This window comes from Streptomyces sp. NPDC042102, assembly GCF_055582305.1.
In genome coordinates this window covers 1576342-1691015 of record NZ_JBVJDL010000001.1, presented here as the reverse complement: position 1 = coordinate 1691015, position 114674 = coordinate 1576342, and the positions used below count along the sequence as shown (strand labels likewise).

Here is a 114674-nt window from a genome sequence, read left to right as displayed (position 1 = left end):
CCGGTTCCCGCCCGCGCTGCTCAACCCGCAGACGATTCCCTCGACCCTCGTGATCGACCGGCGCGGGCGCATCGCGGCCGGCATCGGGGGCGCCGTCACCGACGAGGAGCTGCGGCCCCTGCTGGCGAGCGTGGTGGCGGAGCCGGAGCCGGTGCCCGAGTCGAAGTCGGAGCAGGAGCAGGCGCAGGAGCAGGAGCAGGCGCAGTGACGACGGCCGGCCCCTGGGCGCTCGCCGCCACCGACACCGCTTCCCTCCTGACCGGAACGCTCGCGATCGCGGCCCCCGTGGCGTTCGTCGCGGGTCTGGTCTCGTTCCTGTCGCCGTGCGTCCTGCCTCTCGTACCGGGCTACCTCAGTTACGTGACCAGCCTGTCGGTCGCCGACCTGGCGGCCGCGCGCGGCGGACGCCGCAGCCGGATGGCGGCCGGCGCGCTGCTGTTCGTCCTCGGTTTCACGGCGGTCCTCGTCTCCGGGGGCGCCCTGTTCGGCTACGCCGGCCGTACCCTCCTGGCCCACCAGGAGGCGGTCACCCAGGTGCTCGGGGTGTTCACGGTCCTGATGGGCCTGTCGTTCATGGGGTTCCTTCCGGGGTGGACGCAGCGGGAACTGCGCAGCCACCGGCGGCCGGTGCTGGGGCTCGCCGGAGCGCCGCTGCTGGGAGCGGTGTTCGCGGTCGGCTGGACGCCGTGCATCGGCCCGACCCTGGCCGCCGTCCAGGCGCTGGCCTGGACCGAGGCCAGTGCGGGGCGCGGCGCCCTGCTCATGGCCGCCTACTGCCTCGGGCTGGGGCTGCCGTTCGTCCTGGCCGCGCTGGCCTTCCGCCGGGCGCTGGGGGCGTTCGGCCTGGTCAAGCGCCATTACACGTGGGTCCTGCGGATCGGCGGCGGGATGCTCGTCCTCGTCGGCGTGGCGCTGGCCACGGGGTTCTGGAACGACCTGGTGTACCGGCTGCAGGTGTGGAGCGCCGGCTTCGCCACGGCCCTGTAGGGCCTGTCCGCACAACAGATGTACCACCAGCACGAAGAGACAGAGAGAGACGGATGAACGCTTCCCCGTACGTACGGCATGCGCGCACCGCCCGGATGGGGGCCGCCCTCGTCGCCGTGGCCGCCCTCACGGCCTGCGGGCAGCAGCCCGCGCAGGGCTCCGGCACCGGCACCCGAGCCGGCTCCGGCGCGGCCGCCGCACCCGCATCCACACCCGCGACGACCCGCTTCACCGAGAACGGGGTCACCGTCACGCTGTCGGTGTCCGGCTGGCAGGCGTCGAAGGACACGGCGAAGGGCACCTCGAAGGGCACGCTGACCGCCGTCTTCACGCCCGAGAAGCCGGGGTTCCACCTCTACAGCGCCGATCTGCCGCCCACCGGCGTCGAGGGCGTGGGCCGGCCGACCGCGATGGCCGTCACCGGCTCCCTCGCGGCGGAGGGCAGGCTGACCGCCGACGCCGAGGTACGGTCGATCAGCCTGCCCGGGGTCGACGCCCCCGTCCCCGTCTACCCGGACGGCCCGGTCACCGCCACGCTGCCCGTGCGCGCCGACGGCACGGGGAACGCGACGGTCCTGCTCGGCTACGCGAGCTGCAGCACGCGGGAGGGCTGCACCATTCCGGTCTCCGACCGTCCCGTGCGCCTGCGCGTCACCGGCGACGGCCCCGTGTTCGACGCCCCCTAAAGTGTCCCCATGCCGAGCGTCCTGGTCGTGGAAGACGACCCCAGCATCCGCCAGTCACTGATCGAGGTCCTGGCGGAGCACGGGTATGCCGTGCGCAGCGTGGCCGACGGGTTCGGCGCGCTGCGCGAGGTCACCCAGACGCCCGTCGACGCGGTGGTCCTCGACCTGGGGCTGCCCGATCTGGACGGCGGGGACGCCCTGCGCATGATCCGGGGCATATCCTCCGTGCCCGTGCTGGTGGCCACCGCCCGCGACGACGAGGCGGAGATCATCAAGCTGCTCAACGCGGGCGCCGACGACTACCTGGTCAAGCCCTTCTCCGGGGGGCAGCTCATCGCGCGCCTGTCCGCCGTCCTGCGGCGCACCAGCCATGTGCCGCCGCCCGCCGGTGCCGCGTCCGGCGCACCGGTGGCGCCGGCGGCCGAGCCGCTGCGGCCCACGACCGTGGGCGAGCTCGCGGTGGACCCGGGCGCCCGCACCGCGTACCTGGCCGGCCGGGAGCTGCGGCTGACGCGCCGGGAGTTCGACCTGCTGGCGTTCCTCGCCCACCACAGCGGCCAGGTGGTCTCCAAGCGCCGGCTGCTGACCGAGGTGTGGCGTGAGCCGTACGTGGACGACCAGACCGTCGACGTGCACCTGTCGTCCCTGCGCCGCAAGCTGGGCGAACGGGCGGCGGCCCCGCGCTACCTGCTGACGGTCCGCGGCGTCGGCATCAAACTGGTGGCGCCGCGGTGAGACGCTCACTGGCCGGAGTGGCGCTCGCCGTGACCTCCATGGTCGCCCTCTCCTTCCTCATACCGCTGGCCGCGCTGGTGATGTCGCTGGTCAAGGAGCAGGGCGTCACGGCGGCGGAGCAACAGGCCGCCGCCCTGGCGCCCGTGCTGACGCTCACCACGGATCCGGCCGCCCTGCGGGAGTCGGCGGCGAGCCTGGACGCGGCTGAGCGGCTGGTCGTCCATCTGCCGTACGGCGGCGCGCTCGGTCCGTCCAAGGCCCCGGCGGCACTGCTCGAACGGGCGCAGCGGGGACGGGAGTCCATCTCCCAGGAGATCCCGGGCGGCTGGATCTGCCTGCAGCCGGTGGTCCTCGCCGACGACCAGGTGGCCGTGATCGAGAACTTCGTTCCCGAGAAGGAACTGAGCCGCGGGGTCACCCGGTCGTGGGCGGTCATGGCCTTCCTCGCCGTGGGTCTGATCGGCGGTTCGGTCCTGGTCGCCGACCGGCTGGGCGCGAAGGTCGTACGGTCCTCCCGGCGGCTCGCGCAGGCCTCGCACGCCCTGGGCCAGGGCGACCTGGACACCCGGGTGGACCCCATGGGCCCCAAGGAACTGCGGGACGCGGGCGTCGCCTTCAACGCGATGGCCCACCGGATGACCGAACTGCTCGCCGTCGAGCGCGAGCTCGTCGCGGACCTGTCCCACCGGCTGCGCACCCCGCTGACGGCCCTGCACCTGGCGTCGGAACGCATGGCCGGTACGCCGGAGTCGGCCAGGGTCGAAGCCGCGGTCGCCGAGCTGGAGGCGGAGCTGCGGGCCATCATCGCGGCCGCGCGCACCCCGCTCGCCGTGGGACCCATGGGCCAGGGCATGCTCGGTCCGGAGGCGGCCGCGGGCCACCCGGGCGCCGGGGGCGCGGGGGCGCCCGCCGCGGCCCCGCGCTGCGAGGCGGCCGACGTGGTCCGCCGCCGTACGGCGTTCTGGTCGGTCCTGGCGGAGCAGCAGAACCGCTGCTGCACCCTGGACCTCACCCAGGAGCCCACGGCCGTCGCGCTGTCCGACGACGACATCGCCGCCGTGGTGGACGCGCTCATCGGCAACATCTTCCGCCACACCGCGCCCGGGACCCCGTTCGGTGTCCACGTCGTCCGCACGGCCCAGGCCGTGGAGCTGGTCGTGGAGGACGGCGGACCGGGCATCCCCGACCCGGACCGGGCGCTCTCGCGCGGCAGCAGCACCGGCTCCACGGGACTGGGGCTCGACATCGCGCAGCGGGCCGCGACCGCGACGGGCGGCTCGATGCACATCGCTGTCAGCCCGCTGGGCGGGGCGCGTATCACGGTGACGTTCGCGCTGGCCGCGCCGGCGCCGTCCGGACGCAGGTCGCGCATCTCCCGCCGCCGGCCGCCCTGGCCGCGCCGCCGGTAGCGCCGGGCGCGGCGGTCGGCGGGTGCCCCGGCAGGCGGCGGGAGTCGCGGCGGGCAGCGCGGTCTCAGGCGCGGGCGAGCCGGGGCAGCAGCAGCTCGGCGTTGCCGCGGTTGATCGCGTGCAGCTGCCCGTCGTCCCCGTGCGGGTACGCGTCCAGCCCCGCGTCGAAGTCGGTGCCCCAGTCCTCGGGGAGCATGGGGAAGTCGCTGCCGTAGAGGATGTGCCCGGGCGCGGCGAACGCGGTCGGGGAGGGCAGCGCGGCGGGGCCGGCCGAGAGGGCGGTGTCGAAGTAGAAGCGCCGCAGGTCCTCCAGGAGGCCCTCGGGCGTGAGGCCGGCGTGCAGGCGCGCGACCACCGCGAACCGCTGGGCGGCGTACGGCAGGAAGCCGCCCGCGTGGGTCAGGATCAGCTTCAGGGTGGGGTGGACGAGGACGACGGCGGCGCGGGGAAGGACAGGACCCCGTTCCCGCTGCCGGCCACGCCGACTGGAAGCGATCGTGGGCTGGATCACAGTTGAGGTTGACCTCGGGGCAGGGTGGAGGCTCGTCGCATCGGCACACGACGCCGACCGGGCACAACCGATGTGAAGGAGCACCATGTCCACCAGCCTTTCCGGTCAGGGGCAGGATCGTACGGAGCTGCAGAAGGCGATCGAGGAGCTGGCCGAGTCCGGTTTCGCAGGGATCCAGCTCCGGGTGAACGACGAGCAGGGCGAGTGGGTCGGCAGCGCCGGTGTGCGCGAGCTGGGCCAGAGCGCCAAGCCGCTGACGAACGGGCACTTCCGCATCGGCAGCAGCACCAAGAACTTCGTCGCCGCCTCGGTGCTCCTCCTGGTGGCCGAGGGCAGGATCGGCCTGGACGCCCCGGCCGATGACTACCTGCCCGAGCTCGGTCTCGACCGGCGGATCACTACGTGCTGGCCCGGCTGGTGGTCGAGAAGGTCACCGGCCGTTCGTTCGCCGAGGAGTTGCAGCGGCTGATCCTGGGGCCGCTGGGGATGACCGGCACCGTGGCGCCGGGTGCCTCGCCGGAGATCCCCGAGCCGCACAACCACGGCTACTACCGGTACGAAGACGCCGGGCAGGAGCGGACGGTCGATGTCACCCGTCAGAACCCGTCCTGGGTGGGGGCCGGTGGTGACATGATCTCGACCACCAAGGATCTGCACACGTACTTCTCCGCGCTGATGGGCGGCAGGCTCCTGTCGGCCGAGCTGCTGGCCGAGATGCGCACGCCGGAGGCGACGGTCGGCTACGGCCTGGGGGTGTTCGCGCAGGAAACGGAGGGTGGCACCGTCTTCCACCACAACGGCGCCACCATGGGCTCGGCGGCGCTGATGTACGCCACCTCCGACGGCAGCAGGACCTTGACCGCCGGGCTGACCTGGGTGGACGACGCCGACCTGTCGATAGCACCGGCATTCCGGACCGCACAGCAGCGTTTCGTCGACGCGGTGTTCTGCGACAGGCTGGGCCGATGAGGAACGGGGTCACGATCGGGCAGGCGGCGGCGTTCGTCGGCATCACGGTGAAGACCGTGCGGCATTACCACAAGCTCGGCCTGGTCGCCGAGCCGGAACGTGACAGCTCCGGCTATCGGCGGTACGGATCCGGCGAGCTGCTGCAGCTGGTACAGGTACGGACGCTGGCCGCCGCGGGCGTGCCACTGGCCGAGATCGGGCCCATGCTCGACGGCGACGCCGAGCAGTTCGGCGCCGCGCTCACCGACGTCGAGCGGCAGCTCACCGAACGCATCGATGAGCTGGCCGCCCGCCGCGACACCCTGCACCGGCTCGCCGATGGCGACCGGGCCCTGCTGCCCGACCGCGCCTGCGCGGTCCTGGACCGGATGCCCGGCCTCGGCTTCGGCCCCGACTACGTGGCCGCGCAGCGCGAGGCCCTGGTACTGGCCCGGGCGATGGTGCCGGAGGGCTTCGACGGCTTCCTGACCCAACTCGAACACGGGCTGGACGACCCCGAGTACATCGACCTGACCAAGCGCGCCCGGGAGGCCGAGACCTGGGAACCGGACGACCCGAGAATCGAAGAACTCGCGACTGCTATGGCCGACCGATACCTCGCCAACCCCGCGCTGCTGGGGGATCACGCCAGCCTGCAGGCATGGGCCAAGGCTTCCGCCCAGTACAGGCTGATCAACAACCACCGCGAGGACCAGGCACCGATCGCAGTCCGGCTGACCGCGCTCACCGAGAGCAGACTCCGCGCTGCGGGCGTACCCGTCCCCCACCGATGAGGTCCTGGAGTGATCTCCGCCTGACGGGGCGGGCACAGTGCCGCGAGCAGGGTGATCCGTACGTCCTCGCTCGTGTCGCGGCAGTCCGCCGGGTACATCTTGATCGCCCGTGGTCGGCGCCCACTCCGGCAAGGCGCTCGGTGTCGAACGGGCGGCGGCGGGCTGCGGCGCGGCTGCCTCCGGCCCCGCCGCCGTACGCCTACGATCGCCGCCATGAGCGCACAGCAGCCGCCGGGTTCCGGGGCCGTCGCCGGGCCGCCCGGGCCCCGCACCGGCGCGGGCCGGATGCTCCCGTGCGCCACCGGTCACCCGGGGCGACGGCGCGCGGCTCCCACCGCGGAACGCGTCGGCGCCCACGCCTCCGCCCGGCGGTGACGGACCGCGGGAAGCCGGTCCGGTCCGCGGCGGCCGAGGGGCCGGCGCCCCCGGCCGCCGCGCCGGGACGCCGGTTCGGCGCGGCGGTGGGGCCGGCGGCCCGCCTGGTCGTGTGCGCCGCCGTGTCGTGGGGCCTGTGCGTCCGGCTCGGCACCAGCACGGCCCCGGTGCCGGCCGCCCTCCCCGCCGTGCTGATCCTGCGCGGGGACCTCTTCGCCGCTCCCCGGCTGGCCCTGCAACGGCTCGCCGGGGTCGTGGTGGGGGTGCTCGTCGGCGTGGTCGTCCTGCACTGGTTCCCGGTCTCCACCACCTCGTTCCTGCTCATGCTGGTCTGCGGCTGTGCGGGCATGTACCTGCTGGGCGGGGCGGGTGCCCCCAACCAGCAGGTCCTGATCTCCGCCCTGTTGATCTACGCCACGCCGGTGCCGGGATACCCGCTGGCCAGGCTGGCGGAGAGCGCGGTCGGCATCGCCGTCGTGGCCCTCCTCGGTCCGCTGCTGTGGCCGCCCGACCCCTGCCGCGCGGTACGGGAGGGCCTGGACGCGTACCGGGCCGACCTGTCCGCCCTCCTCGACGGCATCGCGGCCCGGGCGGCCCTGGGACAGCCGGCCTCCGCCGGGCCGGAGGCCGACGGGCTCTGGCAGCGGCCCCGCGAACTGGCCGCCCAGGCCGACGGGACGACCGCGCGGCTGCGCCTCGTGCCGTGGCGGGGCGCCGACCGGGCCCGCCTGGCGGACCTGCGGCCCCGGCTGCGCCTGGCGGCGCGCACCGCGCTCACCCTCCAGTTCTTCGTGGACGAACTGGCGGACCGGGCCCGCGACCGGGCCACCGTGCCCGACGGGGCCGTGCGCGACCTCGCCCCGCTGCTCCGGGCCACGGCCCGCGCGCTCGACGAGGCCCTGCGGGGAGCGGACTGCACCGCAGCGCTGCGCCGCGCCCGCGCACTCGACGCCGCCCACCGCACCGCTCACCCGACCCGTCACGACGCCGTCCTGCGCACCGGGCTCCACCTCACCCACGAGGCGCTCACGACCCACCTGGCGCGACGGGCACCGCAGGAGGACAGCCCCGGCTAGTGCCGTACCGGGGATCGGCCTCCTCGTCGTCGCCACCGCCGGGCCCTCTGTACGTGGTTTAATAAATGAACGTACATTTACTATCGGAGGGCAGGCGGAGATGGGTCGTCCCCGCGGGGTCGAGGATGTGGTGATCCTTCGCGCGACGGCGCAGGTCATGGGACGGGTGGGGCCCACGGGCTTCACGCTGGCCGCCGTGGCGCGCGAGGTCGGGCTCGCACCGGCGACCCTGGTGCAGCGCTTCGGGTCCAAGCGCGGCCTGCTCCTGGCACTCGCCGACCGGTCCGAGCGGGACGCGGGCGAGCTGGCGGAGCGGGCGCGCCGGTCGCACGACTCGGTGCTCGGGGCCCTGGCGGCGCTGACGGCGGAGTCGGCGGCCGAGATGGCCACGCCGGAGAGCTTCGCCCATCATCTGGCGTTCCTGTGCATCGATCTCGGCGATCCGGAGCTCTACGAGCGCGCGCTGGCCGTTCACCGCACGCAGCAGCGGGCGATCGAGGGACTGCTGACGGAGGCGGCCGGTGCGGGCGAACTCCGCACCGGGACCGATACCGCGGCGCTGGCCCGCACCATCCAGGCGATCATCGCCGGTGCGGGCCTGACCTGGGCGCTCGACCGCGAAGGCACCCTCGAGCAGCGGCTCCGGCACGAGCTCGGCATCGTGCTGTCCCCCCACCTTCCGCCCCGGCACGACCACGACCACGGCCACGACCTGGAGGAATCATGACGACCGACGCACGCACGCTGGCCGGAAGGGTGGCCCTGGTCGCCGGCGGTACCCGGGGCGGCGGCCGGGGCATCGCCGTCGAGCTCGGCGCCGCCGGCGCCACCGTGTACGTGACCGGCCGCAGCAGCAGCACCGGCGGACGCTCCGAACTGGACCGTCCGGAAACCATCGAGGAGACCGCCGGGAAGGTCACCGCCGCGGGCGGGCTGGGCATTGCGGTCCGGACCGACCACAGCCGTCCCGACGAGGTCCGGGCCCTCGTCGACAGGATCTCCGCCGAACAGGGCGGACGGCTCGACATCCTGGTCAACTCCGTCTGGGGCGGGGACCCGCTGACCGACTGGGAGCACCCCGTGTGGGAGCAGGACCTGGACACCGGTCTGCGGCTGCTGCGACAGGCGGTGGAGACCCACGTCATCACCAGCCGGTTCGCACTTCCCCTCATGGTCGCCCGCAGGAGCGGCCTGGTCGTGGAGGTCACCGACGGCAACACCGCCCGCTACCGCGGCACGTTCTTCTACGACCTGGCGAAGTCCGCGGTCATCCGCCTCGCCGTCGCCCAAGCCGCCGAGCTGCGGCCCCATGGCGTCGCCGCCGTGGCCATCACGCCCGGCTTCCTGCGCTCGGAGGCCCTGCTGGACCACTTCGGTGTCACCGAGGCCAACTGGCGCGACGGCGCGGCCCAGGACCCGAACTTCGCCCACTCCGAGACCCCGGCCTACCTGGGCCGGGCCGTCGCCGCCCTGGCCGCCGACCCCGACGTCATGGCCAAGTCCGGCCGGGCCCTGGCCACCTGGGGCCTGTACCGGGAGTACGGCTTCACCGACACCGACGGCACACAACCGGACTTCGCCGCCCATTGGGCCGAGCACCTGGAAGCGGAGTACGGCCCCCTCGGCGACCCGCTGTGAGCGCCGACGGCCCCTGACCCGGGAAGGCTTTACCGGTGGGCGCGCTGGGCCTCGACGATCTTGCGCAGGGAGCCGCCGCCGAAGCCCGCCCTGGCCTGGACCCGTTCGGCGAAGCGGGGGAACTGGCCCGCGACCGCGCTCAGCAGCCGCAGTTCCAGCGGGGCCACGTTGACCTCGCACAGGTCGCGCCGGACGGCCCGTACGACGCCGTCGGCCACCTGGCCGGGGGTGACCGTGCGGATCCGGTTCGGGGTGCTGGCGCCGGTCGCCGCGAACATGCCGGCGTCGCGGACGAAGCCGGGCTGGACCAGGGAGACGCCCACGCCGGTACCGATGAGGTCCTGGCGCAGGGCGAGGGCGAAGCCGCGCAGCCCGAACTTGGTCGCGTTGTACAGGGAGGAGGAGCGGGTCGCCGCCTTGCCGGAGATGGATCCCACCAGCACGATGTGGCCGCGGCCGCGCTGCGCCATCCGCTCGGCGAGCAGCCGGGAGAGCAGCACGGGGGCACGCAGGTTGACGTCCAGGGCCCGGTCGATCTGGTCCTCGGTGTAGTCGAGGAGTTCGCCGCTGGCCGGCAGCGCGGCGTTCGCGATCAGCAGGTCGGTGTCCGCGCACTCCTCGGCGAGGCGGGCGACGTCCGTACGGGAGGCGAGGTCGGCGACGACCGGGCGCGCGCCGTACGCGTCCGCGGTGGCCCGCAGCGCCTCCTCCCGCCGCCCGGTGATCACGAGCCGGGCGCCCTCGGCCGCCAGGGCCGCGGCCAGGGCCGTACCGATCCCTCCGGTGGCACCGGTGAGCAGAACCTGCGATTCGCGTACGTCCACGGCAACTCCCCTTCCTGGGCTGTTCGTTCGAACGAACAGTAGGGATGGCGGGAGAGGTCTGTCCAGAGGCCGGGACGGGCCGGGCGGGCACCGCACCGGCCGCCGGGGCTCGCCGGGGGTGCCCGGACGGGCCGTCAGGCGCTGCGGCAGAATGCCGTCATGTCCAGCGACTCCGCCCCGGCCGCCGTGCCCGGCCCCGCCTCCGGTACCCGTCAGAACATCATCGACGCCGTGCTGCGGATCATCGGGCAGGACGGGATCGCCGCCGTGAGCAACCGGCGGATCGCGAAGGAGGCGGAGGTCTCGCTCGGGTCCATCACCTACCACTTCGCCACCCAGCACGAGCTCCTGCGCGAGAGCCTGCTGCTCTTCGTGGCCGAGGAGACCCGGCACTTCACGGCCCTGGCCGACGAGTGCTCGGACGACTGCCTCGACATCCGGCAGGCGGCCGAGGTGGTGGCCCTGGTCGCGGGCGGCGACGGTTTCGACAGCCGGCACATCGCTCCGTTCGAGCTGTACGTCCAGGCCGGCCGGGACGAGCGGCTGCGCGCCGCCGCGGCCGAGTGCTTCGCCGCGTACGACCGGCTGGCCGCCCGCATCCTGACCCGCCTCGGTCTGCCGGACGCGGAACGCATGGCCCCGGCCGTCGTCGCGGTGGTGTTCGGGCAGCAGCTGCGCCGGCTGGCCACGGGCGCGCCCATGGAGGACCTCGTCGACGCCCTCCTGGTCCTGACCCGGCGCACCGGCGGCTGAGCGGCCGGTTCAGCCGCTGCCCGCGGAGAAGTGCTGGTAGTCCGGGTTGCTCCAGCGGCCGCCCCAGTACCAGCCGACGGCACCGAACGCCCGTACCACCACACCGCCGCCGTCGATCATCCCGAGCCGGACGGGCTCGCGCCGCAGGTAGTCCCGGCCCGCCGGCGGGTGCACCGTCCCTCCCACGTCGACGTACGGGTTCTCGACGGGGTTGATGTCCACGGCGTCGCCCCACGCGTGCCGGGAGAGCTTCCCGGGATCCCCGACCACCGGCCGGCAGTTGAAGGCGGACGTGTTGTCGTCGGCCATCGACCGGAGGTCGTCTCCCCCGTACTCGGCCGTCACCCGCATACGCCGGATCGGGAACCGGGCCTCGAAGGCCTGGCCGAAGACCTGGATCAGCGGGTTCACCACGTCCTGGTGCGCGATCAGCTCGCCCCGGTGCACCTGGCCGTCGAACCCCCAGTGGTTCATCCGTATCAGGCGCAGCCGCTCCGGCGGCACGGGGCACCCGGGCCCGTGGCTCGCGCCGAGCTTGCCGGGGGGCACGTCCGTGACGGCGGCGGCGAGCACGGGCACCCGCGCGGCGGGCCGCACGGGTACTGTGACCTGCGACGGTGCGGTGCAGGACACCGTGCTCACGCACAGCGCGGCCGCCACGATGAGGGAACCGGACGTAGGGCGCACGCTTCACGGTACGTCGGCCCTTTCCGTACCCGGGTTCGATACGCACCCGTTCGGGTGACGCCCGGCCGCACGCGGCGACGACCTGCGGCAGCCGTAGGCGCGGCGGGCGGCGGGCCGCGCTGGTCAGGGGGTGTCGGGCCGCCCCGCGGTCAGCCGGGTGATCACGTCGGCGTCGAGCTCGATGCCGAAGTCCTCCCGCAGGACCCGCCGGAGGTCGCCCGGTTCGATCTCGCTCTCGGTCCGGGTGCCGTCCGGCAGCGTGGTGCTCCAGGTCAGTCCGTCGATCTGGTCGTGCCGGGCGGCGCTGAACCGCTGGGCGAACAACCGCTTCACGAACGGCGAGCGGGGGTGGGTGCCGACGTAGTGGCTGCCGACCACGTAGTCGATCCGGTACTGCGGGTTCAGGGTGAAGGTGTGCCGGTCGACCCAGCCGTCCGGCCCGTACTGGTGCAGCCACCAGTGTGCGAAGCCCTGCGCGTCCGGACGGCGTTCCATGCGGAAACGCCATCCGTCGACCTCCGACTCGGCCCCGTCGGCGAGTTCGACCGGCTCCAGCGGGCCGCCGCCGAAACCGACGTCGCACAGCCAGGTCCGGTCGTCGTCGGCGGGGGTGACGGCCAGCAGGGCGTGGGTCGCCGGGAGGATCTTGTCCGCGCCGAGCGAGACCCGTCCGCTGAGGGCGGTGAACCGGAAGCCGAGCCTTTCGAGGGCCGCGGCGAAGAGGGTGACGTGCTCGTAGCAGTAGCCGCCGCGGGGGCTGCGGACGAGCTTGTCCTGGACGGACTCGATGTCGAGGGGCAGCGGGACGCCGAGGACGGCGCTCACGTTCTCGAACGGGATCGAGGTGGTGTGCCCGCGGTGCAGGGCGCGCAAGCACGCCAGCGTGGGTGCGCGCTCGCCGGTGTGGCCGATGCGTGCGAGGTAGGCGTCGAGGTCCAGCAGGTCCCCGTGCCAGCCGTCCCCGCGATCGCGCGGTGCGGTCGTCGTCATGCTCGTCCGTCCTCCCCGTGGTCCTGCTGCGTTCGGGTCCGACCCTAAATGATGATCTTCCCCCCCCCGTGGCGCCGGCGGCTGGCGCGCCCGGGCGCCGGATGCCGGATGCCGGAAGGCCGGCCCGATCCCGGTCAGGAGTGCCGCAGGGCCGCGTCGAGCGCGTGGTACAGCGCGTCCAGCCGGCTGCGGCCGGGGCTGCGGGCGGGCAGCTGCCGCACGATCGCGCGCACCTCGGGCGGCGCGTGTCCGCTCGCCCACCGGATCTCCTCGTCCCCGGGCCCGGCGCCCTTCCCGACCGCGATCTCACGGGCGCGCGCCCCGTACACGGCGGGCGCGAGGACGTGCCTGGACTGGTGCGGGGTGACGAGGGGATGGAGGTACGGGGCCGCCGCCGCGTAGCCGGCGGCGCGGGCGGCGGCGGTGGCGGCCGGATCACCGGCCTCGCGGGCGGCAGCGAGGGCCGCCCACGCGAGGGAGCGCAGCCGCGCGGTCCGCTTCCCGTCGCGCACGAAGTCCCGGACGCCCTCGATCGCTTCGCGCGGGCGGGCGTCGTGCGCAGCCGCCGCCTCGAACAGCGGCAGCACCCGCTCGGCACAGTCGCCGGCCCAGCGCGCGAGGGACCGCCGGTCCTCGTCACTGATGGTCAAGGGGTCGACCACGGCTCCAGACCTCCGAATCCGGCTTCCAGTCCGCGGACTTCCTATCCGGCCGGGCCGGCGGGCGGCAAACGATATATGCCGCGGAGCCGCCCTCCCCGAGATGTGCGGTGTGCCCGGCCGGCGCATGATGGCGGAAGGCCGGCAGGCCCGGGCGGGCTCCGGCCGGAAGGGGCGGTACGTCCGCCCCTCCACGAGCGGTCGGGAGGCGACACGTGGAGTTCGACGAGTCGCGCAGGGCCTGGGGCATGATCATCGCCACGGTCACGATCATCCTGGCCAACCTGCTGGCGATCATCCTGATGAACGTCCTCGGACGGTGACCGGACCGGGGTCCGGACCGGGGTCAGGAACCCGGCGGCGCCGGGATCCCGGGGTGCGGGCGCAGGCCGGTCAGCAGCACGTCGAGGGCGAGATCCGTCGCCTCGGACAGCGGGGTGTCCTCGAGCAGGGAACCGACGGCCAGGGCGGCGAGGCCGTGCACCGTGGAGAACGCCACCTGCGCGAGCCGGGCGGGGTCGCCCTCCCGTACGGCGCCCTCCCGCTGGGCGAGGGCGATCAGTTCGGCGGCGATCCGCAGGCTCTCGTGGCCGCGCTCGCGCAGCTCCGCGCTGGAGTCGTCGGCGTGCTTGGCCGTGAACATCAGGCTCAGCAGGGGTGCGTGGGCGACGGCGAAGCCGACGTACGCGCGCCCCATGCCGGCGAGCCGCCCGGCGACCGGACCGGGGGCGTCCACGGCCGCCCGGAGGCGTTCGTTGAGCCGGACGAAGCCGTTGGTGGCGAGCGCGTCGAGCAACGCCTGCCGGTCACGGAAGTGGCGGCCCGGCGCCGCGTGGCTGACCCCGAGATCGCGCGCGAGGGCGCGCAGGGACAGGCTGTCCGCCCCCGAGGTCGCGAGGACGGTCTCCGCGCGCGCCAGCAGGGCTTCGCGGAGGTTGCCGTGGTGGTAGGGCGCATCGGTGCCGGTCAAGGCGGTCTCCCCTTCCTCCGGAGGATGCGATGTTGTCATTGACAACAATGTTTTCTCTGTCTACATTCGAAAGTATCGCCCATCGCGGGCGATCTGCCCGCACTCCCCCGGAACGGAGCGCCGACCATGTCGATGACCTACCGCGGAACCACCGCCCTGATCACCGGGGCCAGCGCCGGCCTCGGCGTCGAGTTCGCCCGGCAGTGGGCGGAGCGCGGGGCGGACGTCGTCCTCGTCGCCCGGCGTGTCGACCGGCTGGAGGAGCTGGCGGCCGACCTCGAACGCCGGCACGGGGTCAAGGCCCGCCCGATCGCCGCGGACCTCGCCGCGCCGGGCGCGGCGGCCGCGCTGCACGCCGAGCTCGACACGCTCGGCGTCCCGGTCCACACCCTGATCAACAACGCCGGATTCGGCAGCCACGGCCCGTTCGCCGCCCAGGAGCCCGCGCAGGTCAGCGAGATGATCCAGCTCAACGTGGCAGCGGTCGCGGACCTGACGCGGCAGTTCCTGCCGGCGCTGGTGGCCGACGGCCGGGGCGCGCTCGTCAACATCGCCAGTTCGGCCGCCTACCAGCCGACCCCGTCGATGGCGGTGTACGGCGCGACCAAGGCCTTCGTCCTGAACTTCACCGAGGCCGTCGCGTACGAGACACGGGCTTCCTCCCTGCGGGTGCTCGCCGTCTCGCCGGGTCCGGTGCGCACCGAGTTCTTCGACGTCGTCGGGACCCCGGACGCCGCCGTCGGCCGGATGGCCACCCCCGCCGAGGTGGTCACCGCGACGCGCCGCGCGCTGGAGCGGGCCACGACCCCGCCCAGCATCGTCGTCGGTCTCGGCAACCGGCTCTCCGCCACGGCGTCCACGCTGGCGCCCCGCCGCCTGGCCCTGACCGTGGCGGGACACGCCCTGAAGGCCTGAACCCGGGCCCCACACCCTCGCGCGACTGACCCGCGTGCGGGACTAGCGTGACGGACTCGCGTTGAGCTCCGCGACGACCGAGGCCGGCGTGTGGCCGCTGCCGTCCGACAGGCGGTGGAAGTCGACGGAGACGAAGTTCGGCCCGCGGCCCCCGGCGGCGGGGCGGCACCGTTCGGCGATGCGGTCGCGCAGCTTGGCGCCGTTGTCCAGGGCCGCCGTGAGGACGGTGGGCACGTTGCGGTGGTGGCTCATCGTGAACAGCCGCCGGAATCCCGGCTCCTGCCGGTCCAGCGGTACGTCGGACCAGCGGCTGACGCACGCGAGGTCGTTGCCCAGGTCCCCCAGGCTCCAGTAGTTGCTCACCGTCCAGGACCTGTCGTACATGACGCCCAGGTGCTCGCGGTCGGACCGGTCCGAGAAGATCAGCAGGCGCTTCCCCGCGGTGACGAGGTCGGCCACCTTCGGCCAGCCGTGCTGCCGCACGCCCCACTCCTCGGGCCGGAACAGCAGCCCGGACAGTCCGCCGACCCTGTCGAGGGACTGCCGCAGCTGGTCGGCGCTGACGTAGTCCTCGAGGAAGACGGTCACCACCTCCTGGGGGTGGGCGGCGAGGAAGTCCACCACGGTCCGCAGGGTGCCGTGGAAGGACTGCCGCGGCAGGGCGTACGTGGCACCGGCGAAGGCCTTGCAGTCGCCGTGGCACAGGTACACGTCACTGGGGTAGCAGTCGCTGCCGAAGCTGATGACGCACAGCCAGGTGCTGCGCTCGTACCAGTGCGTGTCCAGGCTCAGGCCGCGGACGCCGTTGTCGAGCTGGGCCCGTACCGACTCGGCCTGGTTCACCGAACTCCAGCGGGAGTCCTCGTAGTTGGTGAAGGCGTTGTGCGTGGTGAGGAAGGCGACCTCGTCCAGGCGGCGGTCGCCCCAGCGGGCGGTGGCCGAGTCCGAGGCGACGGCGGGGCCGACGGGGGCGGTGGCCGAGCGGGTGCCGGGCGGGGGCGCGGCGCTCGCCGCGGACACCGCGCCCAGGAGCGCCAGCAGGAGCAGGGACACGACGGCGTACCGCCCGCCCCGGCGGTGTCCGCGCACTCTCGACTTCGCCATGCCCACGTCAATCATGGAGGAGAGGCTACCGCCCGGAACCAGGTCCGTCCCGGCGAATGACGAAGACCCCGGCCCCCACAGGGGGCCGGGGTCTTCCGTGGAGCGCTGGGCAGGCCTTGCACCTGCATCTCCCCACAGGAAGTGGGGTGCCTTTCCTTGGACCACCAACGCCAGGCCCACCACCGCGGACCGCGGCGCGAGCTCAAGATCTACTGTAGCCCATCCGGGCCACTGCCCGCACCCACCTCCCTGCCCCGCGCCCGCCGTTCAGCGCATGCCCGGCAGACGCAGGCTGAGCAGCGCCGTCAGGGCGATCAGCACGAGCTGCACCAGCAGGGTGGCGCACACCGCCGTGCGCATGCCCGCCGCCGGGACCAGGGCGAGGAAGAGGCTGCCGAGCGTGGCGACCCCGAGCGCCAGCGAGGACTGCTGGGCGGTGATCATGACGCCGCCGCCCACGCCCGCGCGGTCGGCGGGTACGTCGGACAGGATCAGGCGCATCAGCACCGGCAGCTGCAGACCCTGCCCCAGCCCCGCGAGGGCCACGCCCGGGGCGAGTTCGGCGAGGCCGAGGTCCGGCCAGCCGTACCGGAGGGTGACCAGCAGGATCCCGATGCCGGCCGCCTGGAGCACGCCGCCGGCGGTGACGACCCGGCTGCCGTGGCGGCCGACCAGGCGCGGCCCCGCCAGGGAGGCCGCGAAGAAGGCCAGGGCCATCGGCACCAGCGCCAGCCCGGCCGTCACCGGGCCCATGCGCAGGCCCTGCTGGAGCACCACGGCGAGGACGAACATGAAGCCGCTGAACCCGACCGAGAACGGCACCAGCAGCACCAGACCGCGCCGCATCGACTCCAGCCGCAGCAGGCTCGGCGGCACCAGCGGGGTGCGGCCCCGGCGGTCGGCCCGGCGCTCGGTGACGTAGAACGCCACGGCGGCGACGGGGAACACCCCGAGGCTGACCCAGGTCCACAGGGGCCAGCCGGCGGCCCGGCCCTCGGTCAGCGGCAGCAGCAGTGAGACCAGCGACAGCGCGAGCAGGAGGGTCCCCGGCACGTCCACGGCGGCGGCCCGGCCGGCCCGGGTCTCCGGGACGGAGCGTACGGCGAGGACCAGGCCCAGGAGCACGACGGGGACGTTGACCAGGAACACCGCGCGCCAGCCGGTCCCGCCGAGGTCCGCGGCGACCAGGACCCCGCCGAGGATCTGCCCGGCGACCATGGACAGCCCGGCGGTGGCCCCGTACAGGCTCATGGCCCGGGCCCGGCGCGGGCCCTCGGTGGTGGCCTGGATGGTGGCGAGCACCTGCGGCAGCATCAGGGCGGAGGCCGCGCCCTGGGCGACGCGGGCGGCGACCAGGGTCCAGGCGTCCGGGGCCAGTCCGCAGGCCAGGGAGGTGACGCCGAACGCGGCCATGCCGACGAGGAAGAGCCGGCGGCGGCCGAGGCTGTCTCCGACGCGGCCGCCGAGGACGAGCAGGACGGCGTACGCGACGCCGTACCCGCCGACGACGAGTTCCAGCAGCGCGGGCCCGGCGGCGAGGTCGTGCTCGATGGCCGACAGCGCGACGTTGACGATGAAGAAGTCGATCAGGGGCAGCGCCGCCCCGAGGAGCACGGTGAACAGGCCCGTGCCGCCCAGGTGCGCGACGGTGGTCCCGGCCGCCGGGGCGGGGCCCGGGGGCGCCGGGGGTACGGGGGTGGTGCGTACGGTGGTCTCAGTCACGCTCCGAGACTCCTCCCACCGCCAGACGGGTACCAGAGTGTGCTTATCCGGGTACCAGCACTACCTGGCAACAGGATGGGCGGTCGGGCAGGCTGGACGTATGACGACCGTGGCCCCTGGAAGCGATGTCCGCCGGCACGAGCTGGCCGAGTTCCTGCGCAGCCGCCGCGAACGGATCGCGCCCGAGCAGGTCGGCCTCGTGCGGGGGCCGCGCCGGCGGACGCCGGGGCTGCGCCGCGAGGAGGTGGCGCACCTGTCGTCGGTGGGCGTGACCTGGTACACGTGGCTGGAGCAGGCGCGCGAGATCACGGTGTCGGCGCAGGTGCTGGACGCGGTCGCGCGGGCGCTGCTGCTCGACGCGAGCGAACGCGCGCACCTGTTCGCGCTGGCCGGTAGCGCGGACCCGACGCCCCACACGCCCTGCCCCAGCGTGACGCCGGCCCTGCGCGCCATGCTCGACCAGCTGGGCCCCGTCCCGGCGTGCGTCCAGAACAGCCGCTACGACATCCTCGCCCACAACGCCACGTACGGCCGACTCCTCGGTGATCTGGCGGGCAAGCGGCCGGAGGACCTCAATTGCATGTGGCTGGCCTTCACGGATCCCGAGTGGCGGGCGGCGGTGGTGGACCTGCCGGCCACGCACCGCACCATGGCGGCCAAGTTCCGGGCGGCGATGGCCGAGCACCTGGCGGAACCGGCGTGGAAGACGCTGCTGGCCCGGCTGGAGGGGGCGTCGGCGGAGTTCCGGGAGGTGTGGGCGCGCCACGAGGTGGTGGGGCAGGGGGCGAAGGCGAAGTACATCCGCAACGCGCACGTGGGCCTGCTGTACCTGGAGCACACCAACCTGTGGCTGGGGCCGGCTTCCGGCCCGCGACTGGTGGCGTACGTGCCGCTGGACGAGCAGACCCGGGAGCGGCTGGAGCGCCTGGAGAAGCTGGCGGCCACGACGGCCGCACCCCTCATCCCCCGGTCATAAATCCCGTTGATGGGGTCATAAAGAGGGGCCGGGTGCTCAGTTAGGATACCCTTAGTTTACAGTTCCCCTTGATCGCGTTTTTGGACGTTCGAAGGGAACTTGTCATGCCTCGCCCCCTGCGCGTAGCAATTGTCGGTGCCGGTCCCGCGGGGATCTACGCCGCCGACGCGCTGCTGAAGTCCGAGGCGGCCGCCGAACCCGGCGTGTCCATCGACATCTTCGAGCGCATGCCCGCGCCGTTCGGCCTGATCCGCTACGGCGTCGCCCCCGACCACCCGCGTATCAAGGGCATCATCACGGCCCTGCACCAGGTGCTCGACAAGCCGCAGGTCCGCCTCTTCGGGAACGTCGACTACCCGACGGACATCTCGCTCGACGACCTGCACTCCTTCTACGACGCCGTGGTCTTCTCGACCGGCGCCACCGCCGACCGCGCGCTGGACATCCCGGGTGTCGAGCTCGACGGCTCCTACGGCGCCGCCGACTTCGTCTCCTGGTACGACGGCCACCCGGACGTGCCGCGCACCTGGCCGCTGGAGGCGGAGAAGGTCGCCGTCCTCGGCGTCGGCAACGTCGCCCTCGACGTCGCCCGCATCCTCGCCAAGACCGCCGACGAGCTGCTGCCCACCGAGATCCCGCCGAACGTGTACGACGGCCTCAAGGCCAACAAGGCGCTGGAGGTGCACGTCTTCGGCCGCCGCGGCCCGGCGCAGGCCAAGTTCAGCCCGATGGAGCTGCGCGAGCTCGACCACTCGCCCAGCATCGAGGTCATCGTCAACCCCGAGGACATCGAGTACGACGAGGGCTCGATCGCCGAGCGCCGCAAGAACAAGCAGACCGACATGGTCGCCAAGACCCTGGAGAACTGGGCGATCCGCGACATCGGCGACCGCCCGCACAAGCTGTTCCTGCACTTCTTCGAGTCGCCGGCCGAGGTCCTCGGCGAGGACGGCAAGGTCGTCGGCCTGCGCACCGAGCGGACCGAGCTCGACGGCACCGGCAACGTCAAGGGCACCGGCCGGTTCACGACGTGGGACGTCCAGTCGGTCTACCGCGCGGTGGGCTACCTCTCGGACGAACTCCCCAAGCTGCCCTGGGACGTCGAGTCGGGCACGGTCCCGGACGAGGGCGGCCGCGTGATCGAGGGCGGGCAGCACATGGCGTCGACGTACGTCACGGGCTGGATCCGGCGCGGTCCGATCGGTCTGATCGGGCACACCAAGGGCGACGCGAACGAGACGGTGGCGAACCTGCTGGCCGACCACGCGGAGGGCCGTCTGCTGACGCCGGCCACGCCCGCGCCGGACGCCGTCGACGCCTTCCTGGCCGACCGGGGCGTGCGCTACACCACGTGGGAGGGCTGGTACCGGCTGGACGCGGCCGAGAAGGCCCTGGGCGAGCCGCAGGGCCGCGAGCGCGTGAAGATCGTCGAGCGCGAGGGCATGCTCGACGCCAGCGGAGCCTGACCCGGACCCCGGCCCCCGTCTCGGTCCCGGACCGGGTCACGGTCACGGACCCGGTCCCGGTCACGGCTCGCAGGGGACCCGGCGCCGCCGCCGGGTCCGTCCCGCCGGTCCTCAGGCCGTGGCGCGGCGGCGGGCCAGTTCCGGGTAGGTGACGACCAGGCCGTCCTCGTCGAACTCGACGTCGGCGGTGAAGTCCCCGGAGGCGTACCGGATCCGGGCGCCCGCGCTGCCGGTGCGGCCGAGGTGCGTGTACGTCTGCCGGGAGGCCGTGACGGTCAGGTCGGGCACGGACACCCAGGCCATCAGGAACACCTGCTCGCCCGGGTCCCGGTGCAGGGCGTGCCGCAGGACGGGCATGGTGTTGGTGAGCGGGCACAGGCCCAGGTCACAGTCCAGCGCCCCGTCCAGGTCCGGCCGCGGGTGGCCGTCGACGCTCCACCGGCCGGCCGCCGAGCGCCGCAGGTCCAGCTCCCGGACCCGGAGGGCGTCCTCGACGCGCACGGTCAGGTGCCGGGTGACGAAGTCCTCGCCGGCCTCCAGCGCGTAACTGAGCCAGTACGGCTCCGGCTCCGTGCCCACGGCCCTGCCGCGGGCACGGAGCCCGGCCGGCCCCGGCGGGCCCCCGTCGATCTCCACCCAGGCGGTCTCCAGCCCGCCGCTCGCCATCACTTCCCAGGTCAGCACGTGGTGTTCGGTCACCCGGCCAACGTACTGGCGACCGCGACCGCGGCCGCCGCCCGGCACGCCCGCCCGGCGGGTCAGTCGTCGATGCGGTCCAGCACCTTGCCCAGGTCGACGAACTTGAAGCCGGTCGCGGTGCGCGCCCCGTCGTGCGGGGCGTCGTGGCCGTCCTGGACGACGAGCAGGCCGCGCGGATACAGCGGGCCGAGCGGCTGGTTGAGGGCGGCCGCGCCGTCGCACTCCTCGGAGCCGTCGAGCTCACGGGTGCGGGCGGTGATCCGCAGACCCGCCTCGTACTCGTTGTCCTCGTCGACCTCGCGGTCGTAGAAGGCGAAGGTGTCGTCGCCCTGGCTGGAGACCATGAGGTAGCCGTCGCCGTCGGGCTCGTCGATCAGGGTGAGCCCTTCGACGTCGGCGGACAGCCGGCGGCCGCCGTGACCGGGGTCGGCGCCGGGGACGCACTCCTCGCTCTCCTCGTCGTACGTGGCCGGTACGCCGTACTCGCGGACCGTGTCGACGAGTTCGGGACGGGAGGTGAGGTCGGCACGGACGCGCCAGATGCCGACGTCCTCCTGGCCTGCGTAGAGCATGCCGTTGGCCGGGTCGACGACCATCCCCTCGACCTGGGGGCGCTCGCCGGGCTCCGCGCACGGCGTCCAGGTGCCGCCGTCCGGCATCCGGAAGGAGCCCGGCAGGTCCAGGGTGCGGACCGTGCGGTAGCCGACGGTGCCGCCGGGCGCGGCGAGGAGTTCGAGGAGCGCAACCGTCGTCTCGTGGCGGCGGCTGACCAGCGCGTACGACCGGCCCGTGGCGGGATCGGTCCAGGTGGCCAGGCCGTACGCCGTGCGCTGTTCGTTGATCTCCGTCTGGCCGGCGGAGAAGACCGGGCGGGCGGCGGGGTCGGTGATGTCGGTGAGGGGGCTGTGCGGCCGGCCGGGGTCGATCCGGTAGAAGCGCAGGCGGTCGTTGCCGCGGTCGGTGACCACCGCGATGTCGGCGCGCCCGGCGGTCAGGCGCGAACCCTGCACCAGGTCGACGTTGTTGAACCGGCCCGGCGCGTCGTCGGCGCCGGGGCCCGCCGGTGCGGGCAGGGCCTGGACCTCGCGCGCGTCGAGCCCGTACACGCGCAGGCCGCCCTCCTTGGCGGTGGCGATGACCAGGCTGCGGGCGGGGTCGAGGCGGTTGCGCCAGATCGCGGGGTCGTCCGCGTCGGCGTTGCCGCCGGCCTCGTCGTCGAAGAGCGGCGCGGTCTCGGCCGTGGGGGTCACGGCGGGCAGCGCGGCGGAGGGCCGGGCGGTCCCGGGGGCGGGGGCGGGGGCGGGGTGCGCGGCCGCCGGAGCGGTGAGGGCGGTGGCGAGGACGACCGCGGCGGCACCCAGGGGAAGGGCGGCCGGCCTGGTGCGACGGTGCAGGGTCACGGAGGACTCCCATCGTCAGGGGCATGAGGGACGGTTGCTTGACCGATCGCCGCAGAGCGTCGAACTCTGGTGTGTCCAAAGGAAGTTGAGAGGACGAACCTGGGACGTGCGCGCGGTGAACTCGGTCGGGGGCGGGGCGCGGGCGCGGGCACCGCGCCACGTGACCGCCCCCGACGGCCCGCCGGGCGGCCGCCCCCGGTGACCCGTCAGGCGGCCGTCAGGCTCCGCAGAGGGGCCGGGTCGTCACGTACCCGCCGCCGTTCTCGTCGTCGGTGCCCAGGAGGGCGTCGCCGGATCCGGGCAGGCATTCCACGCCCTCGACCTTGTACCGGGGGAAGGTCTCCAGCACCGTGGGGGACGCCTCGAGCGCGATCCGGGGCCGGCCCGCCGCCGACACGGTCACCCGGCCCGCGTCGCTGACCGCGGAGTCGAACGGTCCGTCGTCACCGGCGTCCGCCGCCGAGCTCACCAGGATCCGGCCCGATCCGGTCACCGAGATGTCGGAGATGTGGCGCGTGCCGTCCTCGGCCGGGTACGCCGCCCGGTACGCCCGGCGCGTCACGTCACCGAAGAGCGGCTGCCCCCACGAGGCGAACGTCACGGGCGCGGCGTACAGCGTCGCGGGACGGCCCGCGCCGGCGCCGCGGTCCGCCCACAGGGCGACGAGCCGGCCGTTCCGGGCGACGAGCGCGAAGCTCTCGAAGTCGTCGCCCGTGCCGATCGCGGGCAGGGGCGTGTGGTCGACCACGGTCGCCGTGGAGCCGGTGACCTTCATGCGGTACACGATGCCGCGGCCGGTGAGCGCCAGGTACTCCCCCGGCATCCCCGGGATGGCTTCGATGGCCTCCAGGTCGACGGGTTCGGGTCCGTCCCAGGTGATCGGCGAGACGCCGTCGGAGCCGTCCCCGTGCGTGAGCCGCGAGAGCCGCTGCTGCCCGGACCGCTTGTTGTCGTGCACGACCAGCACGCGCACGCCGGCGCCGTCACCGGTACGGCCTTCGAAGGCGACGCCGCTGACGCCGCCACGGGCGTCGGCGCCCACCCTGTGCCACTCGCCGACGGCGCCGGCCAGGGTCGTACCGAGCGCCGTCAGCAGCGCGGTGGTCGCGGTGAGCCAGGCCATGCGCTGCACCATCGTGGAGTTCACTGGGGTCGCTCCCCTTCCCTCGTCCGGCAGACGCGTGGTCACGCGCCGGGCGCCAGGGTATTGATCATGGCGAGCCCTGCCCAGCGGGGTGTGCTCCGTCCGGGGGAGCGCACGGAGGGACGGCGGGCGCGGGCCGGGAAACGGCCCGCCCGCATCCGTGCCCCCGCGGCCGGCCGGCCAGGCGCACGGCCAGCACCCCGCCCGACAGGGCCAGTTGCCGGGCGGCACCCCCGGCTCCGGGGGTCGCCGTCAGCTCGTCCGGGCCGGTGGGCCCGGCCACGCACGCGCCCAGAGCCCAGACCGCCGGGGCCGCCCGCCCGCCGGACGCGCCATCGGCGTCGCTGTTACGGAGTCCGGAACCCGTTCGGCGCAAGAACGGGCGGCAGCACTGGAACCCGGGATCCGCATGCCGGGGCCGCGAGCGGCGCCCGCGCGTCAACCCGCCTTTGACGTATGCCCCTTACAAGCGACAGTTACGGACATATCCGCATTGTGCAACACGGGTCGATTTCGTGGCTTTTCGGGGTGGTCGGGGTCCAGAGTGTGGGTCCTCGGCACGACGCCGGGAACCGCACGACCCCGCCCGGTTCGTACGAGCCGGGCAGGGCTGACCATTGAAGGGGTCCTCTTCATGTCTGCTTCTCTCGCGACCCGCCGCGTACTCGCCACGGTCCTGGCCGCCGGCGCCCTGATCGGCGCGGCCGCCCTGCCCGCCGTCGCGGACGACGACCACCGGCACGACCGGTACGACCGCCGCGGCCGCTCGTCGGTCGTCATCGGGGAGGTCCAGCACGAGAGCCGTGGCCGCGACCGCGACCGCGACCGCGGCCACAGCCACGACAACCGCGCCCTGAACAGGGAGTGGGTCGAGGTGAAGAACACGGGCCGGCGCGCCGTGGAACTGCGCGGCTTCACGCTGACCGACCGGGAGGGCAACCGCTACCGCTTCAAGGGCTTCCGGCTGGAGGGCCGCTCCAGCGTCAAGGTCCACACCGGTGAGGGCCGCGACAGCTACCGCGACGTCTACCAGGACCGCCGTCACCAGGTGTGGAACGAGCGTGACACCGCCACGCTGCGCGACCACCGCGGGAACGTCGTCGACAGCAAGTCCTGGGGCCGCCGCGGCCACGGCGACCACCGCGACCACCGCGACCACGGCTGATCCGGAGGGGCAGCCACCCCCGTCGGGGACACGGGGACGGTGAGCTGCCGGCCACCGGGGGCGGCGTACCACGGCGAACCGGCCGCGGTACGCCGCCCCCGGGCCGCCCCGGCGGGTCCGGCGGCCGGTGGTGTAGGAAGGTTGTCGTGAAGGAACAGACACAGTCCTCGACGGTCCGGGTGTTCATAGCGCTCGCCCCGCCCGACGACGCGAAGGACGAGCTGGCGCGGGAGCTCGGGCCCGCGTACGCGGCGTACCCGCGCATGCGGTGGAACCGCATCGAGGACTGGCACATCACCCTGGCGTTCCTCGGCGAGCTGCCGGTACGGGCCGTTCCGCCGCTGCGGCGGCCCCTGGCGGACCTCGCGGCCGCCCGCCGGCCCCTGCGGCTGGCGCTGCACGGCGGCGGGCACTTCGACCAGCGGGTGCTGTGGAGCGGCGTCGAGGGGGATCTCGAGGGGCTGCACCTGCTCACCGCCGAGGTCCGCGGCCTGGTCAAGGAGTGCGGCGTCGACTTCGTGGACCGGCCACTGCGTCCGCATCTGACGCTGGCCCGGTCCCGCCGCGGGGACCATGCCAGCGTCCCGGAGGCCGCCACCGGCCTCGCCTCCTTCACAGGCGGCACCTGGCCGGCCGCACGTCTGCACCTGGTCGGCAGCAACATCGGCCGCGGCCCGGGACCGATCCACTACCGCGACATCGAGGCCTGGGACTTCACCGGCGGTCACTGAGCCCGGTGTCCGGTCCGCCACGCTCGGTGGCGTCGCCGGTCGCCAGGGGCGACGGCGTGCTTCGATGGGGCCGTGGAAGCACTCGCGCGCCCGCTCCTGATCCGCGGCTTTGGCCGGCCCAGCGGTCTGCTCGGCCGGCTGGGGGGCCGGCTGATGGCCCTCGGCAACGCCGCCACCGAACGTCACGCCGTCGCCCTCGCGGCGCCCGCCGAGCGGGACGTCGTCCTGGTCGTCGGCCCCGGCCCCGGCGTCGGCCTCGAAGCCGCCGCCGAGCGCTCGGCCCACGTCATCGGGGTCGACCCCTCCGACGTCATGCTCGCCATGGCCCGCCGCCGCTGCGCGGAACAGATCCGGCGGGGCCGCGTCCGCCTCGCCCCGGGAACCGCCGCCTGCACGGGCGCGCCCGACGCCTCGGCGGACGTCGTGATCTCCGTCAACACCCTCCAGCTCTGGCCCGACGTCCCGGCCGCCCTCCGCGAACTCCACCGCGTCCTGCGCCCCGGCGGCCGCATGGTCCTCAGCGCCCACGAGACATGGCTCCCCCTGGCCCTTCCCGCGCTCGCGGACACCGTACGCGCGGCCGGCTTCAGCGCGGTGCGCACCTGGACCTGGGAGCCCCCGACCCGGATGGCCCCGACGGCGGCGCTGCTGAGCGCGGTGCGCCCCTGAGTCCCTGAGTCCCCGAGCCCCTCGCACGGCGGGCTTCGGCCGTATCCGTGCGTTTGAGCCAACTCCACTGGCTGTGACCCGAGTTGAACTGCCACTGACCTATCTTCTGGGAGGCATGCCTGCTTCGTCCCAGGAGGTCTGATTGCAGTCCAGGCGCATTCCCGCGCTGCCTCGCGCGATACGCCGTTCCTACGTCCTCATCGTCTTCGCCCTCGGATCCCTGCTCGTCGGGGTGACTCCCCTGCTCGGGGTCGCGAGTCCCGCCCCGGCACCCCGTCCCGCTCCCGTGCCCTTCGAGCAGCAGCCGGCACAGGCGTCCCCGCACCACGGGATCGCGCCGGCGAACGCCCTGGAGCCCACGGCTCCCGTCCTCGACCGCACCGGCTGGACGGCGGCGGCCAGCGACGAGGAGACCGCCGGTGAGAACGGCCGCGCCGGCCGCGTCCTCGACGGCGACAACACGACCATCTGGCACAGCAAATGGTCCGCACCCGTCGCCCCGCTGCCGCACAGCATCACCATCGACATGCACCGCACGGCCGTCGTCTCCGCGCTGGTCTACCAGCCCCGCACCAACGGGCCCAACGGGCGCCCGGGCGAGTACAGCCTCAGCGTGAGTGCGGACGGCGCCACCTGGGGCAGCCCCGTGGCCACCGGCACGCTCGCGGACGACGCGAGTGCCAAGACGCTCGGGTTCGCCCCGCAGGGGGCCCGGTTCGTACGGCTGACGGCGCTGACCGAGGCGGGCGGGCGCGGGCCCTGGACCTCCGCGGCCGAGATCAACCTGCTGGGCGACCCGGGCACCCCGGCGGCCACGGTCGACCTGTCGCGCACCGGCTGGACGGCGACGGCCAGCGACGAGGAGACCGCCGGTGAGAACGGCCGCGCCGGCCGCGTCCTCGACGGCGACAACACGACCATCTGGCACAGCAAATGGTCCGCACCCGTCGCCCCGCTGCCGCACAGCATCACCATCGACATGCACCGCACGGCCGTCGTCTCCGCGCTGGTCTACCAGCCCCGCGCCGACGGGGCCAACGGGCGGGCCGGTGCGTACACGGTGACCACGAGCGCCGACGGTGTCGCCTTCGGCGCGCCGGTGGCCGCGGGCACCTGGCGGGACGACGACACCGTCAAGACCGCCACCTTCACGCGCGCCGAGAGCACCCGCTTCGTCCGGCTGACCGTGACCACCGAAGCCGGTGGCCGGGGTCCGTGGACCTCGGCGGGCGAGATCCGCCTCAGCGGACCGGCGAACCCCGCCGCGCACGGCTCGTGGGGCCGGATCACCGGCTTCCCGCTGGTGCCGGTGGCCACCGCCGTGCTGCCGGGCGACAAGCTGCTGGCGTGGTCGGCGTACGCACTCGACCGCTTCGGCGGCAGCAACGGCTACACCCAGACCGCGATCCTGGACCTCAAGACCGGCAAGGTGACGCAGCGCCGGATCGACAACACCGGGCACGACATGTTCTGTCCCGGGATAGTGATGCTCGCCGACGGCCGGGTGCTGGTCACCGGTGGCAGCAACGCGGAGAAGGCCAGTGTCTACGACCCGGCCACCGACACCTGGTCCGCGACCACCAGCATGAACATCGCCCGCGGCTACCAGGCCATGACGCTGCTCTCCACGGGTGAGGCGTTCGTGCTGGGCGGGTCCTGGAGCGGCACGGCGGGCACCGACAAGGCGGGCGAGGTCTGGTCCCCCGACACCCGCACCTGGCGCACCCTCCCGGGCGTACCGGCCGCGCCGGCGCTGACGGCCGACCCGGCCGGCCCCTACCGGGCCGACAACCACATGTGGCTGCACGCCACGTCGGGCGGCAAGGTGCTCCAGCTCGGCCCGAGCAAGCAGATGAACTGGATCTCCACCCAGGGCGGCGGCGGCATCACCGCCGCCGGGCCCCGGGCCGACAGCCCGGACGCCATGACCGGCAACGCCGTCGCCTACGACATCGGCAAGCTGCTCACGCTGGGCGGATCGCCCGCCTACGAGAAGTCGCCGGCCACCCGGCGCGCGTACACCGTGGGCATCGACGGCAGCGAGGTACGGGCCGCGCGTACGGGCGACATGGGGCACGCCCGCGCCTTCAGCAACAGCGTCGTCCTGCCGGACGGCAAGGTGGCCGTCTTCGGCGGTCAGGCCTACCCGGTGCCCTTCAGCGACGCGACGTCCGTGCTGACCCCCGAGCTGTGGGACCCGGCGACCGGCACCTTCACCCCGCTCGCCACCATGGCGATACCGCGCAACTACCACAGCGTGGCGAACCTGCTGCCGGACGGGCGGATCTTCTCCGGTGGCGGGGGCCTGTGCGGCGAGTGCGCGACCAATCACGCCGACGGGGCGGTGTTCACGCCGCCCTACCTGCTCAACGCGGACGGCTCCGAGAAGGCGCGGCCCGTGATCACCGGGGGTGTGCCCTCCCGGGCGGACGCCGGGACGACGCTGACCGTGACCACGCAGGGACAGGTGGCGTCGTTCGTCCTGATGCGGGCCGCGGCCGCGACCCACTCCACCGACAACGACCAGCGGCGCGTGCCGCTGGCGGCCACGGGCGCGGGGACCGGCTCGTACGCGGTGGAACTGCCCGCCGACAAGGGGGTGGTCCTGCCGGGCACCTACATGCTCTTCGCCCTCGACGCACAGGGGGTGCCGAGCACGGCCCGGTTCCTGACCGTGTCCTAGACAGGCGCGGTGTCCGGCCCGGCTCCGGGGAGCGCGGGCCGGCACCGCCGCCGGGGGCGCGCCGTCACGGCGCCAGCACCGTCAGCCGCAGCAGCGCCGCGACGGCGGGCAGCGCCGGGACCGCGTACCACCAGCGGGGCAGCCACTCGCCCTTGACGGCGACCGCCGCCAGCAGGCCGGTGACGCCCGAGAGGACGAGCCCGAACACGGCGGCGTTGCGGGCGGAGGCGGCCTCCTCCGGTCCCCAGTCGCCGTTCGAGGGAAGGGACGTGTAGGCGAACCACACCCCGTACGCCGCGAGCAGGCTTCCGGCGGCCACCAGCACCGCGCAGACCACCGTGCCCAGCCATCCGGCCCGCTTGCCGTCGCCGCTCATCCGAGGGCCTCCTTCGCCTGGTCGACGTGGTCGTCGAACTGCCTGCCGTACCGCTCGGCGTTGGGGTCCTTGTAGTACGGGCCTCCGTTGTAGCGGGCGGCCAGTTCCTGCATCTGCGCGCGGGTCATCTGCTCGGGCGGTACGTCGGCGAAGCCGCTCTCGGCCTTGAGCTGCGCCAGGTACTCGGAGGCGATGAAGATGTTCTTCGCCGGGTCGCGCACCGCGTCGACCACGACGTCGCGCTGCGCGTCGGTCAGGTGGTGCGGGTCGTATCCGAGGACCTCGGCCGCCCGGCGGACCTGGATCGCCATCGGGCCCATCGAGGTCAGGTCGGCGGCCTGCCCGCCGGAGAACGCGTTGCGGGTCCCCTGTGCGATGTCGTCCTGCCAGGTCGGGTCGCCCTCGACCTCCTTCCAGGCGATGCCCGCCACCATCTCCGGCGGCAGCCCGGAGTCGTGGGCGGCGGCCCGGATCAGCTCCCGGTGCGCGGTGATGTACTCGCGGCGGCCCTCGTCGGAGTTGGACCAGAAGGGCAGGTAGTGGCCCGGTGCGTCGGGCAGGCCCGCCACGCGGGTCGAGATCCGGCTGAGGGCCTCGGTGACCACCACGTTCCCGCCGACCGTGGAGATCTCGTCGGTCTTCACGCCCGTGCCCGGCAGCTGGAGCAGGGGGCCGGAGCCCGCCTCGCGCACTTCCCGCTGGAGCGGCCCCAGCCCCCTGAGCAGGGCGGCCGGGTCGCCGGCCGGGCCCTGGTACTCGGGGATGGTCCGGCGCGCCGCGCGGATCGCGGCGACACAGGTGTGCCGGGCCTCGGACTCCACGCGCCGGGCGTCGTCGTAGTGGCCGGCGGCCTGGCCGTGGAGCCGGTCGGCGTCCTCACGGATGGCGTCGACGTCCACGGTGACCTCGGCCAGGAAGTCCAGGACGCCCGTGGTGCCCCGCAGGTCCTCCCACTGGCGCATGGGGGTGGCGGCGCGGGCGGTGGGGGTGATGGCCGTCGCCTCGCGGGAGATGACCCGGGCGAGCTCGACCTCGCTGCTCACACCGTTGCGGTAGTGGCCCTTGGCGGTGGTGACGGCGTCGGCGTAGGCGGCCAGGGCGGTGCCGACCGAGCGGAAGGCCGCGGACAGCGTGTCCGCCAGCGCCTTGGTTTCCTTGAGCCGGCCCACGTACAGGTCGCGGGCCTCGCTGCGCCAGTCGATCCGGGCCGCCTTGAGGAAGGAGTCGTCGGTGGACTCCATCAGCCGGTGCAGGCGCGCGTACTCCTGGGCGCCCCGGTCGATGAGGGCGGGGCTGGCGTCCTCCAGGAAGCGGACGTCGGTGCGGTAGGTGGTCATCTCAGGCCACCACGTCCTGGGGCTTGCGGTAGACGCCGCACTCGACGAGGGCGCTCAGCTGTGCCCGGGCCGCTTCGTCGATCTCGGTGTACGCGTTGCCGGACGACTCCAGCTTGGTCGACAGGCCGGCCAGGAGCGCCACCGTGTCGTTGTACTGGTCCTTCGCGAACGTGGCGAAGTCGAGGACGGCGGCCGCCACGTCGGCGTGGGCGCGCGGCGAGCGGGGCGCGGTGGCGTTGTCGCCGTCCATGCGGCCGGCGTAGAGCAGTCCCGCGATCTCCATCAGCAGGTGCGCGTTGCCGTTGATGGAGGCGGTGTTCGCCTGGAAGCCGTCGCCGCTCGGGGCCGACCCGGTGGCACCGGAACCCGCGCCCGCCTGGTTGAGGCGGGTGCTCGCCTGCGCCGACCGGTCCGAGGCGCCCGCCTTGGCCCGCCCCCACTCCTCCTCGAACGACACTGCGCCCACCCCCTCCTTCGAGCTCCTTCGAGCAATCGGAAGATCATATTCCCACAGCGGGCGGACTCCCCCGCACCTCACGGCAGTTCGGGCGGTTTCGGGGCGACCCGGGACGGATCGGGGCGGTGCGCGCGGCCGCCCGAGCGGCGGTATCCGGTCAAGCTGGATGGCCGTTCGATGAACGCCGCTTCGCCGGCCGCTGGTCAGCGGGTTCAAGGCGGCACGTCGCGACGGCGATCACTCCCTGTTCTCCTGTGGATACCGTGCGGTACGTCCCGCGTGAGCTGCTCGAACGACCATCCGGCGCCCGCTATCCGAACGAGGTGTCCGTAAATCGGTCATCGATATGCGAGGCACCTTCGCATCGGACAGACTCAACGAGGTCAAACCGCAGGAACGCAAAACATTTACGCGTTCAACCTTTGAATCGAAAGCGAGTCCCGTCGTGCGTCACCGTTTCGCCGCTGTCTCCGCCGCCGCCCTCCTCTGTCTGGCCGGCGCGACCGGTATCGCGGAAGCCAAGCCCGCCAGCCTGTACGCCCCGTCCGCCATGGTCTTCGCCGTCGCCAAGGGCGACGGCGACACGGCGACCGTCCTGCGGGCCTCCACCCTCAGCTGCGCGCCGTCCGCCCAGGGCACCCACCCCAACCCCAAGGCCGCCTGCGCCGCCCTGAACGCCACCGACGGGGCGTTCGACCGGCTGCTGGCCTCCCCGAACCCGGACCGGGCGTGCCCCATGCACTACGACCCGGTCACGGTGACCGCGGACGGCGTCTGGCAGGGCAGCCGCGTCTCGTGGAAGTACACCTTCGGCAACTCCTGCGCCATGAACGCCACCCTCAACGGCAACGCCGTCTTCGCGTTCTGACGAGCTGTCGGCCCGGCTTCCGCCGGCCGGGCCTCCCGCGCGCGGGACGACGCCGTCACGAACGGGCGGCGAAGGCCTTCGTGAAGGCGAGCGGCTCCTGGAGGATGGACGAGCAGGTGGCGTCGGCGCTGTTCTTCGCGCCGCCCGGGCACTGCTGGTCACGGGCCCCGGACCACATCGAGAGCCAGGCCAGGCCCTTCGTACGGGCGAAGCCGGCGAGCTGGCCGGCGTCCTCGACGGTGAAGATCTCGCTCACCACGTCATTGACCCCGATCATCGGGGTCACGGCGAGCGCCTTCCACGCCGCGGCGTCCGAGAGGCCGAGGACCCCCTTGAGCTGCGCCTGGGTGGCGGTGGCCGCCTGGATCGCGTAACCGCCCATGTCCCCGCTGTACGCCGGGCCGTAGTCCATGGCCATGATGTTGACCGCGGAGACGGCCACCCCGTTGCGCCGGGCGTCGGCCAGCAGATCGACCCCCGGCTGGGTCAGGCCCTCGGGCATGACGGGCAGGGTGAAGGAGACGTTCAGCCCGGGGTGCCGGCGCTGGAGCAGTGCGATGGCCTGCGCGCGCCGGGTGTTGGCGGCCGTGTCGGGCAGGGCCGCGCCCTCGACGTCGAAGTCGGCCTTGGTCAGCCCGTAGGCGTCCACGACCTTGCCGTAGGCCGCCGCCAGATCGGCCGCGGAGGAGCAGGCCAGGGCGAGTTCGGAGCCGGCGGCGCCGCCGAAGGACACCCGGACGTCGCCGCCCTTGGCCCGCAGGCCCGCGATCTGCGCGGCCACCTGGTCGGAGCCGAGCGGGGTGACCCCGCCCCAGCGCGGTTCACAGCCGCCTCCCGAGGTGATGAACGCCAGGTTGAACTCCTTGACCCCGGTCCGGTCGGCCGTGGCCAGCAGGTCGTAGGCCGGGTACAGCGAGGTGTCCACGTAGGGGGCGAAGGGCGCGGCCGTGGTGGTGCCGCCGCCCGGCGGGCGCGTCGGGGTCGCGGTGGCCGTCGGAGCGGTCGTGGCGGTCGGCGGCGTGGTCGGCCGCGGCGGGGCCGTGGGCGTACCCGTGGCCGTGGGCGCGGTCGCCGTGGGCTGCGCGGTGGGGCGGCCGCTGGGGACGGGCGCGGGCCCGGTGCCGGCCGAGCACTTCACCTTGTCGATGAGGCAGCCGGTGGGACTGCCCGGGGTGCCCTGCGCGGACGTCACGAAGCCGACGGTGACGGAGGCCCCGGGGGCGAGCCCGGTGTCCGCCCAGCGGGGCGGCTTCACCGTGACGTGGCTGCCGCTGACGGTGTGTTCGCCGTTCCACAGGGACGACAGGGCCGTCCCCGCGGGCAGGTCGAATTCGAGGGTCCAGTTCTTCAGCGGCTTGTCGCCGTGGTTGGTGATGACGTACTGGCCGGTGTAACCGGTGGACCAGCTGCTGGACTTGGTGAAAGCGGCGCCCACGGAGGCGGCCTGAGCCGTCCCGGTCAGGGCGATCGCGCTGCCGGCGACGGCGGTGGCGAGGGCCACGGCCCCCGCCGCCTTCGCGGGGACGCCTGCCTTGCGACGGTGTGAGTTGCGCGCCATGACTGCCTGCCTCATCGGTGCGGGGATGGGGGATCGGGCAGCACGCTAGTGATCCGGAATCGGACAAAAGGGCAGTACGGAGCCGAGGGCCAGGATCTTGAGGCGGGCTTAAGGCGGGGATGGGACACGGTTAGGGTCCGGGTCAGGGTCTGGCCCGCGCCGCGCGGCGCACCTCAGGGAATCGGGTCGGGGACGGGGTCCAGCAGGTGCCGGTCGTTGTTGCGGACGCTGTTGACCTGCGTGGACACCGCCGTGGCGGTCAGGTCCCCGCCGGCCGGGGTGTGGAGCAGGGCACGCAGGGCGTGGAGGTCGTCATGGCCGGGGTCGAGCCAGGCCCCGTAGTCGTCGGCGTCGAGGGCCAGCGGCATCCGGGGGTGGATGCGGCCGGCCGCGTCGGTGGCTTCGGTGGTGATGATCGTGGTGGTGATCAGCCAGGCGTCCGGGTCGTCGTCGTCGGCGACGGCCTTGTCGCGCCAGAACTCGTACAGGCCGGCCATGGCCATCACCGTGCCGTCGGCGGGAGCGATGAAGTACGGCTGTTTGTACGCCTTCGCCGTGCCGGTGGCGGGCACGGGCACCCATTCGTAGAAGCCGTCCGCGGGCAGCAGGCACCGGCGCTTGGCGAAAGCCCGCCGGTAGGCCGGCTTCTCGTGGACGGTCTCCACCCGGGCGTTGATCATCCGCGAGCCGACGGCCGGGTCCTTCGCCCACGACGGCACCAGCCCCCAGCGCAGCGCCCGCAGGCGGCGTGCCACCTCGCCGCTCTCCCGGTCCGGGCGTTCGAGGACGGCCCACACCGGGTCGGTGGGGGCCACGTTCCAGCTCGCGGCCAAGGTCTCCCGGGCGTCCCAGCGGGCCCGGAACAGGTCCGCGAGGTCACCGGGGGCGCGCGAGGAGGCGTAACGGCCGCACATGCCGTCCATTCTGCCCCTCGGCACGGCGGCACGTGGCCCTGCCACGCCACGGCGGGCCCGCGCGGCGGCGTCAGCCCAATGTGACGTGCTCCGCCCGGGCGTGGACGGTGATCCCGTCGGCGTCGACCGAGACGCCGTCCGGCTCCATGCCCATCGGCAACTCCGGGAGCGTGCGGTCCCGCCCCTGGAAGGCCTCGGCGATCCTGGGGTCGGACGGGTCGAGGGCGCGGCCCGCGACGGACGCGGAGACGGGGCGCACCGTGACCGTGTCACCGTCGAGGCCGACCTCGGCGAGGACCGTCACGGGGAACCCGAAGAAGCTGCGGCCGATCTTCAGCCGGCCGTCGGCGGCGGACAGCGTGGTGCCGGGACCGAGCCGCGTACCGAGGGCGGAGTAGGGCACGGTGAAGTCCCCCACCGCCGTGGCCGCGGTGTACGTGCCGCCGGACCCCTCGGAGACGTCGGTGAGGTCGAGGGAGGCGTTCACGGGCTGCCCCTGCGCCGTGGTGGCCTCGGCGCGTATCCGTACGCGGGGGTGGGTTCCCCGGGCCAGGTCGTACAGGAAGGGGAAGCCGTCGATGCCGACCTCGGGCGCGGCGGTCAGACGCGGGTGGCGCTCGGCGATGCGATCGGCCATCCGGTGCTCGCCGACCGCGGCGGCGGCGAGGTCGGCCGCCGGGAGGAGCACCGCCGACGCGCACAGGGACACCGCGGCCAGCAACCGGCGGCGGCTGGGGCGCGGGCGCCGGCCGGCGGGTCCGCCGGGTCCGCCTGCCGCGGTGGTGGCCGGCCGGGGCGTACGCAGGGGGGTGGGTGGGGTCATGACTCCCTCGGGGGCGTCGGGGCGGGGGACACGGCTGCGGAGCGGGATGCGGGGGCGGATGCGGGTGCCCGTATCCCGGCGGGGGCGGCGGCGTACGGCTCGGCGCCGCCCTCGGCCGCTCCCTCACGCCTGGTCCCGCTCTCGCCCTTGCTTTTGCTCTTGTCCTCGACCTCGACCTCTCCCTCGATGTCGACGTCGGGGAGCAGCCGGTCGAGCCAGGCCGGCAGCCACCACGTGGCCCGGCCGAGGAGGATCATCGCGGCGGGGACGAGGATGCCGCGGACGACGGTGGCGTCGAGGGCGACGGCCGTGGCCAGGCCGATGCCGAACATCTTCACGACGGGGTCGTCGGACAGCAGGTAGCTCAGGAAGACACTGACCATGATCAGCGCCGCGGAGGTGATGATCCGTCCGGTCGTGCCGAGCCCGTCGATCACGGCGGCACGGTTGTCACGGGAGCGGAGGTACGACTCCCGGACGGCCGTCAGCAGGAAGACCTCGTAGTCCATCGAGAGGCCGAACAGCACGGCGAACATCAGCAGCGGGACGTAGCCCGGGATGGCGGTCGGTCCCTCCAGGCCGATCAGTGCGGCGCCCCAGCCCCACTGGAACACCGCCGTGAGGACGCCGTACGCGGCGAGGACGGAGGCCAGGTTCATCACGGCGGCCTTGACCGCGAGGACCGGGGACCGGAAGGCGAGCAGGAGCAGCAGGCCGGCGACGGCGAGGACGAATCCGACGACGAGCGGCATCCGCCGGGCGAGGCGTTCGTTGAGGTCGGCCTGCACGGCGGGGGCGCCGCCGACGTGCGCGGTCGGCTCGGTGCCTCCGGTCGCCCCGGGGAGGGTGGTGTCGCGCAGCCGGTCGACCAGGGCGGCGGTGGCCGGGTCGGCGGGGGCGGTGGCGGGGGTGACCTGCCAGCGGACCTGGACGCCGTCGGAGCTGAGCTGCGCCGGGCTCACCGAGGCGACGCCGGAGGTCCGCGTCAGGGCGGCGGTGACGCCGGCGATCCGGGGGTCGGTGGGGCCTGCGGCCGGGTCCGGAAGGGTGCAGGTGACCTGGAGGGGGCCGTTGACGCCCGGCCCGAAGGCGTCGGCGAGCCGGTCGTACGCGGTGCGGGCCGCCGTACCGGGGGCCTTGGTGCCGGCGTCGAGCTGGCCGAAGGCCAACTGGGCGGCGGGCGCGGCGAGAACGCCGACCAGGGCCAGGCCCGCGAGGAGGTGGCGCCACGGCCGGGCGGCCACCCGCTCGGCGACGCGCGCCCAGCCATGGGGCCGCGGACCGGCGGACACGGCCTCGGCGCGGGCGACGGACGGGGCCTCGGCGGGCGCGGCGGGGGTGGCGGAGGGTGCGGCGGTCGGGGGCTTCGGGGTGAGCCGGCGGCCGAGGAGGACCAGCAGGGCCGGTACCAGCGTGAGGGCCGCCGCGACGGCGGTCAGGACGGCGATGCCCGGGGCCAGTGCCAGGGCGTACAGCAGGGGCAGTCCGCCGAGGGCGAGTCCGGCCAGTGCCGTGACGACCGCGCACCCGGCGAACGCCACGGCCTTGCCGGAGCCGGCCATGGTGCGCACGGCCGCGTCCTCGACGCCGACACCTTCGGCCCGCAGCGTCCGGAAGCGGGTGAGGCAGAAGAGGGTGTAGTCGATGCCGACGCCGAGGCCGATCATGGCCGCGATGGTGGTGCCGGACGACGGCATGTCGATGAGGTGGCCCGCCAGGCCGATCGCCGCGAGCGAGACGCCCAGGCCCAGGACGCCGACGACCAGCGGTACGCCGGCGGCCACCACGCCGGCGAAGCCAACGGCGAGGATGACGAAGGCCGCCGCGAGGCCGATGAGTTCGCTGTGGCGCGTGGCGCCCTTGCCGAGGGCCGCGGCGAGGTCGCCACCGGGGGTGACCTCGATCCCGGCCGCCTCGGCGGGGGCCGCCGCGGCCACGATCTCGCGGGTGACGTCGGCGGTGATGTCCCGTCCCGACAGGTCGAGTTCGACCGATACGTACGCGGTGTGCCCGTCCGCGGCCAGGGCCGCGCGGCCGGCGGGCTGGTACGGGGTCGTCACGGCGACCACGTGGTCCACGCCGGCGATGGCGCGCGCGGCCTCGTCGACGGCCCGGACCAGCTGTGGCGCGGTGAGGGCGGGGGCGTCGGCGGCGGTGTGCAGGACCAGGGGCTGGCGTCCGGAGGCCGGGCCGTGGAAGGCCTCGGCCGCGTCGGCGGCGGCCTGGCTGTCGCTGCCGGGGATCGAGACGGCCTCGGAGGTGACCCGCCCGACCGCGCCCAGCGCGCCGGCCAGGGCGACGAGCAGCAGGAGCCAGGCGGCCACGGTCCGTTTGGGTCTGCGGGCGCACCAGCGCCCCACGGTCACGAACATCGGCGTCGTCCGCTCCTCTCGCGCGGCGCGCGGCCGCACGGCGCGTGCCCCGCGCACCGACCTGAAACATATTGCACTCGGCGTGCAGCTTTACGCTTGCATTGGGAGTGCAACAATGTCAACCGAGGGAAGGAGTCCAGGTGAAGGATGCGGAGCCCGGCACGGCGGGCGCGCCGGACGGCCGGGCGGAGCGGGGGCGGCGGACCCGCGAGAAGATCGCCGACGCCCTGCTGTCGCTGCTGGACGAGGGCGAGTCGCAGTTCCCCGCCGACCGGGTGGCCGAGCGGGCCGGCGTGTCGCGGCGTTCGGTGTTCCACCACTTCGACGACATGGCGCAGCTGGTCGACACCGCGATCACGCGCCGCCTGGAGCAACTGGACGCCCGGATCAAGCCCCTGCCGACGACGGGGCCGCGCGAGCTGCGGGTCGCCGCGCTCGTGGAACAGCGCGCCCGGATCCTGGAGTGGATCACGCCGGCACGGCTGGCGATCATGCGGCTCGACCATCCGTCCGAGCGGATCGAGCGGGTCACCCGGGAGGCCTTCGACACGGCCCGGCAGCGGCTGACCGAGGTCTTCGCCCAGGAGCTCGACCCCCTGCCACGGGAGCGCCGCCAGGATCTGGTCAACGCGCTGGACGGGGTGGCCACGTGGGGCGCGTGGCACCACTGGCGCACCAGTGGGCTGGATCAGCGCACGGCGTCGCGCGCCATGGAGGTGGCGATCCACGCCGTCCTCGCCGCGGCCGCGGACCGGCCGGGCCCGGAAAACGCGTCGGCAGCAGCGGGCTGACGCCTGCGCTGCTGCCGTTCACGCTCGCTCTTCATGCTCCCCCGGCGCACCGCTGACGGTGCGCCGGGGCCGTTCGGTAGTACGTCAGAGGCTGCTCTTCGACGCGGTGAAGACGGAGCACTCCTTGTACTCGCTGCCGTCGCCCTTGCCGGTGTACGCCGTCGTGGCCTCGGTCTGACTGGTCGCACCCGCCTTGACCTTGAGGCCGGTGACGCGGGCCGTGGCGGGGATCACGCTCGAGGCCGCGTCCCCGCGGAACTTCACGGTGATGTTGTACGTCTGGTCCAGCGAGCCGCTGTTGGTGACGGTGAGCCGGGCGACGAGGTTCTTGCCCGTGGCGTCCAGCCGGCACTTGTCGATCTTGATGTCGCGCTCGGCCTTGTTGCTGCTGGAACCGCCGGGGACCGAGGAACCCCCCGACGTGCTGCCGCTGGTGCTGCTGCTGTCACTGCCGCTGGAGCTGCTGGAGCCGCTGGTGCCGCTGGAGGTGCTGCCACCGGAGGTGGTGTCGCCGGAGGTGCTCCCACCGCTGGAGCCACTGGAGCCACTGGAGCCGCCGCTCGAACCGGAGCTGCTGCTGCCACCGCCGCAGCTTCCCCCGTGCGAGCCGCGGGCTCCCGTCAGGGCGAAGACGGCGATACCGAAGACGGCGACGGCGCGGACATGGCGGAGCTTCACGTTCAACCCCCGTTGAAGTATCAACACTTGGAAGAGGCCCGCCTTGACGGGCGCACGTCACCCTAGCAGCACCCAGGAGCCACTCATTCCGCTCCCGGACCCGCACTTAGCCGTGGACGGCCGGGCGGTAGGTGCACACGTGCACGCCGGTGCTGCTGGTGACGGTGGAGACCAGCTCCAGCGTCCGCAGCGTGCCGTCGTGGGGGAAGATGGTCTTCCCGCCGCCGAGGAGCACCGGCATGATCATGAGCCGGAGTTCGTCGACCAGGCCTTCGGCGAGGAGCGTGCGGACCAGCGTGGGACTGCCCATGACCGCGAGGTCGCCGCCCTCGGTCGCGCGCAGCTCGCGGATCCGGTCGACCGCCCGGTCGCCGGGGATGGCCGTGGTGTTGTGCCACGTCAGCTCATCCTCGCCGAGGGTCCGCGTCACGACGTACTTCTTGATGGAGTTCATCTGGTCGGCGAAGGGGTCGCCGGCCCGCTCGGGCCACGCCCCGGCCATCGTCTGCCAGGTGCGGCGGCCGAAGAGCAGCGCCTCGCACGTCTTCATCGCCTCGCCGATGGCGTCGCCCATGACCTCGGGGTCGAAGAAGGGGTGGGACCAGCCACCGTGCGCGAAGCCGCCGTCGGTGTCCTCCTGCGGGCCGCCCGGAGCCTGGACGACGCCGTCGAGGCTGATGAACTCACTGATCACGATACGCATGTGTCTGTCCCTCAGATCTGCTTGACCAACGGATCACTCGTGGGCACGCCCACTCTGTCTGATTCCGGCGGCCGAGGTGAAGGTGATCCACCACATGGTTCACCTTCGTTCCGGCGCCGCTCACAGGGGTAGACCGGGGCCGCGCCCGGAACTCATCGGCGTGACCGGAAAATTCTGCACCGGCCCGCCGCCGGATGACAGGATGCCCCGGACACACGGGACGGCGGGGGGCACATGCTGAGCGGGCTGGACGCGGTGGACTGGGCGGCACTGGAGTCGGTACGGCCCGACTGGCGGCCGGCCACCGAGCTGCCAAGGGCGCTGCGCCGGCTCGCGCGGGCGGACGCCACCACCGGCAAGGACGCCGTGGAGCACGCGTACTGCGCGGTGCAGGACCTGGTACTGGCCACGGGACGGATCACCGACGCGGGCACGGCCGCGCTGCCGTTCCTCGTGGACCTGGCCCTCTCCCCCGGCACGGTCGCCCGGCCGGACCTCGCCTTCCTGCTGGCCGGGCTCGCGGAGAACGGCGCGGCCGACGGGACCGGGTCCGGGGCCGGGGCCGTGGACCCGGCGTGGGAGGCGGCCTGGCGACAGCAGTGGCCCCGCGTACGGACCCTGACGGGCGACCCGGACCGGGAGGTGCGGCGCAGTGCCCTCCAGCTGATCGCCGGCCGGCCCGCCGATCTGCTGGAGCGGTGGCGCGAGGAGACCGACCGCTCGGTGCGGGTGACCCTGCTGCTGACGCTGGGCGAGGCGGGGGCGGGGGCGGGGGCCGCCGGGGACCCCGAGGACCCCGAGGGGACGACGGCCACCGCCATACGGGCGGTGCTGGACGGTGTCCTGCGCGGTGCGGACCCGGTGCTGCGGGTGGCGGCCGTGGTGGCCATGGCGTCCATCGATCCGCGGGCGCCGTTGCGCGCGTACGCGATGCTGCTGGAACTCCTCACCGACCCGGCGCTCGCCCCGCAGTTCGAGCAGGTCTGGTACGCCCCGCACAGCGACCACCCGTTCAACCGCGAGGACGTCGCGGCCTGGGTCGTCGGCCTGCTCGGCCGGGATCCGGAGGTGGCGCTCTCGTTCGTGGCCGCCCTCGCCGCGGCCGGGGGCCGCACGGACGACGCGGAGCTGCGCCGGTGCGCGCTCGACGTGGGGTGGCGGATCCTCGTGGACCGGCCGTCGGCGGCTGGCGCCCTTCTGCCGCTGGCAGCCCGGCTACTGGCCGACCCGGACGACGACGTGCGCTACAAGGCCGCGCACCTGCTGGCGGTGCTCGGCCCCCGGTCGGCCCCGTACGCCGACCGGCTCGCCGCGCTCCTCGACGACACCGGCGCGTCGCAGTTCTTCGACGGCACCGTCGGCGATCACGCGCGGTGGGCGCTGACCCGGATCGGCGACCCGCGCGCCCTGCCGGATCTGGTCGACCGGCTCGTGGCACCGTACCGGGACCTGCAGGGCTGGGGCTACGCCCTCGGTGACCCGCGGCCGCCGGACGTCGCCGACGTGCTCCGCCCGCTCACCGCGCACGCCGCCGTACTGCTGCCGGCGGTACGGGAGGCGCTGCGGGACGAGGTCGCCCGCTCCGGCTGGCTGATCCGCGACCTCCGGGAGGTGCTCCGGGCCTGGGGGCAGGACCCGCTGCTCCCCGGGGAGACGGATCCGTACCCGCCGCCGTGGGAACCGCCGTTGATGGATCCGGCGGAGGCGGAGGCCACGGTGCTGACGTACGCGGCCGACCGGGAGCTCCTGGGGTCCTTGCGCGCCGCGCTGCTCTCGCTCGCCCACCACGGACACGTGACCCCGCCGGCCCGGGAGGCACTGACGGCGCTGCGGGACGCGGACCGCCGGCTGACGGTGTACGGCGACTACCGGGCGTTCCTCCAGGACGAGGAGATCCGCGCCCTGATCGCCCCCGTGCTCGCGCTCCCCCAGGGGGTTTGAGCCGGGTGTACGCCACCCCGTCCACACGATGGTGCGTCGACGGACGGGTACGGTTCGGCCATGGATCTTTCCGGAGCACACGCTGACGAGGACACCACCACGCGCGCGGCGGCCCTCGAGGACACCGCCAAGAACACCGCGCGCCAACTGCTCGTGAGGACGGGGGCCTTCGGGCTGACCCCGGAGGCCGTGGCCGAGGCGGGCGGGTTCGCCGTCGCCGACGTGGCGGCCGTGTTCCCGCACCGGGACGACCTGTTGACCGCGCTGGTCATCGACGCCTACGACGCCTCCGCCGCCGCGATGGAGCAGGCCGACCGGGCGGCCCTGGAGTCAGGCGCGTCGGCCGGCGCGCGACTGCTCGCGGTGACGCGGGCGCTGCGGGCGTGGTCCTTCGCCCACACCGTCGAGTTCACGCTGATCTACGGCTCCCCGGTGCCGGGGTACCACGCCCCGCAGGACACGGTCCCGGCCGCCGCGCGCACTCCCGCGGCACTGGCCGCCATCGTGCGTTCGGCGCTGGAGGCCGGTGAACTCACCCCGCCCCGGCGGACGATACCGGGGCCGCCGCTGCTCCTGCCGGACGCGGTGGCGCTGTTCGGCGGCGTACCCGGGGCGCCGTTCTCGGACCTCATCGAGCGCGGGATCGTGCTGTGGAGCAACCTGATCGGGCTCCTGGTGTTCCAGGTGTTCAGCCGTACCCACGACAGCGTCCGCGACGAGTCCGCGTACTTCGACTTCGCGATCGCCGTGGCGGCCGAGGGCATCGGACTGACGGTCCCCCTGGACGGGGACGCCGGCACCGGCACCGGCACCGGCACCGCGTAGCGCAACTCCTCCCGTACGGAGGGCCGGTCCGGAGGGCTGGTCCCGACCCTGATCCGCCGGACAGGCCCTAAGGGGTTGCCGCCGTCGTGGTCAGGCGGGCGCGCCACCAGTCCACCGTCGACTCGATCTGCTGGTCGAGCGGGGTCGCCCGTACCGTGAACTCGGCCTCGTAGGCGGTCGCATCGAGGACGAACGGGCGGTCGAACTGGTAGCGGATCTCCTTGAGTTCACGCAGCAGCGGCGAGACGAGGGCGCCCACGCCCAGGACGGGGGACGGCAGCCGGCGCACCGCGACCGGTCCCGTCCCCGCCTGCGCGGCCAGCCGGTCCACCATCTCCCGTACGGACAGCGGGGGGTGCGTCGGGACGTGCCAGGCCCGGCCCCAGGCCCGCTGCTCCCCCGCGACCTCGGCCAGGGCCCGGGCCACGTCGGGTAGGTAGGTCCAGCTGTGCGGGGCGTCCGGATCCCCCAGCGTGGAGACCGGCTTGCCGCGCAGCAGCCGGGGCACCACGCGTTCGGCCAGGTGGCCGCCGGCGGTCACGCCGGGCCCGAAGAAGTCCGAGGCGCGGACCTCGACCGCCTTGATGCGGCCCGCCTCGTGCAGGGAGCGCGCCTGCTCCCAACCGGCCGCGCGCACCCGCCCCTTGGGCCCGGTGGCCGCGAGCGGCAGCCCTTCGGTCAGGGGCCCGTCCACCGGACCGTAGCCGTAGAGGTTCCCGAGCATGACCAGTACGGCCCCGGTCGCCTCGGCCGCCGCGCAGACCGACGAGACCAGCGCCGGCCATTGGCTCACCCATTGGTGATAGGGCGGGGCGGCGCAGTGGTGGATCACGTCCGCGCCCCGCGCGGCCGCTGCGAGCCCTTCGCGGTCCGTGGCATCGCACGCGACGTGCTCGATACCGGGTTCCGCGCCACGGCCCGACCTGGTCACGACCCGCACCGAGTGCCCCTGCCCGACCAGCAGTCGAGCGGTGGCCGCCCCGGCGGGCCCGAATCCTACGACGACATGAAGGCTCACGGACGAACACTAGCGCGGGAGCCGGCGGCGATCGCCGGGGCGGGGCCGGGCGATGCGGCGGAACCGCTGCGTCACCCCGCGCGGAGCGGGCACAATCCGTGAGGGTTCACCCGGGCAGCGCCCGCAGCACGCCGTCACCCCTTGGAGCCGCCGGTGTCGTCGCATGAGATCCCCGTCACCCTGACCCCGCAACAGGCCGCCTACGGGGTGATCCTCACCGTGGATCTGCCCACCGGCACCGCCCGTCTCAGAATTCCGCCCGCCCAGGACGGCGCCCTCGTACGGGCCCGGGTCGGTGACGCCGAGGTCCACTTGCGCATCCGGGTGGCGGTCCCCGCGGCCGCGTGGCCGGCGCCGGGTCCGGGGCGGCCCGGGCCGGCGGGCACGGCCGGGGCCCGGCGTTGGTTGGTGCCGCTCGGCGTCGTCGCCGCGCTGGTGATCGCCCTTGTCCTGTACGCCGGCTGGAGCGACGGCGACACCGTGGCGTACCCCGCCCCTTCCGACTCGCCGACCGCGACCGACACGCCCACCCCTTCCGACTCGCCCACGGCGGACGGCACACCCACCCCGTCGTCCGCCCCGGCCTATCCCGGCCCCTTGCCCTCCGAGACCGAGGCCGACCCGTTCGACCAGGGCACCTGCCTCAACGGACCGAAGCCGGACTCGTCGACGGCGCAGCGCGTCACGGGCATGCACGAGGTCCCCTGCTCGGCGTCCGACGCGCACTACCGGGTGATCGAGCGCATCCCGCTGACCTCCGACCTGAACCGGTGCAACTCCAACCCCAGGACGGAGTACTCCTTCTCCCACCGCTACACGCGGGGCGGGATCACCGTCAACGAGTACGTGTACTGCCTGATCGGGATCGGCCCGTACGCCCGCGGCAACTAGGGCCTGTATCGGGAAGTGGATCTGTCGCAATGAATGCTCTTCGTCCATGGGCGGGGTGATCTCACTGACTGCCTGTTTCGTATCCCCTGTACGGGCTAGCCTGGGGGCCTAGGCTTGGCAGGTGTCGAAGGACGCCAAGAAGGCTGTGGAGAGGGCCTGTCGGGCTTGTGGCGACCGGCTTCGGCCGGGCGCCAGGCCGGACGCGGTGTTCTGCTCGGCGGCCTGTCGTTCCAGGCAGTGGCGGGTGGAGCGTCGGTTGCGCCGGCGTCTTGCCGCGGTGCAGGGCGGGGTCGGTGAGGGCGAGTGCCGCGAGTGCGGGGCCCGCTGTATCGCGGGGGTGGACCGGCGATTCGCGGCCGTGTATTGCTCGCCGAAGTGCAAGGTGAGGGCCTGGCGGCGGAACGATCCGTTCGCAGACCGGTCACAGTAACCGCAGCGCGAACGCATCAGTTGTCCAAGTTTGGTCAGTTCCCAGATATTTGCGGTCTTTCGTTGTGATCTTCCTCTTTGCGGTCTGACTCTCGGTAACGAGCGGGCTTTGTACCGTCACGGCAGGAAGACGGCCGTGCCAGGGCCCGCGCTGCGTGGTGACACACCATGCCCGAGGACAACGAGAAGATCGGAAGCGTCAGCCCGTCACGATACGAACAGATCGTGGCCGAACTCCGCGAAGTCGTCGACCAGCACTCCCGCGGCCAGTTCACGATCGGTGACCGCGCCCTGGAGATCGAACCCCTACGAGCCCGGGACAGCTCCCGGCCCGAGGGCGGATGGAGCGTCAAGGAGTCGCTCATGCGGCTCGCCGAGGACATCGGCCTCAAGTTCGGAACCGTCAACAACGCCCGCTGGGTCGCTTCCCGCTGGCCCAAGGAGCACCGGCAGGCCGGCGTCTCCTTCACCGTCTACCGGATCCTGGCCAGCGTCGACGACGAGGACGAGCGATTCGCGGCCGTGAAACGCCCGCCGAAGGGCAAGACCCGGTGGACCGCGGACGACGCCAGCCGCGTGCTCGGCTGGCAGGTCGACAACCCGGTCTCCAAGCAGGAGAAGATCAGCGCGATCCACGTCCTCGCCCAGGACGAGGAAGTCGCCGCGGTGGTCACCACCGACCTGCTGCGCCGGCCCGCGGTCTCGGCGCAGGTCGCAGTCGAGGACCGGGTCAGGGTGGTGGAGGAGTTCACCCGTGACGAGACCGTCGCCGCGACCGTGACCACTGGCCTGCTGCGGCGCCCGGATGTCGCTTTCAGGGCGATGAGCGACGACACCGCCCGCCACCAGGTCAACCACGCCCAGGTCGAACGCGGCCGCCAGGCCCGCGAGCACTTCGAGCGGACCAGCCTCGTCGCACCGGCGGTCAAGCAGATCAACCGCACGGTCGAGTTCCTGGACCTGGTCACCGCCTGCCACTCCTTCGTCGCCGCGGCCGGCAGGGCCGTCCCGGGCCTGCGGGACCGCCAGCTGACCGAGGACGAACAGGGCATCGTCCACCAGAACATCGCCAAGGTGCGGGCCACCCTCGACTGGATCGAGAACGCCGTCGACACCGGCAAGGTCGACATGGACGACGAACTCGCCGCCCTCCTCCGAGGCCAGTAGCCATGCCCCGCGCCTCACGGCGCCGGGGCGTCGCCGCTCTGCGGCACGCCGACACCCTCCGGTTCGTGCTCTTCGAAGCACGCCCGGCCGGACTCCTCTTCCACCAGCTCACCCGCGCCAGCGACCTCACCCCCAGCCAGGTGAGGGCCGGACTGGCCGCCCTGCGAGACGTCATCGCAGACCAGGGATGGCCCCCGCTGATCTGGACGCGGACCGACGGCTACCAACTCGGAGCCGAACGAGCCGCCCTGGAGGCATACGAACGAAAGGTGATCAAGGAGAAGCTCACCGAGTTCCGCCGGTTCATCACCGGCACCGTCGCTCCCCACGCTGCCGCCCACCCGGGTGACAAGTGGGTCCGTCACATCACCGCCCAGCTCAATTCGATCGAGTCCACCCTCGACCTCGTCAACAGCTACTGACCCCTCACTGCCCGGGGCCCGGCCGAAGGCCGGGCCCCGGGCAGCACCGGCTTGAAGGCCAGCCGCCATGCGCCGACGCCGCTACCCCTCCGACACCACCGACGCCGAATGGGCCCTGCTCGAACCCCTGCTGCCCGTCCCGGCCTGCGAAACCACCGCCGGCGGCCGGCCCGAGAAACACGACCGGCGCGAGATCGTCGACGCGATCCGCTACGTCGTCGACACCGGCTGCAAATGGCGGGCCCTGCCAGCGGACTACCCACCCTGGCGGACCGTCTGGGGGTTCATGGAACGCTGGGCCGCCCGCGGCATCATCAACCAGATCCGCGACGCCCTCGCCGGGCGGATCCGCAGCAACATGGGCAAAGGACCCCGCGCGGTCGCCACCGTCATCGACTCCCAGTCCGTCAAAGCCGCCGAGACCGTCGGCCGGGACACACGCGGCTACGACGCGGGCAAAAAGATCAATGGCCGCAAGCGCCACATGATGGTGGACACTCGCGGCCTGCCGCTGCTCGTCATGGTCACCCCCGCCGACCTCCACGACAGCCACGCGGCCAAGGAAGTCCTCTTCCGCCTCCGCCTCAAGCACCCCGAGACCACCATCGTCTGGGCGGACTCTGCCTACGCGGGCAAGCTCGTGACTTGGGCAAAATGCCCCGCCGGTGGGTAGTGGAACGAACCTGGTCCTGGATGATGCGGGCCCGCCGGCACGCACGCGACTACGAACGGCTCATCCAGCACTCCGAAACCCTCATCACCTGGGCAGCCATCACCCTCATGACCCGCCGGATCACCAAGACACGCAAGCCCCCAGAGCGGTTCTCACCCGTGTTCTGACCAGGCACGTCAAGGCACCCACCCCGCCTACGCAAGTCAGCACCGCACCCCGCCGCCACACCACTTGTCATGGCGGCCTCACAAGCAGGCAGTGAACAGTTCGACCGGCAGTTCGTTGCCCGTCCGCACGACCCGACTCCGTGATATGTAAGTACGACTGACAGAGGATCATGAAAAACGGGGTGTAGGCGATGATGCTTCAAAGGACGTGCGGTGTGGCCGTGGGCCTGACGCTGATACTGGCACTGGCCGGCTGCTCGGACGGAAGCGGCAGCGGTGGGAGCGGCGCCGCCAGCGCGCCGCTCAACCCGTCCCAGCTGGGTCAGGCCATCCCGAGCAAGCTCGCCGCCCCGAAGGGCTGGAAGGGGCAGGAACCGCTCGTCAAGGAGGGCAGCAAGGCCCGGAAGGAGTGTGAGCAGGCGGCCCGCGTGAGCTGCGCTGGCCTCACCTCCATCGCGACAAGCGCATATTCCATGTCGGACACGGATGTCGACACGGATGTGACGTTCACCCTCATCGCCTACGACTCCGTTGAGAACGCCAAGGTGGGCATGAAGTCGGCGGTCGCCAGCAGTCACGAGCGCGAGCCCGACAAGCTCAAGCCGCTGACCGTCAACGCGGGCGCCGATGAGACGGACGCCTACACGAAGGAGGAGTTCACGAGCGCGTCACTGCGTGTCGGTACCGTCGTCGCCCTCGTGGTGGGCGAGTCCCTGCCCAAGGACCACGACCTGCAATCGTTCGCCAAGCTCCAGGTCGGCCGCATCACCACCGCCGCCAAGGGCAAGAACCCTGACGCCTAGCTAGTCGGTGTCCGTCGCCGCCAGGATGGTCAGGCGGCGGCGGTCCGGGGCGAGGGCGGCTATGCCGTAGTCGTAGATCTCGTTGTGGAACCACTCCGTGTCGCGTTCGAAGTGGAACCAGGTGCTCTGCGTTGGCCCGGCAGCCGTGAGCACCACACTCACGGCACTCACACTCGCCGGCCCCGCTCTGGACAGCGGCGAGGAGCCGTCGCAGCCGCCGCTCAACCCACTACTGTCTGGAACGACAGGCCTTGCTCGCGTCCTTCGACACCAGCCCAGCCTAGGACTCAAAGCTAGTCCGCGCAGGGGATCCGAAACAGGCACTGATGAACAGTGGTCGGCGTTGGAGCCGTTGCTACCGAAGGGAGCGAAGGCGAGACGGCCGCCTGTCTGGCCCCGGCGGCAGTTGGTCAACGGCATACGGTTCCGGGTCCGAACGGGCGTTCCGTGGCGGGATGTGCCCACTGTGTACGGGCCCTGGGGCCGGATCTACGACCTGTTCCGCCGATGGCAGCGGAACGGTACCTGGCACAAGGTCGTCATCCGGCTCCAGTCCATGGCCGATGCGAAGGGTGCGATTACGGGACCTGAGTAGCTATTCCACCGTGTGCCGCGCCCATCAGCACGCGGCCGGCCCGAAACGTGGGGTGATCTTCAGAAGGAACCGCCGCATTGGGGCGGGCCGACCACGTGTCCGTCCCGATCGGGTGCGTGCTGATAAGGCGTATGCCTCCCGCAAGAACCGCGCTTACCTGCGTCGCCGGGGGATGCGCTGCACCATCCCGGACAGGGCCGACCAAGCACGTCACCGCAAGCAGCGCGGCTCTCGCGGCGGTCGGCCGCCGAAGTTCGACCTGGTCGACTACCGCGAGCGCCACGCGGTCGAGTGCGGGATCAACCGCCTCAAGAGGCACCGTGCCGTCGCCACGCGATACGACAAACCAGCGGTCCGCACATGAGGCGCGTCCAGAAGGAACCCGGAGCGTGGAAGATCTGTCACTCCACGGCAGCATCGAGGAGAATCTGTGCCAGCTCGCGCGGCTGGGAGAACATCGGCCAATGCCCGGTGTCCATCTTGATCAGCCGCCAGTGCTTGCTGTCCACTAGCTCGGCTACGTCTTTGTCAGGCTCGGCATCCTCGGGCTCAGCCCCCGCGAGCACGCACAGGATGTAAGTCGCCGGAAGTTCACTGAGCGGCCTCGTCAGCACGGCGGGCTCGGTCAGCGTGGCGCCTGGGTGAGGCGTCGAGCCGCGGACGAGGCGTGCGATCTGCTCATCAGTGAGACCCTCGCCATCGTAGTGAGAAGCTGGCGCGAGCGGCCAGAACCCTCCATTTTCGGCGATCGATGCCTTTACCGCCGCTCCGCCGTCCGGCCAGGCGGAGACAAACGACTCGCCGTCAGTTGGAACATTGGAGTCCACGAATACCGCGCGGGCCAGCCGGTCCCCGATCCGCTCCGCGGCCTGACCGACTGGAATGCCCGAGTAGCTGTGACCTACCAGGACTACGTCACGCAGGCCCTGGCGTTCCACCTCGGCAACGATGTCCTGGACGTGAGTCGCCTGCCCCGCCGGGACACCCCGCTTGTCAGCAAGGCCGGACAGTGTCAACGGGTAAACGCCGTGGCCAGCCGCACGCAGACACGGCGCCACCTCGTCCCACGCCCACGCCCCGAGCCGTGCACCTGCAACCAGCACGAAATTCACCATGCTCGTACCGTAGCCGAGCAGCCCAACGCTCCCTAGAAAATACTTTCGATACGCGGCCTGGTGCCGCATCAGGCACCGTGTGGCTGGCGTGGTGGTCTTCGATCTCATCAAGGGTGGGCTGGCGGCTGGCATCCATGCCCTGACCGACAGGCAGGGCAGACGTTGGCTGATGCGGCGTCAGGGCCTGTCCGGCGTCGGTACTCGCGTCGGCGGCGGGGCGGTCGCCGACGCGCCCGCCGTGACGCGGTCCAGGTCGGCCAGCAGCGACTCCAGCCAGGAGACGGCCGCGTAGTACGTGGCGGGGGCGCCCGGCGGTTCCGGCGGGGGCGGCGCCGGCGGGCGCGAGCCGACCGGGGCCTTGGGGGTGTCGTCGCCGGGGTCGAGGTGGGCCGACGCCACCAGCATCCGCCCGGCGACCCGGTCCCCGAGCCGCAGGACGGCCTCGGCCTCGGCCGTGCCCAGGGGTGGCGCCGTGGCCGGTGAACCCGGGGCCGGCTCCAGGAGCCGCCGGGCCCCCCACAGCGTGTGGTGGGCGGTCATCAGGGCGTTCTGCCAGTCCACGGCGGGCCGGTCGGCGTCATCGGCCGGCCGCACCCCCTCGCTCTGGTACTGCGCGAACGCCGATTCGGCCATCGCCAGGCTGTGCTGGAGCGAGCCGTGGCCCGGCTGTGGCCCCGTCTGCCGCGCGCCGCCCGCCGCGAGCGCGGCCGCGGTGGCCACGACCACCTCGGCGGCCCCGCGCAGCAGCACGGCCACCGACCGACCCAGCTCGTCGTGCGCCCCCCGGGGCCAGGCCAGCAGGCCGAACACCGCGCCGATCGCGCTGCCGATGAGTACGTCGAGGAGCCGGACCTCGGCCAGCCTCCAGGTCGCCGGGGCCAGCTGGGCGAAGACCAGGGCCACGACCAGCGTGAACAGCGCCTGCGCCCAGCCGATGCCGCGGACCGGCCCCACGGTGAAGGTGAACAGCATCAGCGGCGGCAGCACGATCCCGTAGATCAGCACATCCGTACCGCCGAGGGCGAGCACGGTGCCGGCGGCGAGGGCGCCGATCAGCGTGCCGGTGAGCGCCTGCCGGATGGAGGCACGGGTCTCTGTGACGGTGGTACGGGTGAGCGAGAGGGTGGCGAGCATGGCCCAGAAGCCGTGCGGGAGGGTGTCGAGCCCGGCGACGGTGCGGGCGGCGGCGAGCGCGAGGCCGAGGCGTACGGCGTTCTGGAAGAACACCGACCGCCCGGCGGCGTGGCCCTGCAGCCGGTACCACCACAGCGCGGGAGCTCTGTGGTGGGCGTACCAGAACCGTCCGGTGTCCACGAGTTCCTTCCCCGCCGCGCGGCCGCGTACGGCGAGGTCGGCTCCGGTGCCCATCGCCAGCGCGGCGTCGGCCACCTCGATGAGGGCGGCTCGGCGGCGCAGCGTGTCGGGGTCCCCCGCGTCCGTCCCGGCGGCCGCGGCCCGGTCCTGTGCCAGCCGGGTCCGGGCGGAGAGGGGCTGCTCGGGCTCGGGCTCGGGGCCGGGGCCGGGGCCGGGGCGCTTCCCGGGGCGCCCGGGCCCCGCGCCATGCAGCTGCGCGGCGACCTCCTCGCAGAGCCGTCCGACGGAGCGGAGCAGGTCCGGCCCGGCATCCGCGTCCGGCTGTCCGCGCTGTCCGGGCGGGGCGGCGGGCAGCCGGGTCAGACGGTTGAGGAGGGTGCGCGTGGTGAGTCCGGTGTGGGCCAGTGCCCGTTCGCGCAGGGAGGGGCCGGCGGGCCGGTCGGCCTCGGCGACCTGCGAGGGCCGCAGGGACTGGCTCACCCGCTGGGCCTCGTCCAGGAGCGGACCGCCCACCGCGTACGGGGCCGTGTCCGCCGCCGCGGCGCACCGTGCCGCGGTACCGGCGGCGCGGGCGGCGATCTCCCGGTACGGGACGGTCGGCGGATCGGGGAAGAGGAAGGCCTCGGCGGCGATCAGCAGGCCGATGCCGACGGTCGCTCCGATGAGCCGCTCGTCGAGGGTGTCCGGGGCGTACGGCGGGAAGCTCGGCAGGATGTACAGCAGCTGGAGCCCGGGGCCGGCCCCCGCGGGCCGGGGCCCCGCCGCGGCGGCGAACGCCAGCGTGAAGCCGATGACCAGCATGCCGAGGACCGCGGTCCAGGTGTGTACGGCCAGCAGGGTGCCGGCCGCGATCAGGAGCCAGGCCAGGGGCAGCAGGCGGACCAGCGCGGCGGCCCGCTGGCGGCCGGTGCCCGGGATCCGGGAGAGGCCGGCCATGGAGACGGCACCGAAGAGCGCGTACGTCGCGGCGGTCCGCTGGTCCAGGCCGTAGCGGAAGAGGTAGAACCCGGCGCACGCGGCCAGCGTGACGCGGACGGACCGGCGGCCCGCCGCGGCGTACGCCCCCGTGCCCCGCAGGCCGGTGCGGCCGCGATCAGCGCCCATGGCACCAGGATCACGCACCGCGCCCCGCCCGGCACGGCGGACGTCCCGGACGATCACGGCCCGGACCGTTGACCGCAGGGGGGTGCCGGGCCGGCGGACGCGGCCCTGGAACCGCGGGCGAGACCGCTGGCGCCCGGGCCGTGCGCGCCCGCCGTTCACGGCCTCGACGGCCCGCGCAGCCTGCGCGGCCCGCTCGACGCGATCGACGCGATCGACGTACGTGACTTGGGCATGCCCGGCGTGGTCGACGTCCTCGACCAGCTCGGCATGCTCGGCATGCTCGGCATGCGCAGCGTTCCTGACGTCCTCGGCGTGGCCGGCGTCCATGGCATGGCCGGCGTCCTTGCCGTGGGCCGGCGGCCTCGGAGTGGCCAGCGTCCCCGACGCCCCCAGCGTCTCCGGCACGCCCGGCGTCCCCGGCACGCCCGGCACGCCCGGCACGCCCAGCGTCCCCGACGTGGTCGGCCTGCCCTGGTCCCGGCGGGGCCGTCATCGCCGGCCCTTCCGGGGCAGCCCCCACGAAGCCCCGAGCTGCCCTGGAAGGGCTCCGGACCGCCCGGGCACGGGCACCCCGGACGGTCCGGGCCGTCCGCCTGGCCGTCCGCCCTGTCCGGGCCGTCAGGCCCGAACCGGGCCGGCCGGGCCAGTCATGCCGACAGTGGGCGGTCGTGCGCCGCGACGGGGGCCGGGAGTTCTGTTCGGCCCGTCAGGTAGCGGTCCACGGCGGCGGCCGCCGAGCGGCCCTCCGCGATGGCCCACACCACCAGGGACTGACCGCGCCCGGCGTCGCCCGCGACGAACACCCCGTCCGTGCGGTCCGGCGGTGCGCCGAGGGCCGCGAATCCCGCGTCCCTCGCGAAGTTGCCCCGCTCGTCCCGGCTGAGACCGAGCTGTTCGCCCAGACCACCGGCCCGCTCGGGGCCGGAGAAGCCGAGTGCCAGCAGGACCAGCCCGGCCTCGATCACCCGCTCGGTGCCCACCAGCGGGCGCCGCGCCGCGGGTTCGACCTCGGACAGGTGCAGCGCCCGCACCCGGCCCGCCGCGTCGCCCTCGAAGCGCAGGGTCGCACTGGCGAAGACCCGGGGATCGGTGCCGTGGCGGCCGCGCGCCTCCTCGTGGGCGTGGGAGATCCGGTACACCTGCGGATGCACCAGCGGCCAGGGCTCGGCATCGGGCCGGCCGGGTCCCGGCTCGGGGCGGATGTCGAGCTGGACCACCGACGTCGCGCCCTGTCGCAGCGCCGTGCCCAGGCAGTCCGAACCGGTGTCCCCACCACCGACGATCACCACGTGCGCGCCCTCGGCCGTGACGGCGGGCGCCTCGACGTCGCCCTCGCCGACCCGGTTGGCACCGGTCAGGTAGTCCATGGCCTGGTGGATACCGTGCAGCTCGCGGCCCGGTACGGGCAGCTCCCGGGGTTCGCCGGCCCCGACCGCGACGACGACCGCGTCGTGGCGGCGCCGCAGGTCGGCGGCGTCGACGCCGCCGCCGACGTCCGTGTCCGTACGGAAGGCGGTGCCCTCGGCCCGCATCTGGGCGATCCGGCGCTCCAGGTGTGCCTTCTCCATCTTGAACGCCGGGATGCCGTAGCGCAGCAGTCCGCCGACGCGGTCGGAGCGCTCGTAGACGACGACCGTGTGCCCGGCCCTCGTCAGCTGCTGGGCCGCGGCCAGCCCGGCCGGGCCGGAGCCTATGACGGCCACCGTCCTGCCGCTGAGCCGCCCGGGCGGCGCCGGCTCGGCGTACCCGCACTCCCACGCCTGGTCGGCGATCGTCTGCTCGACGTTCTTGATGGTCACCGGATCGGCGTTGATCGCCAGAACGCAGGCGTCCTCGCAGGGCGCCGGGCAGAGCCGGCCGGTGAACTCGGGAAAGTTGTTCGTCGCGTGCAGCCGCTCCGCGGCCGCCCGCCAGTCCCCGTGCGCGGCATAGGCGTTCCACTCGGGGATCAGGTTGCCCAGCGGGCAGCCGTGATGGCAGAAGGGGAGGCCGCAGTCCATGCAGCGGTCGGCCTGTTCGCACACCAGGGGCAGCAGCGCCTGGCCGGCGTAGACCTCCCGCCAGTCGCCGAGGCGGAGGGCCGCGGGACGGGCGGGGACGGGGCGGCGGGGGATCCGGAGGAAGCCGTGCGGGTCGGTCATGCGCCGCCTCCCTGGCTCACGGGGCGGATACGGCGTTCCGACCAGGCTACGCCGCCTCCGGGGCGCCCACCCGGCGACGGCCGGAGGCGGGAGGCCGGGCCGCCGGTTCCCCGGTTCCACCGTCCCCCGTCACGACAATCCGGTACCGGGACCGGCCCCTCCTTCCGCGGCGCCTGTCAAGGGGCGCGTTTGTGTGACTGTCGGGCGGTCCGGCCGTCGCGGAGGGTGGCTCACGTCGTCGTTGATCGACCGATCCGACCGATCCGACCGAGGAGACTGAGCACCGCATGTCCACTGATGACCGCGGGTTCCTGCCCCTGACGTCGCCGCAGGCCGGCGTCTGGTTCGCGCAGCAACTCGACCCCACCCGTGGCGACTACACCATCGGCGAGTACCTGGAGATCCGTGGCGCCGTGGACCCGGCGCTCTTCGAGGAGGCGCTGCGCCGGGTCCGGGACGAGACCGACGTGCTCGGCATGCGCTTCGCCGAAGTGGACGGCTCCGTACGGCAGGTCCCCGCCGGCCGGGCCCCGCTGCTGCTGGAGACGGTGGACGTCAGCGGGTCCGCCGATCCGGTCGCCGAGGCCGAGGCGCGGATGCGGGCCGAGCTCGCCCGGCCGATGGACCTCGCCACCGGTGACGTGAGCCGGCACCTGCTGGTGCGGACCGGGCCGGAGGCGTACGCGTGGCTGCACGGCTACCACCACATCGTCATGGACGGCGTGAGCGGCTCCCTGGTGGCCCGGCGGACCGCCGAGGTCTACTCCGCGCTGGTGGCGGGCACCCCCGTACCGGCGTCCGGCTCCGCGCCCTGGCGGGAGATCGTTGCGGAGGAGGACGCCTACCGGGGGTCGCAGGAGTACGAGCGCGACCGTGCGTTCTGGCGTACGAAGCTGGCCGGTGCCCCGGAGCCCGTCGGTTTCACCGGCAGTGCCCCGGCCCGGCCGACGGGCGAGGTGGTACGGGTCCGGCGCGACCTGACCGACGAGGACGCCCGCGCGCTGCGGGACGCCGCCCGGCGGTACGGCACCCGGTGGTCGGCGCTGGTGATGGCCGCGGCCGCCGCGTACCTGCACCGGATGAACGGTGCCGAGGACATCGTGCTCGGCCTGCCGGTCACCGGCCGCGTCACCCCCGCGGCGCGCCGGACCATCGGCATGTTCTCCAAGGTCCTTCCGCTGCGGCTGACCGTCACCGGTGCGACGGGCGTCGGTGAGCTGGTGCGGCGTACCTCGGCCGGCATCAAGGAGGTGCTGCGGCACCAGCGGTACCGCATCGAGGAGCAGACGTCCGGCGACCGGATGTGGGACGCCGCGGTCAACCTCATGTCGTTCGACTACGCGCTGTCCTTCGCCGGTGCCCCGGCGACCGCGCACAACCTGTCGGTCGGTCCGGTGGACCACCTGTCGCTCAACGTCTACGACCGCGGCGGGGACAGCCCGCTGACCGTCCAGGCCGAGGTGGACGCCGCCGACGCCGGCGCCGCGGAGCTGGCGGGCCACCTGGAGCGGTTCACGCGCTTCCTGGTCGGGTTCGCGGCCGCGGGCGCCGACGCCCCCGTCGACGCGCCGGACCTGCTCACCGAAGGCGACCGCGCCCGGCTGGCGGTCCTCGGTGACGGCGGCACGGGCGGGGCCCCGGTGGACCGCTGCCTGCACCACCTGTTCGAGGAGCAGGCGGCGCGGACACCGGACGCCGTGGCCGTGGTCTGCGACGGCGAGGAGCTCACCTATGGCGCGCTGGACGCCTGGGCGCGGGACGTCGCGGCCCGGCTGCGGCCGCTGACCGCGCCCGGGGAGCCGGTCGGGATCAGCGTGGAGCGCTCGCCGGCCATGGTCGCGGCGCTGCTCGGGATCCTGAAGGCGGGCGCGGCCTACGTACCGCTGGATCCCGGGCTGCCGAAGGCCCGGATCGCGTACGTCGTGGCCGACGCCGGGATCCGGACGGTCGTGGCCGGGGAAGCCGCCGCCGACCGCCTGCCGGCGGGTCCGGCGGTCGTACCGGCGGGGCCGGCGGGCGACGCGGGCGACGGCGCGGGCCTCGTCACGCCGCCGGTGCCGCTGCCCGCCGCGGCGCCCGCCTACCTGCTGTACACCTCCGGCAGCACGGGCGAGCCCAAGGGCGTGCTCGTGTCGCACGCCGCGGCGGCCGACTTCGTCCTCGGGCACCTCGCGCTCACGGGCGTCGGCGCGGGCGAGCGGTTCCTCGGCTTCGCCTCGCTCTCCTTCGACGTCTGTGTCCTCGACGTCTTCGGCGCGCTGCTCAGCGGCGGCACGCTGGTGCTGGCCACCGACGAGGAGCGGGTGGACGTGGACCGGCTCCAGGCGCTGCTGGCCGACGGCGCCGTCACGGTGGCCGACCTGCCGCCCGCCCTGCTGCCGCTGCTCGACCCGGACGCGCTGCCCGCGCTGCGGGTGCTGTCCACGGGCGGCGAGGCGCCGTCCGGCGACGCCGTCGAGCGGTGGGCGGCCGGCGGGCGTGCGGTGTGGAACGCGTACGGGCCGACCGAGGCCGCCGTCTCGGTGACGATGCACCGGTGCGCCTCGCCGTCGGCGGGCCGGGTGCCGCCGATCGGGCGGCCCATGGTCAACCACCGGGCGTACGTGGTGGATCCCCGGCTGCGGCTGCTGCCGCCGGGGGCCGCCGGTGAGCTGTGCGTGGCGGGCGACGGGCTGGCCCAGGGGTACGCGGGACGCCTCCGGATGACGGCGGAGCGGTTCGTGCCCGATCCGTTCGCCGCCGTGCCCGGGGCCCGGATGTACCGGACGGGTGACCTGGTGCGCTGGACGGCCGGCGGGGAGCTGGAGTTCCTCGGACGGATCGACCAGCAGGTCAAGGTCAACGGCCACCGGATCGAACCGGGCGAGATCGAGACCGTACTGGCCCGGCACGCGTCGGTCGGCCAGGCGGCGGTCGTCGTGCACGAGGCGCCGCACGCGGGCCGCCGGCTGGTCGCCTTCGTGGCCCCGGTGCCCGGCGGGTCCGTGGCCGGGACCGACGTGCTGACGGCCCATCTGGAGGACGCCCTGCCGCGGTACATGGTGCCGCACACCTTCGTGGCGCTGGACCGGCTGCCGCTGACCGCGGGCGGCAAGGTCGACCGCAAGGCGCTGGTCGTGCCCGAGGCGCCGGCCGACGTGACGGCACCGGCGCGGCCCGGGCGGACGTACACGGCCGTCGAGGAACGGCTCGGCGCGCTGTTCGCCGAGGCGCTGGGCCGTCCCGCCACGCCGGACGACAACTTCTTCGAGCTCGGCGGGGACAGCATCACCGCGCTCACGCTGGTCAGCCGGGCCCGGGCGCAGGGCTTCGGGTTCACGCTGCGCGAGGTGTTCGCGCACAAGACCGCGGCCGCCCTCGCGGCGGCGGTGGGCGACGCCGCCCCGGCGGCGGCCGCCGCCGACACCCCCGAGGAGTACGGCGAGCTGCCCGCGACGCCCGTCATGCGCTGGCTGCTGGACGGCCCCGGGCCCGTGGGCCGGTTCAGCCAGTCCCTGGTGCTCACCCTGCCCGAGGGGGCGGACGAGGAGCGGCTGGTCCGGGTCCTGCAGGCGGTCCTGGACCGGCATGCCGCCCTGCGGATGCGGGTGACCGAGGGCCCGGACGGGCGCGCGCTGTGCGCGGTCGGCGAGCCTGGCTGCGTGGCCGCCGCGGGCCTGCTGCGCCGTATCGGGACGGCCGGACTCGACGGCACGGCCCGCGCCGCTCTCCTGGAGCGGGCGGCGGCGGACGCGGCCGGTGAACTGGACCCCGCCGAGCGGCGGATGGTGCGCGCGGTCCACTTCGACGGCGGAGCCGACGTCCCCGGGCGGCTGCTGCTGTGCGTGCACCACCTGGCCGTGGACGGCGTCTCCTGGCGCATCCTGATGGCGGACCTCGCCGAGGCGTGGGACGCGGTCGCCGCGGGGCGGCCGGTGCGGCTCGCGGCGACCGGGACCTCCTTCCGCGACTGGGCCGGTCATCTGGAGCGGCGGGCCGGCTCCCCCGAGGTGCTGGCCGAACTGCCCTTCTGGCAGCAGACCCTGGCGCCCGTCACCTCGCCCGCCGCCGCACCCGTCGCCGGTACGGCCGCGGCCCTGTGGGACCGGGTGCCCGATCCGGTACGGGACACCGTGGCCACGACCCGGACGCTGACGCTGTCCCTGCCCGCCGAGGTCACCGGTCGGCTGCTGGCCGAGGTGCCCGCGGCGCTGCGTACCGGGCCCACCGAGGTGCTGCTGGCGGCGCTCGCCCTGGCGGCCCACGACCCCGCCGTACCGGGAGGCCGTCCCGAGGCGCTGCTGGTCGACCTGGAGGGCCACGGGCGGGCGGACCGTACGGGAGTGCACGACCTGTCGCGGACGGTCGGCTGGTTCACGACGCAGTACCCGGTCCGGCTCGATCTGCGCGGCCTCGACGCGCAGGAGTCCGGCCCGCACGCCCCGGCCGCGCCGGGGCCCGATGTGGCGGAGCTGGTCGGGCGGGTCCACGAGTGCCTCGCCGCCGTGCCGGACCACGGCACCGGCTACGGGCTGCTGAGCCACCTCAGCCCCGGCACGGCGGCGGCGCTGGCCGGACTCCCCCGGCCCCGGGTGCTGTTCAACTACCTCGGCCGCTTCGACGGCTCCGGCGAGGCGCCCTGGACCCCGGCCCCCGAGGCGGGCGGACTGCGCGCCGACGCCGACCCGGCCATGCCGGTCGACCACTGCCTCCAGATCGACGCGCTGGCGGTGGACGGCCCCGCGGGCCCGGCCCTGACCGCCGTCCTGACCTGGCCGCAGGCCCTCGTCTCCACGGCGGAGGCCGAAGCCCTCGTCGCGGCCTGGGAGGCGGCGCTGCGCGAGCTGGCCGCCTGGTCGGCCCCGGCCGGCCCGGCCCGGCTGACGCCGCGCGACCTGCCGCTGGTCCGGCTGACGCGGCCGGAGGTGGACGGCCTGGCCGAGCGCTGTCCCGGGCTCGCGGACGTCCTGCCGCTCTCGCCCCTCCAGGAGGGCCTGTTCTTCCACGCCGCGTACGACGCCCAGGGGATGGACGCGTACACCGGGCAGATCGTGCTGACCCTGGACGGCGCGCTGGACGCGGACGCGCTGCGCGCGGCCTGCGGGCGGCTGCTGCGACGGCACGGCGCGCTGCGGGCCGCGTTCACCGACCGCGGCCTGGACCGGCCCGTGCAGGTCGTACCCGCCGCGGTCGACACGCCCTGGGAGGTGGTGGACCTCACCGGTCCGGCCGCCGCGGACGGCGGGGCGGCCTGGGAGCGGCTGCTGGCCGAGGACCGGATGCGCCGCTTCGACCTCGAACGGCCGCCGCTGGTGCGCTTCACCCTGGTCCGGGTCGGCGAGGCCCGGCACCGGCTGGTGATGACGAACCATCACATCCTGTGGGACGGCTGGTCGTCCGCCGTACTGCTGCGCGATCTGCTGACGTCGTACGCCGAGTCGGTGGACGCCGAGTCGACGGGCGCCGAGTCGGCCGGCGCCGAGCCCGCCGCCACCGTCGCGGAGGTCGCCTACGGCGACTACCTGGCCTGGCTGGGACGCCAGGACCGGGAGGCGGCCGCGGCCGCCTGGAGCGGGGCCCTCGCGGGCCTGGCCGAGCCCACCCTGCTGGGCGCGGCCGACCCGAACCGGCTCGACGCGCTGCCCGAGCGGATCACGCTGGAGCTCTCGCCGGAGCGGACCGCCCGGCTCACCGAGCGGGCCCGGGCGGCGGGCGTCACCCTCAACAGCGTGGTCCAGGGCGCCTGGGCGGTCCTGCTGGGCCGGCTGACGGCCCGTGACGACGTGGTGTTCGGCGGGACCGTCTCGGGCCGCACGGCCGAGGTCGAGGGGATCGAGCGGCTGGTCGGCCTGCTGATCAACACCCTGCCCGTGCGCTTCCGGATCCGCGACGAGGAGCCGCTGCTGACGGCGCTCGCCCGGTTCCAGGACGAGCAGGCCCAGTTGATGGACCATCAGCACCTGGGGCTGGCCGACATCCAGCGGGCGGCCGGGCTGGGCACGCTCTTCGACACCACTGTCGTCGTCGAGAACTATCCGCTGGACCTGGAGTCCCTGCGGGACCTGGCGGGCGGGGTCCGGCTGAGCGGGGTGGAGGGCGCGGACGCCACCCACTACACCGTCAACCTCATCGTCCTGCCCGGCGAGCGGCTGCGGCTGCACCTCGACCACCGGCCCGACGTGCTCGACGCCCGGACCGCGCGCAGTGTCGCGGACGGTCTGGAGCGGCTGCTGACCGCGGTGGCCGAGGAGCCCGGCCGCCCCGTCGGCTCGGTCGACCTCCTCTCCGCCGAGCAGCACCGGCTGCTGGAGGAGTGGAACAGCACGCCGGTCCCGGTCCCCGCCACCACCCTGGTGGAGCTGTTCGAGCGGCAGGCCGCCCGGACCCCGGACGCCCTGGCCACCGTCTTCGGCGCCGAGCGGCTGACGTACGCGCAGCTCGACGCGCGCGCCGGGCGGCTGGCCCGGGTGCTGCGGGCGCGCGGGGCCGGTCCGGAGACGATCGTGGCGGTCGCCCTGCACCGCTCCACCGGGATGGTGCTCGCGCTGCTGGCCGTACTGAAGGCGGGCGCCGCGTACCTGCCGGTCGACCCCTCGCTGCCGGCGGAGCGGGTGGCCTACCTGCTCGAGGACGCCGCACCCGTGCTGCTGCTGACCACACCGGACGTGGACGCCGGGCTCCCGGCCGCGCCGGGGCTGCCCCGGGTGCGCCCCGACACGGCGGACGGCCCGGACGGCCCGGCCGGGGGCGCTGAGGGCGGTCCCGGCGAGGCGCCGCTGCCGACCCACCCGGCCTACGTCATCTACACCTCCGGCTCGACCGGGCGGCCCAAGGCGGTGGTCGTGGAGCACGCGGCGATCGTCAACCGGCTGCTGTGGATGCAGGACCGCTACGGACTCGGGCCCGACGACCGGGTGCTGCAGAAGACCCCGTTCGGCTTCGACGTCTCGGTGTGGGAGTTCTTCTGGCCGCTGCTGACGGGGGCGGCGCTGGTCGTCGCCGAGCCCGGCGGCCACAAGGATCCGGCGTACCTGGCCGGCGTCATCCGGCGCGAGTCGGTCACCACCGTGCACTTCGTGCCGTCCATGCTGGCCGCCTTCGTGGCGGACCCGGCGGCCGGCGCGTGCCGGTCGCTGCGGCGGGTGATCTGCAGCGGCGAGGCACTGCCCGAGGCGCTGAAGAACCGGTTCCTCGATGTGCTCGACGTGCCGCTGCACAACCTGTACGGGCCCACCGAGGCGGCGGTCGACGTCACCCACTGGGACTGCCGCCGCACCGACACCGGACCGGTGCCCATCGGACGGCCGATCTGGAACACCGCGCTGTACGTGCTGGATCCGGCGGGGCGTCGCGTCCCGATCGGGGTCCCCGGCGAGCTGTACCTGGCGGGCGCCGGGCTGGCGCGCGGCTACCTGCGGCGGCCGGAGTTGACCGCCGAGCGCTTCCCGCTGGACCCGTTCGGGCCGCCCGGGTCGCGGATGTACCGGACGGGCGACATCGCCCGGTTCCGGGCGGACGGGGCGGTGGAGTACCTCGGCCGCACCGACGACCAGGTCAAGATCCACGGGTTCCGGATCGAGCTCGGCGAGATCGAGACGGCGCTGTCCCGGCTCCCGGGCTCCGGCCGCGCGGCGGTGGTCGTGCGCGAGGACACCCCGGGCGAGCGCAGGCTCGTCGGATACGTCGTGCCCGCGCCCGGGACGCACCCGGACCCGGCCGAGCTGCGCGCCGAACTGGCCCGCACGCTACCCGAGTACATGGTGCCGCTGGTGGTCCTCGTCGAGGACCTGCCGGTCACGCCGAACGGCAAGCTCGACCGCCGGGCCCTGCCGGCCCCGGCCACCGCGGCCACCGGTCACGAACCTCCCGAGGGCGAGACCGAGGAACTGGTCGCCCTGGTGTGGCAGTCGGTCCTGGACGTGTCGGAGATCGGGCGCCACGACGACTTCTTCGCCCTCGGGGGGCACTCGCTGAGCGCCACGCGGGTCGCGGCCCGGCTGCGCCAGACGCTGGGCCTGGAACTGCCCCTGCACACCCTCTTCGAACAACGGACCGTCGCCGAGCTCGCCGTCGCGATCGAGACGGCCCTCTTCGCGGACATCGCGGCCGCCACGGCCGATGACGCGCTGTCACTCGTACCTCAGGGAGAGACCTCGTGACCACCCAGGAGAGCCGGCCGGCCGCGGTGGACAGCCGCCTGGCCGCCGCCCGTGAGCTGCTGCGCCGCCGTGTGCGGGACGCGCTGGCCGCGTCCTCGGACGCCGCGGCGCCCGGCAGCACCGATCCCGACGCCCCCGCCCCCGCACCCGCCGCCGGGGACACTCCCGGCACCGGTGCCGAACCCGCCCCGCCCGTCGCCTCCTTCGCCCAGGAGCGGATGTGGCTGGTGGACCGGATGGCGGACGGCACGCCCGGCTACGCGATACCGGAGGTCGTCCGGCTGCGCGGCCCGCTGCGGGCCGAGTCGCTGCGGCGCGCCCTGACCGCCGTCGTGGCCCGGCACGCGCCGCTGCGCACGGTGTTCGAGGAGCGCGACGGGTCGCCGTACCCCGTCGTCCTGCCGGCCCCCGAGGCCGTGCCGCTTCCGCTGCTCGACCTCGGCTCCCCCGCGCCGGAAGGGGGCGGCGACGCCGCCGAGCGCGAGCGGCGGGCCCTCGGCCTGGCCCGTGCCGAGGCCCGCAAGCCGTTCGACCTCGCGGCCGGCCCGCTGCTGCGCGCCCTGCTGATCCGGCTCGCCGACGACGAGCACCTGCTGGTGCTCGTGGTCCACCACATCGCGACCGACGGCTGGTCGATGACCCTGCTGTGGCAGGAACTCTCCGCCGGCTACACGGCGCTGGTCCAGGGCCGGCCGCTGCCCGACCCGCCGCTGCGGCTGGACTACCAGGCCTACGCCCGTGAGCAGCGCCAGCGCTTCGAGCGCGGCGCCATGGACGGGCAGCTGCGCCACTGGGAGCGGTGCCTGGCCGGGCTGGAGCCGCTGGAACTGCCCACCGACCGGCCCCGGCCCACCCGCCGCAGCGGCGACGGGCGCAGCCTCGGCTTCACCCTCGACGCGGGCCTCACCGACCGGCTTCGCCGGCTCGCCGAGGCCCAGGGCGCCACGCTGTTCATGACCCTGCTCGCCGGTTTCCAGGCCGTACTGGCCCGCTGCGGCGGCAGCGACGACATCGCGGTCGGCACCCCGGTCGCGGGCCGCGACCGGGTGGAACTGGAGCCTCTCATCGGCTTCTTCGTCAACACCGTGGTGCTGCGCACCGACCTGTCGGGCGTGATCGGCTTCCGGGAGCTGCTGGGCCGGGTCCGCCGCGTGACGCTGGACGCGTACGACCACCAGGAGGTGCCCTTCGACCGGGTCGTGGAGCACCTGAGCCCGGAGCGGGTCGGCGACCGCAACCCGCTGGTGCAGGTGATGTTCGCGTCCGCGCAGGACGAGACCGCCGGGCTGCGGCTGCCGGGCCTGACCGCCGAGCCGGTCGGCACCGACTTCGGCGGCTCGCTGTTCGACCTGAGCGTGTTCGTCGCGGAGGGCGCCGACCGCTGCACCGGCTCGCTGGTCTTCGACACCGACCTCTTCGACACCGCCACGGCCGAACTGCTGCTGGGCCACTACCTGGAGCTGCTGGCGGCGGCCGCCGACGCGCCCGAGCGGCCGCTGGCCGAGCTGCTGCCGTCCGCCGGCGCGGCGGCCCGGCTGGTGGGCCGGGGCCACGGCACGCCGCGCGCGGACCTGGCACCCGCCACGCTGGTGGACCTCTTCGCCGAGCAGGTACGGCGCTCCCCGGACGCGGATGCGGTGGTGTGCGGCGCGGAGCGGCTCACGTACGCCGAACTCGACGCCCGTTCCTCCCGGCTGGCCGCCCGGCTCGCCGGGGCCGGCGTGGGCCGCGAGTGCGCGGTGGCGCTGCTGATGGAGCGCTCGGTGCACGTCCCCGTGGCGCTGCTGGGCGTCCTCAAGGCCGGGGGCACCTATGTGCCGCTGAACCCGTCCTTCCCGGTGGAGCGGCTGCACTGGATGGTCGAGCGCACCGGCGCCCGCCTGCTGCTGGCCGACCCGGTGACGGCGGCGCACGCGGCGGTGGCCGCCTCGCCCGTCCCGGTGCTGGACGCGACCGCGAGCGAGGGGCCGGAAGGGACGGAGGGGCCGGATGGGGCGGCGTACACCCCCGCGCCGTGCGCCCCGGACCAGCTGGCGTACGTGATGTACACCTCCGGCTCGACCGGCGAGCCCAAGGGCATCGCGGTCACGCACGCCAATGTCGCGGCGCTCGCCCGCGACGCCTCGTTCGGCCCGGCCCACCGCCGGGTGCTCGCGCACTCCCCGCTGTCCTTCGACGCCTCCACGTACGAGCTGTGGGTGCCGCTGCTGGCCGGTGGCCAGGTGGTGATGGCGCCGCCCGGCCGGATCGACACCGCGGCGCTCGCGCGGCTGGTGCGCGAGCACCGGATCACCACGCTGTGGCTGACCGCCGCCCTGTTCAACCTGGTGGTCGACGAGTGCGTGGAGCTGCTCACCGAGGTGCGGGAGGTGTGGACCGGCGGCGAGGCCGCCTCCCCCGAGGCGTTCCGCCGGGCCCTGGAAGCGGCCCCGGACACGCTGCTCACCAACGCGTACGGTCCCACCGAGACCACCACGTTCGCGCTGCGGCACCGGCTGGACGCCCGCGCCGGGGACGGTGTCGACGGGCGCGTGCCCATCGGCACCCCGCTGGACGACACCCGCCTGTACGTCCTCGACGGCCGCGGCCGTCCGGTGCCCGAGGGCGCGGTCGGTGAGCTGTGCGTGGGCGGCACGGGCGTGGCCCGCGGCTACCTGGGCCGTCCGGGGCTGACCGCGCGGCAGTTCGTGGTCGACCCCTACGGCCCGCCCGGCGCGCGCATGTACCGCACCGGCGACCTGGCCCGGCGGCGCCCCGACGGGACCGTCGACTACCTGGGCCGCGCCGACCAGCAGGTCAAGATCCGCGGCTTCCGCATCGAACCGGGCGAGATCGAGGCCGAGCTGACGCGCTGCCCGCAGGTCGGGCGCGCCGCGGTGGTGGTCCGCGAGGACACGCCCGGCGAGCAGCGGCTGGTGGCCTACGTCGTCCCGGTGCCCGGCGAGAGCGCCGACCCGGACGCGCTGCACCGCGCGCTGGCCGCCCGGCTGCCGGCGTACATGCTGCCCGCCGCGATCCTGCCGCTGGACGCGCTGCCGATGACGCCCAACGGCAAGCTGGACCGGCGCGCCCTGCCGGCACCGGCCGGGCAGGGCGTGCGCAGGGCGGAGTTCGCCGCCCCCGCGACGGCCGGCGAGGAACTGGCCGCGGCCGTGTGGGGCGAGGTGCTCGGCGTCGACCGGATCGGCCGGCACGACGACTTCTTCGCGCTCGGCGGCCATTCGCTGCGCGCCACCCGGGTGGTCTCCCGGCTCGCGGCCCGGCTGGGCGGCGCGGTGCCGCTGCGGCTGCTGTTCGAGCACCCGGTCCTGGAGCGGTTCGCCGCCGCCCTGGACGCGCTGCACGGCGGCACCGCGGCGGGCGCGGGTTCCGGCTCCGGCCCGGGGTCCGCCGGCGCCGTCATCACGCCCCGGCCGGCCGGGGAGCCGGCTCCGCTGTCCTTCGCCCAGCAGCGGCTGTGGTTCCTGGACCAGCTCCAGCCGGGCCGGCCCGACTACAACATCCCCGTCGTCACCCGCATGGACGGGCCGCTGGACGCCGACGCGCTGCTGGAGGCGCTGCGCACCGTCGTGACGCGGCACGAGGTGCTGCGCTCGCGGATCGGCGAGGGCCCCGACGGGCCCGTGCAGTGGGTGGCGCCGGCGGAGGTGTTCGTACCGCTCCTGACCGACCTCGGCGACCTGCCGCCGGAGGAGGCCCGCTCGCGGGCGCTCGGGCTCGCGCACGCCGACGCGGCCGCGCCGTTCGACCTGACGGCCGCCCCGCTGCTGCGGGCCCGTGTGGTACGGGTGGGCGCGGACGAGCACCTTCTGGTCCTGGTCCTGCACCACACGGTCGGCGACGGCTGGTCGATGCCGGTGCTGTGGCGGGAGCTGTCGGCGGCGTACGGCGCGCTGCGGCGCGGCGAGCGCCCGGCGCTGCCTGCGCTCACCGTCCAGTACGGCGACTACGCGCACTGGCAGCAGCGACGGCTGGGCGAGGGCGCGGCGGACGCCGGGATCGCGCACTGGCGCGAGACGCTGGCGGGGCTGGCCGCACTGGAGCTGCCCACCGACCGGCCGCGCCCGCAGGCGCGCTCCGGCGCGGGCGACGTGATCACCTTCGAGGTGCCGGCGGAGCTCGCCGCGCGGCTGGGCTCGCTGGCCCGGGCGCGCGGGGCGACGCTGTTCATGGTGCTGCTGGCCGGCTTCCAGGCGCTGCTGGCCCGTTGCACGGGGCAGGACGACATCACGGTCGGCTCCCCCATCGCGGGCCGTGACCGGACCGAACTGGAGCCGCTGATCGGCTTCTTCGTCAACACCCTGGTGCTGCGCACCGACCTGTCGGGCGATCCCGCGTTCACCGAACTGCTGGGCCGCGTGCGGCAGACGGCGCTGGCCGCGTACGAGCACCAGGACGTGCCCTTCGACCGGCTGGTGGAGGAGCTGCGGCCGGAGCGCGACCTCAGCCGCAACCCGCTGTTCGACGTGCTGTTCCAGCTGCACCCCGAGCAGCTCGACGCGCTGCCGCTGGACGGGGTGCGCGTGGAGTCGCTGGACACGGCGAACGGGACGGCCAAGTTCGACCTCGGTCTGGCGATGACCGAGCACCCCGGCGGTCTGACGGGCACGCTGCAGTTCGCCACCGACCTCTTCGACCGCGCCACGATGGACCGTTTCGGCGCCGCGTACCTGCGGCTGCTGGGCTCGGCCGCCGACCGGCCCGGGGACCGGCTGTCCCGGCTGGAGGTGCTCTCCGCGGAGGAGCGGGCGGCGCTGCTCGGCCCGGCCCCGGCGGAGGGAACCGAGCTCGCGGCCCCGGCCCCGGCCCCGATGCTGCACTCGCTCGTCGAGTCGCAGGCCCGGCGCCGGCCCGGCGCGGTGGCGGTGACCTGCGCGGGCCGCTCCATGACGTACGCGGAGCTCGACGCGGCGGCCAACCGGCTGGCGCGGCGGCTGCGGGAGCACGGGGTCGGCCCCGGCGCACCGGTCGCCGTGATGACGGGACGCGACACGCGGATGGTGGTCGCCGTCCTGGCCGTGCTGAAGGCGGGCGGCGCCTTCGTACCGGTGGACGCCGGCCACCCGGCCGCGCGGATCGCCACGGTCCTGGCGGACAGCGGGGCGCGGCTGGTGCTGACGGGCGGGCTGCCCGACGGGGTCCCGGACGGCCTGCCGGCCGCCGTGCCCGTCCTCGACCTGGACCTGGACCGGGAGCAGCCGCGGATCGACGCGCTGTCCCCGGAACCCCTGCCGGACGCGGCGGCCGGCGCGGGCGGGCCCGGCGGGCTGGCCTACCTGCTGTACACCTCGGGCTCGACCGGCCGCCCCAAGGGCGTGGCGGTGCCGCATGCCGCGATCACCGGCTATCTGGCGGCCCTGACCGCGACGTTCGGTCTGGGCGAGGACGACACGGTGCTCGCCCGGACGGCGCTCACCTTCGACCCGTCCGTCCGGGACCTGTTCGCCCCGCTGACGACGGGCGGCCGGGTGGTGCTGGCCGGGGCGGACGAGGCCGCGGATCCCGACGCGCTGGCCCGGCTGCTGCGCACGGAGCACGTCACGGCCGTCCTGTCCATCGTCCCCTCGATGCTGGCCCCGCTCGTCGACGCGGTGGCCGAGCCCTGCCCGGCGCTGCGGCTGGTGATGACGACCGGGGAGGCGCTGACCGCCGGGCTGGCGGGCGCCGCGCGCGCCCTGGGGCCGGCGGACCGGCTGCGGCTGGTCAACCAGTACGGCCCCACCGAGTGCACCAACACCACCACTTACCACGTGGTCACGGACGCCGACATCGCCTCCGGTCGCATCCCGATCGGCCGGCCGCTGCCCGGGGCGCGCGTCCTGGTCCTCGGCGCGCACCTCGAACCGCTCCCCCGCGGTGCGATCGGCGAGCTGTTCATCGCCGGGCGCGGGGTCGCCCTCGGCTATCTCGGCGATCCCGTCCGGACGGCCGCGGCGTACCTGCCGGACCCCTACGGTCCGCCCGGCAGCCGGATGTACCGCACCGGCGACCTGGTGCGGCTGCGGGCCGACGGGGTGCTGGAGTTCCACGGGCGCCGCGACAACCAGGTCAAGGTACGCGGCCACCGGATCGAGCTCGGCGAGGTGGAGGCGGCCGTGCTGCGCCACCCCGACGTGGCGCGCGCGGTGGTGGCCGCCCACGGCAAGGGCGAGGACAAGGCCCTGGTCGCGTACGTGGTGTGGCGCGTCCGGGGCGCGGCGGCGGACGGTGGCGGGGACCCCCTCAACGGTGCGGCCGGTGCGGCCGGTGCGGCCGGTCCGGCCGGTCCGGCCGGTGGGCCCGGCGCCGTGCTGGACTCCGTACGCGAGGTCCTGCCCGCCGCGCTGGTCCCCTCGTCGCTGGTCGTGCTGGACGCGCTGCCGCTGACGCCCAACGGCAAGGTGGACCGACGGGCGCTGCCCGCCCCCGCGCCCGGCGCGGACGGGGCCGGCGACCGAGTCGCGGTCGCCGCGCGGACGCCGCTGGAGCGCACGGTCGCCGAGGTCTGGGAGGAGGTGCTGGGCAGCGGTACGGTCGGCATGCGCGACCACTTCTTCGAGCGGGGCGGCCATTCGCTGCGCGCCACCCGGGTCGTCTCCCGGCTGCGGTCGCGGCTGGCGCGGGAGATCCCGATGCAGCTGCTCTTCCGCCACCCGGTCGCCGAGGACTTCGCCCGGGCGCTCGCCGCGCTGGACACCCGGGCCGGGGCCGCCATCCCGGCGCTGCCCGCCGGCCCCGGTCCGCTCTCCTTCGGCCAGCAGCGGCTGTGGCTGCTGGACCGCCTCCAGCCGGGCCGCCCCGACTACAACATGCCCGGCGCGATGCGCCTGCGGGGCGAGCTGGACACCGCGGCCGCCCTGGGTGCGCTGCGCGACGTCGTGGAGCGCCACGAGGTCCTCCGCTCGCGCATCGCCGCAGACGGCGAAGGCGGCGACGGGTCCGACGGGGCCGGTGGGGCCGGCGCCCGGCTCGTGCCCGAGGACGCGGCCGTGTTCACGCCCGCGTACACCGATCTGGCCGCGCTGGGCGCCGCGCGGGCCGCGGCGCGGGCCCGGGAGCTGGCGGCGGCCGACGCCGCCCGGCCCTTCGATCTCGCCACCGCACCGCTGCTGCGCGCCCGTCTGGTGCGGATCACGGAGGACGAGCACCTGCTGGTCCTCGTCGCCCACCACATCGCGTTCGACGGCTGGTCGGTGGGGGTGTTCTGGCAGGACTTCTTCGCCGCCTACCGCGCCCGCACCGAACCGGGCGCCGAACCTCTCGCGGAACTCGCTGTCTCCTACCGGGAGTTCGCGGCGTGGCAGCGCGACCGGCTGACAGGCGAGCTGGTCGAGGACCAGCTCGCGTACTGGCGGGAGCGGCTGGCGGGGCTCGCCCCGCTGGACCTGCCCACGGACGCGCCGCGCGCGGCCACCCCCTCCGGGCGCGGCGACCAGCTGCCCTTCGTGCTGCCCGCGCCGCTGCTGCGCGAGCTGCGCGCGCTGGGCCGGCGCCACGACGCGACGCTGTTCATGGTGCTGCTGGCCGGCGTCCAGGCGCTGCTGGCCCGCTGGTCGGGCTCCGACGACATCACGGTGGGCTCGCCTGTCGCGGGCCGGGACCGGGCCGAACTGGAGCCGCTCGTCGGCTTCTTCGTCAACAACCTGGTGCTGCGCACCGACCTGTCCGGCGACGTGGGCTTCGGCGCGCTCGTCGGCCGGGCCCGGGAGACGGCGCTGGGGGCCTACGCCCATCAGGACGTGCCCTTCGAGCGCCTGGTCGAGGAGGTCCGCCCGGAACGCGACCTCAGCCGCAACCCGCTGTTCCAGGTGATGCTGGTCCTGGGCGAGGAGCGGCCGCCCGCGCCCACGCTGCCCGGCCTCGCGGCCGAGCCCGTGGAACTCGGCAGCGGCGCCTCGAAGTTCGACCTCTCCCTGTATTTCGCGGAGGAGGACGGCGAGCTGCGCGGCGAGGCCGTGTTCGCCACCGACCTCTTCGGCCGGGAGACCGTCGCGCGGATGACGGCGGCCCTGGTGGAGCTGCTCACCGCGGCCGTCGCCGCCCCGGACGCCCCCGTCCGATCGCTGGCCCTGCTCGGGGCCGAGGAGGAGCGGGAGGTGCTGCACCGGTGGAACGACACCGCCCAGGAGGTGCCGGCGCTACCGCTGCACGCGCTGGTCGGCGCGCAGGCGGCCCGTACGCCGGACTCCGTGGCCCTCGACGACGGGATGCGGCGGCTGACCTACGCCGAGGCGTGGGACCTCGCCGGCCGGCTGGCCGGGGAGCTTTCCGCGCTCGGTGTCGGGCCGGACACCGCGGTCGCGGTGAGCGTGGAGCGGTCGGCCCTGCTGCCCGTCGCCCTGCTGGGCGTGCTGCGCGGCGGCGGGCTGTACGTGCCGGTCGACCCGGAGTACCCGGCCGACCGGGTCGCGTACATGCTCGGCGACAGCGGCGCGCGGGTGCTGGTGGCCTCCGCGGGCCCGGCCGGGGCGCTCCCGGTGCCCGAGGGCGTACGGGTGGTGGACCTCGACGCGCTGTTCGCCGTACCGGACGGTGGCCAGGCGGACGCGGAGGCGGACCCGGGCGCGGTCGCTCCGGAGCAGCTGGCGTACGCCCTGTACACCTCGGGCTCGACCGGCCGCCCCAAGGGCGTGATGGTGCCGCACCGGGCGCTGGCCAACTTCGCCCGGGACATGGCGGACCGCCTGGAGCTGACCGCCGGCGACGCGGTCGCCGCCGTCACCACCGTCTCCTTCGACATCGCCGTGCTCGAACTGCTGGTGCCGCTGACCCGGGGCGCCACCGTCCGGGTCGTCGACCGTGACACCGCGCGCGACGGCACGCTGCTGGCCAAGGAGTTCGACGCGGCGGGCGTCACCGTCGTCCAGGCCACGCCCGCCACCTGGCACCAGCTGATGGAGAGCGGCTGGCAGGCCCCGCACGTACGCGCCCTGTGCGGCGGCGAGGCCCTGCCGGCGGCGCTCGCGGCGCGGATGCGGGCCGCCCTGGGGCCGGTCTGGAACGTGTACGGACCGACGGAGACCACCGTGTGGTCGACGGCCCACCGGCTGACGGCCGGCGACGGCGACGCTCCGGTGCCCATCGGCTCGGCGCTCGCCAACACCCGGCTGTACGTCCTCGACGAGCGGATGCGGCCCGTACCGGTCGGTGTCTTCGGTGAGTTGTTCATCGGCGGCGACGGAGTGGCCCGCGGCTACCACGGGCGGCCGGGGCTGACCGCCGAGCGGTTCGTCCCCGATCCGTACACGGCCGGCGGCCGGCTCTACCGCACCGGGGACCTGGTGCGCCGGCTCCCGGACGGCTCCCTGGAGTACCGGGGCCGGGCCGACGGCCAGGTCAAGGTGCGCGGGCACCGGATCGAGCTGGGCGAGATCGAGGCGGCGCTCGCCCGTCACCCCGAGGTGCTCGCGGCGGCCGTGGCCGTGCACGGCCAGGGAGTCGGGGCGACGCTGGTGGGCTATATGACCTGGCGGGCCGGGGCGGGCGACGTGGCGGCCGTGCGGGACTTCCTGCGCGAGGACCTGCCGGCGTACATGGTGCCGGGCGTGCTGACGGCGCTGGACCGGCTGCCGCTCACCCCGAACGGGAAGCTCGACCGCAGGGCCCTGCCCGCTCCGTCGGTCGACGCGGCCCGCACGGGCGGCACGCCGGGGGTGGCGCCGCGCGACGCGGCGGAGCTGCGGATGGCCCGGCTGTGGGAGGAGGTCCTCGGCACGGCACCGGTCGGGGTGCGCGACGACTTCTTCGCGCTCGGCGGGCACTCCCTGAAGGCCTTCGAGCTGATGGGCGCGGTACGCCGGGAGTTCGGGGTGGAGCTGCCGCTGAACCTGGTGTTCCGCAAGTCCACCGTGGAGCTGCTGTGCGAGGCGCTGCCGGAGGCGGCGGCCGCCTCGGCGCGGCTGCTGGTGCCGCTGGCCGACGGGGATCCGTCCCGGCCGCCGCTGATCCTGGTCCATCCGCGCGGCGGCGACGTGGTCTGCTACCGCGACCTGGTGCGCGAGCTGGGCGCGGGTGCGGACGGGCCCCGCCGGGTGCTCGGGCTGGAGTCGGTCGGCTACAACACCGCGGACGCGCCGCTGGAGCGGGTCGCCGAGATGGCGGAGCGCTACCTCGCGGCGATCCGGGACGAGGTGCCGGCCGGTCCGTACCTGCTGGCGGGCTGGTCGTTCGGCGGCACGGTGGCGTTCGAGATCGCGGCCCGCCTGGAGGCGGCCGGCGAGGAGGTCGCCTTCCTCGGCCTCGTCGACACCGCCGCCCCGGGTCCGGCGGCGCGCGCGGACGCCACGGCGGGCGATCCGGACCTGCTGCGCTACGGCATCGCCGCCGGGCTCGACGCACGGCAGGCGCGGGAGCTGGACGAGGACGCCCTGCTCGACGCTCTGGTACGGCGGGGCCGCGAGAACGGCAGCCTGCCCCGGCGTACGGCCGTGGCGGCGCTGCGGCGGATGCTGCGCGTCGCCGAGGCCAACGGGGCGGCGTCCGCGGCGTACCGCACGGAGGCCGTGCTCGCCACGGACCTGCACCTCTTCACGGTGACGGAGCGGCACGCGGAGCTCGCCACCCCGCTGGTGGATCCGGCGCCCTGGCGGCCGCGGACGCGGGCGGCGGTGCGCCACGCCACGATCCCGGGCAACCACCACACCCTGATGGACCCGCCGTACGCCGCCGTCCTGGCGGAACGGCTCGCCGAGGCCCTCGCAGCGGCGGCACCGGACGGTCACCGGACCGTCTGACCCCGAGAACCGGTACCACGTCAACACCTCGACACCTCAAGGAGAGAACGATGAACGACACCACGACGCAGCTGACCTACCTCGTCGTCGCCAACGACGAGGAGCAGTACTCCCTCTGGGAGGCCGGCCGGCCGCTGCCGCTGGGCTGGCACCCGCAGGGGTTCGAGGGCGGCAAGGAGGAGTGCCTGGCGCACATCGAGCAGGTGTGGACCGACATGCGTCCGCGCAGCCTGCGCCTGAGCATGGCCGGCTGACCCGGCCGACCCACCGACCGACCCGCACGGCACGCACCGTACGCCGCCCGGCGCCCCACATGGGGTGCCGGGCGGCACGCGGAGTGCCGGGAAAGGAATGACCGTTGTGACCAGAGCGACCGCAGTGGCGCAAGCGCCGGAAGCGGAAGCACCCGCGGCGGCGGAGGCGACCGGGCCGCGCAGCCTGACGCCGCTGCTGACCCTCGTCACCGTCTCCGGCATCACCTCGCTCGGCGTGGCGATGACGCTGATCGCCGTGCCCTGGTTCGTGCTGCAGAGCACCGGCAGCGGCACACGGACCGGGCTCGTCGCCGCGGCCGAGATGCTGGGGCTGCTCTGCTCGGCCGTGCTGGCCGGGCCCGTGCTCGACCGGCTGCCCGCCCGGGCCGCGGGGATCGGCGCCGATTGCCTGACCGCCGCCGCCCTCGGCCTGATCCCGCTGCTGCACGCCGTGGACCTGCTGGCCCCGCCCGTCCTGCTCGTCCTGGTCTTCGTCGTGGGCGCGGCACGCGGTCCGGCGGACACCGCCAAGCAGCTGCTGCTGTCGGACGCGATGGCACGGGCCCGCGTCGGCGCGGAGCGGGCCACCAGCGCCGTCGAAGGCGCCCGCCGGGTGGGCCTGATGGCGGGCGCCCCGCTGGCCGGCCTGCTCATCGGTACGGCGGGCCCGGTCCGGACGCTGTGCGCGGACATGGCGGCCATGCTGGTCTCGGCGCTGCTCGTCGCGCTGCTGGTACCCGCGGCGACGACGGACGCGAAGGCCGACGGCGACGCGGACGCAACGGCCGGCGCAGAGGCCGGCGCCGCGGGCGGATCGTCGTACCTGCGGGATCTTCGGGTGGGCCGGCAGTACGTGTACGGCGACCGGCTGGTGCGCGCGATGACGGCCGTCCTGCTGGTGACCAACGCCCTGGACGGTGCGCTGAACGGGGTGCTCTACCCGGCGTACGGCACCCGGGTCCTGCACAGCAGCGCCCTGTTCGGGGCCATGGTGACCGCCATCGGGGCCGGCGCCCTGCTCGGGGCGGGCCTGTACGGCTGGACCGGGCACCGCCTGCCGCGCAGGGCGCTGTTCGTCGGGGCGTTCGCTCTGGTGGGCGCGGTGCGGTGCGCGACGCTGGCCGCCGAGCCGCCGCCCGCCGTACTGCTCGGGCTGCTCGCCCTGTCGGGGATCGGGTCGGGGATCGTGGGCCCGCTGATGATGTCGGTGGCGTACGAGCGGGTGCCCGGGCCCGTGCGCGGCCGGGTGTTCGGCCTGCTCGTCGCCTGCGCGCTGGCGGCGACGCCGCTGGGGATGCTGGGGGCGGGGCTGGTGCTGGACCACTGGGGTCTGACGTCGACGCTCCTGGGGATCGCGGTGGTCTATCTGGGGGTCACCCTGGCGCCGCTGGTGTTCCGGGTGTGGCGGGAGCTGGATCGACCGACGTCCGGAACATCCGGTTTGCAATGATCTGCCGCCCTTCACTTTAGCGCCAGGCAGCTTGATGAACGCCCGCGCCCATCGCCGCGGTTCACCGCGGACGGCAGGGTTGGTTCCGCAAGGCACGACCGGCGCGGGTCGCCCACGAAGCGGCCCGCGCCACGCCCGACCACCGGATCCCTGGGGGGACACCATGCTCAAGCGCTTCGTACTGGCCCTGTCCGTCGTGACGGCCGCTCTGCTCATGCCGGCCACCGCCGCCCACGCGGAGGAGGGTGGCACCACGCCCCCGGCCGGGGGCACCGGCCACCCTCGTGTCGTCCTCACGGGAGGAACCCACCTCGGCGCGACCGGCGGACTGCGCGACCAGGGCGACACCTCGTGGGGCGGCTGAGCACTGCTCCACTGACGACCACCGACCGCTGACCGCTGACCGCTGACACACCAAAGAGGAATGAGACGCCTCGCGGGAGGCATCTCATTCCTTTCGTCATGCGGGGGAAAGGCAGACGACCGTCCAGCTGGCGGCCGCGGTGCATTCGGCGCGACGGCTCCAGCGGGCGGGCACGTACAGCACCTCGCCGGGACGCAGCCGGTAGCGCAGGGACGGCGCCGTGGCCGCTCCCGCGCCGCCGTCCCCGGCGAGGAACCAGGTGGCGGCGCCCGCGATCTGATGGACCAGCAGATGCCCCGCCCCCTCGGTGTCGAAGGCGCCTGCGGGCACCGCGCGGGCCCGCAGGCCCGTCAGCCGGCCCAGTCCGGCGGCCAGCGAGGCGAGCCGGGACGCACGGACCCCCGGATCGGCGGGGCCGGTCCCGGCGTCGAAGACCGGGTGTTCGTGCTCGGGCCACAGGACGCCCGGCGCCCGGTCGAGGTGGACCGAGAGGAACAGGGCGAGTTCCCGCAGGTGCCGGTCGGCCCGGTCGCCCCCCGGTCCGTCGTCCGGCGGAATCATCAAGACGCCTCTCCCCTTGCTGCCGTTGGCCGGCGCACCGTGCGTGCGCACACCGGGGACCGGGGTCACGGCCCCCCGCCCGGGAAGCATCGTGCACCCGGCGCGCGGCGTGCCAGTCACGAGAGCACGTTCCCGGACTCGCGCGACATACGCACGACACTCGCACGTCACGTCCGCGCGGCCGGACGCGGGGAGGGGGTTGGCGGCGTCCGGCGGATCAGGCGGCGGGACCGGCCTCGGGGCCGTCGGCGGGATCCGGGTCGAAGAGCCCGCGCGCCGCCGCGGCGACGCCCGCCTGGAAGCGGCTGCCGGCGCCGAGCTCCTCCATGATGTCGGCGATGTGCCGGCGCGCCGTACGCAGGGACATGCCCAGCCGCCGCGCGATGGCCTCGTCCTTCAGCCCGGCCGCGAGGAGCCGGATGATCGTCTCGTGGATCTCGCGGGCCACCTCCTCCAGCCCCTGCCCGACGGCGCTGGAGAACGGGGTGGCCAGGTCCCAGGTCTGGTCGAAGATGTCGCAGAGGTAGGCGACGGTGGACGGCTCCCGGATGACCACGGCGCCCCAACTGCCGTCCTTCACCGGTATGAACGCCAGCTCGCGGTCGAAGGCGATGAGCCGGCCGAAGAGTTCGTGCGCGGTGCGGTACTGCGCGCCGAGGGCCGAGGCGGCGGCGACGTACGCCTGACTGGGGCCGTTGAAGCGTGCCGTGTGGTGGTAGAGGCTGCGCATCGAGATGCCGCGCCGGAGCATGATCTCGTCCCGCTTGAGCGCCTCCTGCATCGCCTCAGGGACCCGGCCGCCGCCGCCCGGCTGGCAGGTCAGGACCTCCCGGGTGCACTGGTCCGAGGCCCGGTTGAGGGCGCCCCGTACGTCCTCGACGTTCTCCAGGACCTCCAGCGCCTCGCCGGTGGCGCGCCGCTCCAGGTAGTACGGGACGAAGCGGCCGAGGTCCTCGCGGATACCGCTGATCTCCCGCTGCCGTTCCCGGATCTGGGCCTCCAGCGGGGCGACCAGCCGGGAGGCGGCGGTGTCCGGGGCGACCGCGTAGGCGACGGCGGGGTCGCCGGGGCTCAGGTGCAGCAACTGGGCCTGGAGCAGCCGCTCCACGCTGCGCCGGACCTCCTCCGGGTCACGCCCGGTGCCGGCGGCCACGGCGTCCGCTCCGATCATCCGGTGTTCGAGCACCCAGCCATAGACATCGAGATCCACGTCGTTCAGGTCAGACAACACTCTTGCCCCATTTTGCACTGTTCGCCCCGGGTCGCTTTGCTGCCAGTCACCTTGGTGAGGTGCCCGCCCCCTGGCGTCAGCATAAGCAGGGCGAAAGTCTGTTCCAGGCGAACAGCGGGCGAACGTCGGCGGGATGTCAGCCCGTCGCCGACCGCCCCGACAGCCGGAGGGACATGCTGGAACACGCCCGTATCCCGCGGGAATTCGCGTCGACGCAGGTCGCGGCCGTACCGGTGACGGCGCCCGCCGCCACAGCCACGACGGCGGGAACCCATCGGGCGCGGCGATTCGGACAGCGGCATCGAGCCATGCGCGGGGCGCGATGCACCGTGTGCCGTGTGCCGTCCCGCAGGCGCCCTTCCGGCACCGACTGATCGTCACGCAGCACCGTTACGCAGAACCGTTACGCAGCACCACCCGACCACGACCTCCCGGAGCCCCCCGTGCCCCACACCACCCTGAGCACCCCCACCCCGTCCCCGGCCGCCCTCACCCCCCGCGAGCAGGAAGTCCTCGCCCACCTCGCACAGGGCGACACCTACCGGATGATCGCGCGGCGGATGGGACTGAGCCCGCACACCGTCGACACCTACCTGCGGCGCCTGCGCAGCAAGACGGGGGCCGTCAACCGCACCCAGCTGACGCACCTGGCCTTCCAGCTGGGGTACGGCCCGGGCTACTGAACCGGGCCCGGCGCCGGACCTCAGGAGCCGCCGCAGTCGGGGTGTCCCCAGCGGGTGCCGACCTTGGTGATCGTCTCACCAGCCGCGTACGACCGGCCGCATGGGCACGTGCCGGGGAACTTCGCCGTGAGCGAGACGCGCCCGCGCGCGGGCGCCGCCGCCTTCTTCGCCCCGGCCCGGGCCGGGGCCTTGCGCGCCGGGGCGCTGCGGGCCGGGGCGGGCACCGGCACGGCGGTGTCGCCCAGGGCCGTGCCGGCGGCCCGCTGGCCGGCGGCCGCGTCGCTGGCGGCCTGGTCGGCGATCGCGTTCAGCAGGTCACCGTCCTCGCGGTGGGCGGGTACGTAGCGGAACTCCACCTCCCGGTCGGCCAGCAGCGCGTCGATGCTCTCGACGAGGTCCCGGTTGGCGACCGGCTTGCCGGCCGCGGTCTTCCACCCGTTGCGCTTCCAGGCCGGGAGCCACTGGGTCACGGCCTTCATGGCGTACTGGGAGTCCATCCGCACCTCGACGGCGGTCCCCGGATCGAGCGCCTCCAGCAGCTGCCGCAGCGCGGTGAGCTCGCCCACGTTGTTCGTGGCGCGCCCCAGCGGACCGGACTCCCAGCGCTGGGGTCGTTCCTGGGCGTCGGCGATGACCCACGCCCAGCCGGCGGGTCCCGGATTCCCCTTCGCCGCCCCGTCGCAGGCGGCAATGATGCGATCAGACATCCCCCGATCATGCCCCACCCCGGGCGGCCCGCTGACCGCCGTCCGTACGGGTGACCGTGCGGGAACCCACGCCCGGGGGACATCGAGCGACTCGTCACGGCCCCCAACTCAGCGCTCTGGGCCGGGTGTTCACACCGTTTCGGTGGACCGTCGGGCTCGCGGGCGGACGGCCCGTGACGGCGGGGCGGCTACCCTGGCGGGCATGACGCTGCGCAAGATCGTCCAGGTGAGTGTGGACGCGATGATCGAGGACCTCCGTACGCTCGTGGAGGTCGAGTCGCCCTCGCGCGATCTCGACGCCCTGGCGACCTCGGCCAAAACGGTCGCCGCCGTCATCGAGAGCCGCCTCGGCGGGCAGGCCGTCCTCATCGGCAGCGAGGCCGGGCCGCACGTCCACTGGTCGGCCGGCGGCGATCCCCGGGTGCTGGTCCTCGGTCACCACGACACGGTGTTCCCGCTGGGCACCCTGGAGCGCCGGCCGTTCGCGGTCGCGGACGGACACGCGACCGGGCCCGGCGTCTTCGACATGCTGGGCGGTCTGGTGCAGGCGGTGCACGGTCTGGCGTCGCTGGAGGACCTGTCGGGCGTCGAGATCCTGGTGACCGCGGACGAGGAGGTCGGCTCCCGCTCCTCCCGCGCGCTCATCGAGGAGCGGGCGCTGGCCTGCGGCGCCGTCCTCGTCCTGGAGGGCGCCGCCGACGGCGGAGCCCTGAAGACCGGCCGCAAGGGCTGCGGCACGTTCCAGGTCTCCATCGCCGGCCGGGCCTCGCACGCGGGCCTGGAGCCGGCGGCCGGGGTCAACGCCCTGATCGAGGCGGCACACCAGGTCCTGGACATCGCGGCGCTGGGCCGCGCGGAGGCCGGGACGACCGTGACTCCGACCGTCGCGTCCGCGGGGACCCTGGACAACGTGGTGCCGGCCGAGGCGACCGTGATCGTGGACGTCCGGGTCGAATCGGCCGCCGAGACCGAACGCGTCGAGGCGGCGTTCGCGGCGCTCGCTCCCCATCTCGACGAGGCGGAGATCACGGTCCAGGGCGCCATCGGCCGGCCCCCGATGCCCGAGTCGGCCTCGGCCGAACTCTTCGCGGTGGCCCGGCGGCTGCTGCCCGGCCTGGAGGGCAAGGCGGTCGGCGGCGGCAGCGACGGCAACTTCACGGCCGCGCTCGGGGTTCCGACACTGGACGGCCTGGGAGCGGTCGGGGGCGGCGCGCACGCCGACCACGAGTACGTGGTGATCGACGCGATGGCCGAGCGGGCGAACCTCGTCGCCGGGCTGGTCAGGGCGATCCGGACCGCGTAGCCGGCGGCCGGGTCAGACGCACTCGCCCCTGTTCACCGGGGTGAAGTCGGACGGGCCGACGTCGTTGACCGCGCGTACCTGGAAGCACTGCCTGCCCAGCGGGAGTCCGGTCCAGGTGAACGACTCGCTGTTCGCCGGCACGCCCTTGGTCTGCTGGAGGGAGCTGTTGAAGATGTGGTACGCCGTCTCGTCGGTCGCGGTGTCGGTCCACTCCACCTTCACGCTGGTGGGGTCGGCGGCGTCCCTGGTGACGATCACGTTCGACGGTTCGGCCGGCCGGCCGATGCCGATCCCGGTGCCGGCGGAGTGCTTCAGGGTGAAGCTCACCCGGGTGGAGTCGTCGGAGCCGGTCTCGTCGCTGTCGACGGACAGCTGCCATTTGCTCAGGGTCTTGCCGGGCCTGAAGCCCTGCTGAATGCCCTCGTCCGTGCCGTCCAGGTCGTTGGAGCGGCAGTTGGACCCCTCGAAGAGGCGGAGCTTCGGTGTGGCCACGACCATCTCGTTGGACCTGAGCTCGACGTGAACGGTGAGCTCGCCCCGGCTCTCACCACCCGCGCACGCCGACGCCGTCAAGGTGTCGGTCGGCCGGTCGTGACTCAGCCTGACCAGCCGGTCGAACGGGGTGTTCGTCGTGGTCCGGCCCGAGAACAGACCGGGGCCGTTCGACACGGTCAGGGTCCCTTTCATGCTGATGGTGTGCGTACTGGCCGCCGCGGCCGGCGGAGCCGACCACACGCACCACACCGTGAGCGGCACGACCGCCGTGAGAGCCGCTGTACGTCGCCATCGCATCGCTGCACCTCGCAACCGCCTGCTCCAGGCCTGGGGAAAATGACCGGATCGCAAGGCCCGCCCCTTCATCGTCACGCCACCCCGCCGACTCGTCCACCGGGGGCCACGCGCGGCGGCCGCGTCCTAGTCGTCGCCCCCGCCGCCGTCGCCCCCGTTGCCGCCGGTCAGGCGGCGGCGCCGCCCGGAGCGGCGGGCCAGATCGCCCGCGGCGAGGGTGACGGCCGCTACGGCGCGGACCCAGCGGGGGCCGCCACGCTGGGCCCACACCACGCAGACGCATCCGCCCACGGCGAGCGCCAGGACTCCGAGCAGCAGAACCGTCATGCTTCCCCACTTCTGTGTGTGTTCGCGCGGTCCGGGAATCGCCCCGGGCCCGGACCGGGACCGGGACCCGATGTCCCGCTGCCGCCGGTCAGGAGATCCCGTACCACTGGCTGGCCCAGCCGGTGTTGATCGTGCTGGTGGACTGTTCGGCGAGGTTCACCGTGGCCGGCAGGGAGGTCTGGCCGGTCAGGAGCGTGCTGTAGCGGAGGTTGGGCGGGGTCAGGCCCGCGTTCACCGAGATGCCGGCGCCCGTCGCCTTGAGGGTGAGGGCGTTGGTGGCCCAGGTGCCGTTGAGCAGGAGGGCGACGAAGTAGGTTCCGGGGGCGGCGGTGAACGGCTTGGCGAGCGGCAGCGGCTTCGCGATCGGCTCGGTCATCAGCAGCGGTGATATGTCCGCGGTGGACGCGCGCAGGGTGCCCTTGGCGTCATAGACGCCGAGGTAGCAGTTCGCGAGCTGGGCGTTCGGATCGAGGCCTGCCAGCCCCAGCCAGATGTTGGACCAGGTGATCTCCTCGCGCAGCACGATCCGCACGAGGGTGACCCGGCCGCCGACGCCGGCGGCGGACTGGGCGGTGACGTGCCCCGCGTCGTTGGGGTCGCCCGTCCAGGCGAGCAGGTTCTGGTCCTGCGGCCGCGGTCCCTCGTAGCCGGAGCCGGCGGCCGGAGCCGGAGCCGGGGCCGCCGCGGCGCTCCCGCCCTGCCGCGGGCCGCCCCCGGCCGCGGTGCAGCCGGTCAGGACGAGCGAGGCCGCGAGCGCGGCGGCGATGCCGGCCCTGACGACGGTGGTACGGGTGCGCATGGTCCCCCCATGTGGTGCGGATGTGCCGAGGGACATGGTCACACGGCACGGCCCGGTCCCCGGGGGCGGGCACCGGCGGTCAGGATCCGGTGCCGCGCCGCCCGCGGGCACCGCCCTCACCGGTGGGTGCCCGCCGCCCGGCCCCGGGGATCAGGCGCCGCCGGTCACGTCAGGCGCGGGCGCGGGCGCGGGCCGGGCGCGGGCCTGCGACGGCCTCGGCGAGCATGCGGCGGCCGGCCGGGGTGGTGAGGACACCGCGCAGGGCCGTGTCCCGTACGGCACGGGCGGGTGCCGACCGCAGCGTCCAGGCGCGGGTGGCGAGGTCGGTGCGGGCGAGCACGCCCAGGGCGTCGGCGCGCCGCGAGCGGCGCCAGGCCGTGAGCGCGTCCGTCCCCGGGCCGCGCCGCGCGGTCGCGGCGGGCAGGACGGCCGCGAGCGAGACGGCGTCGCGCAGGCCGAGGTTGAGGCCCTGCCCGCCGACCGGGCTGCACACGTGGGCGGCGTCGCCGATCAGCAGCACCCGTCGGCTCCCGTGCCCCGCGGCGAGGCGCCGGTGGGTACGGAAGGTGCTGGTCCAGCGGCATTCGCGGACGGTCGCCGTCCAGCCGCGGGCCGCCGCCTCGGCGGTGAGCGCCGCCGTGCCCTCCGCCGTGCCCTCCGTGGGGCCCGCGTCCTGCGGAGGGCCGGGCGTGGGCTCGTGCGGCAGGTGCAGCACCACGCGGGCCCAGCCGTCGAGGTGCATCGGCAGCACCACGAGCAGGCCGCGCGGTCCGCCGACCATGTGCACGCGCGCCGGGTCCAGCGAGGGGTCCTCGACGCGCAGATCGGCGAGCTGCCACGTACCGGCGTAGGTCCGGCCCCGGAACGCCGTACCGGCCAGGGCGCGCAGGGTGCTCGACGCGCCGTCGGCCGCGACCACCCAGCGGGCGCGCAGCGGTTCGAGGGCGTCCGTGTGCACGGTGACGTGGTCCGCGTCCTCCTCGACCGACCGGACCGCCGCCGAGCGGTGCACGCGCACGCCGGCGGCCGCGGCCCGTTCGGCGAGCAGGCCCTCGGTGGCGCACTGCGGGACGGTCAGGATGTACGGGTACGGGGAGCGCAGCCGGGTCAGGTCGAAGCCGCCGAGCCGGCGCCCCCGCGACCACATCTCGACAGTGTCCACGCGCCGTCCCAGCGGGTGCAGCGCCTCGGCCAGCCCGCTCGGGGTCAGGGCCTCCAGGGTCCGCGCGTGCACGTCCGTCGCGCGGGACTCGGTGACCGGACCGGGACGGCGTTCCAGTACCACGACGTCGAGCCCCGCCCGCGCGAGCAGCAGTGCGGCGGCGAGGCCCACCGGCCCGGCCCCCACCACCGCCACATCCGCGTCGATCGCCATGCCCGGCACTCTAACCGGGCCGGTCGACGGGTCGGAGTCGGGGCCTGGAGTCCGGGCCCGAAGTCCGTTCCGGCGCAGGATTCTTGACGGCTGATCAGGGTGGCGGGATCCGGTAGGTGCAGGTGGCCCCACCACGGTTCGGGGGACAGCCCCATCGAGCGGGGACGGCCGCGCTCCTAACGTCTAGCTGCATGACACACGTACGGCGGGACAGGAAGCGATCCCCTTCGGGAAGTCGCCGACCGGCACGGTGCGCGGCGGAACCGGCCGTGCCGGCGGCCGTGTTGGCGACCGGGTCGGCGGGCGGGTCGGCGACCGTGCCGGCAGGCGGGCCGGCGGTCACCGCATCGGCCACCGCGGTGACGGCGGCGGCCGCATCGCCGACGGACGGCCCCGGCTGCCCCGGCACCGCCCTCGCCCTCGCCGTCCCCCTCACCGAAGTACCTGGCGCCCCGCGCTCCGGGACCGGCTTCCGCGCCACCGACCACCACCCCGCGAACCAGCACGAGGAGACCCCGTGACCCCCCTTCGCCCTGCCGCCCGCCGCTCCGCCGCCGTGGGCCTCGCCCTCGCCGCCTGCGTGACCGCGACCCCCGCCCTCGCCGCGCCCGCGGCGCCCCCGGGCCCGGACGCCGCCCCCGCCGGCACCCCCGGCCTCGAGCGCTACTACCAGCAGCGCCTCGCCTGGGGCAGTTGCGTCCAGGGCCCCGACGACACCAAGGGCCGCGATCTCGACAAGGCCGGCGTCCAGTGCGCGGACGTGACCGTCCCGCTCGACTACGCCGACCCCCGGGGCCGAACGATCACCGTCGCCGTCTCCCGGCTGCGGGCCACCGACACCCGCCACCGCATCGGCGCGATCCTGCAGAACAACGGCGGACCGGGCGGCGGCGCCGTCGAGTCGCCGCCCCAGACCCGCGCGGCCATGAAGGAGGTCGGCGCGCGGTACGACATCGTCGGCTTCGACCCGCGCTTCGTCGGCCGCAGCACCCCGCTGGACTGCGGCTGGCCGGTCGGCACGGCCTGGTTCTCGGCCGGCGCCGACCGGGCGGGCTTCGACCGCCAGGTCGCCCTCCAGAAGGGTCTGGCCGACAAGTGCCGTGCCGCCGACGCCTCGGTGCTCCCGCACATCAGCACCCGCAACACGGCCCGGGACATGGACGTGATCCGCGGCGCGCTGGGCGAGCGGAAGATCTCCTACCTGGGCTACTCGTACGGCACGTACCTGGGCACGGTCTACACCCAGATGTTCCCCGGCCGCTACGACCGCGTGGTGTTCGACGGGGCGATCGCCCCGGGCGACTACGGCCCCCGGATGCTGACCGGCCTCGTACGCGAGAACGAGCGGGTGCTCGCCGACTGGGCCGCGTGGGCGGCGCAACGCCACGACACCTACCGGCTCGGCCGGACCCGCGCCGAGGTGCTGGCCGCCGTGGACCTGATCGTCGCGGCGGCCGCACGCGGCCCGCTCACCCTCGGCACCGCTCCCGACGTCTTCCAGGTCGACGACAGCCAGGTGCCCACCCTGCTGTTCATGGGCCTCGCGGACGACACCGACGCGGCGCGGGCGGCGCTCGGCGAGCAGGTGTCCGTAATGGCCCGGGCGGCGCGGGGCGAACCGACGTGGCTGTCGCCGGAGTTCGCCGGCATGCTCCGGTTCGGGCTGCGCGGCGAGAACGCGGCCTCGGGCAGCGTGCAGGCCGCGATCGTCTGCGGGGACGTGGCCGCGCCGCGCGATCCCGAGGTCTACTGGCGCGACATCGAGCGCGTCCGCGCCGCGCACCCGCTCTTCGGCCCGATGACCCACAACATCAACCCCTGCGCGTTCTGGGACCGGCCGCGCGAGGAGCCCACGCGCGTACGCCGCGACACCCCGGCGCTGATCGTCGCGGCCACCGGCGACCCGCGCACCACGTACCGCGGCAGCGTCGACCTGCACCGGCAGTTGCCGAGCTCGCGGCTGATCACCCTGGAGGGCGCCAACCGGCACGCGATCTACGGCCTGTACGGCAACGCGTGCGTGGACGAGCAGGTCAACCGGTACCTGGCGACCGGCACGTTGCCGAAGCGGGACCGGACCTGCGCCCAGCAGGCGGCGGAATAGGGAAAGAACCGCGGGTGGGCGGCGGGCGGGGTGGGGGTCAGCGGCCGGTGCGGTGTTCGTAGACCGTGAGGGACAGGGCCTTCACCGCCGCCTGGGCGCGGTGCGTGTCCAGGGCCTCGTCGATGGCCTCCAGGGCGGCCGCCGCCGAGACGCGGACGGCGAGGGGCAGGCCGTCGTACGCGGAGATCCGGTAGGCGAGCGTGCGGCGGGCCGCCCGCTCCTCGTCGCTCACGCCGTCCGCGGTGAGCGGGAAGACGGCGGCCTGGTAGGTCGCGATGCTCACGAGCACCGCGTCGGCGATGCCCTCCGCGTATCCGTCGACGCGGACGGGATCGGGCTGGAGGTACGCCTTCACCTGGCGCCGGGCGAGGAACGAGCCCGCGCCCGCGCCCAGCCCGGCGGCCGCCGCGGCGATCAGGGCCGTCGTCCGGCCGCCCACGAGCAGGCCCACGCAGGCCCCGCCCACGACCCCGCAGGTCACCAGGACGAAGCTGATCATCAGGTGGATACGGGTGGCGACCGGCGGCTTCATACCCAGCAGTATGCACAGCCCCGCCACCGGGCCCCGTCCGGCCCAGCGGGTGCGGGGTGCGCCCGGATGGGGGAAGCTGGGCAAGGCTGCACTGTACGGCGACGGACGGCGCGAGGAGGTCCCGTGGACGCTTCAGGAGAGGGCAGGCCCGCTCCCCCGGCCCGTACGAGGCTGACGAGGCTGCGGACGGCCGTCCTGGTGTGCGCGGCCGCCGCGCTCGCGGGCGGCACGGTGTCCGCCTCCGCCGCCACGGCTCCGGCGCAGGATCCCGCCCCCGACCCCGTCGTGCTCGTCGACTGCTTCTCGGAGGCGCAGGTACGGCCCGACGAGTACCTGCTGGCCTGCGGCGACGGCAACAACCGGCTCGTCCGGCTGGACTGGGACACCTGGGGGCCGAAGACGGCGACGGCCACCGGCACGGACCTGGTGAACGACTGCCGCCCCTACTGCGCGGCCGGCCGCTTCCACGCGTACCCGGTCACGGTGACCCTGGCCAACCCGAAGCCGTGGGAAGAGCAGCCGGACGTGCAGCGGTTCACCACCATCCGCCTGCTGTACACCGACACCGCCCCGCACCCGGTCCCCAAGGACGTGACGTACAAGCTCCTCGGCTGACCACTACCGGGGGCCGGTCCGGGCGCGGTAGTGGCTGGGCGGGGTGCCGAACTGCCGGGTGAAGGCGTGGGAGAAGGCGTACGGGGTGCCGTACCCGACGCGGCGGGCGATGGCGGCCAGGGGGTCCTCGGTGTCGCGGAGCTGGGCGGCCGCGAGGTTCAGCCGCCACCAGGTCAGGTAGGCCATCGGCGGGCGGCCGACGAGGGCGGTGAAGCGGCGGGCCAGGGTCGGGCGGGAGACGCCGGCCTCCCGGGCCAGGCGGTCGTTGGTCCAGGGGGCCGCGGGGTCGGAGTGCAGGGCCCGGAGCGCCTCGGCCGTCACCGGGTCGCTGAGTGCCGCCGGCCAGATGCCCGCCCTGGCCTCGGCCATCCAGGAACGGATCATGTAGACGAGGAGCAGGTCGAGCAGGCTGGACACCGCCACGCAGGAGCCGGGCCGCCGCGCGCCCACCTCGCCGCCCAGCTCACCGCCCAGCAGGCCGATGGCGGAGCGGAGTTCGCCGTGGCTGCCGACCCGGTTCGGCAGGTGGACGACGGGCGGCAGCTCGCGCATGAGGGGGTGGGCCCGGCTGTGGTCGAGCCGGTACTTGCCGCACAGCATCTCCACCACCGCCGCACCGGGCTCCGCTGGCAGGGCGGAGGTGCCCGCCCACCCGTCCCGCCATGCTTCGAAGGGCACCGCCCGCGCCACGGCGGCCGCGTCGGCGGGGCCGTCCGCGATGACATGGCCGGTGCCGTGCGGCAGGAGCACCGCGTCGCCCGGGCCGAGCGTGACCGGCTCGCCGCCGTCGGGCAACAGCCAGCAGCCGCCCTCCAGTACGACGTGGAACCCCGCCCCCTCGTAGGCGCCGAACCGCACGCGCCAGCCGCTCCCGCCCGCCCCCGCCCCCACCCGCGCCCGCACGCGCTCCGAGGAGGGACGTCCGGTGCGTACGGCCGAGATCGCGTCGCTCACCACATCCATGCGGGCCAGGCTATCCCCGCAGCGGCCGCAGCAGCCTCGATGGTGAGCTGTACACGTATGGGGATGAACCTCTGGAGCATGGAGATGCTCAACCGCGGTTCCTAGGGTCGGTGCCATGGAGAACACGAGCGAGCGGAGCAGCATCGTGCTGGGGGACGTCGAGATCGTCCGGGTCGTGGAATGGCGGGGCGCGTTCGCTCCGGCGGCGGAGCTGGTTCCGGGGGCGGGGGCCGAGGTGTGGCGGGAGAACGCCCGCTGGTTGTCACCGGAGCACGTGGACGCGGAGAGCGGGGCGGCGGTGATGGCACTGCAGTCCTGGGTGCTGCGCAGCGGCGGGCGTACCGTCCTGGTGGACACGGGGGTGGGCAACGGGCGTGAGCGGCCCGGCTCGCCGGCCTTCCACCAGTGGCAGGGCGACTACCTCGGCGCGCTGGCGCGGGCGGGCGTCCGGCCGCAGGACGTCGACGTGGTCGTCAACACCCACCTGCACGCCGACCACGTCGGCTGGAACACCCGCGACGCCGGGGACGCGGGCGGTGAGTGGGAGCCGACCTTCCCCAACGCCACGTATCTGATCCCGGCGGCCGACGACTTCCACTTCGGCCCGCGGGGCGCGTACGGCGGCGGCCGGAGCGTGGACGACCGGCTGGTCTACGAGGACAGCGTCGCGCCCGTCCACCGGGCGGGGCAGGCCGTGCTGTGGGAGGGGTCCCACCGCATCGACGCGCACCTCACGCTGGAGCCGGCGCCGGGGCACACGCCCGGCTCGTCCGTGCTGCGGCTGGCGTCCGGGGGCGACCGGGCGGTGTTCGTGGGCGACCTCTTGCACAGCCCGGTCCAGATCGTCGAGCCCTCCTGCAACAGCTGCTTCTGCCTGGACGCGCGGCAGGCGACCGTGAGCCGCCGCCGGATCCTGGGGCGGGCCGCCGACCTGCGCGAGCTGGTCGTACCCGCCCACTTCGGCGGGGCGGGGGCCGTGGAGGTGCGGCGGGCGGGGACGGGCGACGGGTTCAGCCTCGGGCCGTGGGCCACGTACGGGCGATAGCCGACGGACCGTACGACCCGCGCCACGCCGTGCCACGCCGCGCCCGCGCGTCCGGGGCGACAGCGGAATGCGACCCTCCTTCAAGCGTCTTCCCCGCCAAAGACGAAATGGGTGCCCGGAGCATCTCGGCCAATCGTTGCGATGTGCGCCCGCGCGCCCCCGCAGTGACGTTCCATCAACCCGTCCCCGGGGCAGCCGGGTGGGTGCTGTTGGTTCGTCACCGAAGGAGAGCACGCAATGACGAAGGTCCTCGTTCTGCACAGCGTCAGCCTGGTGCGGTCCGCGCTGGCTGCCCTGCTGAGATCCGAAGGGCCCTTCGAGGTCACGTCGGCCGGCTGGCGGTCCGCGGCGCGCCAGGCGGAGTCCTTATGCCCGGACGTGGCCGTGGTCGACCTGGACTGTCCACGGGCGGCCGCCGCCCTGGCGGGGGACGGACGAGGCGACCGCCAGGTGCTGTCGTCGCCCACGCCGGTGCTGGTGCTGGCCTCGACCGGGACCCCCGGTCCGCTGCGCCGGGCGTTCCAGGCCGAGGCCCTCGGCTACGTCGACAAGGACGGCTCGCCCGGGCGGCTCGTACGGGCCGTACGGAAGGTCGCGGAGGGGCAGCGCTTCATCGACGCGTCGCTGGCCTCCGCCTTCATGGAGGCCGAGCCGGTGCCGCTCAGTCCGCGTGAGCTCAGCGTCCTGGCGCGGGCGGCCGAGGGCGACTCGATCTCCGAGATCGCGCACGCGCTGCACCTGGCCACGGGCACGGTGCGCAATTACATGGCCGCCGTCACGCGCAAGACCGGCGCCCGCAACCGCGTCGACGCGATCCGCATCTCACGGCGGGCGGGCTGGGTCTGACCCGTCCCGTCACGTCCGCCCGCGTGCCGACCGGGTCACGTGTCCGGGCCCTGGTTCCACATCCCGACGAGCTCCCGGTACAGCGGCGATCTGGCCGGGAGCTCCGCGTGCGTCCCGCATACCGCCCGGGTCCCGTCCAGGACGAGGACCCGGTCGGCGCGGGCCGCCGAGGAGATCCGGTGGGCCACCACGACGAGCGTGCCGGGGCGGGCGGCGAGCGCCCGTTCGGCGCGTTCCTCGGTCCGCGGGTCCAGGTGGCAGGTCGCCTCGTCGAGCAGGAGCAGCGGGGCGGGCGAGAGGTAGGCGGCGGCGAGGGCGAGCTGCTGGCTCTCGCCCCGGGAGAGCCGGCCGGGGTCGAGTACGGCGTCCAGCCCGCCCAGGCGGTCCACGAGCCCGTCCAGCCCGAGGGCGGCCACGGCCCGCTCCACGTGCTCCGGCCCGGCGTCCGCCGGATCGGGGCACAGGTGGGTGAGGTTCTCGCGTACGGTGCCGGTGAAGACGTAGGCCTGCTGCGGCAGCAGGGTGCGGCGTGGGTCGGGCCGCCCGGTGGCGCCGGACGCCCGCCGGGCCGCCGCCCCGGCGACGAGGACCGTCCCGCGGTCGGGCGTGAGCAGCCCGGCGAGCAGGGCGGTGAGGGTGGACTTGCCGATCCCGCTGGGCCCGACGACCGCGAGATGCTCCCCCGGCCGCACGACCAGGTCGAGCCGTTCGAAGACGGGCGCGGCGCACGGCCCGTACGCGTAACTGACGGCACGCAACTCCAGGGCGGGCACCCCCCCAACACCCACCCCGCCGCCAACGGCCGCACCGGGCGCCGACGCTACGGCGCCCGGCGCGAGGGCGGCCCGCGCCGCGGAATCCGGCTCCACAACGCCCGGTGTGACGGCGGCCGGCGTCGTGGGAGCTGATGCTCGGACCGGTGGCTGGGGTATGAGGGCGGGCGCGGGGGCGGGTGGGGTGCAGAAGCGGTCCAGGACGACCAGCAGCCGGGTTCCGGCCGTACCGAGCGCCGCCATCAGGGCGTTGAGGGCCGGCAGCAGCGACTGGGCCAGGTAGGTGAGCGCGCCCGCCAGTGCGCCCGCGGTGACCCCCCGCCCGAGCAGCCACGGCGTCGCTGCCAGGAGCGCGACCACGGGCAGCTGACCCGCCGTGCCCAGGGCCAGGGTCCGCAGGGCCGCCCACCGGGACAGCCGCCGGGTCAGCCGTTCCTGCGCGGCGATCAGGGGCTCCACGCCCGCCGCCGCCTGCGCCGCGCCACCACACGCGGCGATGTCGCGCAGGCCCGCCCCCAGGGCCCCGACCCCGGCCGACAGCGCCTCGTCGGTGTCGAGGCAGCCGCGCTGAACGGCCGCCATGGGGCGCAGCGTCGCCACGAAGGCCGCCAGGCCCAGCAGCAGCGGGGGCAGGACGACGATCAGCAGCACCGGGGCGAGGGCCGCCATGCCGGCCAGCGCGCCGAGCGCCGTGAAGACGAACGAACGCCCCGTCAGCACCAGGCCGGCGAACGAGTCCCGGGCCATCTCCGTCTGCCGCGACAGCCGGGAGACCACGCCCGCGTCGGCGGCCTTCGCCGGGTCGGCGACGGCGCGGTCCAGGGCCTGCCGCACGGCTCGGCGCACGAGTCCGTCACGCAGGGGCTCGACGAGGTCGGCGAGTCCGGCGAACACGCCGCGCAGCGCGAGCGCGCCGGCCAGTGCCCCGGCTCCGGCGACGGCGAGCCAGCCGAGTCCGGTCGCGGTACGGCCGGCCAGGAACCCGTCGTCGAGGGCGCGGGCCACGGCGTAGCCGCCGAGGAAGGTGTGCGCGGCCTCCAGCAACGACCAGGCCGCGAGCCGGCGCAGGGCGCCGGTACGGCCGCGCAGGAACCGCCGGCCCTCGGGAGCCACCCGCTGCCAGGCGCCGTACTCGCTCACCGGGCCACCTCCTGCCCCCGGTACGACGCCGGCTCCGGCTCCGGCGGCACCTCGGTGGTGACGGCGAACACGGCCCGGTAGTGCGGGTCCCGCCACAGTCCGGCGTGCGTACCGGTGGCCCGCACCCGCCCGTCCTCCAGCCAGACGACCAGGTCGGCGCGGGCGGCCGTGGACAGCCGGTGCGCGACCACCAGGCGGGTACCGGGCCGGACCTCGCGGGCCAGGGCCCGCTCGACCTCGCGCGCGGTGACGGTGTCGAGGCTGGAGGTGGCGTCGTCGAGCACGAGCAGCCGGCCGGCGCCGAAGAAGGCCCGGGCCAGGCCCAGGCGTTGGGCTTCGCCCCCGGACATGGGCGCGTCCGCGACGGCGGTGTCGTAGCCGTGCGGCAGGCGCCGTACGAAGAGGTCGGTGCCCGCCGCCCGGGCGGCCGCCCGCACCTGTGCGAGCCCGGCACCCCCCGGGCCGGCGCCGGCACCGGGGGCCGCTCCGGGGTCCGGGACCAAGGTCGGGGCCGCCCCCGCCCCCGCCCCCGCCCCCGTGCCGAACGTGATCGTGTCGGCGATCGTCCGTCCCAGCAGTGCCGGCCGGTCGAAGGCGTGGCCGACCTCCCGGCGCAGCGCCTCGGCGGTCAGGTCGCGCAGCGGTACGCCGTCCAGCAGCACCTGACCGGCGTCGGGGTCGGTCAGGCGGCCGGCGACGGCGGCGAGCAGGGTCTTGCCGGAGCCGGAACGGCCCACCACGGCGGCCGTGGTGCCGCCGGGGATCCGCAGGCTGACGTCGTGCAGGACCGCCGTCCCGCCGCGCACCACGCGGACGTCACGCAGCTCCAGGGTGCCGGGACCGCCGGCCGGCGGCTCCGACCGCCCGTACTCCAGCGCGGGCAGCGCGAACAGCGCGGCGGTGCGCCGGGCGGCCGTCCTGCCGCGTACGACGGCCGCCAGCCGCCCGGTCACCGCGCCGACCCCGGCGGCGAGCGCGGCATAGCGGACGGCGGCCAGGAGGTCGCCGACGCCGAGCGCCCCGGCCGCCAGCCGGACGCCGCCCACGGCCAGGACCGCGTACAGCAGCAGCGGCATGAGCGCGGTGGAGCGGGCCATGGTCGCGCCGTAGACCTGCCACATCCGGCGTCCCTCGGCGTGGAGTTCGGGCAACTGGGCCAGGATCCTGGCCCGTTCGCGGTCGGCGGTGCCGGCGGCCGCGATGGTCCGCGCCCCGGCGAGCGCCTCGACGAGCCGGCCGGCGGTCGCGAGCTGGAGCTGCTGGTAACGGCCCACGCTCGCCGAGGAGTCGCGGGCGAAGGCACGCAACAACAGGGCCAGGAGCGGAAGTCCGGCAAGGAAGGCGAGCGCTGTCCAGGGGTCTATGAGGACGAGGGCCACGAGCGCCCCGAGCGGCGGCAGCAGCGCGGCGGCCCCGGCCGCGACGGCCGACGGGACCGTGCCGGCCTCCGCGGCGTGCGCGGTGAGCCGCGCGGCGAGGTCTCCGGGTGCGTGGCGGGCGGCTTGGTGCGGGGCCGCGCCCAGCAGCCGGGCGAGTCCGAGCCGGCGCAGCCACGCGGTGCTGCGGGCGTCGACCGAGCCGGTCAGCCGCAGGGCGGCGGCCTCCAGCAGGACCTCGGCGACGATCACCGCGGCGCACAGCACGGTCCACCGGGTACCCGCGGGGTCGCGGGCCAGCAGCAGGTCGAGGGTGTGGCCGAGTACGGCCGGTTCCGCGAGCGCGGTCACGGCGGCCGCCAGCGAGCAGCCGAGCAGCGCGGCCGTACGGCCGCCGCTGTGCCGGGCGGCCGACAGCAACGCCCGGTCGGCGTACCGGCGTTCCTCCGCGTGCGCGTCGTCCGGCGCGGCGCCGGGCACCGACCCGGACGGGGGCGGGGAGGGCGGGGGCGGGGGCGGGGAGGGCGGGGTCATCCGCGTTCGCCTCCAGGGATCGGGTACGGGTCCGGGCCCGGGCGGCGAACCGCCCGGGCCCGGAGGGGACCTTGTCAGTTACAGGTCGTGATGCTCAGGCTGCTGTCCCCGCAGAGCAGCAGGCTGGCGCGGCTGCCGCCGCCGCCCCCGCCGGTCAGCGCGGCCTCGGTGGTCTCTTCCTTCGGGGTCTCCATCGACTGCAGGTCAAGAAGCGTCATGTCTGATTCCTCTTCTCTGTGAGTGTTCCGATGGGTCACGGTCCCGTGGTGCGGAACCGGTTCAGGGGCGCGCCGCGGCGGACCGCGGCGGCGGGAGGAACGGCAGGTGCGCGTGCCCGCCCGGCGCCGCGGCGCCGAGGGCGAGGAGGGCGCCGGCCGTGCCGGTGGCGAGGTCCATGGACAGCCTCATCATCTGCTCGCCGGGGAAGGCCAGATGTCCCTGGTACGGCACCGCGTGGCGGGCCAGGGCGTCGATCTGGCGCGTGATGTCGTCGGGCCGGGTGCCGGGTCCGGGCGTCGTGGTGCGGGCCAGGTGGAGGATCATCCCGGCGGCACCGCGGAACAGGCCGGGCTGCGCGTAGAAGGTCGCCTGGGCCGCCCGTACGATCCCGCGGCGGGCCTCTTCGAAGCGTTCGTCGCCGCCGTGTTCCAGCCAGTCGTCGATGACCATGCCGATGCCGGCGCTGCCCTCGCCGAGGTACGGCATGGTGCGCCAGCCCTCGTTGACCTGGAGGGTGCCGAACGCACTGGTCACACAGCGGTCGAGGTCACGGTGCAGGGCGTGCGCGGCGTGCTGGAGCAGTTCCCCGTCGCCGGTGCGCTCGTACAGTCGCAGGAAGAGCAGGGCGGGGCCGGAGTTGCCGTGCAGCAGCCCGGCGCGGGCGGTCCGCGGCGCGGAACGGACGGCCAGTTCGGCGCAGCGCAGCGCCGCGGCGTGCAACTCGCCCTCGCCGGTGGCCGTACCGAGCGCGTCCAGGGCGAGGCCGACGCCGGCGAGCCCGCCGTACAGGTCCGGGCCGAGCTCCTGCCAGGGCTGGCTCAGCAGTTGGCCGGCCAGGCCGAGGGCGCGGTCGCGGTGACCGAGCCGGTCCAGGAGCCAGGCGGTGCCGGCGAGGCCGTCGTAGAAGCCGAGCGGGGTACCGGAGGCCGGATCCTTGGTCTGGGCCAGCAGCCATTCCTCGGCCTCGGGCCAGGGGTCGAAGCCGGTCTCGGCGAGGGCGTGGAGGACACCGGCGGCTCCGTTGGCGAGACAGGTGCCGCCTCCCGCCGTCGCGAACTGGGCGATGTCGCCGGGGAAGAGCCGGTCCTCGCGGTCCGGGGTGGCGGCGGCGCGCAGCGCGGAGGCCATCGACGTACGGGCGGCTGGCCAGTCCCCCGGCGCGACCGGCAGGTACGGCCGTCCGGACCCGGGCCCGGTTCCGGACTTGGTCCGGGACCCGGACGTCACGCCGGACAGGGCGGGCCCGGCTTCCGAAGGGCTGTCCTCCGTACCGGCGAGGATCTCCTCGACGGCTTCGTCGAGGAAGTCCCTCGGTACGGGGAACTGCTCGGCGGCGACGGCGGCCAGGTGCCCCGCCTTGGCCCGGTCCATGGCGAACAGGCTGGTCAGCGGCAGGAACAGGGCCAGGCGCAGGCAGGCCAGGGCGTAGCGGTCGACGGAGAATCCACGCCGGTCGGGCGGGGCGACGAACGCCGGGTTGGCCACGGTCTGGCGCAGTCCCTCGTCCACGTGCGCGGCGGCCTCGAAGTCCAGCAGCGCGACGGAGGGTTCACCGAAGCCGGCCGCGCGACCGTCGCGGCCGGCGCGGGCGCCGTCGCCCCCGCCGTCGTCCTCCGCGACCATGATGTTGAAGAGGTGGAGGTCGTTGAAGACGACCCCGCGGGCGTGGACGGCGTCGACGGCCTCGGTCACCTTCCGGTGCACCGCGAGGGCCCACTCGGTGTAGGCGGCCAGTTCCGCCGGGCCGGGGTCGGCCTCGATGAGCGGGTGGCGGCGGGCGAAGTAGGTGTTGAGCGGCTTGCCCTCGAGGTACTGCATCGCCAGGAAGTGGTGGTCGCCGACCGTGAAGGAGCCGCGCAGCGCCGGGACGCAGTCGAGCCCCGCGAGCCGTTCCAGTGCGGTGCGCTCGCGGTGGAGGCGGGCCACGGCGTCGGCCCCGTCGGCGGCGAGGCCGGCGTACGGGCGGGCCTCCTTGAGGACGACCCGCTCGCCGGTACGGCTGTCCCTGGCGGCGTACACACCGCCGCCGTTGGAGAAGTGCAGCGCCTGCTCCACCGTGTACGGCACCTCGGTGAGGGTCACGGCCGAGCGGGCGGCGAGGTGGGGCGTGAGGAACTCCGGCGGCTCGACCCAGTCGGGCAGCCGGAAGACCGGGCCGCGCGGGTCCGGGACCAGGCGGCCGTCCGGGGTCTCGATGGCCGGCACCAGCTCGCCGTGTTCGTCGTAGCAGTGCCGCAGGGTGAAGCTGCCGTAGCGGACGTGGACGGGGCCGGCGCCCCAGCGCAAGTCGCTGAGGATGTACGGGCCCGCCCGGCCCGCCAGCAGGGCGTCGAGGTCCTCGCAGATCCGGCGGCACTGCTCCGCGTCGGCCGGGTAGACGGTGAGGAACTTCCCGCTCGCCGCCCGGTCGGCGTACTTGGCGTTGCGCAGGTGCAGCAGGTAACGGCTCGGTACGAACTTGAAGGCGATCCGCCGGTCGACGCAGTAGGCGTACACGGCCGCGAGCACCTGCTCGGCGTCGTCCAGGCAGGCCGATACGTGGATCTTCCAGCCCTGGGCGGGCAGTTCGACGGCCTGCGGGCGCAGGGCGAGCCAGTCCCCGCTGCGGTGGGAGCGCCATCCGGACGGGACCGGGGCGAGCGCCTGCGGGTAGCTCTTCTCGGCCCGCCGGTACGGCGCGTCGTAGAACCAGCGGTCGGCGTCGCAGTAGGCGGCGTACCCCTTGTTCACACCTGCTCCCTCGTTCGGCGGCAGGTCCGACGGTGTCACGCCCGGCGGGCCGGACGACAGTCACGCCTGTCACCGATGCGGTGTGCAGTACGCACGAGTCACTTGGCGTGCCGCGCGGGCCGCCGGTGCGGGCGCGCCGCACCGTCCGCCGGTACGACCGGTCGCGTCCCACGCCCCTCTGGCGGACCCCGGGAGGGCTCGGGCACCATCTCCTTGCTCCACCTGCACACCCACGCGCAACCACCCACGCACGCGCACCCGTACCCGTGTCCCATGGCATGGTCACGGCCACCCGCAGGAGGAATTCCCCGTGAAGATCCGCCCGCTCCTCACCGCACTCGCCCTCGTCCTCGGCGCGCTCTTCGCCCCCGGTGCCGGCGTGCTCGCCGGTGCCACCGAAGCCCACGCGGCCACCAAGATCTCGCACGCCACCGCGACCTCGATGTTCCGCGCCGCCGGGATCACCTGGTCCTCGTCGGGCGGCTGCTCCGCCCGGAACAACCCCTCGTGCACGTCGTTCGAGCAGCTGAACCGGGCCACGGCACAGGGTGCCCAGACCCTCAGGAACGCCAGCGGGTGCGCGCTGAACATCACCGGCGGCACGGAGACGGGCCACGCCGGCGGCACGTACTCGCACTGGAACGGCTACAAGCTGGACTTCAGCAAGTACGCGTGCCTGGGCTCCTACATCAAGAACACCTTCACGTACATCGGCGTACGCGGTGACGGCGCCCCCCAGTGGCGCTCCGGCGCCGGCAACGTCTACGCCGACGAGGGCAACCACTGGGACGTGGTCTTCTACAACTGCGGCGGCTGCTGACAGCCGGGGGCGTCAGCGCAGCTTCGAGCCGTACACGTGGTCGACCGCCATCGTCATCAGGACCCGGCGGTCAGGGTCACGGTGCCCTCGGCGGTGGCCCAGGCCCAGCCGTCGGGGCTGGTGACCTCCAGTGCTGCCCGCGGGTCCCGGCGCCCCGGTGCGCCGGGGGCGGGGACCGGGCGGCGGATCGCCGCGGGGCCGGCACGTTCAGAGGGCCCGGCCGTAGCGGACCGCCGCGCTCCAGATGCGTTCGAGGCGTACATAGGTGCCCGGGCGCGGGGCGTGCCAGATCCGGTCGTGCCCGGCGTAGATGCCGACGTGGCCCACAGTGCCGCCGTCGGGGAAGAAGACCAGGTCACCGGGTACGCGATCGGCCTCGGGAATGCGCTGGGTGTGCTCGTACTGCTGGGCGGCGGTGCGCGGGAGGCGGCGGCCCGCCTTCTTGAAGGCGTAGAGGGTCAGGCCCGAGCAGTCGAAGCGCTTGGGGCCGGTCGCGCCGTACTGGTACGGCGAGCCCTGTTTGGAGGCCGCCACCTCGACGGCCTTGGCACCGTAGGGGGCGGACGCGTGGGCTGGTGTCGTGGGGCCGGCCAGCATGCCGGCGGTCAGGAGCGGCAGGAGGAGAAACGTCAATGCTCCGGGGGAGCGTCGCACAGGCTGACGGCCCGTGAGGGCCTCTCGGAAGTCCGTCGTGAAGCAGGGCATCGTGCTACCTCCGCAATCGGTTGCAGGCAACTGTCAGATCGCTGGGGAGATCCTGATTCTCGGGGCACGCCTCTCGGCTCTCGTTGGCCGCCCAGTTTTCTCCGCCGCCTTGCAGCCGTCACCACCGGACACGGGGCACTTTGTCACGATTTTGCATCAAGTCGAGGCTTTCCGTTTCAGATGATTTCCACCTTTCCGTTCCTTCCTGGCGCCGATGAGCCGCCGCCGTCCGCCCGCCGGAACCGCGCCAGCTGTCGTGCCGGCCGAAGCCCTGCGCCACCATGGAAGGACCGACCCGTGGCCCCCGGTCCGCGGTCCGCGGCCCCCGCAGTGGTCGAGGTGGTGAGGTGCCCATGCCCACCCAGCCTGAACAACAGCCGCCCGGGTCCGCCCCGAACGGTGGCGGCCGGTACGGCGAGGCGGCGTTCCGGCCGCAGCAGGCTGGCGAGGACGCACGCATCGATCTGGGCGCCCTCGCGTACGACGAGATCACCCTGGCCCGCCTGACGCGGCTGGGCGCCGGCCCGGGCTGGCGCTGCCTGGACCTGGGCGCGGGCACCGGTACCGTCGCGCGCCAGCTCCTGCGCCGGGCCCGTGTGGCGTCCTGGCCGTCGACCGCGACACGCGCTTCCTCACCGCCCGCCCGCTGCCCGGCCTCACGGCCCTGGAGGCCGACATCACCGACCCGGACTTCGACCCCGGCCGGTTCGCCCTGGTGCACGCCCGGTTCGTCCTCATGCACCTGCGGCCGCGGCTCGAGGTGGCCAAGCTGGCCTCGCTGGTGGCGCCCGGCGGGGTCCTGGTCCTCGGCGACGCCGTCGACCTGACCACGGCGTCGGCCCCGGTGACCCCGTACACCAGGGCGATGCGCGCGATGTGGCAGGCGCTGCGGGACACGATCGGAACCGACGTCTCCTGGGTACCGCAGTACCCGGGGCTGCTGCGCGCGGCCGGGCTGCGCTCCGTGGCGGCCGAGATCCACGTTCCGCCGCTGCTGCCGGGCAGTCCCATCAGCCGGTTCTGGGCGGAGACCTGGGAACGGGTACGCGCGGCGATGGTGGCCACGGAGCTGGTCGACGATGCCGCGATCGACGAGGCGATCCGCTACCTCGACTCGCCCGACTGCGCCGGACTCTCACCGGGCCTGATCACCGCGTGGGGCCGGCAGCCGGAAACCCCGGCCGCGTGAGCCGTGCGGGCGCAAGGTCGAGCGGGGGCTGCTGGCGGCGTGTCCGCCGCGCGGTGCGAGTGTGGCAGCCGTACTGGAGGCCGTACGCCTCGGCGGCGAAGTGGCACGGGCCGAGCGGCAGCTGATGGTCCGTGGCCTGCTCGGACGGCTGCGGCGGCGTCCTACGCGGCGCGGCCGGCGGCACCTGGAGGCGGCCCGGCGGTCCGGCGCGCTTCCCGCGTACGTGTTCGACGGACCAGGCGCCGTCGGCGACCGGATGTTCCGCCGGGTCGTCCTCGGACCGTCGCTGCCGTCGGGGCTGGGCAGGGCCCTGCGGCGGACGGGCAAGGCACTCGACGACGAGGACGGCGGGAAGGGCGGTACCGGCGACCACGGCGGGCGGGACGGGGACGGTGGTGGCCACGGCGGGTTCCCGGGCGGCGGGGGCGCAAGCAGTGGCGGGGACTGACCCGGGTACGCCGCCGGGCCGGCGGCCGGTTCAGTCCACCGCGAGGACCACGAGGTCCGCCCGGGCGCGTCCCGGGGCGATCAGGCGGGCGTTCGCCTCGTCCGAGCGGGTCACCCAGTCCCGGGCGTACGCCTCCTCCTTGCCGTGGCGCACATGGCGGTCCACGAGCCGCCGCACGCGCAGCGAGTCGTCCGGGGCCAGGAACCAGACCTCGTCGAGGAGGGGCCCGACCTCCGCCCACTCCCCCGCCCCGTGCAGCAGGTAGTTCCCCTCGGTGATCACCAGCGGCACCTCCGGGCCCACCGGGACGCTTCCGGCGACCGGTTCCTCCAGCGCGCGGTCGAAGGCCGGGGCGTAGACGACACCGGCCCCCGGCCCGCGCAGCCGGCGGAGCAGGGCCGCATAGCCGGCCGCGTCGAATGTGTCCGGCGCGCCCTTGCGGTCGGCCCGCCCCAGGCGGACCAACTCGCCCTGGGCGAGGTGGAATCCGTCCATCGGTACGACGACGGCCAGCGCGGGGCCCAGCGCCCGGGCCAGTCGTGCGGCCAGGGTGGACTTGCCGGCGCCGGGCGGCCCGGCGATGCCCAGGATCCGGCGGCCGCCCGCGGCCGCCAGCCCACGGGCCCGCCGCTCCAGCCCGGCGAACTCCGTAGCCGTCTCCCCGCGCTTCTCCGCCCGCTTCTCCCTCTCCATGCGCCCATGGTGCACGAGGGCGGCGCGCCCCGGGGCGTCCGGCGTAGCCTGAGCCCCATGGACGAGCTCGACGGAGTAGAGATCATCGCCTTCGCGGACGCCGCGGCGTTCGAGGCCTGGCTGGCCGCCCACCACACGCGCCAGGAGGGCGTGTGGGTGAAGGTGGCCCGGCGGAACTCCGGCATCCCGTCGGTGACCGACGACGAACTCGTCGACGCCGGGCTGTGCTTCGGCTGGATCTCCGGGCAGCGGCGGTCGGCCGACGCGCCGTACTACCTCCAGAAGTACGTGCCGCGGCGGACCCGGAGCCTGTGGTCGCAGGTGAACGTCGACAAGGTCGCGGCGCTCACGGCCGCCGGACGGATGCGTGCACCGGGCCTGGCCGAGGTGCGCAAGGCACAGGAGGACGGGCGCTGGGCTGCCGCGTACGCGTCGCAGAGGACGGCGACGGTCCCGCCGGACCTGGATGCCCTGCTCGACGCGAACCCCGAGGCCAGGAAGGCGTTCGAGGCGCTCGACAAGTCCGGGCGCTACCAGCTGATGCTGCCGGTGCTCCAGGCTCTCACGCCGCGGACGAGGCAGGACCGGCTCGACAAGGTCCTGAGCCGGCTGCTGCCCGGGCCGGCCGGGCACTGAACCGGATCCGCGGCGGCCCCGGGGGCCGGTTGCGCGCAGGTGGCCGCGGGGAGCGCGCGCACCGGCTACCGCCGCGCCTGCGGCCCCACCCGGTCGGCAGCGGTGGCGGCGGCGGGCGCGGACACGGCGTCCAGCGCCGTGTCCACCTCCGCCAGGGCGCCGTCCCCCACGGTCAGCGAGTCGTACACGAGGTGCACCGCCGCGTCCTCGATACCGCAGTAACCGGAGATCCCGTCCCGCAGGGTGCGGGTGACCACCTCGTCCCAGCCCAGCCCCGTGAACCGCTCGCGCCCGTAGCTGACCAGGCCGATCCAGACCATCCGCTTGGCCGCCAGCCGCGGGGTGCTGAGGCCGTAGGAGAAGCCGTTGTTCCACACCCGGTCGATCCACCCCTTGAGGATGGCGGGGAGGCCGAACCACCAGAGCGGGAAGACCACCACGATCAGGTCCGCGGCGTCGACCCGCGCCATGTGCGCGTGGACCTCCGCGCTGTAGCGCTTGCCCGTGTCCGCCCAGTCCGGCTCGTCCTCCGGCGACATCCGGGGGTCGAACTGCTCGGCGTGCAGGTCGAGTACGTCGAGCTCGTAGCCGTCGCGCTCGAGGCGCCGCGCGGCCCGGCCGGCGAGCTGCGCCGTCAGGGAGTCCGTCCGGGGGTGGGCCAGGACGAGCAGCGCACGTCGCCGGGCGGACCCGGGGTTTTCGGGGTTCTCGGGGTTCTCGGCGGATGTGACGGACGCGGAGGTGGTGGACACGGTGGATCCTCTGCTCTCGGTGGGCTGGGCCGACGTGGTCGTCCCGGTGGACGGGGTGGTCGCGGGCATCAGTGGTCGCCCAGCCGGACCAGCATCTTGCCGGTGTTGGCCCCGCGCATCATCCCCAGGAAGGCGGCCGGTGCCTGCTCGATGCCGTCGGCGACGGTCTGTTCGGTGCGCAGGCTGCCGTCGGCCAGCCAGCCCGCCGCCTTGCCGGTCCACTCCGGGAAGAGGTCGAAGTGGCTGCTGACGATCATGCCGCGCAGCGTCACCTCGGCCGCGACGGCGCGGAAGAGGTTGCCGGGTCCCGGCGCGGGCGCCGTGGCGTTGTAGCCGCTGATCGCGCCGACCATGGCGATCCGCCCGCCGGGCCGTATCGCGCCGATGGCCGCCTCGAGGTGGTCGCCGCCGACCGCGTCCAGGTAGACGTCGATGCCGTCGGGGGCGGCCTGGGCGAGCTGCTGCGCCAGGTTGCCCTGGCGATGGTCGAGGGCCGCGTCGTAGCCGAACACGTCGAGGAGCTTCTTGGTCTTGTCCGGGCCGCCGGCCGAGCCGATCACCCGGGAGGCGCCCAGCTTGCGGGCCAGCTGTCCGGCCACGCTGCCGACCGCGCCGGCGGCCGCCGAGACGAGGACGACGTCGCCCTCGCGGACCGGAGCGGTGCGGGTGAGCGCCGCGTAGGCGGTCAGGCCGGTGGTGCCGAGCGGGCCGAGGTGGGCGGCGGGCGGAGCCAGCGTGGTGTCGACGACGGTGGCCGCGGCGGCGTCCAGGACGGCGTACTCGCGCCAGCCGAGGAAGTGGGTGACGGCCGCTCCGACCGGCACGGACGGGGCGCGGGAGGCGATCACCTCGCCGATCGCGCTGCCCTCCAGGGCGGCGCCGAGGGCGAAGGGCGGGATGTAGGAGGGGGCGTCGTCCATCCGGCCCCGCATGTACGGGTCGACGGACATCCAGGTGTTGCGGACCACGATCTCCCCCTCGCCCGGCTCGGGGATCGTGGCGGTGACGAGGGCGAAGTTCTCCGGCACGGGCTCGCCGACGGGGCGGGAGACGAGGCGGACCTCACGGGAGGAGGTGGGCAGGGACATGGGGTGCGCTCCAGGTACTCGGCGGGGACGGCAGCGACGGCCGGCCCGTTCTCAATTGCCTTGGCTTCCTTCAGTTTTCGTTCCCGGATCCGTTCCCGGTCCCGGTCACGGACTTCACGATGCGGGCCCCCGCGCACGAACCGCTGACGGTCCACGCACGGCCGCCGGATAGCGTGTTCCCATGCGCTTCGAGGTACTCGGTCCGGTCACGGTCCGCACGGACGACGGGGAGGCCGTGGCCGTGCCGGAGGCCAAGGTCCGCGCCCTGCTGGCGGATCTGCTGGTGCACGAGGGCCGGCCGGTGCCCGTCGACACGCTGATCGACGACCTGTGGGGCGACGCCGCCCCCGGCAATCCCGCCAACAGCCTGCAGACCAAGATCTCCCAGCTGCGCCGGGCGTTGGCGAAGGCCGAGCCCGGGGCCCGCGCGCTCGTGGCGTACGGGCCGGCGGGCTACGCGCTGCGGGTGGCGCCGGACGCGGTGGACGCGGGCCGCTTCACACGGCTGACCGCCCGGGCCCGGCAGGAGACGGATCCGGCGGCGAAGGCGGAACTGCTCACGCGGGCACTGGGGTTGTGGCAGGCGTCGGCGTACGCCGATTTCCGCGACGCCGGATTCGCCCGGGTCGCCATCGCCCGCCTGGAGGAACAGCGGCTGACCGTACGGGAGGAGCTGGCCGAAGTCCGCCTCGGCCTCGGTGAACACACCGCACTCGCCGATGAGCTGGCCGCCCTCGTCGCCCTCCATCCCCTGCGGCAGCGGCTGTGGGCGACCCTGATGCGCGCCCTGTACCGCTCGGGACGGCAGAGCGAGGCCCTCGCCGCCTACGCCGCGCTGCGGGAACGATTCGCCGAGGAGCTGGGCATCGACCCGGGACCCGAACTGGCCTCCCTGCACACGGCGATCCTCCGGCAGGACCCGGCGCTCGCCGGGGAACCCGCACCGCCCGGCACCGCCCCCGCCGGGCCGAACCCCGCCGCCCCGGCCCCCGCGGCGCCCGCCACCGAACCCCCCTCACCCATCCCGTCGCCCGCCACGTCGCCACCCGCCCGGCCGCGTACGAACCTGCCGGCACCCGTCAGTGCGCTCGTCGGACGGCAGGACGCGACCGCCCGGGTCCGCGCCCTCGTCGAGGCGAACCGCCTGGTCACCCTCACCGGGCCCGGCGGCGTCGGCAAGACCCGGCTCGCCCTGGCGGCCGCGGCCCGCCTGGCCGAGGAGCCGGCGGCGGCGCGGTTCCCCGACGGGGTGTGGTTCGTCGAACTCGCCGGATCCGGGGGCGAGGTGGCCGAGACGGTGGCGGCCGCCCTCGGCATCCGCGACGACGACGTGCACCTGGACGCCGACGTACGGGCGGCTGCCGCCCGGAACGGGGCGGCGGACGTCCTGGCCGGCGCGGTGGCCGAGGCGCTGGCGGCCCGCCGGATGCTGCTGGTCCTCGACAACTGCGAGCACCTCGTCGCTCCCCTCGCCGCCTTCGTCGGCCTGCTGCTGCGCCGTGCGCCCGGGGTGCGCGTCCTGGCCACGAGCCAGGAGCCGCTGGCGCTGTCCGGCGAGGTGCTGGAGGCCGTCGCGCCGCTCGCCGAGGCCGAGGCCATGGAGCTGTTCGTGGCCCGCGCCGCGGCCTGCGCACCCGGGTTCGCGCTGGAGCCGGGGAACACCGAGGCCGTCGCCCTCATCTGCCGCCGTCTCGACGGCATCCCGCTCGCGCTCGAACTGGCGGCGACGAGGGTCCGCGTCCTGGGCGTCCACGCCCTGGCCGACCGGCTGCACGACCGTTTCCGGCTGCTCGACCAGGTACGCCGCGACGCCCCGGCCCGCCAGCGCACCCTGCGCGCGACGATCGACTGGAGCTGGGAACTGCTGGCGCCGCCCGAGCGGACCCTGATGCGCAGGCTCGCCGTGTTCGCCGGCGGGTTCACGCTGGAATCCGCGGAGGCGGTGTGCGCCGGAGACGGCATCACCGCCGACGAGGTCCTCGACCTCCTCACCCGGCTCGTGGACCGCTCGCTGGTCGCCGCGGCGCACCCGCCAGCGCGCTACCGGATCCTCGAATCGGTCCTCGCGTACGGCCGGGAACGGCTCGAGGAGGCGGGCGAGGCGGCGGCCCTGCGGCAGCGCCACGCACGGCACTTCACCGAGCTCGCCGAGCACGCGGCGCCGCTCCTGCACGGCGGCGACCAGCGCCGCTGGCTGCACGTGCTCGACACCGAGGCGCCCAATCTGCGGGCCGCGCTGGAGCACGCCGGGCCCGACGGGCTGCGCCTGGTCAACTCCCTCGCCTGGTACTGGCACGTACGCGGCCGCGTCGGCGAGGCGCTGCGCTCGTTGGACCAGGCCCTGGAACAGGCCGGGGCTGCCGCCGGGGACCGGGCCGGCCGCCGGCCCGCGTACGCCTCGGCCCGGATCCGGCGTGCGGCGTTCGCGCTGCTCACCGGGGTCGAGGTGGCGCCGGACGACGACTTCGCCGGGGCGGACGCACGCGGCCGGTGGCTGCTGGCCTACGGCCGGTGCGGCTTCGGCGGTCCCGTCGACCGGCCGGAGGAGGAGAGCGATCTGGACGCGCTGGGCGCCGAGTTCCGTGCGCTGGGCGACCGGTGGGGCGAGGCGGCCACCCTGGCCGTCCGCGCTTCCCGTGCCCTGTACCAGGGGGACCTGGCCGCGCTGCGGCGGTACGCGGAAGCCGGGGCGGCCCTGTTCGGGGAGCTCGGCGACCGCTGGGGCTCGCTGCAGGCCGCGGAACAGCTGGGCGTGCTCGCCGAGATCGGCGGGGACTACGAGGCCGCGGCCCGGCTGCACGGGGACGGCGTACGGGACGCGCAGGAGCTGCGGCTGTGGACCAGCGCCTCGTTCGGGCTGGCCCGGCTGGGCCGGATCGCGCTGCTGACCGGGGACGACGCGCGGGCCACCGACTACCACGAGCAGGCCCGGCGGCTGGCCGTCGAGCAGTCCCACCGGCCCGCGCAGCAGTTCGCCGAGACCGGGCTCGCGCTCGGGGCGCGCCGCCGGGGCGACCTGGACACGGCCCGGGCCCTGCTGGAGCCGTGGCTGGAGTGGAACCGCCGGCTCGGCGTGGACTCCGGCACCGCCCTGATCCTGGCGCAGCTCGGGTACGCCGCCGAGCAGGCCGGGGACGCGCGGCGGGCGGAGGCCCTGCACCGCGAGGGCCTGTCGGCCGCCCGGCGCACGGGCGACCGGCGGGCGCTGGCCCTCGCCCTGGAGGGCCTGGCGGGCGCGCACGCGGCGGCGGACCGGCCGGTGCGCGCGGCGACCCTGCTGGGCACGGCGGCCGCCCTGCGCGCGTCGATGGGCACCCCGCTGCCCCCGGCCGAACGCGTCGACGTCGACCGGGCGGCCGCGCGCGCCCGTGCGGTGCTGGGCGAGGCGGAGTTCACGGCCGCGTTCACCCGGGGCCGGTGCCTGTCCCCGGACGAGGCCGCCACCACCGACACCGCCTGCGCCGCCGATCCCGTCGACACCGTGGCCGGGGGGCCGCGGGGAGCACGCGCGGGCGTCTGATCACGGCGGATATCCTGGGCCGTCGGCACCGGCCAGCGGTCGGCGTCGCCCCCAACGCAGATGGAACACCCGAGATGCCGGGCTCGATGGTCGCGCGGCAGGAGATGGAGTCCTGATGGACGTGCAGCACTTCGAGCGGATCACCGCGTTCATCGAGGCGCGCCTCACGCCGCTGTTCGCCGAGGAGACGGGCAGCGACAGCGGGTTCGCCATGGACGACACCTCCCGCGCGCTGCGCGCCCTGCGCAACGCCGTGCTGGAGGCGTCGGCCGTCAAGGGGCTGATCGAGAAGCGTGCGACGGCCGAGCCGGCGCTGCGCCGCGTCATCGACCAGTCGGTGGAGCACCACTGGGACGTGCTGCGCGGGATCGCCCGCCAGTGGGAGGACCACGCCGACTTCGTGCGGGAGTTCAAGCGTCACGCGTGGGAGCTCGACGAGGCGCCCGCCGCCGTGGCCGAGGCGCGGAGCTGACCCCGGCCTGACCCCCGTCCGACCCCGGCCCTGCCCCGCGCTGGCCCTGCCCCGCACCGTCCGGAGCCGGCTACCGCTCGTCGTCCCAGGGCGGTTCCTCGTCGAAGGCGTCGAAGGGATCGAACGGCGGCTCGTCAGACAGATCCAACGGCGGCTCGTCGGAGAGCGCGTCGTGGCCGGGCCCGCGCTGCGCCGGCGGGGCGGGCACGGCGGCAGGTGCGGCGGCGGGCGGCGGGGCCGCCCCGGGAGCGGCGGCCGCCAGGGCCTCCAGGACGCCCTCGCCGTACTTGGCCAGCTTCGCCTCGCCGACCCCGTTGACCGTGGACAGTGCCGTCACCGTCGCCGGCAGCTGCGTGGCGATCTCCCGCAGCGTCGCGTCGTGGAAGACGACGTACGCGGGGACTCCCTGCTCGCGCGCGGTCGCGGCCCGCCAGGCCCGCAGGGCCTCGAAGACCGGCACGGCCGTCTCCGGCAGGTCGACCGGGACCCGCGCGCCCTTCCCGGAGCCGGAGCCGGAGCGCGACCCCGGCGTCTTGCGGGCCGCCGCGGCCGCCGGCGCCTCCTTGCGCATCTCGACGCGGCGCCGGCCGCCCAGCACCTCGCCGCTGTCGTCCGTCAGCACCAGCGTGCCGTAGTCGCCCTCCACGGCCAGCAGCCGCTGCGCCAGGAGCTGGCGGACCACCCCGCGCCACTCCGCGGTGCTCAGGTCCGCCCCGACCCCGAAGACCGACAGGGCGTCGTGGTCGAACTGGATGACCTTGGCCGTCTTCTTGCCCTGGAGGATGTCGATGATCTGGCCGGCGCCGAACTTCTGGCGCCGCTCCTTGGCCAGCCGCCACACCGTCGACAGCAGCTTCTGCGCCGCGACCGTCCCGTCCCAGGACTCGGCGGGCGTCAGGCACGTGTCGCAGTTGCCGCAGGGCTCGCCCGCCTGGCCGAAGTACGCCAGCAGCCGCACCCGGCGGCAGGTGACCGTCTCGCACAGCGCGAGCATGGCGTCGAGGTGCAGGCCCAGCGAGCGGCGGTGGGCGTCGTCGCCCTCGGAGCCGTCGATCAGCTTGCGCTGCTGCACCACGTCCTGGAGGCCGTACGCCAGCCAGGCCGTCGCCGGCTCGCCGTCCCGGCCCGCGCGGCCGGTCTCCTGGTAGTACCCCTCGACCGACTTCGGCAGGTCCAGGTGGGCCACGAACCGCACGTCCGGCTTGTCGATGCCCATGCCGAACGCGATCGTGGCGACCACCACGACGCCGTCCTCCCGCAGGAAGCGGGCCTGGTTCGCGGCGCGCGTGCGGGCGTCCATGCCCGCGTGGTAGGGCACGGCGTCGATGCCGTGCTCCACCAGGAAGGCCGCGGTCTTCTCCACCGACGCCCGCGACAGGCAGTAGACGACTCCGGCGTCGCCCTCGTGCTCGGCCCGGATCAGGTCCAGCAGCTGCTTGGCCGGATTGTTCTTCGGGACGATGCGGTACTGGATGTTTGGCCGGTCGAAGCTGGCCACGAAGTGCCGGGCGTCCTCCAGCCCCAGCCGGGCCGCGATCTCGGCGTGGGTCGCCTCGGTGGCGGTCGCGGTCAGCGCGATCCGCGGCACCGACGGCCAGCGCTCGTGCAGCATCGACAGCGCGAGGTAGTCGGGCCGGAAGTCGTGGCCCCACTGGGCGACACAGTGTGCCTCGTCGATCGCGAAGAGCGAGACCGTGCCCCGGTCGAGCATCCGCTGGGTGCCCTCGGTGCGCAGCCGCTCCGGTGCCAGGTAGAGCAGGTCCAGCGAACCTGCGAGGAAGGCCTGCTCGACGGCCTGCCGCTCGTACGGATCCTGCGTGGAATTGAGGAATCCGGCCCGCACCCCGAGGGCGGTGAGCGCGTCCACCTGGTCCTGCATCAGCGCGATCAGCGGGGAGATCACCACTCCGGTGCCTTCTCTGACCAGCGCCGGGATCTGGTAGCAGAGCGACTTGCCGCCGCCGGTCGGCATCAGCACCAGCGCGTCGCCGCCGCCGGCCACGTGCTCGATGATCTGCTGCTGCTCGCCGCGGAAGGAGTCGTACCCGAAGACGCGGTGCAGCACCTGCAGGGCATCGGGGGAGGCGGTGGTCGCGTCCGAAATGGTCATTCCAGAAGCCTAGCGACCTCCTGTGACACTCCGGTCCCGTTCCCCCGACCCCGCCCCGTCCCTGCGGGTCCCGCGCGGATCGGCACGGCTGCGCGCGGGACCCGCAGTAGCCTTCCCACACGTGGGGTACCGCCGCCGGCAGGGCGGCGGACCGCACGGTCCCCGCGGCAGAGAGGAAGCACCCGTGACCCGCAGCGCACTCCTGGTCGGCGCCACCGGCCTGGTGGGAGGACAGCTGCTCGCGCGGCTGCTCCGCGAGCCGCTCTACGACCGGGTCACGGTGCTGGCCCGCCGCCCGCCCGCCGTGGAGCACCCCCGCCTGGAGACCCGGGTCGTCGACTTCGACGGGCTGGGACCGGACGACGTCCCGGTGGTGGACGACGTGTACGGCGCGCTGGGCTCCACGATCCGCAAGGCGGGGTCGCAGGAGGCCTTCCGGCGGATCGACCAGCACTACACGGTCACGGTGGCCCGCCTGGCGCACGACGCGGGCGCGCGGCGGCTCGCCGTGGTCTCCTCCATGGCCGCGGCACCGGCCTCGCACGCGTTCTACCTGCGGGTCAAGGGGGACATGGAGGAGCAGGTCGGCGCCCTCGGCTACGAGCAGGTGGAGATCTTCCGGCCGTCCTTCATCCTCGGGCCGCGCGAGGAACGACGGACGGCCGAGCGTGCGGGCATGGCCGCGGCCACGCTGCTGGCCCCGGCCCTGGTCGGCCGGGCCCGCCCGTACCGCCCGGTGCACGCCGGACAACTGGCTTCGGCGATGATCGCCGCCCTCCACGAGTCCCGCCCCGGCACGGCCGTGCGCACCTACGACGACTTCGTGCGTCTGGCCGTCCCCCCGCGGTGACCGGCGCCGCGGGGGACGCGGCGGCCGTCAGCCGGCCCCCGTGGTGCCCTCCGGGAGCGAGTCGGCGAGGTAGGCCTCCAGATCCGCGGCGCCCGGGTCGTCGAGCATGTGGCGGACCCAGGCGTCGCGTTCGTGGGCGATCGGCGGCAGCTCCCACACGCAGCCGATCAGCGAGCCGTCCAGCCGGACGAAGTGCGTCGGGTCCCGGTCCGGGCAGCCGAGCACCGGCTGCCCGGCGGCCGCGCCCGTGAAGTGCAGCGCGTTGTCCCAGACCCAGCTGTAGACGTTGAGGTAGGCCCCGTCGTCCCCTCCCCTGTGGAGGACGACGAAGCCGCCCGGCGGCGTCCCGTCGGCCGCCGGCAGCGTGCTCAGCAGGCCGGGCAGGAAGCGGTACGCCGCCGCCTCGACCTCCGGCTCGATCCCGGCGGGGTCCGCGGTGACGTGGTAGCGCTTGATCCGGCGGCCCCCGACCACGAGCGGGGGCGGGACCGTCAGCAGTTTCTCCGCGAAAGTCATGACTGGACCGTAGGAGCGCTCCCCTGACACCTTGTGTCAGTGAAGTCGAGCCGCCTCCTGACGATCCTGCTGCTGCTCCAGACGCGCGGGCGGATGACCGCCGCCGAACTCGCGGACGAGCTGGAGGTCTCCGTACGGACCGTCTACCGCGACGTCGAGTCGCTGGCCGCGGCCGGTGTGCCGCTGTACGGGGACGCCGGGCACCGGGGCGGGTACCGGCTCCTCGAGGGCTACCGGACCCGGCTGACCGGGCTGAGCGGCGGGGAGGCGGAGGCGCTGTTCCTCTCCGGGGTGCCGGGACCGGCCGCCGAACTCGGGCTCGGCCGGGCGCTGTCGGCCGCCCAGCTCAAGCTGCGCGCCGCGCTCCCGCCCGGGCTGCGGGACCAGGCCGACCGGATGCGGTCGCGCTTCCACCTCGACGCGCCCGGCTGGTACGCGCGGAGCACCGGCGTACCGTTCCTGCCACGGGTGGCGGACGCGGTGTGGCGGGGCCGGGTGCTGGAGGTCCGCTACCGCCGCTGGAAGGAACCCACCGATGTGGACCGCCGGCTGCGCCCGTACGGGCTGGTGCTCAAGGCGGGGCGCTGGTACGTGGTGGCGGCGCCCGCCGAGGGCCCGGCGCGCGGGCCGGACCCGGCGCCGGAGCCCCGGACGTACCGGGTGGACCAGATCCTCGCGCTGACCGTCACCGACGAGGAGTGCGCGCCGCCGCCGGACTTCGACCTCGCCGCGCACTGGGAGCGGGCGCAGGCCGGCTTCCGGGCCCGGCTGTACACGGGCGAGGCCGAGGTACGGCTCTCCGCGCGCGGGGTGGCCCGGCTGACCGGCGCCGACGCCGACGCGGTGGCCGCCGGCGGCGTCCCGGACCCGGAGCTGGCGGGCTGGACCCGGGCCACGCTGCCGGTGGAGTCGCCGGAGCACGCCGAGGCGGCCTGGCTGGCCCTGGGCGCCGACATCGAGGTCCTGGGACCGCCGCACCTGCGCGCCCGGATCGCGGCCGCCGCCGCGGCCGTGGTGGCGCGCTACGCGTCCTGAAGGCCGGTGACCTCGCGGACGTGGCGCAGGCTCGGGTCGAGCAGGACGCCGTGCAGTTGCTGGAAGACCTGGCGGGCGGCGACCGCGTTCCAGTCGGGCGGCAGGAGTTCGGTGGGCAGGCCCGGGTCGAGGTAGGGCAGGCGGCGCCACTGGGTGAGCATCGGGACGTAGTGGCGGAAGGCGTCGGCGTCGTCGAGGCCGGCCGCCGGCGCCGCCGTCATCCGGTCGGCGACGGGCGCGTAGGTGTCGGTGAAGCTGGCGTACTGCTCCTGGATCGCCGGGAAGTCCCACCAGGAGCTGACCGTCCCGGCGAGGTCGCTGAAGGCGGCGTAGTCGGCGGCGAACAGGTGGACGTAGTCGCTCAGTCCGAGCCGCACGAGCATGCCGCGGGCGTCGTCGAGGAGCCGGCCGGGGGCCAGCCACACGCCGGGGGCGATGTTGCCGAAGCCGAGCCACGTCAGCCGGGTGCGCAGCTGGTAGCGGTGCGAGCGCTCGGACTCCGGTACGGAGAAGACGGCCAGCGCCCAGCCGTCGGCCAGGTCGGCGGGCTCCAGGCTGGCGAAGATGCGGCGGTCGCCCTCGTCGAAGACGGGGTGCACGGCGGGGCTGAGACGGTAGCCGGTGGCGCCGCGGCGCTCGGGTTCCAGGACGCCCTTCTTCTTGAGCCGGGAGATCGCCGAACGCACCGCCGGGCCGTCGACGTCGAGTTCCGACATCAGCGTGATCAGGTCCGCGATGGAGATCCAGCCGCCGAGACGGCGCAGGAAGGCTCCGTAGACCGTGTTGATCAACGAGCTGGGCCTGAGGGGGCTGTCCGACATGATCGCCTTCCGTTGTGTGCGGTCGCGATCATATCGAGCCCTCCCCCAGGCCCCCGGGCCGCGGGACAGGCCCTACCCCGGCAGGGGTGCCTGCGCGTACGCGCCGGAGAGCAGGTGGCCCGCTCCGGGGGCGACGGCCGGGAGGCCGAGCGAGCGCAGCATCTGGTGCGCGGTGCAGACGGCGGCGGAGACGACCGGCTTGCCCAGCAGCTGCTGCGCCTCCTCGATCACGCCGAGGGAGGGCATCTGCACGCAGGCGGACAGGACGACCGCGTCGGCTTCGGCGTGGTCCAGGGCGCGGGCGAGCTCCGGCAGCCGGGCCGGATCGTGGGCGGCCACGTCGAGGTTGTCCGGGATCTCCAGGGACCGGTGGTCCAGCACGTCGAGGCCCTCGTGGGTGAGGTAGTCCACGACGGTACGGGTCAGGGGCCGCATGTACGGGGCGAGGAGCGCGACCTTGCGCGCGCCGAGGGTGTGCAGGCCGTGGACGAGGGCACCGGCGCTGGTGACGACGGGGGCGGGGGCGCCGTTCTCGGCGGTGCGCAGGTGCAGGCGCTCCTCGGAGGTGCGGTGATAGCCGGGGCCCATGCTCATGATGGCGACGAGGCACGCGTAGCCGAGGACGTCGACGCGGGCGTCGGAGAGTTCGACGGCGCACCGGTCGGAGTCGGCGTCCATGGCCGCCAGCTGCTCCGGGGTCACCCGCGTCATGCGCATCCTGCTGGAGTGGAAGGTGAAGCGGTCGTCGGGGACGACGGCCTCGCGGGCGCGCAGGATCGCGGGGACCTCGGTCTCCATGGTGACGTTGGAGCTGGGCACGATCTGGCCGATGCGGAAGGTGCGGGGCGGCACGGGTACTCCTCGGTTCGGTACGGGGGTCAGCGGGCGTCGACGACGGGGTTGGTGAGGGTGCCGATGTGTTCGACGGTCGCCTCGACGGTGTCGCCGGGACGCAGGAACTCGGGTGGGACCCGGCCCGCGCCGACCCCGGACGGGGAGCCGGTGGCGATGACGTCGCCGGGCTCCAGGGTCATGCCGGAGCTGATGTCGGCGATGAGGCGGGCGATGGGGAACAGCATGTGGCGGGTGTTGGAGCTCTGCTTGGTGACTCCGTTCACGCGCAGCGAGAGGTCCAGCTTCATGGGGTCGGGGATCTCGTCGGCGGTGACGACGACGGGGCCGAAGGGGGCGTAGGAGTCCTGGCCCTTGGAGAAGAACCACTGACCGGAGCGGCGCTGGTCGCGGGCGCTGATGTCGTTGACGATGCTGTAGCCGAAGACGTGACCGTACGCGTCGGCCTCGCTGACGCGGAAGGCGGTGCGGCCGATGACGACGGCGAGTTCGCACTCCCAGTCGAGCTGGGCGGTCAGGTCCCCGTCGTGCCGGATCGGCGCGCCCGGGCCGGTGACGGCGGTGGCGGGCTTGCCGAACAGGACGGGGCGGGTGGGGAGTTCCTTGTCGGTGTCCAGGCTGCGGCTGGACTCCTCGACGTGTTCGACGTAGTTGAGCCCGACCCCGATGATCTTGCCGGGGCGCAGCGGGGCGAGAAGGGTCACGTCCTCCAGCCGGTGGACGGCGCGGGCGGGGCGGGCGACCGGGTCGGCGTCGAGCAGGAGCCGGGCGGTCTCCCGGGCGGCGGCGCCGGCGCGGATGAAGGCCGGCAGGTCGCGCGGGAGGTCCGCGCCGGTGTGGTCGGCGAGGGCGGCGAGGTCGAGGACGAGGTCGCCGTCCTGGACGCCCAGGCGGCCGCCGGAGGTGTGGTCGTCGGTGGTTCCGGTGATTCCGGTGGTGAAGGTCAGCAGTCGCACGGTGGGGGCTCCTCGCGGGTCAGTCGGTGATGGGCTGGTGGCCGCCGTTGTCGGCGTACGCCTCTTCCCGGTGGAAGCCGAGCGCGCGCATGACGGGGAAGTCGTCGAAGGAGAACAGGCAGGCGTCCTCGGACGGGTCGAGGTTGTGGTGCTCGTGCCAGGCCCAGGACGGCACGCAGAAGATGTCGCCCTGCCGCCACGCGAAGCGCCGGCCGGCGATCACCGAGACGCCGTGGCCCTTGGCCGCCGTGTAGATCACCGAGCCGGTGTGGCGGTGGGCGCGGGTGGCCTGGCCGGGGCGCAGCAGCTGCATGTGGGCGCCCATGGTGGGCATCACCGGGCCGCCGGTGACGGGGTTGGTGTACGCGGCGATCACCCCGTCGTACGGGGAGCCCTCGCTCGCCCGGGCCAGGTCGCGCAGGGCCTCGTACGTCGCCTCCCAGGGGTAGGCGAGCAGCGGGGAGTAGGGCCGGGTCCACTTCTCCATGCCGTACGGCAACAGGTTCGCGCCGTAGCTGAGGACCGAGGAGTTGATGACCTCTCCGGGGGTCTGATAGAGGTCGGGGTGGACCTCGTAGAACCCGGCGTCGAGGGCGTTGACCAGGGGGATGTCGAGTCCGTCCTGCCAGATGACGGGGGCGTCGTCGGCATCGTTGCCGTGCTCGTGCCAGGTGCCGCCCGGCGTGATGGCGAAGTCGCGGGGCCCCACCTTGAGCTTCTGCCCGTCGACGATCGTCCACGCGCCGGTGCCCTCGTGGACGAAGCGCAGGGCCGCGGCCTGGTGGCGGTGGGCGGTCATGGCCTCGCCGGGCCCCATGATCTGCAGGCCGGTGTAGAGGAGTCCGGCGGCGGCGCTGACGTCCTTGCGGCCGGGGTTGACGAGCATGACGACGCGGCGGCCCGCGTCGTCGGCCTTGACCAGGTCGAGGGCCTTGTGGACCAGGGGGCGCAAGGAGGCGTACCGCCACAGCACGGGAACCGACCTGGGCTGGGGGTACCAGGGTTCGATGTCGTTGGCGACGGTCCACAGGGCGCCGGCGTCCAGGGCGTCGAGTTCGCCGTAGTAGTGGGTGAGTTCGGGGGTGTCGGTGACCCGGGCGCGGCCCAGCACGGTGTCGTCCTGCTCGGGGGTCATACGTCCTCCTCGGTGATGGCGGTGACGGGGTGCACGGGGGCGGAGTGCGCGGCGGCCGGGTGCACGGTGACGGGGTGCGGCTGCGGCGGCGCGGTGAAGGTGACCGGCGTACGGGGGCGGTTGTCGACCTCCAGCCGGAAGACGTCGAAGCGGTTGTAGTGGCCGACGATGTCGTGCATCTGCTTGGGCCGGATGCAGCGGGCCAGGTCGATCTCGCCGTAGACGATGCCCTCGTCGTCGACGAGCGGTTCGGTGACGGGGCGGCCGTCGGGGCCGAAGACACCCGACAGGGCGCTGCGCGGCCGCTC

The 114674-nt window shown here is 74.5% G+C and carries 96 protein-coding genes and 3 pseudogenes (2 of these 99 only partly in view); 50 read left to right on the top strand and 49 right to left on the bottom strand.

Features of this window, described 5'->3' with window-relative positions; translation table 11 throughout:
• The 5 genes in view from ACZ6KO_RS06985 to ACZ6KO_RS06965 are tightly spaced (at most 53 nt apart) and all read left to right on the top strand, a layout consistent with a single transcriptional unit that may run on beyond the window.
• A protein-coding gene (locus ACZ6KO_RS06985; protein ID WP_469300961.1) for a TlpA family protein disulfide reductase crosses the window boundary here: on the top strand, positions 1–208 show its final stretch. 473 nt of this gene lie to the left of the window's left edge; the window shows 208 of its 681 coding nt (coding positions 474–681); its start codon lies off the left edge, out of view; its stop codon occupies positions 206–208.
• Entirely contained in the window at positions 205–987 is a 783-nt protein-coding gene (locus ACZ6KO_RS06980) for a cytochrome c biogenesis CcdA family protein (protein ID WP_469300958.1), read from the top strand. Before ACZ6KO_RS06985 ends, ACZ6KO_RS06980 begins: the two co-directional genes overlap by 4 nt.
• 53 nt (positions 988–1040) lie before the next feature.
• The gene (locus ACZ6KO_RS06975) at positions 1041–1673 is read left to right on the top strand and encodes a hypothetical protein (protein WP_469300956.1); all 633 of its coding nucleotides are present in this window, start codon (positions 1041–1043) and stop codon (positions 1671–1673) included.
• Between the two features lie 9 nt (positions 1674–1682).
• Positions 1683–2408 carry a response regulator transcription factor gene (locus tag ACZ6KO_RS06970; RefSeq protein WP_401444075.1) on the top strand — a complete coding sequence of 242 codons (726 nt, stop codon included), beginning with the start codon at positions 1683–1685 and terminating at the stop codon, positions 2406–2408.
• Positions 2405–3817, top strand: coding sequence for a sensor histidine kinase (locus ACZ6KO_RS06965; protein WP_469300954.1), 1413 nt, complete (start codon positions 2405–2407; stop codon positions 3815–3817). The genes ACZ6KO_RS06970 and ACZ6KO_RS06965 overlap by 4 nt, the downstream gene beginning before the upstream one ends.
• A 64-nt stretch (positions 3818–3881) precedes the next feature.
• On the opposite strand, the gene ACZ6KO_RS06960 is transcribed toward ACZ6KO_RS06965, so the two are convergent.
• Positions 3882–4328: an amidohydrolase family protein gene (locus ACZ6KO_RS06960; protein WP_469300952.1), complete on the bottom strand. Its 447-nt coding sequence runs from the start codon at positions 4326–4328 to the stop codon at positions 3882–3884.
• A gap of 85 nt (positions 4329–4413) precedes the next feature.
• Between ACZ6KO_RS06960 and ACZ6KO_RS06955 the strand changes: the two genes are divergently transcribed.
• The 7 genes from ACZ6KO_RS06955 (at position 4414) to ACZ6KO_RS06925 (ending at position 9159) form a co-directional block, all read left to right on the top strand.
• On the top strand, positions 4414–4797 hold the full coding sequence (locus ACZ6KO_RS06955; RefSeq protein ID WP_469300950.1) for a serine hydrolase: 384 nt from the start codon (positions 4414–4416) through the stop codon (positions 4795–4797).
• Positions 4731–5297, top strand: coding sequence for a serine hydrolase domain-containing protein (locus ACZ6KO_RS06950; protein WP_469300947.1), 567 nt, complete (start codon positions 4731–4733; stop codon positions 5295–5297). The genes ACZ6KO_RS06955 and ACZ6KO_RS06950 overlap by 67 nt, the downstream gene beginning before the upstream one ends.
• A complete protein-coding gene (locus ACZ6KO_RS06945) occupies positions 5294–6070 on the top strand; it encodes a MerR family transcriptional regulator (protein ID WP_469300945.1) in 777 nt (258 codons plus the stop codon). The genes ACZ6KO_RS06950 and ACZ6KO_RS06945 overlap by 4 nt, the downstream gene beginning before the upstream one ends.
• A gap of 213 nt (positions 6071–6283) precedes the next feature.
• A complete protein-coding gene (locus ACZ6KO_RS06940; protein ID WP_469300943.1) occupies positions 6284–6445 on the top strand; it encodes a hypothetical protein in 162 nt (53 codons plus the stop codon).
• Positions 6442–7521, top strand: coding sequence for an FUSC family protein (locus ACZ6KO_RS06935; protein ID WP_469300941.1), 1080 nt, complete (start codon positions 6442–6444; stop codon positions 7519–7521). Before ACZ6KO_RS06940 ends, ACZ6KO_RS06935 begins: the two co-directional genes overlap by 4 nt.
• Before the next feature lie 130 nt (positions 7522–7651).
• On the top strand, positions 7652–8248 hold the full coding sequence (locus ACZ6KO_RS06930; RefSeq protein ID WP_469300939.1) for a TetR/AcrR family transcriptional regulator: 597 nt from the start codon (positions 7652–7654) through the stop codon (positions 8246–8248).
• A complete protein-coding gene (locus tag ACZ6KO_RS06925; RefSeq protein WP_469300937.1) occupies positions 8245–9159 on the top strand; it encodes an SDR family oxidoreductase in 915 nt (304 codons plus the stop codon). Before ACZ6KO_RS06930 ends, ACZ6KO_RS06925 begins: the two co-directional genes overlap by 4 nt.
• A gap of 29 nt (positions 9160–9188) precedes the next feature.
• Here ACZ6KO_RS06925 and ACZ6KO_RS06920 read toward each other — a convergent pair whose 3' ends face one another.
• Positions 9189–9983, bottom strand: coding sequence for an SDR family NAD(P)-dependent oxidoreductase (locus tag ACZ6KO_RS06920; protein WP_469300935.1), 795 nt, complete (start codon positions 9981–9983; stop codon positions 9189–9191).
• Between the two features lie 159 nt (positions 9984–10142).
• Here ACZ6KO_RS06920 and ACZ6KO_RS06915 point away from each other — a divergent pair, with 159 nt between their 5' ends.
• The gene (locus tag ACZ6KO_RS06915; RefSeq protein WP_469300933.1) at positions 10143–10736 is read left to right on the top strand and encodes a TetR/AcrR family transcriptional regulator; all 594 of its coding nucleotides are present in this window, start codon (positions 10143–10145) and stop codon (positions 10734–10736) included.
• A 9-nt stretch (positions 10737–10745) separates the two neighbouring features.
• Here the strand turns inward: ACZ6KO_RS06915 and ACZ6KO_RS06910 are convergent, their stop codons facing one another.
• The 4 genes from ACZ6KO_RS06910 to ACZ6KO_RS06895 form a co-directional block, all read right to left on the bottom strand.
• Complete coding sequence (locus tag ACZ6KO_RS06910; protein ID WP_469300931.1) at positions 10746–11423, bottom strand: M15 family metallopeptidase; 678 nt, start codon at positions 11421–11423, stop codon at positions 10746–10748.
• A 123-nt stretch (positions 11424–11546) separates the two neighbouring features.
• Positions 11547–12413, bottom strand: coding sequence for an arylamine N-acetyltransferase family protein (locus tag ACZ6KO_RS06905; RefSeq protein ID WP_469300928.1), 867 nt, complete (start codon positions 12411–12413; stop codon positions 11547–11549).
• Positions 12414–12547: 134 nt separating this feature from the next.
• Positions 12548–13063, bottom strand: coding sequence for a putative immunity protein (locus ACZ6KO_RS06900; RefSeq protein ID WP_469300925.1), 516 nt, complete (start codon positions 13061–13063; stop codon positions 12548–12550).
• Between the two features lie 355 nt (positions 13064–13418).
• Complete coding sequence (locus tag ACZ6KO_RS06895) at positions 13419–14042, bottom strand: TetR/AcrR family transcriptional regulator (protein WP_469300923.1); 624 nt, start codon at positions 14040–14042, stop codon at positions 13419–13421.
• 126 nt (positions 14043–14168) lie between these two features.
• On the opposite strand from ACZ6KO_RS06895, the gene ACZ6KO_RS06890 reads away from it, so the two are divergent.
• The gene (locus tag ACZ6KO_RS06890; protein ID WP_469300921.1) at positions 14169–14957 is read left to right on the top strand and encodes an SDR family NAD(P)-dependent oxidoreductase; all 789 of its coding nucleotides are present in this window, start codon (positions 14169–14171) and stop codon (positions 14955–14957) included.
• 42 nt (positions 14958–14999) lie between these two features.
• Here ACZ6KO_RS06890 and ACZ6KO_RS06885 read toward each other — a convergent pair whose 3' ends face one another.
• Together ACZ6KO_RS06885 and ACZ6KO_RS06880 are read right to left on the bottom strand one after the other, a co-directional pair.
• On the bottom strand, positions 15000–16076 hold the full coding sequence (locus ACZ6KO_RS06885; protein WP_469300919.1) for a PI-PLC domain-containing protein: 1077 nt from the start codon (positions 16074–16076) through the stop codon (positions 15000–15002).
• 252 nt (positions 16077–16328) lie between these two features.
• On the bottom strand, positions 16329–17783 hold the full coding sequence (locus tag ACZ6KO_RS06880; protein ID WP_469300917.1) for an MFS transporter: 1455 nt from the start codon (positions 17781–17783) through the stop codon (positions 16329–16331).
• A 100-nt stretch (positions 17784–17883) separates the two neighbouring features.
• On the opposite strand from ACZ6KO_RS06880, the gene ACZ6KO_RS06875 reads away from it, so the two are divergent.
• Both ACZ6KO_RS06875 and ACZ6KO_RS06870 read left to right on the top strand, forming a co-directional pair.
• Positions 17884–18759, top strand: coding sequence for a helix-turn-helix transcriptional regulator (locus ACZ6KO_RS06875; RefSeq protein WP_469300914.1), 876 nt, complete (start codon positions 17884–17886; stop codon positions 18757–18759).
• Positions 18760–18863: 104 nt separating this feature from the next.
• The gene (locus ACZ6KO_RS06870) at positions 18864–20225 is read left to right on the top strand and encodes an FAD-dependent oxidoreductase (protein WP_469300911.1); all 1362 of its coding nucleotides are present in this window, start codon (positions 18864–18866) and stop codon (positions 20223–20225) included.
• A gap of 111 nt (positions 20226–20336) precedes the next feature.
• Here the strand turns inward: ACZ6KO_RS06870 and ACZ6KO_RS06865 are convergent, their stop codons facing one another.
• The 3 genes from ACZ6KO_RS06865 to ACZ6KO_RS06855 form a co-directional block, all read right to left on the bottom strand.
• Positions 20337–20924 carry a putative glycolipid-binding domain-containing protein gene (locus ACZ6KO_RS06865; protein ID WP_469300908.1) on the bottom strand — a complete coding sequence of 196 codons (588 nt, stop codon included), beginning with the start codon at positions 20922–20924 and terminating at the stop codon, positions 20337–20339.
• 59 nt (positions 20925–20983) lie between these two features.
• Entirely contained in the window at positions 20984–22324 is a 1341-nt protein-coding gene (locus ACZ6KO_RS06860; protein ID WP_469300905.1) for a phytase, read from the bottom strand.
• A gap of 217 nt (positions 22325–22541) precedes the next feature.
• Positions 22542–23471 (bottom strand): hypothetical protein, encoded by a 930-nt coding sequence (locus ACZ6KO_RS06855; RefSeq protein ID WP_469300903.1) that lies wholly within the window; start codon positions 23469–23471, stop codon positions 22542–22544.
• A gap of 631 nt (positions 23472–24102) precedes the next feature.
• On the opposite strand from ACZ6KO_RS06855, the gene ACZ6KO_RS06850 reads away from it, so the two are divergent.
• The 4 genes from ACZ6KO_RS06850 (at position 24103) to ACZ6KO_RS06835 (ending at position 28716) form a co-directional block, all read left to right on the top strand.
• Positions 24103–24633 (top strand): lamin tail domain-containing protein, encoded by a 531-nt coding sequence (locus tag ACZ6KO_RS06850; RefSeq protein WP_469300901.1) that lies wholly within the window; start codon positions 24103–24105, stop codon positions 24631–24633.
• Between the two features lie 146 nt (positions 24634–24779).
• On the top strand, positions 24780–25364 hold the full coding sequence (thpR, locus tag ACZ6KO_RS06845) for an RNA 2',3'-cyclic phosphodiesterase (protein WP_469300898.1): 585 nt from the start codon (positions 24780–24782) through the stop codon (positions 25362–25364).
• Between the two features lie 72 nt (positions 25365–25436).
• Positions 25437–26033 carry a class I SAM-dependent methyltransferase gene (locus tag ACZ6KO_RS06840; RefSeq protein ID WP_469300896.1) on the top strand — a complete coding sequence of 199 codons (597 nt, stop codon included), beginning with the start codon at positions 25437–25439 and terminating at the stop codon, positions 26031–26033.
• Between the two features lie 142 nt (positions 26034–26175).
• Positions 26176–28716: a discoidin domain-containing protein gene (locus ACZ6KO_RS06835; protein WP_469300894.1), complete on the top strand. Its 2541-nt coding sequence runs from the start codon at positions 26176–26178 to the stop codon at positions 28714–28716.
• A gap of 64 nt (positions 28717–28780) precedes the next feature.
• Here ACZ6KO_RS06835 and ACZ6KO_RS06830 read toward each other — a convergent pair whose 3' ends face one another.
• Genes ACZ6KO_RS06830 through ACZ6KO_RS06820 form a run of 3 tightly spaced genes read right to left on the bottom strand, consistent with a single transcriptional unit; the run spans position 28781 to position 30886 of the window.
• A complete protein-coding gene (locus ACZ6KO_RS06830) occupies positions 28781–29092 on the bottom strand; it encodes a hypothetical protein (RefSeq protein WP_469300891.1) in 312 nt (103 codons plus the stop codon).
• Positions 29089–30429, bottom strand: coding sequence for a hypothetical protein (locus ACZ6KO_RS06825; RefSeq protein ID WP_469300889.1), 1341 nt, complete (start codon positions 30427–30429; stop codon positions 29089–29091). The genes ACZ6KO_RS06830 and ACZ6KO_RS06825 overlap by 4 nt, the downstream gene beginning before the upstream one ends.
• 1 nt (position 30430) lies before the next feature.
• Positions 30431–30886: a hypothetical protein gene (locus ACZ6KO_RS06820; protein ID WP_469300887.1), complete on the bottom strand. Its 456-nt coding sequence runs from the start codon at positions 30884–30886 to the stop codon at positions 30431–30433.
• Between the two features lie 445 nt (positions 30887–31331).
• Between ACZ6KO_RS06820 and ACZ6KO_RS06815 the strand changes: the two genes are divergently transcribed.
• Positions 31332–31754, top strand: coding sequence for a subtilase-type protease inhibitor (locus ACZ6KO_RS06815; protein WP_469300885.1), 423 nt, complete (start codon positions 31332–31334; stop codon positions 31752–31754).
• 55 nt (positions 31755–31809) lie between these two features.
• Here the strand turns inward: ACZ6KO_RS06815 and ACZ6KO_RS06810 are convergent, their stop codons facing one another.
• From ACZ6KO_RS06810 to ACZ6KO_RS06795, 4 genes are all read right to left on the bottom strand, one after another.
• A complete protein-coding gene (locus ACZ6KO_RS06810; protein WP_469300882.1) occupies positions 31810–33312 on the bottom strand; it encodes a glycoside hydrolase family 18 protein in 1503 nt (500 codons plus the stop codon).
• Positions 33313–33485: 173 nt separating this feature from the next.
• Entirely contained in the window at positions 33486–34226 is a 741-nt protein-coding gene (locus ACZ6KO_RS06805) for an SOS response-associated peptidase (protein WP_469300880.1), read from the bottom strand.
• Between the two features lie 70 nt (positions 34227–34296).
• Positions 34297–35049 (bottom strand): LmeA family phospholipid-binding protein, encoded by a 753-nt coding sequence (locus tag ACZ6KO_RS06800; RefSeq protein ID WP_469300878.1) that lies wholly within the window; start codon positions 35047–35049, stop codon positions 34297–34299.
• Entirely contained in the window at positions 35046–37421 is a 2376-nt protein-coding gene (locus ACZ6KO_RS06795; RefSeq protein ID WP_469300876.1) for an MMPL family transporter, read from the bottom strand. Before ACZ6KO_RS06795 ends, ACZ6KO_RS06800 begins: the two co-directional genes overlap by 4 nt.
• Before the next feature lie 140 nt (positions 37422–37561).
• Between ACZ6KO_RS06795 and ACZ6KO_RS06790 the strand changes: the two genes are divergently transcribed.
• Positions 37562–38212: a TetR/AcrR family transcriptional regulator gene (locus ACZ6KO_RS06790; protein ID WP_469300874.1), complete on the top strand. Its 651-nt coding sequence runs from the start codon at positions 37562–37564 to the stop codon at positions 38210–38212.
• A gap of 84 nt (positions 38213–38296) precedes the next feature.
• Here the strand turns inward: ACZ6KO_RS06790 and ACZ6KO_RS06785 are convergent, their stop codons facing one another.
• Positions 38297–38890, bottom strand: a complete 594-nt coding sequence (locus ACZ6KO_RS06785) for a hypothetical protein (protein ID WP_469300872.1) — start codon at positions 38888–38890, stop codon at positions 38297–38299.
• 106 nt (positions 38891–38996) lie between these two features.
• Positions 38997–39593 (bottom strand): dihydrofolate reductase family protein, encoded by a 597-nt coding sequence (locus ACZ6KO_RS06780; protein ID WP_469300870.1) that lies wholly within the window; start codon positions 39591–39593, stop codon positions 38997–38999.
• Positions 39594–39827: 234 nt separating this feature from the next.
• Here ACZ6KO_RS06780 and ACZ6KO_RS06775 point away from each other — a divergent pair, with 234 nt between their 5' ends.
• Together ACZ6KO_RS06775 and ACZ6KO_RS06770 are read left to right on the top strand one after the other, a co-directional pair.
• Positions 39828–41534 (top strand): HEAT repeat domain-containing protein, encoded by a 1707-nt coding sequence (locus ACZ6KO_RS06775; RefSeq protein WP_469300868.1) that lies wholly within the window; start codon positions 39828–39830, stop codon positions 41532–41534.
• A gap of 60 nt (positions 41535–41594) precedes the next feature.
• Positions 41595–42359 carry a TetR-like C-terminal domain-containing protein gene (locus ACZ6KO_RS06770; RefSeq protein ID WP_469300865.1) on the top strand — a complete coding sequence of 255 codons (765 nt, stop codon included), beginning with the start codon at positions 41595–41597 and terminating at the stop codon, positions 42357–42359.
• A gap of 67 nt (positions 42360–42426) precedes the next feature.
• Here the strand turns inward: ACZ6KO_RS06770 and ACZ6KO_RS06765 are convergent, their stop codons facing one another.
• Positions 42427–43377, bottom strand: a complete 951-nt coding sequence (locus ACZ6KO_RS06765; protein ID WP_469300863.1) for an NAD-dependent epimerase/dehydratase family protein — start codon at positions 43375–43377, stop codon at positions 42427–42429.
• Between the two features lie 153 nt (positions 43378–43530).
• Here ACZ6KO_RS06765 and ACZ6KO_RS06760 point away from each other — a divergent pair, with 153 nt between their 5' ends.
• The 5 genes and pseudogenes from ACZ6KO_RS06760 (at position 43531) to ACZ6KO_RS06740 (ending at position 47929) form a co-directional block, all read left to right on the top strand.
• Positions 43531–44268, top strand: a complete 738-nt coding sequence (locus ACZ6KO_RS06760; RefSeq protein WP_469300861.1) for an LppU/SCO3897 family protein — start codon at positions 43531–43533, stop codon at positions 44266–44268.
• Between the two features lie 597 nt (positions 44269–44865).
• On the top strand, positions 44866–45864 hold the full coding sequence (locus tag ACZ6KO_RS06755; protein ID WP_469300859.1) for a DUF6192 family protein: 999 nt from the start codon (positions 44866–44868) through the stop codon (positions 45862–45864).
• 2 nt (positions 45865–45866) lie between these two features.
• Positions 45867–46286: a RacP protein gene (locus tag ACZ6KO_RS06750; protein ID WP_469300857.1), complete on the top strand. Its 420-nt coding sequence runs from the start codon at positions 45867–45869 to the stop codon at positions 46284–46286.
• Between the two features lie 67 nt (positions 46287–46353).
• Positions 46354–47090: pseudogene (locus ACZ6KO_RS06745) on the top strand (IS5 family transposase); the annotation flags it as partial.
• A gap of 251 nt (positions 47091–47341) precedes the next feature.
• Positions 47342–47929 (top strand): hypothetical protein, encoded by a 588-nt coding sequence (locus tag ACZ6KO_RS06740; protein WP_469300855.1) that lies wholly within the window; start codon positions 47342–47344, stop codon positions 47927–47929.
• Here the strand turns inward: ACZ6KO_RS06740 and ACZ6KO_RS06735 are convergent, their stop codons facing one another.
• Positions 47930–48091, bottom strand: coding sequence for a DUF6183 family protein (locus ACZ6KO_RS06735; protein WP_469300853.1), 162 nt, complete (start codon positions 48089–48091; stop codon positions 47930–47932).
• Between the two features lie 181 nt (positions 48092–48272).
• On the opposite strand from ACZ6KO_RS06735, the pseudogene ACZ6KO_RS06730 reads away from it, so the two are divergent.
• A pseudogene (locus tag ACZ6KO_RS06730) lies at positions 48273–48888 on the top strand (transposase).
• Between the two features lie 37 nt (positions 48889–48925).
• On the opposite strand, the gene ACZ6KO_RS06725 reads toward ACZ6KO_RS06730, so the two are convergent.
• The 3 genes from ACZ6KO_RS06725 to ACZ6KO_RS06715 all read right to left on the bottom strand — a co-directional run bounded on the left by ACZ6KO_RS06725 (position 48926) and on the right by ACZ6KO_RS06715 (position 54198).
• On the bottom strand, positions 48926–49639 hold the full coding sequence (locus tag ACZ6KO_RS06725) for an alpha/beta fold hydrolase (RefSeq protein ID WP_469300851.1): 714 nt from the start codon (positions 49637–49639) through the stop codon (positions 48926–48928).
• Positions 49640–49816: 177 nt separating this feature from the next.
• On the bottom strand, positions 49817–52057 hold the full coding sequence (locus tag ACZ6KO_RS06720) for an FUSC family protein (protein ID WP_469300849.1): 2241 nt from the start codon (positions 52055–52057) through the stop codon (positions 49817–49819).
• Between the two features lie 647 nt (positions 52058–52704).
• Complete coding sequence (locus ACZ6KO_RS06715) at positions 52705–54198, bottom strand: glutamate synthase subunit beta (RefSeq protein WP_469300844.1); 1494 nt, start codon at positions 54196–54198, stop codon at positions 52705–52707.
• Positions 54199–54485: 287 nt separating this feature from the next.
• Here ACZ6KO_RS06715 and ACZ6KO_RS06710 point away from each other — a divergent pair, with 287 nt between their 5' ends.
• The 5 genes from ACZ6KO_RS06710 to ACZ6KO_RS06690 all read left to right on the top strand — a co-directional run bounded on the left by ACZ6KO_RS06710 (position 54486) and on the right by ACZ6KO_RS06690 (position 75116).
• The gene (locus ACZ6KO_RS06710) at positions 54486–62336 is read left to right on the top strand and encodes an amino acid adenylation domain-containing protein (RefSeq protein ID WP_469300842.1); all 7851 of its coding nucleotides are present in this window, start codon (positions 54486–54488) and stop codon (positions 62334–62336) included.
• Positions 62333–73048, top strand: a complete 10716-nt coding sequence (locus ACZ6KO_RS06705; protein ID WP_469300840.1) for an amino acid adenylation domain-containing protein — start codon at positions 62333–62335, stop codon at positions 73046–73048. Before ACZ6KO_RS06710 ends, ACZ6KO_RS06705 begins: the two co-directional genes overlap by 4 nt.
• 50 nt (positions 73049–73098) lie before the next feature.
• Positions 73099–73302 (top strand): MbtH family protein, encoded by a 204-nt coding sequence (locus ACZ6KO_RS06700; protein ID WP_401443943.1) that lies wholly within the window; start codon positions 73099–73101, stop codon positions 73300–73302.
• Between the two features lie 106 nt (positions 73303–73408).
• The gene (locus tag ACZ6KO_RS06695; protein ID WP_469300837.1) at positions 73409–74752 is read left to right on the top strand and encodes an MFS transporter; all 1344 of its coding nucleotides are present in this window, start codon (positions 73409–73411) and stop codon (positions 74750–74752) included.
• A gap of 163 nt (positions 74753–74915) precedes the next feature.
• Positions 74916–75116 (top strand): hypothetical protein, encoded by a 201-nt coding sequence (locus ACZ6KO_RS06690; RefSeq protein WP_469300835.1) that lies wholly within the window; start codon positions 74916–74918, stop codon positions 75114–75116.
• 96 nt (positions 75117–75212) lie between these two features.
• Here ACZ6KO_RS06690 and ACZ6KO_RS06685 read toward each other — a convergent pair whose 3' ends face one another.
• Positions 75213–75680: a hypothetical protein gene (locus ACZ6KO_RS06685; protein WP_469300832.1), complete on the bottom strand. Its 468-nt coding sequence runs from the start codon at positions 75678–75680 to the stop codon at positions 75213–75215.
• 214 nt (positions 75681–75894) lie between these two features.
• On the bottom strand, positions 75895–76905 hold the full coding sequence (locus tag ACZ6KO_RS06680) for a helix-turn-helix domain-containing protein (protein ID WP_469300829.1): 1011 nt from the start codon (positions 76903–76905) through the stop codon (positions 75895–75897).
• 446 nt (positions 76906–77351) lie between these two features.
• On the opposite strand from ACZ6KO_RS06680, the gene ACZ6KO_RS06675 reads away from it, so the two are divergent.
• Positions 77352–77591 (top strand): response regulator transcription factor, encoded by a 240-nt coding sequence (locus ACZ6KO_RS06675; protein ID WP_469300827.1) that lies wholly within the window; start codon positions 77352–77354, stop codon positions 77589–77591.
• Positions 77592–77611: 20 nt separating this feature from the next.
• On the opposite strand, the gene ACZ6KO_RS06670 is transcribed toward ACZ6KO_RS06675, so the two are convergent.
• Positions 77612–78298 (bottom strand): ribonuclease H family protein, encoded by a 687-nt coding sequence (locus ACZ6KO_RS06670; protein ID WP_469300825.1) that lies wholly within the window; start codon positions 78296–78298, stop codon positions 77612–77614.
• 202 nt (positions 78299–78500) lie between these two features.
• Here ACZ6KO_RS06670 and ACZ6KO_RS06665 point away from each other — a divergent pair, with 202 nt between their 5' ends.
• Positions 78501–79601, top strand: coding sequence for a M20 family metallopeptidase (locus ACZ6KO_RS06665; RefSeq protein WP_469300823.1), 1101 nt, complete (start codon positions 78501–78503; stop codon positions 79599–79601).
• Positions 79602–79613: 12 nt separating this feature from the next.
• Here ACZ6KO_RS06665 and ACZ6KO_RS06660 read toward each other — a convergent pair whose 3' ends face one another.
• From ACZ6KO_RS06660 to ACZ6KO_RS06645, 4 genes are all read right to left on the bottom strand, one after another.
• Entirely contained in the window at positions 79614–80288 is a 675-nt protein-coding gene (locus ACZ6KO_RS06660; RefSeq protein WP_469300821.1) for a fibronectin type III domain-containing protein, read from the bottom strand.
• A 228-nt stretch (positions 80289–80516) separates the two neighbouring features.
• Positions 80517–80717: a hypothetical protein gene (locus ACZ6KO_RS06655; protein ID WP_469300817.1), complete on the bottom strand. Its 201-nt coding sequence runs from the start codon at positions 80715–80717 to the stop codon at positions 80517–80519.
• An 88-nt stretch (positions 80718–80805) separates the two neighbouring features.
• Positions 80806–81516 (bottom strand): hypothetical protein, encoded by a 711-nt coding sequence (locus ACZ6KO_RS06650; protein WP_469300815.1) that lies wholly within the window; start codon positions 81514–81516, stop codon positions 80806–80808.
• A 169-nt stretch (positions 81517–81685) separates the two neighbouring features.
• Positions 81686–82891: an FAD-dependent oxidoreductase gene (locus ACZ6KO_RS06645; RefSeq protein WP_469300812.1), complete on the bottom strand. Its 1206-nt coding sequence runs from the start codon at positions 82889–82891 to the stop codon at positions 81686–81688.
• A gap of 269 nt (positions 82892–83160) precedes the next feature.
• Here ACZ6KO_RS06645 and ACZ6KO_RS06640 point away from each other — a divergent pair, with 269 nt between their 5' ends.
• Both ACZ6KO_RS06640 and ACZ6KO_RS06635 read left to right on the top strand, forming a co-directional pair.
• The gene (locus ACZ6KO_RS06640) at positions 83161–83412 is read left to right on the top strand and encodes a hypothetical protein (RefSeq protein ID WP_469300807.1); all 252 of its coding nucleotides are present in this window, start codon (positions 83161–83163) and stop codon (positions 83410–83412) included.
• Positions 83409–84995 carry an alpha/beta hydrolase gene (locus ACZ6KO_RS06635; protein WP_469300804.1) on the top strand — a complete coding sequence of 529 codons (1587 nt, stop codon included), beginning with the start codon at positions 83409–83411 and terminating at the stop codon, positions 84993–84995. The genes ACZ6KO_RS06640 and ACZ6KO_RS06635 overlap by 4 nt, the downstream gene beginning before the upstream one ends.
• Positions 84996–85032: 37 nt before the next feature.
• Here ACZ6KO_RS06635 and ACZ6KO_RS06630 read toward each other — a convergent pair whose 3' ends face one another.
• Positions 85033–85527: a hypothetical protein gene (locus ACZ6KO_RS06630; RefSeq protein ID WP_469300802.1), complete on the bottom strand. Its 495-nt coding sequence runs from the start codon at positions 85525–85527 to the stop codon at positions 85033–85035.
• A 123-nt stretch (positions 85528–85650) separates the two neighbouring features.
• On the opposite strand from ACZ6KO_RS06630, the gene ACZ6KO_RS06625 reads away from it, so the two are divergent.
• Entirely contained in the window at positions 85651–86142 is a 492-nt protein-coding gene (locus ACZ6KO_RS06625; RefSeq protein WP_469300800.1) for a hypothetical protein, read from the top strand.
• Positions 86143–86145: 3 nt separating this feature from the next.
• On the opposite strand, the gene ACZ6KO_RS06620 is transcribed toward ACZ6KO_RS06625, so the two are convergent.
• Positions 86146–87105, bottom strand: coding sequence for an AraC family transcriptional regulator (locus ACZ6KO_RS06620; protein WP_469300797.1), 960 nt, complete (start codon positions 87103–87105; stop codon positions 86146–86148).
• Between the two features lie 115 nt (positions 87106–87220).
• On the opposite strand from ACZ6KO_RS06620, the gene ACZ6KO_RS06615 reads away from it, so the two are divergent.
• Positions 87221–88150, top strand: coding sequence for an MBL fold metallo-hydrolase (locus tag ACZ6KO_RS06615; protein WP_469300794.1), 930 nt, complete (start codon positions 87221–87223; stop codon positions 88148–88150).
• A 237-nt stretch (positions 88151–88387) separates the two neighbouring features.
• Complete coding sequence (locus ACZ6KO_RS06610) at positions 88388–88996, top strand: response regulator transcription factor (RefSeq protein WP_401443904.1); 609 nt, start codon at positions 88388–88390, stop codon at positions 88994–88996.
• A gap of 35 nt (positions 88997–89031) precedes the next feature.
• Here ACZ6KO_RS06610 and ACZ6KO_RS06605 read toward each other — a convergent pair whose 3' ends face one another.
• The 4 genes from ACZ6KO_RS06605 to lanKC all read right to left on the bottom strand — a co-directional run bounded on the left by ACZ6KO_RS06605 (position 89032) and on the right by lanKC (position 95768).
• Positions 89032–90909 carry an ATP-binding cassette domain-containing protein gene (locus ACZ6KO_RS06605; RefSeq protein ID WP_469300791.1) on the bottom strand — a complete coding sequence of 626 codons (1878 nt, stop codon included), beginning with the start codon at positions 90907–90909 and terminating at the stop codon, positions 89032–89034.
• Positions 90906–92819: an ATP-binding cassette domain-containing protein gene (locus ACZ6KO_RS06600; RefSeq protein WP_469300788.1), complete on the bottom strand. Its 1914-nt coding sequence runs from the start codon at positions 92817–92819 to the stop codon at positions 90906–90908. The genes ACZ6KO_RS06605 and ACZ6KO_RS06600 overlap by 4 nt, the downstream gene beginning before the upstream one ends.
• Before the next feature lie 74 nt (positions 92820–92893).
• Positions 92894–93037 carry a SapB/AmfS family lanthipeptide gene (locus ACZ6KO_RS06595; protein ID WP_214952138.1) on the bottom strand — a complete coding sequence of 48 codons (144 nt, stop codon included), beginning with the start codon at positions 93035–93037 and terminating at the stop codon, positions 92894–92896.
• A gap of 61 nt (positions 93038–93098) precedes the next feature.
• Positions 93099–95768: a class III lanthionine synthetase LanKC gene (lanKC, locus tag ACZ6KO_RS06590; RefSeq protein ID WP_469300785.1), complete on the bottom strand. Its 2670-nt coding sequence runs from the start codon at positions 95766–95768 to the stop codon at positions 93099–93101.
• Between the two features lie 310 nt (positions 95769–96078).
• Between lanKC and ACZ6KO_RS06585 the strand changes: the two genes are divergently transcribed.
• Positions 96079–96588: a hypothetical protein gene (locus ACZ6KO_RS06585; RefSeq protein ID WP_469300782.1), complete on the top strand. Its 510-nt coding sequence runs from the start codon at positions 96079–96081 to the stop codon at positions 96586–96588.
• A 207-nt stretch (positions 96589–96795) separates the two neighbouring features.
• On the opposite strand, the gene ACZ6KO_RS06580 is transcribed toward ACZ6KO_RS06585, so the two are convergent.
• Complete coding sequence (locus tag ACZ6KO_RS06580; protein ID WP_469301584.1) at positions 96796–97185, bottom strand: C40 family peptidase; 390 nt, start codon at positions 97183–97185, stop codon at positions 96796–96798.
• Between the two features lie 461 nt (positions 97186–97646).
• On the opposite strand from ACZ6KO_RS06580, the pseudogene ACZ6KO_RS06575 reads away from it, so the two are divergent.
• Positions 97647–98482 (top strand): annotated as a pseudogene (locus ACZ6KO_RS06575) (class I SAM-dependent methyltransferase).
• Positions 98483–98543: 61 nt separating this feature from the next.
• Complete coding sequence (locus ACZ6KO_RS06570; protein ID WP_469300779.1) at positions 98544–98930, top strand: hypothetical protein; 387 nt, start codon at positions 98544–98546, stop codon at positions 98928–98930.
• 30 nt (positions 98931–98960) lie between these two features.
• On the opposite strand, the gene ACZ6KO_RS06565 is transcribed toward ACZ6KO_RS06570, so the two are convergent.
• Positions 98961–99623, bottom strand: a complete 663-nt coding sequence (locus ACZ6KO_RS06565; protein ID WP_469300777.1) for a nucleoside/nucleotide kinase family protein — start codon at positions 99621–99623, stop codon at positions 98961–98963.
• Between the two features lie 57 nt (positions 99624–99680).
• Between ACZ6KO_RS06565 and ACZ6KO_RS06560 the strand changes: the two genes are divergently transcribed.
• Positions 99681–100259 carry a YdeI/OmpD-associated family protein gene (locus tag ACZ6KO_RS06560; RefSeq protein WP_469300775.1) on the top strand — a complete coding sequence of 193 codons (579 nt, stop codon included), beginning with the start codon at positions 99681–99683 and terminating at the stop codon, positions 100257–100259.
• Positions 100260–100324: 65 nt separating this feature from the next.
• On the opposite strand, the gene ACZ6KO_RS06555 is transcribed toward ACZ6KO_RS06560, so the two are convergent.
• Positions 100325–101011, bottom strand: coding sequence for an NAD(P)H oxidoreductase (locus ACZ6KO_RS06555; protein WP_469300773.1), 687 nt, complete (start codon positions 101009–101011; stop codon positions 100325–100327).
• 68 nt (positions 101012–101079) lie between these two features.
• Positions 101080–102099: an NADP-dependent oxidoreductase gene (locus tag ACZ6KO_RS06550; protein WP_469300771.1), complete on the bottom strand. Its 1020-nt coding sequence runs from the start codon at positions 102097–102099 to the stop codon at positions 101080–101082.
• A gap of 181 nt (positions 102100–102280) precedes the next feature.
• On the opposite strand from ACZ6KO_RS06550, the gene ACZ6KO_RS06545 reads away from it, so the two are divergent.
• Positions 102281–105619 (top strand): AfsR/SARP family transcriptional regulator, encoded by a 3339-nt coding sequence (locus ACZ6KO_RS06545; RefSeq protein ID WP_469300768.1) that lies wholly within the window; start codon positions 102281–102283, stop codon positions 105617–105619.
• A 115-nt stretch (positions 105620–105734) separates the two neighbouring features.
• Positions 105735–106091, top strand: a complete 357-nt coding sequence (locus ACZ6KO_RS06540) for a hypothetical protein (protein WP_469300764.1) — start codon at positions 105735–105737, stop codon at positions 106089–106091.
• 70 nt (positions 106092–106161) lie between these two features.
• On the opposite strand, the gene recQ is transcribed toward ACZ6KO_RS06540, so the two are convergent.
• A complete protein-coding gene (gene recQ, locus ACZ6KO_RS06535; protein ID WP_469300762.1) occupies positions 106162–108201 on the bottom strand; it encodes a DNA helicase RecQ in 2040 nt (679 codons plus the stop codon).
• A gap of 184 nt (positions 108202–108385) precedes the next feature.
• On the opposite strand from recQ, the gene ACZ6KO_RS06530 reads away from it, so the two are divergent.
• Positions 108386–109051, top strand: a complete 666-nt coding sequence (locus ACZ6KO_RS06530; RefSeq protein ID WP_469300760.1) for an NAD-dependent epimerase/dehydratase family protein — start codon at positions 108386–108388, stop codon at positions 109049–109051.
• A 27-nt stretch (positions 109052–109078) separates the two neighbouring features.
• Here ACZ6KO_RS06530 and ACZ6KO_RS06525 read toward each other — a convergent pair whose 3' ends face one another.
• Positions 109079–109567 carry a hypothetical protein gene (locus ACZ6KO_RS06525; RefSeq protein ID WP_469300758.1) on the bottom strand — a complete coding sequence of 163 codons (489 nt, stop codon included), beginning with the start codon at positions 109565–109567 and terminating at the stop codon, positions 109079–109081.
• Between the two features lie 39 nt (positions 109568–109606).
• Here ACZ6KO_RS06525 and ACZ6KO_RS06520 point away from each other — a divergent pair, with 39 nt between their 5' ends.
• Complete coding sequence (locus ACZ6KO_RS06520; protein ID WP_469300756.1) at positions 109607–110602, top strand: helix-turn-helix transcriptional regulator; 996 nt, start codon at positions 109607–109609, stop codon at positions 110600–110602.
• Here ACZ6KO_RS06520 and ACZ6KO_RS06515 read toward each other — a convergent pair.
• The 5 genes from ACZ6KO_RS06515 to ACZ6KO_RS06495 all read right to left on the bottom strand — a co-directional run.
• The gene (locus tag ACZ6KO_RS06515; protein WP_469300754.1) at positions 110590–111423 is read right to left on the bottom strand and encodes a PaaX family transcriptional regulator; all 834 of its coding nucleotides are present in this window, start codon (positions 111421–111423) and stop codon (positions 110590–110592) included. The two genes, ACZ6KO_RS06520 and ACZ6KO_RS06515, sit on opposite strands and share 13 nt — an antisense overlap.
• 72 nt (positions 111424–111495) lie before the next feature.
• Entirely contained in the window at positions 111496–112221 is a 726-nt protein-coding gene (locus ACZ6KO_RS06510) for a maleate cis-trans isomerase family protein (RefSeq protein WP_469301581.1), read from the bottom strand.
• An 80-nt stretch (positions 112222–112301) separates the two neighbouring features.
• Positions 112302–113231: a fumarylacetoacetate hydrolase family protein gene (locus ACZ6KO_RS06505; protein WP_469300751.1), complete on the bottom strand. Its 930-nt coding sequence runs from the start codon at positions 113229–113231 to the stop codon at positions 112302–112304.
• A 19-nt stretch (positions 113232–113250) separates the two neighbouring features.
• Positions 113251–114366, bottom strand: coding sequence for a cupin domain-containing protein (locus ACZ6KO_RS06500; RefSeq protein WP_469300748.1), 1116 nt, complete (start codon positions 114364–114366; stop codon positions 113251–113253).
• Positions 114363–114674, bottom strand: the 3' portion of a protein-coding gene (locus ACZ6KO_RS06495) for a carbon-nitrogen hydrolase family protein (RefSeq protein WP_469300745.1). The gene runs 741 nt beyond the window's last position; the window shows 312 of its 1053 coding nt (coding positions 742–1053); its start codon lies beyond the right edge, outside the window; it ends in the stop codon at positions 114363–114365. The genes ACZ6KO_RS06500 and ACZ6KO_RS06495 overlap by 4 nt, the downstream gene beginning before the upstream one ends.

Coding starts and splice junctions, on each gene's coding strand:
- ACZ6KO_RS06975 (WP_469300956.1), top strand. CDS start 1,041: ATGAACGCTTCCCCGTACGTACGGCATGCGCGCACCGCCCGGATGGGG.
- ACZ6KO_RS06970 (WP_401444075.1), top strand. CDS start 1,683: ATGCCGAGCGTCCTGGTCGTGGAAGACGACCCCAGCATCCGCCAGTCA.
- ACZ6KO_RS06955 (WP_469300950.1), top strand. CDS start 4,414: ATGTCCACCAGCCTTTCCGGTCAGGGGCAGGATCGTACGGAGCTGCAG.
- ACZ6KO_RS06945 (WP_469300945.1), top strand. CDS start 5,294: ATGAGGAACGGGGTCACGATCGGGCAGGCGGCGGCGTTCGTCGGCATC.
- ACZ6KO_RS06940 (WP_469300943.1), top strand. CDS start 6,284: ATGAGCGCACAGCAGCCGCCGGGTTCCGGGGCCGTCGCCGGGCCGCCC.
- ACZ6KO_RS06925 (WP_469300937.1), top strand. CDS start 8,245: ATGACGACCGACGCACGCACGCTGGCCGGAAGGGTGGCCCTGGTCGCC.
- ACZ6KO_RS06915 (WP_469300933.1), top strand. CDS start 10,143: ATGTCCAGCGACTCCGCCCCGGCCGCCGTGCCCGGCCCCGCCTCCGGT.
- ACZ6KO_RS06905 (WP_469300928.1), bottom strand. CDS start 12,413: ATGACGACGACCGCACCGCGCGATCGCGGGGACGGCTGGCACGGGGAC.
- ACZ6KO_RS06890 (WP_469300921.1), top strand. CDS start 14,169: ATGTCGATGACCTACCGCGGAACCACCGCCCTGATCACCGGGGCCAGC.
- ACZ6KO_RS06885 (WP_469300919.1), bottom strand. CDS start 16,076: ATGATTGACGTGGGCATGGCGAAGTCGAGAGTGCGCGGACACCGCCGG.
- ACZ6KO_RS06875 (WP_469300914.1), top strand. CDS start 17,884: ATGACGACCGTGGCCCCTGGAAGCGATGTCCGCCGGCACGAGCTGGCC.
- ACZ6KO_RS06870 (WP_469300911.1), top strand. CDS start 18,864: ATGCCTCGCCCCCTGCGCGTAGCAATTGTCGGTGCCGGTCCCGCGGGG.
- ACZ6KO_RS06850 (WP_469300901.1), top strand. CDS start 24,103: ATGTCTGCTTCTCTCGCGACCCGCCGCGTACTCGCCACGGTCCTGGCC.
- ACZ6KO_RS06830 (WP_469300891.1), bottom strand. CDS start 29,092: ATGAGCGGCGACGGCAAGCGGGCCGGATGGCTGGGCACGGTGGTCTGC.
- ACZ6KO_RS06825 (WP_469300889.1), bottom strand. CDS start 30,429: ATGACCACCTACCGCACCGACGTCCGCTTCCTGGAGGACGCCAGCCCC.
- ACZ6KO_RS06810 (WP_469300882.1), bottom strand. CDS start 33,312: ATGGCGCGCAACTCACACCGTCGCAAGGCAGGCGTCCCCGCGAAGGCG.
- ACZ6KO_RS06805 (WP_469300880.1), bottom strand. CDS start 34,226: ATGTGCGGCCGTTACGCCTCCTCGCGCGCCCCCGGTGACCTCGCGGAC.
- ACZ6KO_RS06800 (WP_469300878.1), bottom strand. CDS start 35,049: ATGACCCCACCCACCCCCCTGCGTACGCCCCGGCCGGCCACCACCGCG.
- ACZ6KO_RS06795 (WP_469300876.1), bottom strand. CDS start 37,421: ATGTTCGTGACCGTGGGGCGCTGGTGCGCCCGCAGACCCAAACGGACC.
- ACZ6KO_RS06780 (WP_469300870.1), bottom strand. CDS start 39,593: ATGCGTATCGTGATCAGTGAGTTCATCAGCCTCGACGGCGTCGTCCAG.
- ACZ6KO_RS06775 (WP_469300868.1), top strand. CDS start 39,828: ATGCTGAGCGGGCTGGACGCGGTGGACTGGGCGGCACTGGAGTCGGTA.
- ACZ6KO_RS06770 (WP_469300865.1), top strand. CDS start 41,595: ATGGATCTTTCCGGAGCACACGCTGACGAGGACACCACCACGCGCGCG.
- ACZ6KO_RS06755 (WP_469300859.1), top strand. CDS start 44,866: ATGCCCGAGGACAACGAGAAGATCGGAAGCGTCAGCCCGTCACGATAC.
- ACZ6KO_RS06750 (WP_469300857.1), top strand. CDS start 45,867: ATGCCCCGCGCCTCACGGCGCCGGGGCGTCGCCGCTCTGCGGCACGCC.
- ACZ6KO_RS06725 (WP_469300851.1), bottom strand. CDS start 49,639: ATGGTGAATTTCGTGCTGGTTGCAGGTGCACGGCTCGGGGCGTGGGCG.
- ACZ6KO_RS06720 (WP_469300849.1), bottom strand. CDS start 52,057: ATGGGCGCTGATCGCGGCCGCACCGGCCTGCGGGGCACGGGGGCGTAC.
- ACZ6KO_RS06715 (WP_469300844.1), bottom strand. CDS start 54,198: ATGACCGACCCGCACGGCTTCCTCCGGATCCCCCGCCGCCCCGTCCCC.
- ACZ6KO_RS06710 (WP_469300842.1), top strand. CDS start 54,486: ATGTCCACTGATGACCGCGGGTTCCTGCCCCTGACGTCGCCGCAGGCC.
- ACZ6KO_RS06700 (WP_401443943.1), top strand. CDS start 73,099: ATGAACGACACCACGACGCAGCTGACCTACCTCGTCGTCGCCAACGAC.
- ACZ6KO_RS06690 (WP_469300835.1), top strand. CDS start 74,916: ATGCTCAAGCGCTTCGTACTGGCCCTGTCCGTCGTGACGGCCGCTCTG.
- ACZ6KO_RS06670 (WP_469300825.1), bottom strand. CDS start 78,298: ATGTCTGATCGCATCATTGCCGCCTGCGACGGGGCGGCGAAGGGGAAT.
- ACZ6KO_RS06665 (WP_469300823.1), top strand. CDS start 78,501: ATGACGCTGCGCAAGATCGTCCAGGTGAGTGTGGACGCGATGATCGAG.
- ACZ6KO_RS06660 (WP_469300821.1), bottom strand. CDS start 80,288: ATGAAAGGGACCCTGACCGTGTCGAACGGCCCCGGTCTGTTCTCGGGC.
- ACZ6KO_RS06655 (WP_469300817.1), bottom strand. CDS start 80,717: ATGACGGTTCTGCTGCTCGGAGTCCTGGCGCTCGCCGTGGGCGGATGC.
- ACZ6KO_RS06650 (WP_469300815.1), bottom strand. CDS start 81,516: ATGCGCACCCGTACCACCGTCGTCAGGGCCGGCATCGCCGCCGCGCTC.
- ACZ6KO_RS06645 (WP_469300812.1), bottom strand. CDS start 82,891: ATGGCGATCGACGCGGATGTGGCGGTGGTGGGGGCCGGGCCGGTGGGC.
- ACZ6KO_RS06630 (WP_469300802.1), bottom strand. CDS start 85,527: ATGAAGCCGCCGGTCGCCACCCGTATCCACCTGATGATCAGCTTCGTC.
- ACZ6KO_RS06620 (WP_469300797.1), bottom strand. CDS start 87,105: ATGGATGTGGTGAGCGACGCGATCTCGGCCGTACGCACCGGACGTCCC.
- ACZ6KO_RS06615 (WP_469300794.1), top strand. CDS start 87,221: ATGGAGAACACGAGCGAGCGGAGCAGCATCGTGCTGGGGGACGTCGAG.
- ACZ6KO_RS06610 (WP_401443904.1), top strand. CDS start 88,388: ATGACGAAGGTCCTCGTTCTGCACAGCGTCAGCCTGGTGCGGTCCGCG.
- ACZ6KO_RS06600 (WP_469300788.1), bottom strand. CDS start 92,819: ATGACCCCGCCCTCCCCGCCCCCGCCCCCGCCCTCCCCGCCCCCGTCC.
- ACZ6KO_RS06595 (WP_214952138.1), bottom strand. CDS start 93,037: ATGACGCTTCTTGACCTGCAGTCGATGGAGACCCCGAAGGAAGAGACC.
- ACZ6KO_RS06580 (WP_469301584.1), bottom strand. CDS start 97,185: ATGCTGGCCGGCCCCACGACACCAGCCCACGCGTCCGCCCCCTACGGT.
- ACZ6KO_RS06565 (WP_469300777.1), bottom strand. CDS start 99,623: ATGGAGAGGGAGAAGCGGGCGGAGAAGCGCGGGGAGACGGCTACGGAG.
- ACZ6KO_RS06560 (WP_469300775.1), top strand. CDS start 99,681: ATGGACGAGCTCGACGGAGTAGAGATCATCGCCTTCGCGGACGCCGCG.
- ACZ6KO_RS06550 (WP_469300771.1), bottom strand. CDS start 102,099: ATGTCCCTGCCCACCTCCTCCCGTGAGGTCCGCCTCGTCTCCCGCCCC.
- ACZ6KO_RS06545 (WP_469300768.1), top strand. CDS start 102,281: ATGCGCTTCGAGGTACTCGGTCCGGTCACGGTCCGCACGGACGACGGG.
- ACZ6KO_RS06540 (WP_469300764.1), top strand. CDS start 105,735: ATGGACGTGCAGCACTTCGAGCGGATCACCGCGTTCATCGAGGCGCGC.
- recQ (WP_469300762.1), bottom strand. CDS start 108,201: ATGACCATTTCGGACGCGACCACCGCCTCCCCCGATGCCCTGCAGGTG.
- ACZ6KO_RS06525 (WP_469300758.1), bottom strand. CDS start 109,567: ATGACTTTCGCGGAGAAACTGCTGACGGTCCCGCCCCCGCTCGTGGTC.
- ACZ6KO_RS06515 (WP_469300754.1), bottom strand. CDS start 111,423: ATGTCGGACAGCCCCCTCAGGCCCAGCTCGTTGATCAACACGGTCTAC.
- ACZ6KO_RS06510 (WP_469301581.1), bottom strand. CDS start 112,221: ATGGAGACCGAGGTCCCCGCGATCCTGCGCGCCCGCGAGGCCGTCGTC.
- ACZ6KO_RS06500 (WP_469300748.1), bottom strand. CDS start 114,366: ATGACCCCCGAGCAGGACGACACCGTGCTGGGCCGCGCCCGGGTCACC.